Genomic DNA, 100,438 nt, shown 5'->3' on the forward strand with positions numbered 1-100,438 from the left:
GCACCCTGCGGCTGGTCCAGGAGCCGCTGCGCGACGCCGGCTGGATCGACGAGCTGCTGCAACGCTGCGAGGCCCACGAGCGCGTCGCCCGGCATCTGCAGCTGCGCAGTGGCGCCGTGACCCTGGCACCGATCGGCCGCGAGCAGGCGCTGCACTTCGACGGCGAATGCCTGATCGCGCCCTTCGGCCCGGCCTGGCGGCTGCTGTTGATCGGCGCCGGACAGCTGTCGCGCTACGTCGCCGATCTGGCGCACACGCTGGGTTTCGAGGTGCTGATCTGCGACCCGCGCGAGGCCTATGCCCATGACTGGCCGCTGGAGCGGGTGCGCTTCCTGCCCGGCATGCCCGACGACGCCGTGCTCGCCGCCCAGCCGGATGCGCACACCGCCATCGTCGCGCTGACCCACGACCCGCGTCTGGACGACATGGCGCTGCTCACCGCGCTCGGCTCCGAGGCGTTCTACGTCGGCGCGCTGGGATCGCGGGCGAACAACGAGAAACGCAAGCAACGGCTGATTTCCCTGGGTCTCGACGCCGCCGACGTCGGCCGTCTGCACGGGCCGATCGGCCTGCCCATCGCGAGCCGCACGCCAGCGGAAATCGCCCTCTCGCTGATGGCCGAGATCGTCGCCCTGAAGAACGGCGCGCAGGTCGCCCAGCCAGGTCGCCAGACCGGGCTGGATGCGGCGGGGGCTGAGGCGGCGGGGACTGGCGCGGCTCGGGCTGACGCGGCGCGGCCTGACGCGGCGCGACTGAAGTCCGCCTGATGCGAGGTGGCGTTCGTGCCCTGCTGCTCGCCGCCGGCGTGGGCAGCCGCTATCGCGCGCAGAGCGACAGCGACAAGCTGCTGGCGCCGAGCCGGGCAAGCGATCCGCATTCCATGCCGGTGCTGCTGGCCGCGCTGCACACCCTGCAAGGTGTCGCCGAGGAGCTGGTGGTGGTGGTTCGCGCCGACAACGGCGCGCTGATCGAGCGCCTGCGCGGGCAGCCCTGCAGCCTGCTGATGGTGGAAACCAATGGCCTCGGCCACAGCCTGGCGCAGGCGCTGCGCGCGCATCCGGCCGAGCAGGGCTGGCTGGTGGCGCTCGGCGACATGCCCTACGTGCGGCGCGACACGCTGCTGGCGGTGGCGGAGGCGATCCGTCCGCAGGGCCTGGTCGCGCCGGTCTACCAGAACCAGCTCGGCCATCCGCGTGGCATCGGCAGCGCCCATCGCGAGCAACTGCTGGCATTGGACGGCGAACGCGGCGCGCAGACGCTGTTCCAGGGCGACGCGGTGCAGCGCCTGGCCCTGGACGATCCCGCCGTCCTGCGCGACATCGACCGCCCCGGCGACCGGCTCGCCTAGGGCGGGCTCCAGCCTCCCCACGGTCCCAGGTAGGGTGGGCTTAAGCCCACCAGAACGCCCACCTGGGGCATCGACGTGTCGTGGGGCGAAAGCCCAGCCTACGAGGCTGTGGCCCCTCGCGCAGCCCATGTGGTGCGCATGGCGCACCCTACGGCGGTTGCGGAGGCGTTTCGTGTGGGGGCGTGCGCCTGTGTGGTACGTGCGGCGCATCCTGCGGGTGAGGACAGGGTGATTTCGTAGGGTGCGCCACGCGCACCGGCGCATGGCGTTGCGTGAGCCCGCCGGATCGATACCGCTCCTCGCCTGCGCTGAACATTTCCGGACCTGGCTGCGTCGTACCTCCTAGACGCGGAACACCGCGCAGCGAGTGCCCGCCGCCGGGCGCGAATGCAGACTAGACCGTGAGGCACCCATGAGCGCCACCTCCCTTCGCGAGGGCCGCAGCGATCCTGCCGCCCATTCGATTTCCCTCGTTCTCAATGGCCAGCCGCGTCAGCTCGACGTGCTGCCCTGGACCACCGTGCTCGACCTGCTGCGCGAACAGCTCGACCTGACCGGCAGCAAGAAAGGCTGCGACCACGGCCAGTGCGGCGCCTGCACCGTGCTGCTGGACGGCAAGCGGGTGAACGCCTGCCTGACCCTGGCGGTGATGCTCGACGGCCGTGAGCTGACCACCGTCGAAGGCCTCGCCAACGGCGACCAGCTGCATCCGTTGCAGGAGGCCTTCGTCAAGCACGACGCCTTCCAGTGCGGCTACTGCACGCCCGGGCAGATCTGCTCGGCGGTCGGCCTGGCCCGCGAAGGGCGTGCGCAGAGCCGCGACGAGATCAGCGAGCTGATGAGCGGCAACCTCTGTCGCTGCGGCGCCTACAACAACATCCTCGATGCCATCGAGGAGGCGTTGCCGGCCACGCGAGGGGAGGGCGGCGCATGAATCCCTTCGCCTACAGCAAGCCGGCCGCGGTGGACGAGGCGCTGCGCCTCGCCGGGCCGAACGCGCGCTTCATCGCCGGCGGCACCAACCTGCTCGACCTGATGAAGGAAAACGTCACCCGCCCCGAACGGCTGATCGACATCAACGGCCTGCCGCTGCGCGGTATCGACGCCACCGCCAGCGGCGGCCTGCGCATCGGCGCGCTGGTGAGCAACGCCGACCTGGCCTGGGACGCGCGCATCGAGCAGCGCTACCCACTGCTGGCCCAGGCAATCCTCGCCGGCGCTTCGCCGCAACTGCGCAACATGGCCAGCACGGGCGGCAACCTGTTGCAGCGCACCCGTTGCTACTACTTCTACGATGCCGGCGTGCCGTGCAACAAGCGCGAGCCCGGCAGTGGCTGCCCGGCGAAGGACGGGCTCAACCGCATCCACGCGGTCCTCGGTGCCAGCGACGACTGCGTGGCGGTGAACCCGTCGGACATGTGCGTGGCGCTGGCCGCGCTGGAGGCGGTGGTGATCGTCGCGGGACCGCGGGGCGAGCGGCACATCGATTTCGCCGACTTCCATCGCCTGCCCGGTGACGCGCCGGAACGCGACAACGTGCTGGCCGACGACGAGCTGATCCTCGCCATCGAACTGCCGCCCGAAGGCTTCGCCGCGCACAGCCGCTACCTGAAGGTTCGCGACCGCGCCTCCTACGCTTTCGCCCTGGTGTCCGTCGCCGCGGCGCTTCAGCTGGACGGCGGCAGCATCCGCGCGGCGCGCCTCGCCCTCGGCGGCGTGGCCCACAAGCCGTGGCGCAGGCAGGAGGCCGAGGAGGTGCTGATCGGCAAGCCGGCCAGCGACGAAGCCTTCGCCCTCGCCGCCGATCTGCTGCTCGAAGGTGCCCGTCCGCTGGCGCACAACGGCTTCAAGATCGAACTGGCACGCCGCGCCATCGTCCGCGCACTGGGCGATGCCGCCCATTCCATCCAGCATCAGGGAGGCCGCCCATGAACGCCCACGCCCAACCGGATTCGTCGCCGCTCGGTCGGCCACTGGACCGCGTCGACGGCCCGCTGAAGGTCACCGGTCAGGCGCGTTATGCCGGGGAGTTCAGCGAGACCGGGCTGCTTTACGGCAGCGTGGTATCGAGCACCATCGCCCGCGGCCGCGTGCTGTCCATCGACGGCGCCGCCGCCGAGGCGGTTCCCGGCGTACAGCTGGTGCTGACCCACCTGAACCGCCCGCGCCTGGCGGCCGACGACGACAGCTACGAGGACATGGACTCCGCCGAGGGTTCGGCCTTCCGCCCGCTGTTCAACGACCGCGTGCTCTACAGCGGCCAGCCGCTGGCGCTGGTGGTGGCCGACAACCTGGAGATCGCCCGGCATGCCGCCTCGCTGGTGACCATCGAGTACGCCGCCGAGGCGCACCAGACCGATCTGGTTGCGGCCCTCGACCAGTCTCACGCGGCCCCGGCCGAGCTGCCCGAACCGCGCGGTGACGCCGAGGCCGCGCTGCTCGGCGCCGCATTGAGCATCGAGCTGGAGTACGCGCTGCCCATCGAGCACCACAACCCGATGGAGCCGCATGCCTCGACGGTGCTCTATCAGGACGACGGCAGCCTGCTCATCTACGACAAGACCCAGGGACCGCAGAATAGCCAGCAGTACGTGCAGCACGTATTCCTGCTGGACAAGGAAAAGGTACGCATCCTCGCGCCCTTCGTCGGCGGCGCCTTCGGCTCCGGCCTCCGCCCGCAGTACCAGTTGCCGCTGGCGGTGATGGCGGCGCTGGTGCTGAAGCGCTCGGTGCGGGTGACGCTGACCCGCCAGCAGATGTTCACTTTCGGCTATCGCCCGCGGATGTTGCAGCGCCTGCGCCTGGCGTGCACGGCCAACGGCACGCTGCAGGCGATCACCCACGATGCCTTCGCCCAGACTTCGCGCTTCGAGGACTTCACCGAGCACGTGGTGGAGTGGTCCGGCATGCTTTATCACTGCGACAACGTGCGGCTGGGCTACCAGATGGTCCCGCTGGACGTGTTCACCCCGCTGGACATGCGCGCGCCGGGCGCCACCGAGGGCGTGTTCGCCCTGGAATGCGCGATGGACGAGCTGGCCTGCGCGGCCGCCATCGATCCGTTGCAACTGCGCCTGCTGAATTTCGCTGACACCAATCAGAACGAGGGCAAGCCTTACTCCAGCAAGGAGCTGCGCGCCTGCTACGCGCAGGGCGCCGAGCGCTTCGGCTGGGACCGGCGCTCGATGGAGCCGCGCAGCATGCGCGACGGCCACCAACTGGTCGGCTGGGGCATGGCGACCGGCGTCTGGGAGGCGATGCAGAACCCGGCTAGCGCCAAGGCCGCGTTGGCCGCCGACGGCAAACTGACGGTGAGCAGCGCCACCACCGATATCGGCACCGGCACCTACACGGTGATGACGCAGATCGCCGCCGCCGCGATGGGCCTGCCGGTTGGGCAGGTGGAGTTCAAGCTCGGCGATTCGAGCCTGCCCACCGCGCCGTTGCAGGGCGGCTCGTTCACCGTGTCCTCGGTGGGCACCGCCGTGCAGCAGGCCTGCGCAGCCCTGCAGGGCAAGCTCTTCGAGGTGGCGCAGCGCCTGCCGCAATCGCCGTTCGAAGGGCTGGCGCTGGAGCAGGTCGAGTTCGTCGACGGCCAGCTGCGCCTGCGCGAGTCGCCTGGCACTGCCCTGGCCATCGCCGAGGTGCTCGCTGCCAGCGGCCCGCTGGAAGCCCAGGCCGACGCCAAGCCCGATGAGAAACGCGACAAGTTCGCCACCGCGACGCACTCGGCGGTGTTCGTCGAGGTGAAGGTGGACGAGGCGCTGGGCAGCATTCAGGTCAGCCGGGTGGTCAGCGCCATCGCCGCCGGCCGCGTGGTCAACCCGAAGATGGCGCGCAACCAGATTCTCGGGGGCGTGGTCTGGGGCATCGGCATGGCGCTGCAGGAGGAAACCCAGATCGACCACAACCTGGGGCGCTACATGAATCACAGCCTCGCCGAGTACCACATCCCGGTGAACGCCGACATCCACGATATCGAGGTGATCTTCGTCGAGGAGAACGACGACGTGGTCAACGCGCTCGGCTCGAAAGGTGTTGGCGAAATCGGCATCGTCGGCGTCGCCTCGGCGGTGGCCAACGCCATCTACCACGCCACCGGCAAACGCATCCGCGAGCTGCCGATCACGCTGGACAAGCTGTTGTAGGGCAGTCGTTAGCGTGGTGAAGGTGTTTGCCTGACAGCGCCCGGTGGATCGGTGAAGCGTGAGACCGCTATGCGTAGGGTGCGCCATGCGCACCATGCGGGGCGTGTGGTGCGCGCGGCGCACCCTACGGGTTTGGGGGCGAGCCGGCCTGCAGGTGCTCCTCGGCTTTTGGCTCGCGCAACCGGTCGCGGTTGGCGAGGGTCGGGAACAGCTTGATCCAGGCGCCGGTCACCAGCAGCGTGCCGACGCCTCCGAGCACCACCGCCTGGACGGTGCCGAACCAGTGCGCAGTGAGGCCGGATTCGAATTCGCCGAGCTGGTTCGAGGCACCGATGAACAGGCCGTTCACCGCGCTGACCCGGCCGCGCATCTCGTCAGGCGTCTCCATCTGCACGAAGGTGCTGCGGATCACCACGCTGATCATGTCCGCGGCGCCGAGCACGGCGAGCACCGCCAGCGAGAACCAGAACGAGGTGGAAAGGCCGAAGGCGATGGTGGCCACGCCGAACAGGCCCACCGAGGTGAACATCACCCGGCCGACATGGCGCTCGACCGGAAAACGCGCCAGCCAGAACGACATCAGCAGCGCACCCACCGCCGGCGCCGAGCGCAACAGGCCGAGGCCCCAGGGACCGGTGAACAGGATGTCGCGGGCGAACACCGGCAACAGCGCGGTGGCGCCGCCGAGCAGCACGGCAAACAGGTCCAGGGAGATCGCGCCGAGCACGTCGCGACGGCTGCGGATGAAGCGAATGCCGGCCAGCAGCGAATGCAGGGTGGCCTTCTCCTGTTTCATCGGTTGCTGGCGCGCCGGCAGTTGCAGCATCAGCGCCACGGCGACGCCATAGAGCAGCACGGCCGGGCCGTAGACCCAGATCGAGCCGAAGGCGAACAGCAGGCCGCCCAGCGCTGGCGCGATGATGGTCGCCGCCTGCATCGCCGAGCCGGACGCCGCCACCGCCGCCGGGAACAGCGCGGGCGGGATGATGTTCGGCAGCAGCGCCTGGGTGGTCGGCATCTCGAAGGCGCGGGCGGTGCCGAAGAGGAAGGCGATGGCAAAGATCATCTCGCGGGTGACGCTGTCGGTGGCGCTGCCTATCACCAGCGCGAGGGCGGTCAGCCCTTGCAGCGTCTGGCACAGCGCGGCGACCTTGCGCCGGTCGTAACGGTCGGCGACGTGCCCGGTGTGCAGCATGAACAGCACGCGCGGCATGAACTCGAAGAGCCCGACCAGACCCAGGTCGAGGACATTGCCGGTCAGCCCGTAGATGTGCCAGCCGATGGCCACGGTGATTATCTGGAAGGCGCTGGAGGTGAACACCCGGGCGAACCAGAAGGCGAGGAAGGGACGCTGATGGCGAAGAAGCAGCTTGGCGTGGGTGGACATGCGGCGGGTCGCCTCGGAAGCGGGGGCGCAGAGTAGCACGCAGGTAACCGGATGTTTCGGCGGGCCGCCCGACTGCTAGCGAGGGTGCAGATGAACCAAGGGCGCCTCGCGGGGCGCCCTCAGGGGTTGAACGGACTCATGCGGTGTCCTCAGGAAGCGCGGTTGTGCTCGGCATCCTGCTGGGCCACCAGATTGCCCTGGTCGAAGCCGCTCTCGATCAGCGAGGCGCGGTTGTGCTCGGCGTCCTGTTGCGCGACCTGGTCACGGTTGGAGCGGGTTTCGATCAGCGAGGCACGGTTGTGTTCGGCGTCCTGTTCGGCGACCAGGACCTGTGCGGCCGGGGCAACACCTGCGGTCTGGTTCTGGACGGCAGGCTGTGCGGCGAAAGCGGCGGTGGAGAGGCCGGCGACGATCAGGCTGGCGAGAAGTTGAGTTTTCATGGTGCACCTCGTGTTCGGAAGAAGTCGGTAAGTGAGTACGGTTCCCATGCTAGCGCGACGGATTCGATAAAGAAGATGATCCGTATGATGGTGTATATCGATGCGCTTAATTGTCTGGTTATATTTATATAAAACAAACGGTTAGATAAAATGCGGGCGGTTCTGCGGAGGTCCGTCCAGGCGTGCCACGGACCTTTCCTATCGATCTAAAACATCCATAAATTAGATGTTTTGTCCGTGGTCGGACCTCCGAACGGGTACGCGGCTGGGAGGTTGCGCATTGCATCGGTTTTCATTTGAAAATTATTCTCGATAAATATATGGTCCGCCTCTTCCCGAGCCTCGAGTGTTCGACGTGTCGTCGCCCTCCGATTCCCCGTCCCCCGACGGCCAGTTCCAGCGCCATGCCGGCGAGCTGTTGCGTTTTCTCACGCGCCAGCTGAATTGCTCGGAACTGGCGGCGGACCTGCGGCAGGAAACCTGGCTGCGTTTCCGTCGCGCCCAGCCGGGGGAGATCGGTAACCTGCGGGCCTTTCTCTACCGCATCGCGCGAAACCTGGTCATCGACCATCGCCGCCAGCTGGACGCCCGCGCGCCGCAGGAGCCGATGGACGAGCAACTGGAAAGCCCCATTCCCGGACCCGAACGCTGCGCCTCCGGCAGCCAGCAACTGGCGCAGTTGCATGCGCTGTTGCAGGAACTGCCGCCGCACGTGCGCAAGGCCCTGCTGTGGAATCGCCTCGACGGGCTGACCCAGCGCGAAATCGGCGAGCGCCTCGGCGTCTCCGAAAGCATGGCCGGGCGTTATATCCTGAGGGCCCTCGAGTACTGCCAGAGCCGCATGGATGACCCATCATGAATGAGCCCGCCACCCGTGCCCGCGAATGGCTGGTGCTGCTCAACTCCGGCCGCGCCAGCGCCGCCCAGCGCGCCGAGGCGGAAGCCTGGCGCCAGGCGTCGGCGGCGAATGCCGAGGCCTGGAACCGCGCGCAGCGCCTGTGGGGCCTGATCGGCGAACTAGGCAGCAGCACCGCGCTGGTCGACCCAGCACCATTGCCCGCGCCACGCCGTCGTTCGCGGCTGGGTTGGGCCGCGCCGCTGGCAGCGGCCGCGTGCCTGGTGATCGCCCTGTGGCTACCGCAGGAACACTGGGTCGGCTGGTACGCCGACATCCACACGGGCGCGGGGCAGCTGCGTGAAGTGGCGCTGGAGGATGGCTCGATCCTGATGCTCAACGGCAATACCGCGCTGGACTGGGACATGCACGGTGGCGAGCGCCGCGTTCGGCTGTATCAGGGGCAGGCGGATTTCCAGGTCGCCAAGGATGCCGAGCATCCGTTCGTCATTCAGGCCGGGCCGGCGCGCATCCGCGTCACCGGCACGCGCTTCGACGTCAACTACAGCGGCGACCGGGTGCTGCTCTCGGTCACCAAGGGGCGCGTCGAGGCGAGCCAGGACGGGCAGCCGGCGGTGGCGGTGACCGCGCAGCAGCAGGTGCTCTGGCAACACGGCGTGCTGCAGGCGGTCCGGCCGCTGGATGCCAGCCAGGCGCTGGCCTGGCAGCGCGGACGGCTGGTGTTCAGGTCGCAACCGCTGGAAGAGGTGTTCGCCGAGCTCGCGCGTTACCAGGATGGCCGCGTGCTGTTCCTCGACGATCAAGCCCGGCGGCTGTCGGTCACCGGAGTGTTCTCCCGGCAGCAGCCGCAGGCGGTCTTCGACGCCATCGAGGCGACGCTGCCCGTCAGGCTGACCCGCCTTCCCGGTCTCCTGCTGGTCTCCGCCCGGGGCGCGCAGGACCCGGCCCGATAGCCGGACGCGTCCCGATTTTTGCGGGCGCGAAAAAAAGTGGCGTGCCAGGTTCAGAAAAGAGAGGGCGTTTCGTCTTCCTCCTGCAAATGCGAATTTCTCGCATCGTCCTTTGCAGTGATCAGGAATCGAACCATGCGGCCACATCGCCATCCTCTCGCCCGCGCCCTTCTCGTCGCTCATTTCGCCATCGCCTTGCCGGCCGCCTGGGCCGTGCCGCTGGATGTCCCCGTGCAGAGCCTGGAATCCGCGCTCACCGCCTTTGCCGAGCAGGCCGACATCCGCCTGCTCTACAGCGCCGAGATGACCGACGGCCTGAGCACCGCGCAGCCCCTGCAGGGCGATTACTCCGTGGCCGAAGGCCTGCAGCGCCTGCTGCAAGGCTCCGGGCTGGGCTACCAGGCCGCCGGCGACGGCACCATCACCCTGGTGCGCAACCCGCAGGGCGCGGCCCTGGAACTCGGTACTGCAACCGTTACCGCGCGCTCGGCCGCCGCTGACGGCCTGCCGGAAGCCTACGCCGGCGGCCAGGTAGCCCGCGGCGCGCGCCTGGGCATCCTGGGCAACCAGGACATGCAGGACGTGCCGTTCAGCTTCTCCAGCTACACCTCCGAACTGATCGAGAAGCGCCAGGCGCAAACCCTCGGCGACGTGCTCGCCAGCGACCCGGCCGTGCGCCAGTCCTACGGCTTCGGCAACTTTTCGCAGGTCTTCGTGATCCGCGGATTTCAACTCTACTCCGACGACATCGCCTTCAACGGGCTGTACGGGATACTGCCGCGGCAGATCATTTCCGCCGAAGCGGTCGAGCGGGTCGAGGTGTTCAAGGGCGCCAACGCCTTTCTCAACGGCGTGGCGCCCGGCGGCAGCGGCGTGGGCGGGGCGATCAACGTCGTGTCCAAACGCGCCGAAGACACGCCGACGCGCCGTGTGACGCTGGATTACACCAGCGACAGCAAGACGGGCGTCCACCTCGACCTCGGGCGGCGCTTCGGCGAGGACGATCGCTTCGGGGTGCGCGCCAACATTGCCCAGCGCGACGGCGAGTCGGCCGTCGATGGGGAGAACTCGCACTTCACTCTGGCGGCGTTCGGTCTGGACTACCGCGGCGACCGTTTGCGCCTGTCGACCGATTTCGGCTACCAGAAACAGCGCGTCAACGAGGGGCGGTCGGTGGTCTACCTGACTACCGCCGGGCTCGGCGGGAAGGTGCCGAAGGTACCCCACGCCAACGACAACTACTCGCAGCCCTGGGCCTACTCCCAGCTGGAAGACACCTACGGCATGTTCAATGCCGAGTACGACCTCGATGACGACTGGACGCTCTACGGCGCCGCCGGTGGCAAGTACACCCGCGAAAATGGCGTGTACTCCTCGCTCTACGTCACCTCGCCGAGCGGAGCCGCGAGGGTCGGGCGCCTGTATTCGCCACTCGACCAGGAGACCTACAGCACGGTGGCCGGATTGCGCGGCAAGCTGATGACCGGGGCGGTCAGCCACCAGCTGAACGTCGCGGTGAACGGCATCTGGCAGGAGAAGCGCAATGCGTTCGAGTCGACCAGCGCGGGCAACCGGCTTCCGGGAAGCCTCTACGACCCATTTCCCAGCCCCGAACCTGACCCGACGATACCGGTCAGCGGCGATATCCACGACCCGGACACCACCGGCAAGGTGAAGAACCGCAGCGCGGCGATCTCCGACACCCTGGGCTTCTTCGACGACCGCGCGTTGCTCACCCTCGGGCTGCGCCGCCAGTCCATCGCGGCGGATGCCTGGAGCGCCGCAACCGGCCTGCGTACCTCTAACTACGACGACAGCATCACCACGCCGGTCTACGGGTTGGTGATCAAACCCACCGAGTATCTGTCGCTCTACGCCAATCGCATCGAGTCTCTTCAGCAGGGACCTACGGCCCCCGGCGCTTCGAGCAATCCAGCAGGGCAGATGTTCGCGCCCTATCGCAGCAAGCAGATCGAGGCGGGGATCAAGCTCGACTGGGGCACCTACGGCGCCAGCCTCGGGGTTTACCGCATCGAGCAACCGCAGGGAGTCACCGGCCCGGACAACTACTACCGGGTCGATGCCGAACAGCGAAACCGCGGCGTCGAGCTGAGCGTGTTCGGCGAACCGCTGGTCGGGCTGCGTGTCCTGGCCGGGGGCACCTGGATCGATACCGAGCTGAGCGGTACATCCGGGGGCGCGAACGACGGCAATCGTGCGGTCGGGGTCCCGGAGTTCCAGTTCAACCTCGGTGCCGACTGGGACGTGCCGGGCATGCCGGGGGTGAGCGTCAACGGGCTGCTGCTGCGTACCGGCGGCCAGTTCTACGATTCCGCGAACACATTGAGCATTCCGGCCTGGACGCGTATCGATCTGGGCGCGAGCTACCGGTTCACGGTGGAGGCCCGCGACGTCACGCTGCGTGCCGGCCTGGAGAACGTCGCCAACGAGGACTACTGGGCGTCGACCAATGGCGGCTACCTGACCCAGGGTGCGCCGCGCACGCTGAAGGTTTCGGCCACCGTCGATTTCTGAGGTGTTTCCGGCGCCCTTCGTGCGGCGCCGGAGGCGCTACTTGCGCGCCTTCAGGATGACGAACTTGGGCGTCGCCGCGACCTGCTCCACGCCGCGGAACAGGCGCTTGAGCTTGACGTGATAACCCAGGTGGCGGTTGCCGACGATCCACAGTTCGCCGCCCTGCACCAGCGCCGCCTGGGCCTGCTGGAACATCCGCCAGGCGAGGAAGTCGCCGACCGCCTGCTGCTGGTGGAAGGGCGGGTTGCACAGCACCAGGTCCAGCGAATCCGCCGGCTGGCTGGCGAGGCCGTCGTCGGCGCGAATGTCCACCGGGCGCTCGCCCAGCGCCGCGCGCCAGTTGTCCGCCGCCGACTGCACGGCCATGTACGACTCGTCCACCAGCGTCAGTTGCGCCTGGGAATTGCCCAGCGCGTAGACGATGCCGAGCACGCCGTTGCCGCAGCCGAGGTCGGCCACGCGCAGTTCGCCCAGTTGCCGCGGCAGGTGCGCGAGGAACGCGCGGGTGCCGATGTCCAGGCCTTCGCGGCAGAACAGGTTGGCGTGGTTGAGCAGTTCCAGCGGCGGCTGCTCCAGGCGGTAGCGGCTGGGGTAGGGCGAGCGTGGCTCAGCTTTCTGCTCCGGCGTGGCGAACAGCAGCCGCGCCTTCTTCACCGCCAGCGAGGCCTGCAGCGGGCCGATGTATGTCTCCATCAGCTCGCCGGCGGCGCGGGGCAGGTGCTTGATCATCGCCCCGGCGACGACCCGCGCCCCCGGCGCCAACTGGTGGTGCAGGCGAATCAGCTGTTCTTCGAGCAGCGCCAGGGTCTTCGGCACGCGGATCAGCACCCAGTCGAACGGACCTTCGGCGCGCTGGCTGGCGGGTACGAACGCGACGGCGTCGGCGGGCAGGTCATTGCGGGCGAGGTTTTTCTGCAGTGCCAGGTGGCCCAGGTGCGAATCGCCGCTGCTGACCACGCGGGCCTTGCCGGCCAGGGAGCAGGCGAGGGCGCCGAAACCGTCGTTGAGCAGCAGCACCCGGGCGTCCGCCGCCAGCCCCTGCTGGTGCAGGTGGTTCAACAGGTACTCGTCGGCGGCATCGAAGGCCTGCAGCGGCTCGTGGTTCTGCTCCGGCTGACGGATCAGCTCGAGTCGGGCGAAGGGCGTGGTGAAGGTGTTCATCGGCGGATCGCGGGCGCTGGCGGCTGGGCCCGGCATTCTACCTGCAAGCGACGCCGGCTGAAGCGCCCGGTACCTGCTTCATTTGACGCGTCTTTCACATCGGCTTGACCTGGCGTTGATGAGGGCGCGGCTAGGATGCGCGCGCCCGGCTCCCTCGCCGGACGCCTCCCACCTGTCGCCGTACCCACAGGAAGTGTCCATGCCGTTGTCGTCATCCCGTTCCCGCCTGCCCGCGCCGCGCGCCTCCATCGCCCGTCACCTGGCGTTCACCCTGGGGAGCGGGCTCGTCCTGCTCGTCCTCTATTCGCTGCTGCGCGTGGCCTTGCTGGTGTACAACCGCGAGCTGATCGGCAGCGCGACGCCCGAGATGTTCGGCGAGGCCTTCTTCAATGGCCTGCGTTTCGACCTGCGCCTGGCGGTGTACGCCTGCGCGCCGCTGGTGCTGTGTCTGCTGTGGGCGCCGGCGATGCGCCTGCGCGGGGCGATGCGCGCCTGGCTGGTGCTGTTCGCCAGCCTCACGCTGTTCCTCGGTCTGCTGGAGATGGACTTCTACCGCGAGTTCCACCAGCGCCTCAACGCGCTGGTGTTCCAGTACCTGCAGGAAGACCCGACCACCGTCGCCAGCATGCTCTGGCACGGCTTTCCGGTGGCGCGCTACCTGCTGGCCTGGGCGCTGGGAACGCTGCTGCTGGCCTGGCTGTTCAAGCACCTGGACCTGGCGACCCGCGCCGCGCCGCAGTCGTCGGGCCGGCGCGCCGCCTGGTACTGGCGCCTGCCGGTGTTCGCGCTGTGCCTGGTGGTCTGCGTGATCGCCGCGCGCGGCAATCTGCGCCAGGGGCCGCCACTGCGCTGGGGCGATGCCTACACCACCGAATCGATGTTCGTGAATCACCTCGGCCTGAACGGCACCCTGACCCTGGTGGACGCCGCCAAACACAGCTTTTCCTCGCACCGGCAGAACGCCTGGAAGGCCAGCCTGCCCGCGGATAGGGCCCTGCAGGTGGTGCGCGAGATGCTGCTGACGCCCAACGACCGCCTGGTCGATGCCGACAGCGCCGCGCTGCGTCGCGACACCACGCCGCCGCAAGCCGGCACGCTGCCGATCCGCAACGTGGTGGTGATCCTGCTGGAGAGCTTCGCCGGGCGTTACGTCGGTGCGCTGGGCGAGCCGGGCAACATCACCCCGAACTTCGACCGCCTGGCGAAGGAGGGGCTGCTGTTCACCCGTTTCTTCTCCAACGGCACCCACACCCATCAGGGGATGTTCGCCACCATGGCCTGCTTTCCTAACCTGCCGGGCTTCGAATACCTGATGCGCATGCCGGAGGGCGCGCACCGCTTCTCCGGGCTGCCGCAGCAGCTGAATGCCCGCGGTTACCGCGACGTGTACGTCTACAACGGCAACTTCCAGTGGGACAACCAGTCCGGGTTCTTCAGCAACCAGGGCATGAGCCGCTTCGTCGGCCGCGAGGATTTCGTCGACCCGGTGTTCATCGACCCGACCTGGGGCGTGTCCGACCAGGACATGTTCGATCGCGGCGCCGAGGAACTGCTCAAGCTGGGCAGTGACGGAAAACCCTTCTACGCGCTGTTGCAGAGCCTTTCCAACCATACGCCTTACGCCTTGCCCAAGGACCTGCCGGTGGAGCCGGTCACCGGGTTCGGCTCGAACGATCTGCACCTCACCGCGATGCGCTACGCCGACTGGGCGCTGGGCCAGTTCTTCGAGAAGGCGCGCAAGGCGCCGTACTTCAAGGACACCCTGTTCGTGGTGCTCGGCGACCACGGTTTCGGCAGCACCGAACAGCTCACCGAAATGGACCTGTTCCGCTTCAACGTGCCGCTGCTGCTCATCGGGCCGGGCGTGCAGGAGAAGTTCGGCAGCCTGCGCGATACCGTCGGCACGCAGATCGACGTGGTGCCCACCATCATGGGCCGGCTCGGCGGCACCACCCGCCAGCAGTGCTGGGGCCGCGACCTGCTCAACCTGCCGGCCGGCGACCAGGGCATCGGCATGATCAAGCCGTCCGGCGGTGAACAGACCGTGGCGCTGGTGAAGGGCGGGCAGATCCTCGTGCAGCCGCGCGACCTGCCGGCACGGCTGTACGACTACCGGCTCGGCCACGATGCGAAGGTCAGCGTGGCCACCGATACGGCGGCCGAAACGCAGATGAAGGACACCCTCGACGCCTTCATCCAGACCGCTACCCGCAGTCTCAAGGAGAACACCGCCGGCGCCGTCGGCCAGCCGTAAGTCGCGGGCGCGCTCAGGCGCAGACGCGGAACCTATGCCTCTGCGCGGCCTATACACCTGCCGCCCGCCGGTGTTTATGCCGGTGGCAATGCGCGACACTAGGCGCGCATTGCCAGACGAGAGCGAGCCATGACCGCCAGCGACGACAAGTTCACCCGCCAGACGCTGCTCGACGTGCAGCCACTGACCCCGAGTCTGTTCAGCCTGCGCACCACGCGCGATCCGGGTTTCCGCTTCCGCGCCGGGCAGTTCGCCCGGCTCGGCGTGACCAAGGCCGACGGCAGCACGGTGTGGCGGGCCTACTCCATGGTCTCGGCGCCGCACGACGAATTCCTCGACTTCTTCTCCATCGTCGTGCCGGGCGGCGAGTTCACCAGCGAGCTGAGCCGCCTGCGGGTCGGCGACGAGCTGCTGGTGGACAAGCAGGCCTTCGGTTTCCTCACCCTCGACCGCTTCGTCGACGGTCGCGACCTCTGGCTGCTGGCCACCGGCACCGGCGTCGCGCCCTTCGTCTCGATCCTCCAGGACTTCGAGGTGTGGGAGCGCTTCGAGCGGATCTTCCTCGTCTACAGCGTCCGCGAGGCGCGCGAGCTGGCCTACCGCGAGCTGATCGCCGGTCTCGCCGGCCGCGACTACCTGCAGGAGCATGCGCACAAGCTGCGCTTCATCCCGGTGGTTACCCGCGAGGCGCATCCCGGCGCACTGCAGGGGCGCATCACCACGCTGATCGAGAACGGCGAGCTGGAGCGCGCTGCCGGAGAAACGCTGCAGCCGGGGCACTCGCGGGTCATGCTGTGCGGTAATCCGCAGATGATCGAGGACACCCGCGCGCTGCTGAAAACCCGCGACATGCAGCTCTCGCTGAGCCGTCGGCCGGGGCAGGTGGCGGTGGAGAACTACTGGTAGCGGCGAACGCGCTGTTACGTTTTTCCGCTTAGCATCCGCCGCGCCGGCCACTAGCATCTGGATTCCTTTCCCTGGAATCCGCCCCTCGATGGACAGTGACTCACCTCGCCAGACCGTTTGCCGATCACCCTTCCACCCCTTCGTTCGCCGCGGAGGGTCGCACTGATGGAATGGATCGCCGATCCAACGGCCTGGCTGGGCCTGCTCACGCTGATCGTCCTGGAAATCGTCCTGGGCATCGACAACCTGGTGTTCATCGCCATCCTCGCCGACAAGCTGCCCCCCGAGCAGCGCGACCGCGCGCGGCTGATCGGCCTGTCGCTGGCGCTGATCATGCGATTGGGCCTGCTGGCGAGCATTTCCTGGCTGGTCACCCTCACCGCACCGCTGTTCGAGGTCTACGGTCACGCGTTTTCCGGACGCGACCTGATCATGCTGTTCGGCGGTATCTTCCTGCTGTTCAAGGCGACCATGGAGCTGCACGAGCGCCTCGAGGGGCGCACCCACGTGCAGCAGGGCGCGCGTGCCTACGCGGCCTTCTGGCCGGTGGTAGCGCAGATCGTCGTGCTCGATGCGGTGTTCTCGCTGGACGCGGTGATCACCGCGGTGGGGATGGTCGAACACCTGCAGGTGATGATGATCGCCGTGGTGATCTCCATCGGCCTGATGATCATCGCCAGCAAGCCGCTGACCACCTTCGTCAACGCCCACCCGACGGTGATCATGCTGTGCCTGGGCTTCCTGATGATGATCGGCTTCAGCCTCACGGCCGAAGGTCTGGGTTTCCACATTCCCAAGGGCTACCTGTACGCGGCGATCGGCTTCTCGATCCTCATCGAGCTGTTCAATCAGCTCGCCCGCTGGCGCCGCAAGCGCCATCTGCAGGGCCGCCGCAACATCCGCGAACGCACCGCCCACGCCGTGCTGCGCCTGCTCGGCGGGCGCCGGCTGGAGGCCGAGGAGGTCGACGAGGAGATCGCCGACCTGCTCGATGCCGGCGACGGCGAGGCGGCGCTGTTCGGCCGCCGCGAGCGGGTGATGATCAGCGGCGTGCTGAACCTCGCCGAACGCTCGATCCGCACGGTGATGACCGACCGCATGCGCGTCGCCCACCTCGACCTGCTGGCGCCGCCGGAGGAGCAGCGTCGCAGGCTGCTGGATTCCCCCTATTCGCGCCTGGTGGTGGCGCGCGGCGCGGCCATCGACGAGCCGCTGGGCTACGTGCAGAAGAAGGAATTGCTGCGCGAGCTGCTGCAGGGCGAACAGCCCGATATCGAGCGCCTGGTGCGCGTGCCGATCAACCTGCCGGAGAGCTGCTCGGTGCTCAACGCGCTGGAGCAGATGCGCCAGGCATCCACCCACGTGGCCTTCGTGGTCAACGAGTTCGGCCATTTCGAGGGGCTGCTGACGCTCACCGACATCCTCGAGTCGATCGCCGGCGAGCTGCCGGATGCCAGTGAAGTGCAGGGGCCGGACATCCTCGAGGCGGACGACGGCTATCAGGTCAGCGGCGCGCTGAACCTGGCGGTGCTGCGCCGGCGCCTGGGCTTCCAGGCCAGCGCCACCGACGATTACCAGACCCTCGCGGGCCTGGCGATGAGCCTGCTCGATCGCCTGCCGGTCAGCGGCGACCGGCTCGAGTACGCGGGCTGGCAACTGCGCGTGCTGGAGGTGAAGGACCGGCGCATCGCCCGGCTGGAGCTGCGTCCGCCGGCAGCCTGAGTCTCCACGTATGAAAACGGCGCCCGAGGCGCCGTTTTCATTTCATAGGAGGACTGGCTCAGAGCGGCGGTTTCGTGTCGATCGCCGGGCTGCGTTGCTCCTTGAGGATGTCGCGAATCTCGGTCAGCAGCACCTCTTCCTTGGTCGGGGCCGGCGGCGCGGCCGGTTTGACCTCTTCGTGCTTGCGCAGCTTGTTCATCATCTTGACCGCCATGAAGATCGCGAAGGCGACGATCAGGAAGTCGAACACCGTCTGGATGAATTTCCCGTACGCCAGCACCACCGCGGGCGCATCGCCTTGCGCCGGTTTGAGGATCACCGCCAGGTCGGAAAAATCCACGCCGCCGATCAGCAGGCCCAGCGGCGGCATGACCACGTCGCCGACGAACGACGAGACGATCTTGCCGAACGCGGCGCCGATGATGATGCCGACGGCCATATCGACGACGTTGCCTTTCATGGCGAATGACTTGAACTCTTGGACAAAGCTCATGGGCTGCTCCTTCTGATCGGGGAAACGGATTCTCCGCACCCGGGGCGCTGGGTCCGGGCGCGGACATGCAAGGTGTTAAGAGGGACTGCACTCCAGGCCCGGCAGTTCCGGTGGAGTTAAGGCCAGTTTACGTCGGGAAGCGCCTCGAAGGCCGGTTTGGCGAACAGATAGCCCTGGTAGAGGTAGATTCCCATCGCCTTGAGCGCGGCATATTCGCCGGCAGTTTCCACGCCTTCGGCGATCAGCCCGATACGCAGTTTGCGGCAGATCTGCGCCACGCTTTCCACCAGCACCTGGCGCACGGCGTCGCCGTCGATGCCGCGCAGCAGCTGCATGTCCAGCTTGATCAGGTCGGGCTGGAAGTCGGCGAGCAGATTAAGGTGCGCATAGCCGGCGCCGAAGTCGTCGATGGCGGTGGAGAAACCCATCTTGCGATACGCGCGCAGGATGCCGGCCAAGTGGTCGAGGTCCTGCACCTGTTCCTGCTCGGTGACCTCGAAGATGATCCGCTGCACCGGGAAGTCCAGCTGGCGGGCGGTTTCCAGGGTCGCGCGGATGCAGGTCTCGGCCTTGTACACCGCGTTGGGCATGAAGTTGATCGACAGCTTCCCTGGCAACGGCAGCCGGGCGGCCTGGCGCAGCGCGGTGATCCGGCACAACTGGTCGAAACCGTAGCGGTTGGAGGCGTCGACCTGCTGCAGCACGCTACCCGCCCCCTCGCCGGCGGGGCCGCGCACCAGGGCTTCGTGGGCGAAAATGCTACGGTCTCGGATGTCGATTATCGGCTGGAAGGCCATGCTCACCGGCCGCTCGAAAGTCTCTCCTTCGCGACAGGCGGTGCAGCGTGAGAGGTCGTTGTTCATCGGGGCTCCAGGGGCGGCGAGCAGTCATTCCGGTAGACGCGGAGGGCTGCGACAAATTCACTTGCAGAGGGCTTGAATGGGTTTGATCGGGGTCAAGGGCGGACGGGTAGCGGTGGTTTACGTTGCGCCAAATTTTCAACCATGGAAGCGCAATCATGCACATCGAATACTATTCTCAGCCCAGTGAGTTCGATCGGCAACGTTCCGATTCCCTGAAACTGCGCAAGGCCAATCCGCGTTTCGCACGCCTGGCCGACCAGTTCGACGACGTCGACAAGCGCATCCTGCGCGTCGAGAGCGGCGTCGAGAAACTCGATGACACCCAGCTTTCTGCATTGAAGATGCAACGTGTCGGCCTGCAGAAGGACCTCAGCAGCCAGCTGCGCAAAGCTGCCGGCGAGTGCTGCAACTGCGGCAAGGCCTGCAGCGCCTGATTGCAGCGCAAGCCTCCGGCCCGGACCGAGCGATCGATCCGGGCTTTTTTATGGCCAGAGATTCCCTGTCGGCCCGCGCGCAGTCGAGGCATGCGCAGCGGGTATGATGGCGCATTCTTTTTTGCGGGAGTTCTCCATGGCCAAGGCCAAGCGCATGTACGGCTGCACCGAGTGCGGCGCCACTTTCCCCAAATGGGCCGGCCAGTGCGCGGAATGCAACGCTTGGAACACGCTGGTGGAAACCATGATCGAGGGCGCACCGTCCTCGACCTCCGGGCGGGCCGGCTGGGCCGGTGAACAGGCCCAGCTCAAGACCCTGGCCGAAGTCAGCATCGAGGAAATGCCGCGCTTCTCCACCGCCTCCGCGGAACTCGACCGGGTGCTCGGCGGTGGGCTGGTGGACGGCTCGGTGGTGCTGATCGGCGGCGATCCGGGTATCGGCAAGTCGACCATCCTGCTGCAGACGCTGTGCAACATCGCCGCGCGGTTGCCTGCGCTGTACGTCACCGGCGAGGAATCGCAGCAGCAGGTGGCGATGCGCGCGCGGCGCCTGGAGCTGCCGCAGGACAAGCTCAAGGTGATGACCGAAACCTGCATCGAGTCGATCATCGATACCGCGCGGCGCGAGCGGCCCAAGGTGATGGTGATCGATTCGATCCAGACCATCTACACCGAGCAGCTGCAATCGGCGCCCGGCGGCGTCGCCCAGGTCCGCGAGAGCGCGGCGTTGCTGGTGCGTTTCGCCAAGCAGAGCGGGACGGCGATCTTCCTGGTCGGCCACGTCACCAAGGAGGGGGCGCTGGCCGGGCCGCGCGTGCTGGAGCACATGGTGGATACCGTGCTGTATTTCGAGGGCGAGTCCGACGGCCGCCTGCGCCTGCTGCGCGCGGTGAAGAACCGCTTCGGCGCGGTCAACGAACTGGGCGTGTTCGGCATGACCGACAAGGGACTGAAGGAAGTCTCCAACCCCTCGGCGATTTTTCTTACCCGCGCGCAGGAGGCGGTGCCCGGCAGCGTGGTGATGGCGACTTGGGAAGGCTCGCGGCCAATGCTGGTGGAGGTGCAGGCGCTGGTCGACACCAGCCACCTGGCCAACCCTCGGCGAGTCACCCTCGGCCTCGACCAGAACCGACTGGCGATGCTGCTCGCCGTGCTGCACCGGCACGGCGGCATCCCGACCTATGATCAGGACGTGTTCATCAACGTCGTGGGCGGGGTGAAGGTGCTGGAGACGGCGGTCGACCTGGCGCTGATGGCCGCGGTCATCTCCAGCCTGCGCAACCGGCCGCTGGAGCATGACCTGCTGGTGTTCGGCGAGGTCGGCCTGTCCGGCGAGATCCGCCCAGTGCCGAGCGGTCAGGAGCGCCTGAAGGAAGCCGCCAAGCACGGCTTCAAGCGCGCCATCGTGCCGCGCGGCAATGCGCCGAAAGAGGCGCCGCCGGGCTTGCAGGTGATCGCGGTGACGCGCCTGGAGCAGGCGCTGGATGCGTTGTTCGAATAGACGGGCGGCGGCCTTACACCCCGCCCAGAGCCGCCAGTTCGCGCTCGAGCAAGGCTTCGTCGCCGAGGTTCAGTTCGACCAGCCGGCGCAGGTGGCTGATGGAGTCGAGGTCGATGTGCTGGCAGATGAATCCCAGATAACCGCCCTGTTCTCGGGCCAGGCGCATTTCCATGTGCACCTGGATATCGCCACCCAGGTCGATCAGCGCGCGGAACGGCTGTTCCGGATCGCCTGACCAATGAGCCGGCTGCTTTATCAGCAGCCCATGCAGGGACACGTCCTGTAATGCGCCCACCCAGCGCTGATCGCCCTGGGCAATCTCGGTCACGGCGTCGAATGCGATGCGCTGGAAACGCCGACGTTCGTTGTTATCGCTAGTCATCTCGGACTCCTCGGTTTTCCACACTATAGCGACCCTGCGGGCAACCTGCGCGGCCGGTCGATCGCGGGTGTGAACGGTGCCGCGTGCCTTCCATCCGAATGGACCTCGCGGTGGCTCAAGGGCGGGGCTCGCGGATCATCGGAAAGGCTTGTGCTCCGCGCCCAGGCCGGCAACACTTCGGCCCGTCGTTTCGCTTACTGGCAACAGGCGCGAGCGACAGCCAGGATCATGCTGCCGCGCGTAGCGATTTGGTCGAATAGGGATTTGTTCGGGCCGGGTCTAGACTGTTGCGGCAGTCGTCAGTTCTCTCGTTGGGAGTCCCTCATGAACAATAACAATAGCCTCCTGCGCCATCTGCCCTGGGCAGTGCTGGCCGTGGTGGGCGCGTGTGCCCTTGGTGTCGTGGCCCTGCGCCGCGGTGAAGCCATCAATGCCTTGTGGATAGTCGTGGCGGCGGTCGCCCTCTATCTGGTCGCCTACCGCTACTACAGCCTGTTCATCGCCAATCGTGTGATGCAGCTGGACCCGACCCGCGCGACGCCGGCGGTGCTCAACAACGACGGTCTGGACTACGTTCCGACCAACAAGCACATCCTCTTCGGTCACCATTTCGCCGCCATCGCCGGCGCCGGCCCGCTGGTCGGCCCGGTGCTCGCGGCGCAGATGGGCTACCTGCCCGGCACGCTCTGGCTGATCGCCGGCGTGGTCCTCGCCGGCGCGGTGCAGGACTTCATGGTGCTGTTCATTTCCACCCGTCGTAACGGCCGCTCGCTGGGCGAGATGGTGCGCGAGGAAATGGGCCAGGTGCCCGGCACCATCGCGCTGTTCGGCTGCTTCCTGATCATGATCATCATCCTCGCCGTGCTCTCGCTCATCGTGGTGAAAGCGCTGGCCGAAAGCCCGTGGGGCATGTTCACCGTGATGGCGACCATCCCGATCGCGATGCTCATGGGCCTCTATATGCGCTACATCCGTCCGGGCCGCATCGGTGAGATCTCGGTGGTCGGCGTGATCCTGCTGCTTGGCTCGATCTGGCTTGGCGGGCAGATTGCCGCCAGCCCCGAATGGGCGCCGCACTTCACCTTCACCGGCGTGCAGATCACCTGGATGCTGATCGGCTATGGTTTCGTCGCCGCGGTGCTGCCGGTCTGGCTGATCCTCGCACCGCGCGACTACCTGTCCACCTTCCTCAAGATCGGCACCATCTTCGCGCTGGCCATCGGCATCCTGGTGGTCATGCCCGAGCTGAAAATGCCCGCGCTGACCCAGTTCACCGACGGCACCGGCCCGGTGTGGAAGGGCACCCTGTTCCCGTTCCTCTTCATCACCATCGCCTGCGGCGCGGTGTCCGGCTTCCATGCGCTGATCTCTTCGGGCACCACGCCGAAGCTGCTGGCCAACGAATCCCACGCCCGCTACATCGGTTACGGCGGCATGCTGATGGAGTCCTTCGTCGCCATCATGGCGATGGTCGCCGCCTCGGTGATCGAACCGGGCGTGTACTTCGCCATGAACAGCCCCGCGGCCGTGGTCGGCGGTGACGTTCAGGCGGTTGCCGCGACGGTCAGCAGCTGGGGCTTCGCCATCACCCCGGAAGCCTTGCAGGCGGTCGCCCACGACATCGGCGAGAACACCATCCTGGCCCGCGCCGGCGGTGCGCCGACCCTGGCCGTGGGGATCGCGCAGATTCTCCACAGCGTGCTGCCGGGCGAGAACACCATGGCGTTCTGGTACCACTTCGCGATCCTCTTCGAGGCGCTGTTCATCCTCACCGCGGTGGATGCCGGCACCCGTGCCGGGCGCTTCATGCTGCAGGACCTGCTGGGCAACTTCGTGCCGGCGCTGAAACGCACCGAGTCCTGGGCCGCCAACGTCATCGCCACCGCAGGTTGCGTGGCGATGTGGGGCTGGCTGCTGTATCAGGGCGTGATCGATCCGCTGGGCGGCATCAACACCCTGTGGCCGCTGTTCGGCATCTCCAACCAGATGCTCGCCGGTATCGCGCTGATGCTCGGCACCGTGGTCCTGATCAAGATGAAGCGCCAGCGGTACGCCTGGGTACCTATGCTCCCGGCCTTGTGGCTGCTGATCTGCACCACCACCGCCGGTCTAATCAAGCTGCTCGACCCGAACCCGGCCATCGGTTTCCTGGCCCTGGCGAAGAAGTACCAGACCGCGCTGGACGCCGGCCAGGTCATCGCGCCAGCCAAGGACATCACGCAGATGCAGCACGTGATCTTCAACGCCTACACCAACGCGACCCTGACCGTGCTGTTCCTGTTCGTCGTGCTCAGCGTGCTGTTCTACGCGATCAAGGTGGGCCGCGCCGCCTGGGTCAAGCCCGAGCGCAGCGACCGCGAGGCTCCGTTCCAGCCGATCCCGGACGCTTGAGGAGACGCCCATGTTCAATGACCTGAGTCGTATGGGGAAATACCTCGGACAGGCCGCCCGGATGCTGGTCGGCATGCCCGACTACGACACCTACGTCGCGCACATGGGCAGCAAGCACCCCGATCTGCCGGTGATGAGCTACGAGGCGTTCTTCCGGGAACGCCAGGAGGCACGCTACGGCGGCGGCAAGGGGCGACCCATCCGCTGCTGCTGAGCCCGCCGCGCCAGGCCGCGTGCCTGGCGCGCCCGGCGATTCAGATGTATCCGCGCGCCACGCCTCGTCGTGGCGCGTTCTTTTTCAGGGTGGATCGGGGCGCGTAGCCGGCGCCTCGTTCCTCCTCCGGCAAATCGCTCGGTGGATCGAGAAGGCGTGATCCACCCTCCGCAGGACGATCCGATGTCATCCATACCTACCTCCTTTCCCATCCCGGTGACCGTACTCAGCGGTTTTCTCGGTGCCGGCAAGACCACCCTGTTGCGCCACATGCTGGACGCCGAGCACGGCCTCAAGCTGGCGGTGATCGAGAACGAGTACAGCGACACGCCGATCGACAGCCAGTTGCTCGGCAGCGAGCCGGTGCAGGTGATGACGCTGGCCAACGGCTGCGTCTGCTGTTCGATCCATGTCGAGCTGGAGAAGGCGCTCTATCTACTGCTGGACAAGCTCGACAGCGGCGAACTGGCGTTCGACCGGTTGGTGATCGAATGCACCGGCCTGGCCGACCCGGCACCGGTGGCGCAGACCTTCTTCGCCGGCGACGAGCTGTGCGAGCGCTACGTGCTCGACGGAATCGTCACCCTGGTGGACGCCGCCAACGCCGCGCGCCACCTGCAGGAAACCATCGCCCAGGCCCAGGTCGGGTTCGCCGACCGCATCCTGCTGAGCAAGACCGACCTGGTGGATGCCGCCGCGGTCGAGGCGCTGGAGCAGCGGCTGCAGCGGATCAACCGCCGCGCGCCGATCCGCGTGGTCGAGCATGGCCGCATCGATCTCGCCGAGTTGCTGGACATCCGCGGCTTCAACCTCAACGCCGACATCGGCCCGTCGTTGAGCCTGCGCCCACTGGCGCCCGCCGACGCGACGCCGGATCGCATCGCCACGCTGGTGCTCAGGAGCGACCGGGCGCTGGACATCGACCGGCTCAGCGCTTTCATGGAGCGCCTGCTGGAGACCCACGGCAACTCGCTGCTGCGCTACAAGGGCGTGCTGGACATTGCCGACGAAGACCGCCGGATGGTGTTCCAGGGCGTGCTGCGTCTGTACGGCTTCGACTTCGACAGCGAGTGGGGCGCCGACGAAAAGCGCGAGAGCGTGATCGTGTTTATCGGCGACAACCTGCCGGAAGACGCGATTCGCCAGGGGTTCGCCGAACTCGGCGCATAAAAAAACAGGCTCCCGAGGGAGCCTGTCTGTTTCAGCCGAACGAGCTGGCGATCAGAGTGCCATGTCGCTCGCCGCGTCTTCCTTGCGCGGCGCCTCGTCTCCGCTCGGAGTCGGCGCAACGCTGGCCTTGTTGACCGGCGGCGGCGTGGTCAGCTGCAGGACACCCGCGGTGTAGTTCCATTCCTCGGCCACGCGATCCGGGCTGTCGTTGAGCCGGGTGCCGTAGCTCGGCACGATCTGCCGGATCTTGGCTTGCCACGCGGGCGTGGCGACCTTGTCCTTGAACACCTTCTCCAGCACGCCCAGCATGATCGGCGCGGCGGTCGACGCGCCCGGCGAGGCGCCCAGCAAGCCGGCGATGCTGCGGTCTTCGGAGGCGACGATCTCGGTGCCGAGCTTCAGCACGCCGCCTTTCTCGGCATCGCGCTTGATGATCTGCACGCGCTGGCCGGCTTGCCACAGACGCCAGTCTTCCTTCTTCGCGTTGGGGAAGTACTCGCGCAGGGCGGCCATGCGGTCGTCGTCCGACAGCATCAGCTGACCGGCGAGGTACTCGACCAGCGGGTACTCGGCGATGCCGACCTTGGTCATCGGCCAGACGTTGTGGGTGTTGGTGCTGGTCAGCAGGTCAAGGTAGGAACCCTGCTTGAGGAACTTGGTGGAGAAGGTGGCGAAGGGCCCGAACAGGATCACGCGCTTGCCGTCGAGTACGCGGGTGTCCAGGTGCGGAACCGACATCGGCGGTGCGCCGACCGACGCCTTGCCATAGGCCTTGGCCAGGTGCTGCTGGGCGATGGAGGGGTTCTCGGTGACCAGGAACGAGCCGCCGACCGGGAAGGCGCCGTATTCGCGCGCTTCCGGAATGCCGGACTTCTGCAGCAGGTGCAGCGCGCCACCACCGGCGCCGATGAAGACGAACTTGGCGTCGGTCTGCGTCTCGCTGTTGTCCTTCAGGTTCTTGTAGGTCACGCGCCAGGAGCCGTCCTGGTTGCGCGTGATGTCCTCGACTTCGCTGGACAGCTTAAGCGAGAAGTTCTCCTTGCTCTGGAGGTTGGCGACGAACTGGCGGGTGATTTCGCCGAAGTTCATGTCGGTGCCGATCGGCGTCCAGGTCGCGGCGATCTTCTGCGTCGGGTCGCGGCCTTCCATCATCAGCGGAACCCACTGCCTGATCTGCGCCGGGTCCTCGGAGTACTGCATGCCGCTGAACAGCGGGCTGGCTTGCAGCGCCTCGTAGCGCTTCTTCAGGAAGGCGATGTTGTCATCGCCCCAGACGAAGCTCATGTGCGGGGTGGAGTTGATGAAAGAGCGCGGATTCTTCAGCACGCCCTGGCGAACCTGCCAGGACCAGAACTGGCGCGAGACCTGGAACGACTCGTTGATCTCGATCGCCTTGGAGATGTCGATCTTGCCGTTCTTGTCTTCGGGGGGTGTAGTTCAGCTCGGCGAGGGCCGAGTGGCCGGTGCCGGCGTTGTTCCAGCCGTTCGAGCTTTCCTCGGCGACGCCGTCCAGACGCTCGACCATTTCCATGGTCCAGCCCGGTTCCAGTTCGTTGAGCCAGATGCCCAGGGTGGAGCTCATGATGCCGCCGCCGATGAGCAGGACATCGACCTTCTTCGCCTCTTCGGCGAATGCGGACGGGGTGCCCATGGCGATCGCAAGGCCAAGCAGGGCAGGATTGAGTTTCTTGAACATCTTCAGATTCCCATAGTGAACGAGCATCCACGCCAGCCTGACGGGCATCAGCCTCGCTCGCTCACGATGGTCTGCGCGGACATGGCCGCATCGACTGGACATGGACATATGGAGGTGGGCATTCGCCTTGCCTCCAACTTCCTGTCTCTCCGCGCTGACTTGTTGTTCGTCGTTGGAATCTGCTGCTTGAGTGACATTCTGTTTGCTGGATCGGGCTGCACGCCTGTCGATCAGCGGGTTCTGTTTGGCCACCGGGGGTGAGGGGCGCGACAAAACAGCGCAGCATCATATCACGCCCCGCAATTGCCGTGCTCCGGGCAACGCCACGTGCCGCGTGGCCTGGGCGTCGCCTCCAGCGCGCTTACCTGAACGGCGGGCAAGAAAAAGCCCGGCATCGGCCGGGCTCTTCTATCGCGAGTGAAGAGACTATTTGCCGTAGACCGGCAGGCGCGCGCAGATCGCCTTGACCTTCTCGCGCACGCTGGCTTCGATGCCTTCATCACCGAGGTTGCCCAGCAGGTCGCAGATCCAGCCGGCCAGCTCTCGGCAGTCGGCTTCGACGAAACCCCGGGTGGTCACGGCCGGGGTGCCGATGCGCAGGCCGGAGGTGACGAAGGGCGAGCGCGGATCGTTGGGTACCGAGTTCTTGTTCACGGTGATGTGGGCGCGGCCGAGGGCGGCGTCCGCGTCCTTGCCGGTGATGTCCTGCTTGATCAGCGAGAGCAGGAACAGGTGGTTCTGGGTGCCGCCGGAAACCACGTCGAAGCCGCGCTCGATGAACACTTCGGCCATCGCCTGGGCGTTTTTCACCACCTGCTGCTGGTAAGCCTTGAACTCAGGCTGCAGAGCTTCCTTGAAGCACACCGCCTTGGCCGCGATCACGTGCTCCAGCGGGCCGCCCTGGGCGCCGGGGAATACGGCAGAGTTGAGCTTCTTCTCGATCTCGGCATTGGCCTTGGCGAGGATCAGGCCGCCGCGCGGGCCGCGCAGGGTCTTGTGGGTGGTGGTGGTGACCACGTCGGCGAACGGCACCGGGTTCGGGTAGACGCCGGCGGCGACCAGACCGGCCACGTGGGCCATGTCGACGAACAGGTAGGCACCGACCTTGTCGGCGATTTCGCGGAAGCGCGGGAAGTCCAGCACCTGCGAGTAGGCGGAGAAGCCGGCGACGATCATCTTCGGCTTGTGCTCGAGGGCCAGGCGCTCGACTTCGTCGTAGTCGATCAGGCCGTTGCCGTCGATGCCGTACTGCACAGCGTTGTACAGCTTGCCGGAAGAGGACACGGAGGCGCCGTGGGTGAGGTGACCGCCGTGGGCCAGGCTCATGCCGAGGATGGTGTCACCTGCCGAGAGCAGCGCCAGGTAAACGGCCGAGTTGGCCTGCGAGCCGGCGTGCGGCTGGACGTTGGCGTAGTCGGCGCCGAACAGTTCCTTGGCGCGGTCGATGGCGATCTGCTCGACCACGTCGACGTGTTCGCAACCACCGTAGTAACGCTTGCCCGGATAGCCTTCGGCGTATTTGTTGGTCAGCACCGAACCCTGCGCTTCCATCACCGCCGGGCTGGTGTAGTTCTCCGAGGCGATCAGCTCGATGTGGTCTTCCTGGCGCTGGGCTTCCTGCTCCATGGCGGCGAAAAGCTCGGCATCGAAGCGGGCAAGGGTCAAATCTCGGCTGAACATGGCAATCCCCTGGATCGTCTGGGAGGTGGTGGAGAGGCGCGAATTCTACCTGAAGCAGCGCGGGCTGACACATGAGGCGGCGTCATGCGCTGGACGAGCGGGGTTCATCCGCGCGCGACGAATGCCGCGACGGCCGTGCCGCGGCCGTCTGCGGCGGGCTTCAGCTGAGCACGAAGAGCGCCGCGCCGCTGAACATCGACTCGAACTGGGCGGCCGGCATCGGTCGGCCGAACAGGTAGCCCTGCACCTCGTCGCAGCCGTGCTGGCGAAGGAAATCCAGCTGCGCCTGGGTCTCGACGCCCTCGGCGATCACCGAGAGGTTGAGGCTGTGGGCCATGGCGATGATCGCGCGGGCGATCTGCGCGTCCTGTTCGCCCTCCGGCAGGCCGTCGACGAAGCTGCGATCGATCTTCAGCACGTCGATGGGGAACTGCTTGAGGTAGTTCAGCGAGGAGTAGCCGGTGCCGAAATCATCCACCGCGATGCACAGGCCGAGGCGCTTGAGGTTGTCGAGGATCTGCATGGTCTCGGCGACGTCGCGCATCAGGATGCTCTCGGTCAGCTCCAGTTCCAGGCAGGCGGCCGGTACGCCGCTGTCCTTGAGGATGCAGGCGATGCGCTCACCGAGCTGGCCGTCGGAGAACTGCCGCGCGGAAAGGTTCACGGAAATCTTCGGCAGGCGCACGCGCGCCTGGTGCCAGGCCTTGAGCTGGCGACAGGCTTCCTTCAGCACCCAGTCGCCGACCGGCACCACCAGGCCGATTTCCTCCAGCACCGGGACGAAGTCGTTCGGCGGCACCAGCCCGCGGGTAGGGTGCTCCCAGCGCAGCAGAGCCTCGGCACCGGTCAGGCGCTTGCCGTCGCCGGACAGCTGCGGCTGGTAGTGGAGGACGAACTGGCCCTGCTCCAGCGCATGGCGCAGGTCGCTTTCCAGCTCCAGGCGCTCCAGGGCGCTGGCGTTCATCTCGGCCTGGTAGAACTGGAAGTTGTTCTTGCCGCGCTCCTTGGCGTGATACATCGCGGTGTCGGCGTTCTTCATCAACTGGCTCAGTTCCTCGCCGTCCTGCGGGCTGAGGGCGATGCCGATGCTGGCGGTGACGAAGAACTCGCGGCCTTCGAGGATGAACGGCCGGGAAAGGCTGGCGAGGATCTGCTCGCCCACGTGGATCGCCCGTTTCAGCGCGCTTTCGCGGCAATCCTGGGCACGCAGCAACAGGGTGAACTCGTCGCCGCCCATGCGCGCCACGGTGTCCGAGTCGTCGCCGCAGGCGGCCAGGCGCAGCGCCACTTCCTGGAGCATGCGGTCGCCGGCGGCATGGCCGAGGGAGTCGTTGATCGGCTTGAAGCGGTCCAGGTCGAGGAACATCAGCACCACCCAGTCCTCGCGCCGTTCCGCGGACTGCAGCGCGGTGTACAGGCGGTCCTGGAACAGCGTGCGGTTGGGCAGGTGGGTCAGCGGATCGTAGTAGGCCAGGCGGTGGATGCGCTGCTCGCTGGCCTTGCGCTCGCTCATGTCGCTGAAGAAGCAAACGTAGCTGACCAGGTCCTTCTCGTCGTCGTGGACCGCGGTGATGCCCACCCAGGCCGGGTAGTTCTCGCCGTTGTGGCGCTTGAGCCAGACCTCGCCTTCCCAGCTGCCGTGCTGGTTGAGCTGGGCGAGGATGTACTGCATGTGCCCGCTCTGCTGGCTTTCTGCGGTGAGCAGGTTCGGCAACTGGTCGAGCACCTGGGCGCTGGCGTAGCCGCTGATGCGGCTGAAGGCTTCGTTGACCTGGACGATGTAGCCGGCCGGGTCGGTGACCAGGATCGCCGCGGTCGAGTGCTCGAACACCGTCGCCGCCATGCGCAGTTCCTTCTCCGCGCGGCGTTGCGGGCTGATGTCGCGGACGATGCCGAGCATGCCCTCGAAGCGCCCGTGCTCGTCCCACATCGGCATCGCGCGCAGTTCCACGGTGATCTTGCGGCCGTCGGCGCGCAGGCAGTCGAGAACGAACATCTGCATCTGGTGTTCGTTGCGCAGCTCGATCATCAGCAGCGGATTACGTTGCGCCTCGCGGATGCGGTCGAGCAGGGCCTCGAAGCCGCCCAGCTGCGCCGGATTGGCGATCAGGCTGCCCATGCCGTTGCGCATGATCCAGTCGCTGTCGTAGCCGAGCAGCTCGCGCACCGACGGGCTCAGGTAGTTGAGCCGCAGGTCGTCGTCGGTGGTGAAGATCACGTCGCTGATGCTCTCCGCCAGCAGGCGGTAGCGGCGCTCGCTGTCGCGCAGCGATTCGCTGGCCTCGATCTGCTCGGTGATGTCCTTGGCGACGCCGATCAGGTGCTTCACGCGGCCGTCGGGCGTCCGCGAGAGCGCCTGTTCGCGGATGCTGAACCAGTGCCAGCGGCCATTGCGATGGCGCCAGCGCAGCTGCGATTCGAGCAACTGGTTCTGCCCGACGACCTGCTGCAGGGCGCGGATGCGCCAGTAGTAGTCGCTGTCGTCGGGATGCAGGATCTGCTCCCAGAAGTGCTGGCCCATGGCGCGCAGTTCCGGTTTGCTGTAGCCGAGCTTGAGGCCGAGGCTGTGGTTGCTGTAGACCACCTCGCGGCTGAGCATGTCGTGCACGTAGAGCATGTCCGGCGCCGCGCGCACCACCTCCGACCAGAACCGCTCGCGCTCGATCAGCGACAGTTCGACCCGCTTGCGGCTGGTGATGTCGCTGACGCTCAGGGTGACGGCGTGGTAGTCCTGTTCCTGCTCCGGCAGGCGCAGCACCATCCACAGATGGCGCTCGTCCCCCGCGGGCGTGAGGATGCGGGCTTCCATCTCGAGCCGCCGTTGTCCCTCGAGCAGCGCGGCGATCAGCTGGAAGCGCAGGCCTTCGGCGTGCAGTGGCGAATCCCCGAGCAGGTGCTGCCAGGCGCTTTCGATGCTGTTCACGCCCACCAGCTGCAGCGCCACCTGGTTCGCTTCGGTGATGCGCATCTGTGCCACCAGTTCGGCGTGACGCTGCGGGTTGGCCTGAATCCAGGCCTGCAGCGACTCGGCGTCGACGATGCCCTGGTTGCGCAGGAACGGCGGCAGGCCGGCCAGGTCGAGGACGCAGAGGGCGATGCCGGTGCCCTCGAAGATGTCCTGGTAGCGGCGCCGGGTTTCCTGCAGCACGCGCATGCTCTGCTGCTCTTCGGTGACGTCGCGCATCACCCAGACGAAGCCCTGGTGCCGCTCGCCCTCGCTCAGCTCGCTGCGGGTCACCGCGAACAGGCGCGTCTCGCCGTGTTGCGCCAGTTCCACCAGGTCGGTGCCGAGGTCGCGGTGCATGTCGGCGACGTTGATCAGCAGCGGGTCGAGACCGGGCAGCAGGTCGAGGATATGCAGCCCCTGGGCTTCCTCGTCGCTGAGGCCGAAGAGGTCCTCGGCCTGCGGGTTGAGGTAGCTGACGCGACCGTCGGCATGGGTCAGCAGGACGCGTTCCTCGATGGTGCGCAAGGCGCTGGCGGCCTGCCGCAACGAGCGGCGCGAGGCATCGTTGAGTTCGCGCAGCGCACGCTGTTCACGCAGCAGGCCGACCAGCGCGCCGAGCACCAGAAGGCTGCAGACGAGGAACAGCAGGAGCTTGCCGGAGAGCGCCGGCCACTGTGCCGCGCGGGCCTCGGCGACATCGAAGAGCACCCGCAGTTGCCAGTCGCTGCCCGGCAACGGGAGCACGCGGATGCTCAGCGAGCGTTCTTCGGCGCTGAGCGGCGCGATTCGCGGGTCCGGGTTGGCGTTCCGTGATCGGCGGGCGATGGCGCGTTGCTCTACCTTGTCCTCCAGCAGCCAGCCGTGGGCGTTCTGCTGCAGCAGCCAGCGGTGCATCGAGTCGCCGCTCAGGCGCAACAGCCAGTGCCCGTGCGGCTGGTCGTCCGCGCTCTGGCGCAGCACGAGGTAGACGGTGCCACCCTCGGTTTCGGCATACAGGTAGTGGAAAGGATCATCCCCGGCGCGGCGTAGCAGGGCAGGCAAAGCGGCGATATCGCCCGACTCGCCCTCGGTGTCTTCCAGCAGTCGGCCCTGCTCGTCCAGCCAGGCGAGGCTGCGCAGGGACGGATAGATGCGTTGCAGGTCGCCGAGCAGGCCGGGACCGCCGAGCCGGGAGAGCGGCGCGGGCCCACGCTGGTGCAGCAGCGCGAGCGCGGCGTGGGCCTTGAGGTCCATGCTGGCGGCGAGGTGGTCGGCGAGCTGGATGCCCGATTCCAGGCTGCGCTGCCGCTCACTGGCCTGGCCTTGCTGGAACTCCTGGCGCAACTGCCAGAGCAGCAGGCTCAGAACCACCAGCACCAACGCGACCAGAATGCCTTTGACCGAACCTCGCCGAGCGCCGTCGACGGCATGCGGGAGGGATGAGGGCAGCTTCAACACCGGCTATTCCTGCAAAATCAACACTATAGAGAACCGGCGTCTCCCGGAAAAAAGGCGGGCTGGCGCGGGCGGCTAGCATGCCCGGAAAGAAGGCAAACTGCCAGTATGGCCGACGAGCGTGGTTTGCCCTTGCCCGCGTGTTCCGGTAGCTTTGCCGGCACGCGCGGGGGTGAGGCTGGCGCCTGTTCGGCGGCTTTCATCGAAGGTCCGGCAAGGGCTTCATCGTTAGGTTAGGCCAGCCTGCAAAATGTTCCTCGGCGAAGCCTCCCTGCTTCGCCCCAGGGCTCCCGCCCTCATCGAATCCTCTTCCAGTCCAAGGTCCGTCATGGCTCAGTACGTTTACAGCATGCACCGGGTGAGCAAGGTCGTTCCCCCGAAGCGCGAAATCCTCAAGGACATCTCGCTGTCCTTCTTCCCCGGCGCCAAGATCGGCGTGCTTGGCCTCAACGGCGCGGGCAAGTCGACCCTGCTGCGGATCATGGCCGGCGTCGACACCGAGATTGACGGCGAGGCCCGGCCGATGCCCGGCATCAAGGTAGGTTATCTGCCGCAGGAGCCGCAGCTTGACCCGACGAAGACCGTTCGTGACATCGTCGAGGAGGCCGTGGGTGAGATCAAGAACGCCCAGGCGCGGCTGGACGAGGTCTACGCCGCCTATGCCGAGCCGGATGCCGACTTCGACGCGCTGGCCGCCGAGCAGGCCAAGCTGGAAGCCATCCTGCAGGCCTCCGACGGCCATAACCTGGAGCGCCAGCTGGAAGTCGCCGCCGACGCGCTGCGCCTGCCGCCGTGGGACGCCACCATCGAACACCTGTCGGGTGGCGAGAAGCGCCGCGTGGCGCTGTGCCGTCTGCTGCTGTCGGCGCCGGACATGCTCCTGCTCGACGAACCGACCAACCACCTGGACGCCGATTCGGTGGCCTGGTTGGAGCACTTCCTCCACGACTTCCCCGGCACCGTGGTGGCGATCACCCACGATCGCTACTTCCTCGACAACGTTGCCGGCTGGATCCTCGAGCTCGACCGCGGCCATGGCATCCCCTACGAAGGCAACTACTCCGGCTGGCTGGAATCGAAGTCCGCCCGCCTGGCCCAGGAAGCCAAGCAGGAGGCCTCCCACGCGAAAGCGATGAAGGCCGAACTGGAATGGGTGCGCCAGGGCGCCAAGGCGCGTCAGGCCAAGTCCAAGGCGCGCCTGCAGCGATTCGAGGAAATGCAGTCCCAGGAATTCCAGAAGCGTAGTGAAACCAATGAAATCTACATCCCCGCCGGTCCGCGCCTGGGCGACAAGGTCATCGAGTTCCACGGCGTGACCAAGGGCTACGGCGATCGCGTGCTGATCGACAATCTCAGCTTCAGCGTGCCGAAGGGCGCGATCGTCGGCGTGATCGGCGGCAACGGCGCGGGCAAGTCGACCCTGTTCCGCATGATCACCGGCAAGGAGCAGCCCGATTCCGGCAGCATCGAGATCGGCGACACCGTGCAGATCGCCAGCGTCGATCAGAGCCGCGATATGCTCGAAGGCAACAAGACCGTCTGGGAACAGGTGTCCGACGGCTTCGACATGATCAAGGTCGGCAGCTACGAAGTGCCGTCGCGTGGCTACGTAGGGCGGTTCAACTTCAAGGGCGCCGACCAGCAGAAGTTCGTCAAGGACCTCTCCGGCGGTGAGCGCGGGCGGCTGCACATGGCCCTGACCCTCAAGCAGGGCGGCAACGTGCTGCTGCTCGACGAACCGTCCAACGACCTCGACATCGAGACTCTGCGGGCCCTCGAGGAAGCGCTGCTGGACTTCCCTGGCGCGGCCATCGTGATTTCCCACGATCGGTGGTTCCTCGACCGCATCGCCACGCACATCCTGGCCTACGAAGACGACTCCAACGTGACCTTCTTCGAAGGCAACTACACCGAGTACGAGGCCGATCGCAAGAAACGCCTCGGCGACGCGGCCGCTCAGCCCCACAGGGTGAAGTACAAGAAGCTGGCGCAGTAGCCGCGAGCCACGACGGAGCCGAAAGGCTCCGTTTTCGTTTGCGACGCCGCTTTTCCCACTGGTGGCGGTTGCTGCCTATACGGGATAATCGCCCGCGCGCATCCCATCGACCTGCATGCGCGGATCGGCACGGCACTGAATGGAGTTCACATGGCGGCACTTGGCTTGCGCGGAAAATCGTTGCTGGCGTTACTGCTGACCTGCCTGTTGGCCCTGGGAATGGCCGGATTGGTCGGCTGGCAGGCCCTCAAGGGCGTGCAGAATCGCTACGGCGAGGCCTATGGGCGCAACGTCGCCCAGCTCAACCGGGAGAAGATCGCCGCCCCGGTATCGCGGGAACTGGCCCTGGCGATGCGTCTGGCCGATTCGGAAATCACCCGTCAGTGGCTGCTCGACGAGAACGATGCCGCGAAACGCGCGCTGTTCTTCCGCGAAGCCGCGGGATACCAGAAGGTGTTCGCCGAGGGCACCTATTTCGTGGTTGGCGCCGAACACCTGGGCTACTACTTCAATGACGGCAGCAAGCCCTTCAGCGACCAGCCGCGCTACCTGCTCAACAACGGCGACGCCAAGGACGACTGGTTCTTCCGCAGTCTCAGCGACCCGGCGCCGTACAAGCTCAACGTGGACCGCAACCTGGAGTCCCGCGACCTCAAGGTGTGGTTCAACATCCCGGTCAGCGACGGCGACCGGCGCATCGGCGTGCTCGGTTCGGGCATCAGCCTGTCCTCGTTCCTCGATGACTTCGTCACCGCCAACACCGCCGGCGTGCTGTCCATGGTGCTGGACGGGCAGGCGTCGATCCTGGTGCATCCGGATGAGAGTCTGGTCGCCGAGAACGCCGACGGGGCGACCGGCCGTTCGGTGGCCACCAGCATCTACGGCCAGCTCGACAACGTCGATGATTCCGCTGCGGTGCGCGGCGCGCTGGCCGACGCGAAGAGCAAACCGGGCAGCGTCGAAACCCTCTGGGTGAGCATGGATGGCCGCACCCAGCTGCTGGCGCTGGCGTGGATTCCGGAGCTGGACTGGTACGTGGCCAGCGCCATCGACCTGGGCGTGGCGCAGGTCATCGAGCTGGATTCGCTGGTGCCGGCCCTGATCGCCTTCGTCATCATCATGCTGCTGCTGATCGGTGGCGTCGCCTGGCTGGTGGAGAAGCGCGTGCTCAAGCCGCTGCGCCTGCTGCGCCACAGCGCTCAGGCGATGGCCGCGGGGCAGTACGACGCGCCGCTGCCGGTCGATCGCGATGATGAGATCGGCGAGCTGAGCGCGGCCTTCGGCGTGATGGCGCAGAAGGTCCGCAGCCACACCAGCGAGCTGGAAAGCCGCGTGCGCGAGCGTACCCGGGCGCTGGAACAGGCCAACCGCGAGATGGCCGCCGCGCATAAGAAGATCGACGACTCCATTGACTACGCGAGCCTGATCCAGCACGCGATCCTGCCCAAGCGGCAGTTGGTCACCGCGCTCGGCGAGCGTCACGCCGTGCTCTGGCGCCCGCGTGACGTGGTCGGTGGCGATTTCTACGTCTACCGCGCCGGCGATGGCGGTTGCCTGTTCGGCGTGGTCGACTGCGCCGGACATGGCGTTCCGGGCGCGCTGATGACCATGCTCGCCCACGCCGCCATCGACCAGGCGATTGCCGATGTCGGCCTAGCCGATCCCGCCGTGGTGCTGGCCCGTACCGACCGCATCGTGCGCAGCATGCTGCGTGACGATGTTGAGCAGCCGGCTCTGGCGACCAACATGGACGTCGGCCTCGCCTATGTGGATTTCCAGACCCGCGAGGTGACCTTCTCCGGCGCCAAGATCGCCCTTTACTACAGCGACGGCGAGACGCTCGAGGAGCTGCCGGCGGCGCGCCGCGCGATCGGCGACAAGCGCATTGGCGAATACACCAATGCGCGGATCGCCCTGCAGAGCGGGCGCACCTTCTACCTGACCACCGATGGTTTTCTCGATCAGGCCGGTGGTGAGTTAGGCTATGGCTTCGGCAACAGCCGCTTTGCCGAGATGATTCGCCGCCATGCGCGTCTTCCTTTGGCCGAACAGGGCGCCGCTTTCAGTGCGACCCTGGCCGAGTACCAGGGCGACTACCCCCAGCGCGACGACATTACGATGCTGTGTTTCCGTTTCGATTGAGAGCGTTGTCCAACCCGGAGCTTGCCAAATGGAATCCCTTGACCTTTTTGCCATGCGCGAGAGCTACAACCGCCAGCAGATAATGCTCTGCTTCAACGGTCCCATCTCGCGCAGCCTGATCGAGGAGATCGGTAATGCTTTGCGCAATTACCTGACCGCCGATCACGCCCACCCGTCCTCCGCGATGGACGTGTTTGCGGTCTACATCGAGATGACCCAGAACATCCGCCATTACACCAAGGTAAAGAACTGGTCCGACCAGGAAGCCGGGGCCACCGTAGTAGTGGCGCGCAATGAGGCCGGGCGTTACGTGGTGTCCGCGGGCAACCTGATCGAATCGGCCGACGGCGAGAACCTGTTGAGCGCGGTGAAGAAGCTGGCCGAGATGGACAAGGCCCAGCTAAAGGCGATGTACAAGGAACAGTTGCGCCGTCCGCGCGACGAGAACGTGGTATCCGGCGCCGGCCTCGGGCTGATCGACATTGCCCGTAAATCCAGCGAGCCCCTGCAGGCTACCCTGCGGGAAGTCGCCGGTGGCCGTGCTTTCATCAGCTTGAGCGCCGTTATCTGACATTAAGAGCACTCCGCCAAATGACTAATTTTTCCATTCCGGGCAGCCAGTCCTCCCCTTCCATCCAGTCCGACTGGGACAAGGGAGTCTTGTCCATGCAGGGCGACTCCTACCCTGAGAATTCCTACGAACTGTTCCGCCAGGTGTTCGAGTGGATCGAGCGCTTCTTCGCCGAAGCCGACCGTCCGCTGACCCTGGAGCTGCGCCTGCTGTACCTCAACACCAGCAGCATCAAGGCGATGATGGACATCTTCGACCTGCTCGAGGCGGCGCATGGCGAGGGCAAGCAGGTCGCGGTGAACTGGCATTACGACCGGCGCAACGAGCGCGTGGTCGAGCTTGCCGAAGAGTTCAAGGAAGACTGCAGCTTCCCCTTCGCGATCCTCAGTCACGACTAAGCAGGGTTCATCCTATGCGTGGACAAAGCGCGCTCGAGGAAATGATCGAAAAGTTGCTCGCCGACCCGCAGCACAAGGACCATGCATTGCGCGATGCCCTGAACCTGCTGTGGGAGTCGCACAACGATCTGCTGGTGCGCATCGAGCGCATCACCCGGGTTTCGGACGGCTACCAGAGCATCGCCCGCGAGCGCGAGCTGAGCCTTTCCGCGCGCTTCGACAAGCAGTTGCGCCAGCTGGAAAAGGTCGCGCGCATTTCCGACCGCTACCAGCAGATGATGCGCGACCTGAACATCGCGCTGAAGGAAGCCTCCACCCATGACGCATTGACCGGCATCGGCAACCGCCGGCTGCTGATGGAACGCCTGCGCGACGAAGCCGACCGTGCCAAGCGCTACGAGCGCCCGCTCAGCGTGGTGATGCTCGATATCGACCGCTTCAAGGCGATCAACGACGATTTCGGCCACGAGATCGGCGACCGCGTGTTGATCGAGATCGCCCGCGTCATGGAAGCCGAAGTGCGCGAGCAGGACCTCTGCGGTCGCTGGGGCGGCGAGGAGTTCCTGATCCTGATGCCGGAGACCGACGTGACCACCGCCGCCCAAGTGATGGAACGGGTGCGCGCCAGCATCGGCACCCTGGCGGTGCGGGTGAACAACGAGCTGCTGTCGGTGACGGTAAGTGTCGGCGTCGCCGCACTGCATACCGACGAGAACTACTCCAGCACCATCAACCGCGCCGACGTCGCCCTGCTTTCGGCCAAGCGCAGCGGGCGCAATCGCGTCGAGGTCGACGCCTAGTCAGGCCTGAGCGTCGCCTTCCGTGTCGCGGTTGAGCCGCTGCAGGATGTCCGCGACGATTTGCTCGGGCGACGCGTCGATGTCCACCAGCAGCGCCTCGCCTTCCTGCGGTTTCTCCAGCGTCTGCAACTGACTGCGCAGCAGGCGCGGATCGAAGAAATGCCCTCCGCGACCGGCCAGCCGCTTGGCCAGCAACGCCTCCGAACCGTCGAGGAACACCCAGCGCACCGCGGGATCGTCGCCGCCGAGCGCATCGCGGTAGGCGTGCTTGAGCGCGGAACAGGCGAACACCCAGTCGCGCGCCTGGCCTTTCTTCTCATCGATCGCCGCCCGCAGACTGGTCAGCCACGGACGGCGGTCGTCCTCGTCCAGGGGCACGCCGCGGGCCATCTTCGCCTTGTTGGCCTCGCTGTGGAATTCGTCGGCATCGGAAAACCCGCAGCGCAGGCGCGCCGCCAGCTGCGCTCCGATGGTGGTCTTGCCGCTGCCGGAAACGCCCATGACGATCACGATCATGCGCCGTTCGCCCGGCGCGCGCGGATGGAGGAGGTGTAAAGCGTGACGGCGATGGCGTGGTTCATGGCGAGTCCCGAAAACGGCGGATGCCGACATGCTGCCAGATTTACAGCGGGTCGGCGGTCCGTTGGTCCTGTCTCAGTTGTGGCTCAGTGCCTTGGCCATGGCCTGGCTCTCGTGTTGGCGCCACGCGCGATCACGGTCGCTGCCGATGCGCTCGAGCGCATCCTGGCGGTCCTCGCTGATCCGCTGCGCCTGGCATTGGTTGAAACCGTCGGACCAGCCGGTGGCGTAGGTGGCATCGGCGAGGAAGCGCGGCACGTCCTTGCGGAATTCGCCGGTGATCGCCCCGGCCGCCTGTCGGCCGCTGCCGCAACCGTCCTGGAAACCATCGGCGAAGGCCGGTGGATAGCCGGCGGCGAGCAGTTGTTCATGGGTGGTCTGGCAGCCCGCCAGGAGCAGCAGGGCGAGGAGTAGAGCGTGACGCACGATGGCCTCCGGCACCGTCGAAGAAGGGCGACGGGCAGAGGCATTGTCGGCGCGCGGGGGTGAGAAATTCGTCAAGAACGCGTGAGGCGTTCGTCATGATCAGTAGTGGTACCAGCGCAGCTCCAGCATCAGTTCGTTGCGCGGCTGGTCGAAGTGGCTGAAGTCGCGCTGCGCGGTGAGGCGGAGGCCGAGGTTGCGCGACAGCTCCCACTGCTGGTTGAGCGACAGCGCACGGCGGACCTCGCCGTTGTGGAAGTAGTCGCCGCGCGCCTCCAGGCTCAGGTTGCCCAGCGCATTGCGCCACAGCAACCCGCTATCGAAGCCCAGCGCGGGCGCGATGAGGCCGGCGAAGTCCGGGTTGTTCTCCAGCCGCGTGGTCGCCAGGGCGAAGCCGAGCAGATCGTCGCCCAGCGCCCAGCTGCCGCCGGCACCGCCGTTCAGCTGGCGCACCAGGGTCTGCTTGCCGTCGCGTCCGGCGACCCGCTCCAGGCCGGTGGAGACTTGCCAGGAGAGCGGCTGCAGCAGGCGATTGCGCGGTGTCAGCGAGCGGATGCTGGCCAGGTCCAAGCGCTGCAGTTGCCAGTGCTCGTCCTCGTACTGGCGCACGCGCAGGTCGAGGATCTCGATCTGCGCGCCGATAGGGAAGCCGGCACCGTTGTCGTTCAGGTCGTGATAGGCCATGCGCAGGCCGTACTCGGCGAAGGCCTCGCCATCGCGGCTGCCGGCGCCGAGCTGCCAGGTGCGCGATTCGTGCCCGGTTTCCGGCAGCCCCGGCCGTTCAACCGTCAGCGCCGGCGGTGGCGTGCGGTTGATCGCCCTGAGCAGCGCGTAACTGCGCTCAGCGCCCACGCTGTCGCGTTCCTCGCCGGTGGCGCGGTAGCGGACCAGGCGATACGCGGCGTCCTGGACCAGCGCCCGGCGCTCGACGGGCAAGGCGGCGAACAGCGGATCGTCGAGGCGTTTTTCGTCCTCGGCCAGGCGCAGCGCCCATCCCTGTTCGTCATTCGACAGCGGTTCGGCACGCGCCAGCAGTTCCTTTTCCCGCGAGGGGCGGTAGTCGATGCGCTCGACCAGGCCGGCCTCCTTGACCGCGCGCACGGTGTCGGTGGGGATCGCGGTAAGCGGGAACTGATTGGTCAGTTGCAGCCCCGGGCGCGCCACCTGCAGCAGTTCGAGCAAACGGTAGGAGCAGTTCTCGTCGAAGAAGTAGTAGTCGAAGCGGATCTGGTTGAGCTCCCAGACGTGCTCGATCATCCGCGCGGTTTCCTGCGGCGTCAGGTTCAGCCGGTACTCCCAGAGGTCGCGGTTTTCCAGGCGGTTGTACTCGCTGAGCTTCTCCCTGTAGGGGACCAGGGAGAAAAGTCCCGGATAGCCGCCGGCGAGGCCTTTCCAGGCGTAGAGGATGCTGTTGTCCATCCCCTCGATCATCGCGCCGAAGTTGAGCGCGTAGCTGAGCAGCGGGCTGCCCTGGTCATCGACGCCTTCGGGATCGATGCGCAGCAGCGTGTGGCCGAACATCGACGACGGGCTGTTCAGGTAGGCGGCCGGAAACACCAGGACCGCGCTATGCGGTGCGACGTCGGCGTACCAGGTGCGGAATTCGTCGCAGCTCGGCTGCGGCAGGTCGTTCAGTTGCAGTTTCTCCCGCAGCCAGCGGGTGCGCGCCGGGTAGCGGCACTGGGCGTGCCGGTCGCCGCTGGCGGTAGGCTCGTAGAGCGCGTTCAGCGTGGCGCTCAGCTCGGCCCGGGGGTCGTGCTCGCCCTGGGCGGAGAGGAAGAACTTTTCATCGTCGACGTAGCTGCGCCAGCCGCCGAGCGTCTTGCGTTCGTAATGACCGAGGGCCAGCCAGTAGTCGTCCGATGCCAGTTCGGCCAGGCGTTCGGGGGCTATCCGGGGGGCGGCGAGGACGAAGGGTGCGCAGGCGCACAGCAGCAGGCTCGACAGCGGGGCTTTACGCATCCGACTTCCTGTCTGGAAAGAGGCGCCCGCCCGAACGGGCGGGCGGGGCAAGCATCAGGCGTCAGGCCTGTTCGACCACGTACTTGGACAGGCGCGGGTCGTTCTTCATGACTTCCAGTGTGGCCGCGTGGACATCCGCCGCGGTGGCATTGGCGTTGCTGAATATCTGGTTGAAGTGCTCGTGGGTGACGCTGGAGAAGTAGGCGCGATCCTCCGGCTTGATGCCGAGCACGACGGCGTAGCTGGTCAGCGCCTCGCCTTCGCCCTTGGCCATGTCCTCGGAGACTTCGTCGAGCATGCCGCTCAGGGCGATCAGCGACTTGCCGCCGTAGGTCAGCTTGCCGTCGGTGGAGCAGCCGTTGGTGCCGGAGGTCATGCCGAAGGTGGCGTTGCCGGAGGTGCCGTTGGTGATCGAGGCGACGATGTGCGAAGGCGTGCCGCGCTGGCCTTCGAAGAGCATGTTGCCCCAGCCGCAATTCGGGCCGCCGGGCGCTTCGGCCAGGGCGTTGAAGGAAACCGCAGCGAGCAGACTACCGAGCAGAATTTTATTCATGATTATTTCTCTACCGTATCGGAAGGATGGAACCGGTTTGAGCTGCACGACGATCGCTACGACGGGAAGGCGATCACCCTCGGGCAACACGGCGGAACCGTCGGAAATCCGACGGAGGCGCACGCTTTTGAGGTTAGCCGAGCGCTGCGGTTCCGTGCGACGGCAACTATCCGGTGGATGAGGTGCGCCAGCCGGGCGGGCGCTTGCCAGTGTCGTCCGGGCAGCGCCAGAATGCGGGCGTCATTCCCCGCGGCGCGCGCCGCTCGAAAAGGATTCCCGATGCCCCAGCCCTTCGCTGCCGTGCTGCGTCTCGCGCCCGATGCGCTAACCCGTCCGTTCGCTCCCGATCAGTTCAACTTCACCACCACCGATGACCTGGAGCCGTTCCGCGGCGTGCTCGGGCAGGAGCGTGCCGTCGAGGCACTGCAGTTCGGCGTCGCCATGCCGCGTGCCGGCTACAACGTGTTCGTCATGGGCGAGCCCGGCACCGGTCGCTTCTCCTTCGTCCAGCGCTACCTGAAGGCCGAGGCCAAGCGCCTGGAAACGCCGGCCGACTGGGTGTACGTCAACCATTTCGACGAACCGCGCGAGCCGCGCGTGCTGCAGCTGCCACCGGGCAGTGCGGACGCCTTCGTCGGCGACCTCGACCACCTGATCGACAACCTGCTGGCGACCTTTCCCGCCGTCTTCGAGCACCCCGCCTACCAGCAGAAGAAGAGCGCCATCGACCGCGCCTTCAACCAGCGCTACGACCGCGCCCTGGACGTCATCGAGCGGTTGTCGCTGGAAAAGGACATCGCCCTCTACCGCGACAACACCAACATCGCCTTCACTCCGATGAAGGACGGCAAGGCACTGGACGAAGCCGAGTTCGCCCAGTTGCCGGAAGCCGAGCGCGAGCGCTATCACCAGGACATCGCCGAGCTGGAGGAGCGCCTCAACGAGGAGCTCGCCAGCCTGCCGCAATGGAAACGCGAGTCGAGCAACCAGCTGCGCCAGCTCAACGAAGAGACCATCACCCTGGCGCTGCAGCCGGTGCTTGCGCCGCTGTCGGAGAAGTACGCCGAGAACGCCGGCGTCTGTGCCTATCTGCAGGCGATGCAGGTCGATCTGCTGAAAACCGTGGTCGATCAGCTGATCGACGACAACCGCACCGACGCGCAGCGCCGCCAGGGCCTGGAAGACCAGTACAGCCCCAGCCTGGTGGTGGCGCACCACGCCAACGGCGGCGCACCGGTGGTGTTCGAGCCGCATCCGACCTACGACAACCTGTTCGGCCGCATCGAGTACGGCACCGATCAGGGCGCGCTCTACACCAGCTACCGCCAGTTGCGCCCGGGCGCGCTGCACCGCGCCAACGGCGGCTTCCTGGTGCTGGAAGCGGAGAAGATGCTCAGCGAGCCCTTCGTCTGGGAGGCGCTCAAGCGCGCCATGCATTCGCGCCAGCTGAAGATGGAATCGCCGCTGGCCGAGCTTGGCCGGCTGGCCACGGTGACCCTGGCGCCGCAGGTGATCCCGCTGCAGCTCAAGGTGATCATCATCGGTTCGCGCCAGCTCTACTACACGCTGCAGGATGTCGATCCGGACTTCCAGGAGATGTTCCGCGTGCTGGTCGACTTCGACGAAGACATCATGCTCGCCGACGAGAGCCTCGAGCAGTTCGCCCAGTTGCTCAAGACGCGCACCTCGGAAGAAGGTCTCGCGCCGCTGACCGCTGCCGCCGTCGCGCGCCTGGCGACCTACAGTGCGCGCCTCGCCGAGCACCAGGGGCGACTCTCGGCGAAGATCGGCGACCTGTTCCAGCTGGTCAGCGAGGCTGACTTCATCCGCCAACTGGCCGGTGAGGCGACTACCGACGCCGGTCACATCGAGCGTGCGCTGCGTGCCAAGGCGACGCGCACCGGGCGGGTCTCGGCACGGATTCTCGACGACATGCTCGCCGGGATCATCCTCATCGACACCGAAGGCGCGGCCATCGGCAAGTGCAACGGGCTCACGGTGCTGGAGGTCGGCGATTCGGCATTCGGCGTGCCGGCACGGATCTCCGCCACGGTCTACCCGGGCGGCAGCGGCATCGTCGACATCGAGCGCGAGGTCAACCTCGGCCAGCCGATCCACTCCAAGGGCGTGATGATCCTCACCGGCTACCTGGGCAGCCGCTACGCCCAGGAGTTTCCCCTGGAAATCTCCGCGAGCATCGCCCTGGAACAGTCCTACGGCTATGTCGACGGCGACAGCGCTTCGCTCGGCGAGGTCTGTACGCTGATATCCGCGCTCTCGCGGACACCGCTCAAGCAGTGCTTCGCCATCACCGGGTCGATCAACCAGTTCGGCGAGGTGCAGGCCGTCGGCGGGGTCAACGAGAAGATCGAGGGCTTCTTCCGCCTCTGCGAAGCGCGCGGGCTGACCGGCGAGCAGGGCGCGATCATTCCCTACGCCAACATCGCCACCCTGATGCTTGACGAGCGCGTGCTGCAGGCCGTGCGCTCCGGCCAGTTCAACGTCTACGCGGTGCGCCACGTGGACGAGGCGCTGAGCCTGTTGCTCGGCGAGCCGGCCGGCTCACCGGACGAGCAAGGGCGCTTCCCGACCGGCAGCGTCAATGCGCGCGTGGTCCAGCGGCTGCGGGAAATCGCCGAGATGGGCATGGAAGACGACAGCAAGGACGCCGCGGAGAAGGACAAACCGACGCAAGGCTGATCGACGTTCGGCTGCCTTGGGAATGCTCGGCGCAATTGCTGGTCACAGGATGAAGCGGCGACGGCGCTGTCCGTCGCTGTTCCATCAGGGCCGCGCGGATAATCCGGCGGGCCACTTCTGCGCCATGTGTTCACCGCTCGCGGTGTGTGGCAGAACCAAGGACCCAGCGAGGAACGCCGCCATGTCGCGCACCCTCTGCCTCACCCGCGAATGCCTTGGGATGACGACCCGCATCGAATGCGTGATCCGTCCCCTCAACGGCGACAACGGGCTTTGGACGCTTCTCTGCGCCGCCGGCGTGTCCGGTGCACAACCTTCCGCCATCAAGGTACAGGGGCCGTTCCACGGTCCCTTCGTCGCCGAGGGCGTGCTCGATGCCATTGCCGAATGCCTGGCGGTTCAGGGCTACGCCGTCTGCGAGGAACCGCAGATCTGGCGCCTGCACATGCAGGGCGAGCTGCGCAAGCTGACCCGGCCGCGCCAGTCTCAGGCGGGTAGCTACGCGCTCCAGCCTGAAAACTGATCTTCTTCCGAGCACTTCGGGCGGAGCCGTTTCCGCTCCGCCGATTTCGTTCGTCCCGATAACCGCTCCCGGCGAGAGGCGAGGCGACGCTCCGCACGCCTTGCCGCTGGCGCTTCGCTGGGTATACTCGCGGCATTTTTCGCGGAGCTGAACCATGGAACGCTTTTTCGAGAATGCTATGTACGCCACGCGCTGGCTGCTGGCGCCCATCTATTTCGGCCTGTCGTTCGCCCTGCTTGCGCTGTGCCTGAAGTTCTTCCAGGAGGTCTATCACATCCTCCCGAACGTCTTCGAGAAGGCCGAATCCGACCTGATCCTGGTGTTGCTCTCGCTGATCGACATGGCGCTGGTCGGCGGCCTGATCGTGATGGTGATGATCTCCGGCTACGAGAACTTCGTCTCGCAACTGGACATCGACGAGGGCAAGGAAAAGCTCGACTGGCTGGGCAAGATGGATTCCAGCTCTCTGAAGATGAAGGTGGCGGCTTCGATCGTGGCGATTTCCTCGATCCACCTGCTGCGGGTGTTCATGGACGCGCAGAAGATCGAAAACGATAAGCTGCTCTGGTACGTGGTGATCCACATGACCTTCGTCCTGTCCGCCTTCGCCATGGGTTACCTGGACCGACTGACCAAACACTGATTTCTCCGGTCTCATGGCTATCGTCCCACCTGCCAGGAGACCGCGATGACCCTCGCCCAACTGCAACAACTGGCCTTGGCCGGTGACATCCATGAGCTGAACCTGCTCTCGCTCGAGGGCGGTTTCTACGTCCTGCAGGCACTCACCGCCGACGGCAATGCGCGTCTCGAGGACGATCAGGGGCGCGTGTCGCACCTGCGCTCGCTGGACCACGCGCGCTTCGTGCTGCGCGAGGTGCCCGAGCTGCCGTTGTACCTGGTGCAGTTCTCCGCCTACGACGAAATGGTCGGCATGGCCCCGCGCAGCGAGTCGCCGCTCAAGGTGAAGGTCAGCGCCCGCGCCCTCGACGGCTGAGCGCGCGTGGCGGGTGTGGTAGTCTGCGGGCCTTTTTTTACGGAGACAGCAGATGAGCACAATGGACCTGAACAGCGACGAAACCCGCGTCAGTTACGGCATCGGCCGCCAGCTCGGCGACCAGCTGCGTGACAACCCTCCGCCCGGCGTGAGTATCGACGCGGTGCTCGCCGGTCTGACCGACGCCTTCGCCGGCCAGCCGAGCCGTGTCGACCAGGCCGCCATGGCCGCCAGCTTCAAGGTGATTCGCGAGCGCATGCAGGCCGAGGCCCAGGCGAAGGCCGACGCCGCCGCTGGCGAAGGTCGTGCCTATCTTGTGGAGAACGCCAAGCGCGAAGGCGTGATTACGCTGCCTTCCGGGCTGCAGTACGAAGTGCTGACAGCGGGCGAGGGCGCCAAGCCTACGCGTGAGGACAGCGTTCGCACCCACTACCACGGCACCCTGATCGACGGCAGCGTGTTCGACAGCTCCTACGCCCGTGGCGAGCCGGCCGAGTTTCCGGTGGGCGGCGTGATCGCCGGCTGGACCGAGGCGCTGCAACTGATGGGTACCGGCAGCAAATGGCGTCTGCACGTACCGAGCGAACTGGCCTACGGCGGCCAGGCGGCGGGCAGCATTCCGCCGCACAGTGTGCTGGTGTTCGACGTCGAGCTGCTCGACATCCTCTGAGTCGAATCCGCCGATGACCGTCCGCCGACGGTCATCGCTCAGGCAGGCAGGCGGCTCAGCAGAGCACCTTCGGATTCCTGGCATTGACGCCTGCCGCAGCTGGCGCAGTTCAGTTCGCTATTGGGGCGCAATGCCCGCGCGTAGCAGAACAGGAACAGGTTGCGCACCAGCTCCTTGACGATTATGGGTTCGCAGGAATTCAGGCCGGCCAGGTCGAGGTCGCCCTGATCCCGCAGCTCGTCGAGCGCTTCCTCCTCCAGTACCGCACAGACTTCCCCGGTTTCCCGATGCAGGATGCGCAGGTAAGGGTGTGGGCGTTCCAGCCAGGCATCGATCAGATAGGTCATGGGTTCATCTCCAGTGAGTGACTAGAGATGAGAATAATTCCTATTACAGGAATAGCAAGCGTCTATTTCACGATCCGCCATCCGTGTGCACCAAACCCTTTGCAGGCGCGCGCTTTCGGGCGTGCGCCCGGATGTCACGCCCGGAAATACCGGGCGTGAGTGCCACCGGGCGCGGTGTGATGAGCGGTTGGATTCAGTGCGTGCGGGCGACGGCGAAGCGGGTCAGTTCGACCAGCGCATCGCGGTAGACGCTGGCGGGCAGCGCTTCCAGGCAGGTGATGGCGCGATCCGCGTGTTCGCGGGCGAGGCGGGCGGTGTAGTCGAGGGCGCCGGAGGCCTCGACGGCTTCACGGATGCTGTCGAGGTCTTCGATGCCGCCTTTCTGGATCGCATGGCGCACCAGGGCGGCCTGCTCGGCGGTGCCTTCGCGCAGGGTGTAGATCAGTGGCAGTGTCGGCTTGCCTTCGGCGAGATCGTCGCCGACGTTCTTGCCGAGGGTTTCGGCGTCGCCCTTGTAGTCGAGCAGGTCGTCGACCAGCTGGAAGGCGATTCCCAGATGATCGCCAAACGTCTGCAGGGCCTCGCTCTGCTCGGGGCTCGCTTCGGCCAGTGCGGCGGCGCTGTGGGTCGAGGCCTCGAAGAGCATCGCGGTCTTGCCGCGGATGACTTCCATGTAGGTCTCTTCGGTGGTGCTGGCGTCGCGGATCTTCGAGAGCTGCAGCACTTCGCCTTCGGCGATCACGCGTGTCGCCTGGGAGATGATGCGCATGACCTGCATCGAGCCCAGCTCCACCATCATTTCGAAGGAGCGTGCATAAAGAAAGTCGCCGACCAGCACGCTGGGCGCATTGCCCCACATGGCGTTCGCGGTCGAGCGGCCGCGGCGCATGCCCGACATGTCGACGACGTCATCGTGCAGCAGGGTCGAGGTGTGCAGGAATTCGATGGTGGCTGCCAGCAGGCGCAGCGAGTCGCCTTCCAGGCCGAGGGCCTTGCCGGACAGCAGCACCAGCAGGGGGCGCATGCGTTTGCCGCCCGCGGAGATGATGTAGTCGCCGATCTTTTCCACCAGGGGGACGCGGGAGCTGAGCTGTTTACGGATGATTCCGTCGACAGCGGTAAAATCGTCCGCCACCACGTTATAGAAGGCCTGGGGTTGCATTGGCGAGTCGTACTCCTATGGATTGCGCGGCATGCTAGGGGCCGGGTCCGGCACTGTCAAGGCGAGGCCGGACGGTGCTTGCGCGTACAACCTGGCTTGCGTACAATCGCGCACCCCGAACTTCCCTGGGCATTTCCCTGCCTTACGCAATTGCCTGGTGTCTATCCGGCCCCAGGCAGCCATGCCAGCCGCCAACTCTTCCTACAAAGCGCTGGGTGAGCAGGATCAACGGAGATATTCCATGTACGCTGTAATCGTTACCGGTGGCAAGCAATACAAAGTCGCCGAAGGTGAATTCCTCAAGGTCGAGAAGCTGGAAATCGCCACTGGCGAATCCGTGACTTTCGATCGCGTTCTGCTGGTCGGCAATGGTGACGACGTCACCATCGGTGCGCCGGTAGTCGACGGTGCCAAGGTCGTCGCTGAAGTGGTCTCTCAAGGCCGTCACGATAAGATCCGTATCATCAAGTTCCGTCGTCGTAAGCACCACATGAAACGTCAGGGCCACCGTCAGTGGTTCACCGAAATCAAGATCACTGGCATTCAGGCCTGATCCCTTTTAGGAGGCTATGACTCATGGCACACAAAAAAGCTGGCGGTTCTACCCGCAACGGTCGCGACTCAGAAAGCAAACGCCTTGGCGTTAAGCTGTTCGGCGGCCAGGTCATCAAGGCCGGTAACATCATCGTGCGTCAGCGCGGTACCCAGTTCCACGCCGGTTATGGCGTTGGCATGGGCAAGGATCACACCCTGTTCGCGAAAGTGGCCGGCGTGGTCAAGTTCGAAGTGAAGGGCGAGTTCGGCCGTCGCTACGTGAGCGTCGTCGCGGCCTGATCGCGGCGTTGCTGAAGAAGCCCTGTCTTGCGACGGGGCTTTTTCGTTTCTGTATCCTATCGTTTTTTTCAGCCCGCCCGAGGGCGGGAGGCGTTCCATGAAATTCGTCGATGAAGTATCGATCGTTGTAAAAGCAGGTGATGGCGGCAATGGCTTGATGAGCTTCCGCCGCGAAAAATTCATCGAGAAGGGTGGCCCCAACGGCGGCGATGGCGGTGACGGAGGCTCCATCTATATGGAGGCCGACGAGAATCTCAACACCCTGGTCGACTACCGCTATACCCGTCGCTTTGATGCGCAGCGCGGCGAGAACGGTGGCAGCAAGGACTGCACCGGGCACAAGGGTGACGATCTGGTGCTGCCGGTCCCGGTGGGCACCACGGTCATCGATGCCAATACCCAGGAAATCATCGGCGACCTGACCAAGCCCGGCCAGCGGCTGTTGGTGGCGCAGGGCGGCTGGCACGGCCTGGGCAACACCCGCTTCAAGTCGAGCACCAACCGGGCGCCGCGGCAGACCTCCCCGGGCAAGCCGGGCGAGATGCGCGATCTCAAGCTGGAGCTGAAGGTGCTTGCCGATGTTGGCTTGCTCGGCCAGCCGAATGCCGGCAAGAGCACTTTCATCCGCTCGGTGTCGGCGGCCAAGCCGAAGGTGGCGGACTACCCCTTCACCACGCTGGTGCCGAACCTGGGCGTGGTTAGCGTCGGTCGCTACAAGAGCTTCGTCATTGCCGACATCCCCGGCTTGATCGAGGGTGCTGCCGAGGGTGCCGGTCTGGGCATCCGTTTTCTCAAGCATCTGGCGCGCACGCGCCTGCTGCTGCATCTGGTGGACATGGCGCCGCTGGACGAGAGCGATCCGGCCGAGGCGGCTGCGGTGATCATCCACGAGCTGGAGAAGTTCAGCCCGTCGCTGGCCGAGCGCGACCGTTGGCTGGTGCTGAACAAGGCTGACCAGGTCCTTGAGGAGGAGCGCGAGGCTCGCGTCAAGGCGGTGGTCGAGCGGCTCGACTGGAAAGGCCCGGTGTACGTGATTTCCGCGCTGGAGCGCGAAGGGACCGAGGCGCTCAGCCAGGACATCATGCGTTACCTCGACGAGCGTACCGTGCGCCTGGCCGAGGAGCCGGAGTACGCCGAGGCGCTGGCCGAGCTCGATCAGCGCATCGAGGATGAGGCGCGCGCCCGTCTGCAGGCGCTGGACGACCAGCGTGCCCTGCGCCGTGCAGGGCTGAAGAGCGCCGACACCGTAGAGGACGAAGACGACTTCGACGATGACGAGGATGACGGCGACGGGCCGGAAATCTTCTACGTGCGCTGAGATTTCTCGGGAGCGGGATGGCCGGTCCTTTCCGCTGTGTGCATCTGGACTGGGATGGAATCATGCGGGACAAGGTGACCGGCGCGCAGCGCTGGGTGGTGAAGATCGGCAGCGCGCTGCTGACCGCCGACGGGCGTGGACTTGATCGCGCGGCCATGGCGGTGTGGGTCGAGCAGATGGTCGCGCTGCGGGCGGCGGGCGTGGAGCTGGTGCTGGTGTCGTCCGGCGCGGTGGCGGCGGGCATGAGCCGTCTCGGCTGGACGGCTCGTCCCAAGGCCATGAACGAGCTGCAGGCGGCGGCTGCGGTCGGGCAGATGAGCCTGATCCGAGCCTGGGAATCGAGTTTCGCCGAGCACGAGCGGCAGACTGCGCAGATCCTGCTGACGCATGACGATCTGTCCGACCGCAAGCGTTACCTGAACGCGCGCAGCACCCTGCGCACTCTGGTCGACGTCGACGTGATCCCGGTGATCAACGAGAACGACACGGTGGTCACCGACGAAATCCGTTTTGGCGACAACGATACGCTGGCGGCGCTGGTCGCCAACCTGGTCGAGGCCGATCTGCTGGTGATCCTCACCGACCGCGACGGCATGTTTGATGCCGATCCCCGTCTGAATCCCGATGCCGTACTGATTTCGGAGGCCCGTGCCGACGATCCGGCGCTGGATGCCGTCGCGGGCGGTACCGGCGGCGCCTTGGGGCGTGGCGGCATGCAGACCAAACTGCGCGCGGCGCGTCTGGCGGCGCGTTCGGGTGCCTACACCGTCATCGTCGGCGGGCGCATCGAGCAGGTACTGGTGCGCCTCAAGGCGGGGGAGCTGCTCGGTACGCTGCTGGCGCCCGAGCGTGATCCGCTGGCGGCGCGCAAGCAGTGGCTGGCCGGCCAGCTGCAGACCCGTGGCACGCTGGTGCTGGACGCCGGTGCGGTCAAGGCGCTGCGCCAGGATCACAAGAGCCTGCTTTCGGTGGGTGTGAAGGCGATCCAGGGCAGCTTTCGCCGGGGCGAGATGGTGGTCTGCGTCGATCTCGAGGGGCGCGAAGTGGCTCGTGGCTTGGTCAACTACAGTGCGATCGAGGCGCAGAAGATCCTCGGTCGCTCGTCCGACGCTATCGAGTCGCTGCTCGGTTACGTGAATGAGCCCGAGCTGGTGCATCGCGACAACCTGATCCTGCTGAGGAGTGCCGAATGAAGCGCCTGTGGCTTGCTGTGTTTTTGGCGGTTCCCGCCCTGGCGGCGGCCGAGCAGATCGGCGAAGTCGCTACCGTCTTCAAGTGGGTCGGCCCCAACGACAAGATCGTCGTCGAGGCCTTCGACGATCCGAAGGTTGAGGGCGTGACCTGCTACCTGTCGCGGGCCAAGACCGGCGGTGTGAAAGGTGGGCTGGGCCTGGCCGAGGATCGTGCGGAGGCGTCCATTGCCTGTCGTCAGGTCGGCGCCATCCGCTTCAAAGGCGAGCTCAAAGATGGCGAGGAGGTGTTCAAGGAGCGCACCTCGCTGGTGTTCAAGAGCATGCAGGTGGTGCGTTTCTTCGACGAGAAGCGCAACACGCTGGTCTACCTGGTTTACAGCGACCGCATCATCGAGGGCAGTCCGCAGAATGCGGTGACCGCCATTCCGATTCTTCCCTGGAAGTGAGTCGACCGGTCTCGGTGTGGGCTCGCCGGGTGCGAGCTGCCCACGTCTCGACGTTTCTCGGGATGCATTGATCGACAGGGCGCTCGCTCAGGCGCAGCGCCTGTCTTCGCTCTGCTCGCAAGGGCTATGTGCGCGGGCATAAAAAAACCGGCCAGTGGCCGGTTTTTTCAAGAACATCACGCTCAGGCTGCAGCGGCTTCGCCGAGTGCCTTGATGTGAGCGTTCAGACGGCTCTTGTGACGAGCAGCCTTGTTCTTGTGGATGATGCCTTTGTCGGCCATGCGGTCGATTACCGGTACAGCCAAGGTGTAGGCAGCCTGGGATTTTTCCAGGTCTTTGGCGTCGAGCGCCTTGACTACGTTCTTGATGTAGGTGCGAACCATGGAGCGCAGGCTGGCATTGTGGCTGCGACGCTTCTCAGCCTGTTTTGCGCGTTTTTTGGCGGAAGGGCTGTTGGCCACCGTCGAACTCCTCGAAACTTTGGGGGGATGCAAACAAATAAGGCCGCGAATCTTGCCGCCGCAGGGGGCGCTTGTCAAGCGCGATCGGAGACTGTCTGGAGTTGGCCGACGAGTGTCGTCCGTCGGCAATGGCTTCGCTTCGAGATCACTGCGCTGGCGACGGCGCGCACTGTAACGGGTGCTTTATTTCCAGGCCAGCCCTAAACTCGGCGGCTTCTTTCGGCGCGGCGTCGCGAGTTTCACGCTGCGCAGCGCTGTCGAACTGCATGGCTATCCATACCCTATGAATCTACTCAAATCCCTGGCTGCGGTGAGTTCGCTGACCATGGTGTCCCGTGTGCTGGGCTTCGTGCGCGACACCATCATGGCGCGCATCTTCGGCGCCGGCGTGGCCACCGATGCCTTCGTCGTGGCCTTCAAGCTGCCCAATCTGCTGCGGCGCATCTTCGCCGAGGGGGCGTTCTCCCAGGCGTTCGTGCCGATCCTCGCGGAGTACAAGAGCCAGCGCGGCGATGAGGCGGCACGCACCTTCGTGGCCTACGTGTCCGGGCTGCTCACGCTGGTACTGGCGCTGGTCACCGCGCTGGGCGTGCTCGCCGCGCCCTGGGTGGTGTGGATCAGCGCGCCGGGGTTCGCCGACGATGCGCAGCGCTTCGAGCTCACCAGCTCGCTGCTGCGGGTGACCTTCCCCTACATCCTGCTGATCTCGCTGTCGTCGCTGGTCGGAGCGATCCTCAATACCTGGAATCGCTTCGCCGTACCGGCCTTCGTGCCGACGCTGCTCAACCTGAGCATGATCTTCTTCGCCGTGTTCCTCACGCCGTACTTCGATCCGCCGGTCATGGCGCTCGGCTGGGCGGTGCTCGCCGGCGGCCTGTTGCAGCTGCTCTACCAACTGCCGCACCTTAGGAAGATCGGCATGCTGGTGCTGCCGCGCCTGAACCTTCGCGACAGCGGCGTGTGGCGGGTGATGCGGCAGATGGGGCCGGCGATCCTCGGGGTGTCCGTGGCGCAGGTCTCGCTGATCATCAATACGGCATTCGCCTCCTTCCTGCCGACCGGGTCGGTGTCCTGGATGTACTACGCCGATCGCCTGATGGAGCTGCCCACCGGCGTGCTCGGCGTGGCGCTGGGTACCATCCTGCTGCCTGCACTTTCCAAGACGCATGCGCTGGGCGATCGCGGCGAGTATTCGCGGCTGCTCGACTGGGGCCTGCGCCTGTGCCTGTTGCTGGCGCTGCCGTGCGCGCTGGCGCTGGCGATCATCGCCGAGCCGCTGACCGCCTCGTTGTTCCAGTACGGCGCATTCAGCGCCCACGACGCCGCGATGACCCAGCGCGCACTGATCGCCTATTCGATAGGGCTGGTAGGTCTGATCCTGATCAAGATCCTCGCGCCGGGTTTCTATGCGCGGCAGAACATCCGCACGCCGGTGCGCATCGCCCTCTTCATTCTTGTCGTCACCCAACTGATGAACCTGGCGTTCGTCGTGCCATTGCGGCATGCCGGGCTGGCCCTGGCGATCAGCTTGGGTGCCTGCCTGAACGCCGGCTTGCTCTACTGGCAGATGCGCAAGCAGCAGATGTTCGACTTGCAGCCGGGCTGGACGCCGTTCCTGGTCAAGCTGGTGGTCGCCGTTCTGGTGATGTCCGGGGTGCTGCTCGCGGGCATCCGGCTTCTGCCGGACTGGGATCAGGGCGACATGCTGCTGCGCCTGCTGCGCCTGGGTGTGCTGGTTGCCGCCGGTGTGCTGGCCTATTTCGGCAGCCTGCTGCTGCTTGGCTTTCGCCTGCACCATTTTGCGCGCCGCTCGCTGCACTGAAGCGTTGTTGCCCTGCGTGGCGAGCGGGCCGAATGCCGCCGCTGCGCCTGTCACCCGGCGCCCGCTGTGCGTATAATCGACCACTTTGTGAGCAAGATGCGCGCTATGCAGCTGGTTCGAGGCCTACACAATCTGCGGCCCCAACATCGGGGTTGCGTCGCCACGATCGGGAATTTCGACGGTGTCCACCGCGGCCATCAGGCCATCCTGATGCGTTTGCGCGAGCGCGCCGCGGAATTGTCGCTGCCTAGCTGCGTGGTGATTTTCGAGCCGCAGCCGCGTGAGTTCTTCACCCCGAATACGGCGCCGCCGCGTCTGGCCCGCCTGCGTGACAAGCTCGAACTGTTCGCCGCGGAAGGCGTGGACCGTGTCCTGTGCCTGGCTTTCAACCCGCGCTTGCGCGAGCTGAGCGCCGAGGCGTTCGTCCGCCAGGTGCTGATCGACGGGCTCGGCGTGCGCCATCTGGAGGTCGGCGACGATTTCCGTTTCGGCTGTGATCGCGCCGGCGACTTCGCGTTTCTCCAGCGTGCCGGCGCGGCGGCCGGTTTCACCGTGGAGGCGGCGACCACCATCGAGGTGGACGGCCGGCGGGTCAGCAGTACGCGGGTTCGCGAGGCACTGGCCGAGGGCGACTTCCCGCAGGCCCAGCGTCTGCTCGGACGCCATTACGTCATCGACGGTCGCGTGTTGCACGGGCAGAAGCTGGCCCGGCAGTTGGGCTGGCCGACGGCGAACGTGCAGCTCAAGCGCGTCCGTGCGCCGTTTTCCGGGGTTTATCTTGTCAGCGCCTATGTGGACGGGCGCAAATGGCCGGGTGTGGCCAACATCGGTACGCGGCCCAGCGTCGACGGCGACGGCCACGCGCATCTGGAGGTACACCTGCTGAACTTCGCCGGCGACCTCTACGGCAAGCGCATGCGCGTGGCCTTTCACCACAAGCTGCGCAACGAGCGCAGGTTCGCCTCGCTGGACGAGCTCAAGGCGGCGATCGCCGCCGATGTCGTCGCCGCCCAGGTTTACTGGCTGGGCGCGCCGCTGCAGTGAGGGCGCCGGCATCCGCAATACATACGATCAGCAGCACCGGCGGGGCCGCGTCCCCGTGCAAGCAGAACTGAATTTGAACAGGCCGATGACATGACCGATTACAAAGCGACGCTGAACCTGCCGGAAACGGCATTCCCGATGAAGGCCGGCTTGCCGCAGCGCGAACCCCAGATCCTGCAGCGCTGGGACGAGATCGGCCTGTACCAGAAGCTGCGCCAGATCGGCGCCGGGCGTCCGAAGTTCGTGCTCCACGACGGCCCGCCGTACGCCAACGGCAGCATCCATATCGGTCACGCGCTGAACAAGATCCTCAAGGACATCATCACCCGTTCCAAGACCCTGAGCGGTTTCGACGCCCCCTACGTGCCGGGCTGGGATTGCCATGGCCTGCCGATCGAGCACAAGGTCGAGACCACCTTCGGCAAGAACCAGCCGGCCGACCTCACGCGCGAGCGTTGCCGCGCCTATGCCACCGAGCAGGTTGCCGAGCAGAAGGCCGGCTTCATCCGCCTCGGCGTGCTGGGTGAGTGGGACAACCCGTACCTGACCATGAACTTCGCCAACGAAGCCGGCGAGATCCGCGCGCTGGCCGAGATGGTCGGCAACGGCTTCGTGTTTAAGGGCCTGAAGCCGGTCAACTTCTGCTTCGATTGCGGCTCGGCGCTGGCCGAGGCCGAAGTGGAGTATCAGGACAAGAAGTCCGATGCCATCGACGTGGCCTTCCCGATCGAAGACGCCGACAAGCTGGCCGCTGCGTTCGGCCTGGAACGCCTGTCGAAGCCGACCAGCATCGTCATCTGGACCACCACGCCCTGGACCATTCCGGCCAACCAGGCGCTCAACGTGCATCCTGAATTCACCTATGCATTAGTGGATGTCGGTGATCGTCTGCTGCTGCTCGCCGAAGAACTGGTCGAAAGCTGCCTGCAGCGCTATGGCCTGCAGGGTGAGGTCGTCGCCACGGCGCCGGGTGCCGCGCTGGAGCTGATCCGCTTCCGCCATCCGTTCTACGAGCGCCTGTCGCCGTTGTACCTGGCCGATTATGTCGAGCTGGGCGCCGGCACCGGCGTGGTTCACTCGGCGCCGGCCTATGGCGAGGACGACTTCTACAGTTGCAAGCGCTACGGCATGAGCAACGACGAGATCCTCAATCCGGTGCAGAGCAACGGCGTCTACGTCGACTCGCTGCCGTTCTTCGGCGGCCAGTTCATCTGGAAGGCCAACCCGGCGGTCGTCGCCAAGCTCGAGGAAGTCGGCGCGCTGCTCCGGCACGACGTGATCAACCACAGCTACATGCATTGCTGGCGGCACAAGACGCCGCTGATCTATCGCGCCACGGCGCAGTGGTTCGTCGGCATGGATACCAAGCCGAAAGACGGCGCCACATTGCGTGAGCGCTCGCTGGCTGCCATCGAAGACACCAAGTTCGTCCCGGCCTGGGGCCAGGCGCGCCTGCATAGCATGATCGCTGGCCGTCCTGACTGGTGCATCTCGCGCCAGCGCAACTGGGGCGTGCCGATTCCGTTCTTCACCCACAAGGAGAGCGGCGAGCTGCACCCGCGCACCGTCGAACTGATGGAGGAAGTCGCCAAGCGCGTCGAGCAGGAAGGCATCGAGGCCTGGTTCAAGCTCGACGCTGCCGAGTTGCTTGGCGACGAGGCCGGCCAGTACGACAAGAGCCGCGATACCCTGGACGTGTGGTTCGACTCCGGCACCACCCACTGGCACGTGCTGCGCGGCTCGCATGCCGACCTGGCGCACCGCGACGGTCCGGCGGCCGACCTCTACCTGGAAGGCTCCGACCAGCATCGCGGCTGGTTCCATTCCTCGCTGCTCACCGGCTGCGCCATCGACGGCCACGCGCCATACAAGGAGCTGCTGACCCACGGTTTCACCGTCGACGAGCAGGGCCGCAAGCAATCCAAATCCCTGGGCAACGTGGTCGCGCCGCAGAAAGTCATCGACAGCCTGGGTGCCGACATCCTGCGCTTGTGGGTCTCGTCCACCGACTATTCGGGCGAGATGGCGGTGTCCGACCAGATTCTCCAGCGCAGCGCCGACGCCTACCGGCGCATCCGCAACACCGCGCGCTTCCTGCTCTCGAACCTCAATGGCTTCGACCCGCAGCAGCACCTGCTGCCGGCCGAGGACATGCTCGCACTGGATCGCTGGGCGGTCGACCGCACACTTTTGCTGCAGCGCGAGATCGTCGAGGCCTACGACGAGTACCGTTTCTGGAACGTCTACCAGAAGGTGCACAACTTCTGCGTGCAGGAGCTGGGCGGCTTCTACCTCGACATCATCAAGGACCGCCAGTACACCACCGCGGCGGACAGCGTGGCGCGGCGTTCCTGCCAGACCGCGATGTACCACATCGCCGAAGCGCTGGTGCGCTGGATCGCGCCGATCCTTTCCTTCACCGCCGACGAGATCTGGCAGTACCTGCCGGGCGAACGCAACGAGTCGGTGATGCTCAACACCTGGTACGAGGGCCTTGCCGAGTTGCCGCTGGGCTTCGACCTGGACCGCGCCTTCTGGGAGCAGGTCATGGCCGTGAAGGTCGCGGTCAACAAGGAGCTGGAAAACCAGCGCAACGCCAAGACGATTGGCGGCAACCTGCAGGCGGACATCGTGCTGTTCGGCGAAGGGGCGCTGGTCGAGGTGCTGAACAAGCTGGGCGAGGACCTGCGCTTCGTGCTGATCACCTCGCGCGTCGAGGTACAGCCGCTGGAGCAGGCGCCCGCCGAGGCGGTGCAGAGCGAATTGCAGGGCCTCAAGCTGCTGGTGCGCAAGTCGACCTTCGAGAAATGCCCGCGCTGCTGGCACTTCCGCGACGACATCGGCGTCGACCCTGCGCATCCGGACATCTGTGGACGTTGCGCAAGCAATGCGTTCGGTTCGGGTGAGATCCGGCACTTCGCCTGATCGAGCATCGTCCGATAGACGGGGCGCGCACGCGTGCCCCAGGACCCTTGGTTGCATCTGGAGACTGTATGACGTCCCGCTTCGGCAAACTCCCCTGGCTATGGATCAGCGTGCTGGTGTTCGTTCTGGACCAGGCGACGAAGTTCTACTTCGAGGGAACCCTGCGGCTGTATCAGCAGGTCGTGGTGATCCCTGACTATTTCAGCTGGACCCTGGCCTACAACACCGGCGCCGCGTTCAGTTTCCTGGCCGACGAGTCCGGTTGGCAGCGCTGGCTGTTCGCGCTGATCGCGGTCGGCGTCAGCGCCGTGCTGGTGGTCTGGATGAAACGCCTGAAGCACGACGAAACCTGGCTGGCGATCGCGCTCGCGCTGGTGCTGGGCGGCGCGCTGGGCAACCTGCTCGATCGCATGCTGCTCGGCCACGTGGTCGACTTCATCCTGGTGCACTGGCAGAACCGTTGGTACTTCCCGGCCTTCAACCTCGCCGATAGCGGGATCACCGTAGGCGCCCTCATGCTGGCGCTGGACATGTTCAAGACCAAGAAGTCTGGAGAAACCGTACATGACTGAGCAGCGTATCGGCTCGGACACCCGCGTCACCCTGCATTTCGCCCTCAAGCTGGCGAGCGGCGATGTGGTCGACACGACCTTCGACAAGCAGCCCGCCACCTTCAGCGTCGGCGACGGCAACCTGTTGCCGGGATTCGAGCAGGCGCTCTATGGCCTCAAGGCGGGCGACAAGCGCAGCCTGACCGTGGAGCCCGAGCATGGCTTCGGCCAGCCCAACGTGCAGAACGTGCAGGTCATGCCGCGCGGGCAGTTCGAGGGCATGGAGCTGTCCGAGGGGCTGCTGGTGATTTTCAACGATGCCGCCAATACCGAACTGCCGGGCGTGGTCAAAGCCTTCGACGACAAGCAGGTGACCGTCGATTTCAACCACCCCCTGGCCGGCAAGCAGCTGACCTTCGATGTCGAGATCATCGACGTCGTCGCCCTGTAACACCTTTACGAGACGGTGGGGCGATCGTCCCGCCGCGGCCCCTTTGAACCCAGGGGGAGCAGAGGCAGTTAAACTGCCCGTCCAAGCCCCGTGCGCCGAGATTCGTCATGCTCATCAAACTCGCCAATCCCCGTGGCTTCTGCGCCGGTGTCGACCGCGCCATCGAGATCGTCAATCGTGCCCTCGAGGTGTTCGGTCCGCCGATCTACGTGCGCCATGAAGTCGTGCACAACAAGTTCGTGGTGGAGGATCTGCGTTCGCGCGGGGCGATCTTCGTCGACGAGCTGGATCAGGTGCCGGACAACGTCATCGTCATCTTCAGCGCCCACGGCGTATCCCAGGCGGTGCGCCAGGAAGCCGAAAGACGCGGCCTGAAGGTATTCGATGCGACCTGCCCGCTGGTGACCAAGGTGCATCTTGAGGTCGCCCGCTACAGTCGCGACGGCCGCGAGTGCATCCTCATCGGCCACGAGGGGCACCCGGAAGTCGAGGGCACCATGGGCCAGTACGACACCGCCAACGGCGGCTCGATCTACCTGGTGGAGGACGAGGAGGACGTCGCCTCCCTGATCGTGCGCGATCCGGAGTCGCTGGCGTTCGTCACCCAGACCACGTTGTCGATGGATGACACCAGCCGGGTGATCGACGCCCTGCGGACGAAGTTTCCCGCCATCGGCGGTCCGCGCAAGGACGACATCTGCTACGCCACCCAGAACCGCCAGGATGCGGTCAAGCAGCTCGCTGCCGACTGCGACCTGGTGCTGGTGGTGGGTAGCCCCAACAGCTCCAACTCCAACCGCCTGCGCGAGTTGGCAGAACGCATGAGCACTCCGGCCTATCTCATCGATGGTGCCGAGGACCTCAAGCGCGAGTGGTTCGAAGGTTGCCAGAAGATCGGCATTACCGCCGGCGCCTCGGCACCGGAAGTGCTTGTGCGCGGGGTAATCGAGCAGCTCCATGCGTGGGGCGCCAGCGGCGCCGAGGAATTGCTCGGCAGGCCGGAGAACATCACGTTCTCCATGCCGAAGGAGTTGCGGGTGAAGGCTATCTAAGCGCTTTACCCGCCTCGCAGATTATTTCCAGCAGTTCTTCGGATCGGCCCCGGAGGCACTGACGCCACGGGTGCCGATTGCATTCAGCGTGAGGTTCCCGCATGCGGTGTCGGCTGTTTGGGAGCCCTGGGGTGTGGCGGTCAACAGATAGCCGCCACTGCCGTTGGGGTTGCTCACGGTGAGCTTGTACTTGTCCGTTTCGGACTTGACGACGGTGTCGTTCCCCGAACCAGTCGTATTCTTGAGTTGCAGCTTTCCAATGTCGGATTGCGCCGTCACGTACGTATTGTTTTGTGCGAAATAACGCTCCTGGCGTGCGGCGGCATCGTTCAGCAGAGCCTGTGCCTCCGTCCGGTTGGCCCTCAATACATATTGCTGATAACTCGGATAGGCGATGGCCGCCAGGATGGCGACGATCGCTACTGTGATCATCATCTCTATCAGGGTGAAGCCCGCACTACGGCGTTTGTTTTGTTCGGTGATCAGCATCAGAGTGCGCTCCCGGGTAGTACACGCCAGCTTTGACGGCCGCTGGATCCGCTACCCAAATTGATATTGGTGCATTTGCCCGTTGAGTCGAGCAAACATGGAGCATCCGTTATGTTGGGGCCGGAAATGAGCGTGTTCCCGCCCACGTTGGAGGCGCCCACACCGCTAATCGGCGTGCCGGACGAGTCCAGGCTATTCACCACGCCATCTCCGTTCAAGTCGAACACGTTGAATGTCGTACGGCCGCCCGTCGCCGGGTTGATTCCGTAGTAGAAACCGTCCATCCCCGATTCGCAGGGGTCCGAGTTTGGCGTGCGGCTGCCAACGATCAGGACATCGCCGCGCTTGATCGGATCATCGACGATCCTCTCCCCATTGGAACTGGTGGAGGTCGAGAGATCCAGTCTCCAGCCGTATTTACCTGACATATTGGTTGCCGAATACCAACTGACTCCGGTGTTGCTCAGGATGCGCACATCCCGGGTTTCACTACCGAATGTTGCGCCCAGACTCTCGGAGGTAATGGTTTGTTCCTGCAGCTTCGCGCGCGTCAGCGTGGGTGTGCTTCCGGCCTCTTCGCCTTTTGTCTGGCGATCCCACACGCCGTAGAGCGTCTGCATCTTGAAGGGGCTGACCTTGTCGGTGGTGCCCAGATAGCGGCCGGTGCCGAACGCCACGATGTAGCCCAGTCGGGAGGGGTGGCGAATCAGCGCGGGAGCCGAAGTGATCGGCTGTGCATTCGAGTCCGAGTCCTTGGCGCTATAGAGCGGAGCCCCACCGAAAGCAACCCTGAATTGGTCGGCAATGCTGGATGCGTCTCCTGATCGATTAAATGGACCTAATGGGTCTGCTGTAGAGGGCGTGGTTTTCAGTAGATCGAATCGCCACATATTGCCCTGCAGATCCCCTGCATAGGCATAGTCCGCTACGCCATCGCTATTGTTGTCCGCCAGTTTCGGCGTCGACAAACCGTTGGTTCCGGTGGCTGCGAACGCATCCAGTTTTTTCAGCAGGGCTCCGGTCTGTATATCGAGGACAAACAGGACCGCCTTGCCTGAACCGTTGTTGGGGCTGTTGTAGCCATTTGGAATGACCGCTGCCCATGAGTTGGAGTGCAATCTCGCTACCACTGGTGTAGCCAGGGTTTGCCCCAGATCGCTTACGCAGTTGTTGGACGCATCGCAGCTTTTGCTTGCCGCCGTGTCGCTGGTGAACTCCCACAACAGTTTTATCGACTCGGGGTCCGTTACATCCAGTGCAAATACGCCCCGGCCGCCGGCCCCAAGCGTGCCCACGAGAACAGTGTGCCAGGCGCTTCCAAAGTAAACGTCGGTCACGCTTAACGAGCCATCCACATAGTAGCGATGGTTGTCGTTGGTTTGGCTCGTGTAGTCGCTGCGGGTAAGTTGATTCAATGTCGGAATAACAGGGGTGGGTATGAATGCAAAAGTTTCCGCACCCGTATTGGCATTGAAGCCATGCAGCATTCCGTCATTCGCGCCGACATAAACCATCGGGGTGCGCGCAGCCTGTGCCGTCTTGAATGACGCATAAGTCCCTGCAGCCCCGTCCAAACTGTCTGCGACATAGTTCAGATACTGAGCTCCGCTGACCAGAACAGGGCTGGAGCCTACGATGTCGCCGATCTTTTTATTGCGTACGCGGAAGGTGCCGCAGCCTGAAAGCCCGGTACAGCTTTCGCCCCTGATGAATTTCACCCTGGCCTGGCCGTATGCGCCGGCGCTATCGCTGTCCGGCTGATTGGTGACGGGGTTTATATTCAGCGAATCCCTCAGGTTGACGCCCGCAAAGGACTTTCCGTCCAATGTTGCCCAACTAAAGGCGCTGAGTTTCGAGCCCGTATTACTTCCATTGTTCATGTATATGTTGCGAGTGGCCGGGATGTTGGCGCTTGCCTTCCATACGCTGGTGATAGTGTTTGCCGAAGTACGCGTTTCCTTTATCAGGTCGCCGCTCCAGTCGTCCGTGTCGAACTCGGTGCGGTAAGTTGCCTGAGTGGTCGCAGTGCTGTTGGATTGCGGCTCTCGTCCCGCAGCAGGGCGAGTAATGGACTTCTGCCGTTGATCAAGGTCTCCGAAGGCCTTGTCGAGTTGAGCCTTGAGCGTCAGTGCGTTGGTCACGAGAAAATAGTTGTCCGGTGTCCCATCGGAATCCGAGTCCCAGTTGGTTGCGGTCGTTCCGTATTTGGCGGCGTACCACAGCGGATCTTGCAGCAGTGAAGCACTTGGAGTGGCCGATGCTGAAAAGTTCCGGGTTGTGCTTATCGGCAGATTCTTACATTCATTATCATTCGTTCGTCCGACGCAGTAGTTAGGGGCTCTGCCGGGAGGGGTGTTGAGTTTATAGAACGTCGTCGTGCTGTTGCAGGTAGTGGTGCTGTCATTCTGCAGGTCACATATCTCTAAGTAGACGCCATCGTGCGTGGTTCCTGAAATAACATATCCCATATTTTGCAATGCGCTGCCGGCTGCGTACTCCGAGTCCAGGCGTATATCCAACGTACCTTGTGAGTTGACAGAAAGCGTATAGAGCGCAATGGCATCCATATCATGGTCGGCACCCTGCTCTACGTCTTCATAGTTGATTCTGAATTTTGCGTAGGGGCGGCCGCTATTGACCGATATGTTTGCGTTCTGCGTGTCGGTATTGGCTATTTGTTCAACATAAAAATCTACGATTTGGTTGGTGGGCGCATAGGAAGTTTGTACGGATTTTGCGAACGGAACGACCGTCACTTTTTTTCCGTTAACGGGGAATTCTATTTTAGGCAGTGGTGAGGCGAGGGCGACGGAGTACGTCAGGAGTTTTTTATCGCCGCCAATGTTATGCCTGGCGCCAAATCGAGCCACCCCAGCCGAGTAGTATGTGCCACTTTTCGTAGGTTCCTCGGGCGCAAGCCCTCTTACCGTGGAAAGGTTGCTGACCTCTTTCTCCGTGGGTGCACCGTCGCTTACACCATTCGATTCTCCGATGAAGATCGACCGCGTGCCGCCACCTTCTGCCTCCCAGATCGCATCGACTTCTTCGGAAACATTGAGCGTGCTGATCGCGGTCGGATTGCCCGTGCTGGAAAACGCGGTATTCCCTGCTTGCCAGCTCTGTTTAGCGCCTGGCAATTTGACATCGTAGGAGGGGTTGATATCACTGATAACGGTCATGGCGGGAACGGCGCAGCCTGGGTACGCATTTCGACCGCCATTTATATTGGCGTATGGCGGGGCCCAGTCGGGCTTGGGCAGGGTAAGGATGTTGTCGGGAATTGCGCTGTCTTCTTTATCGTAGTCATAAGCGCTAGTGGGCGTCGTGGCGCCTGCGAAATAGCGCATGGTTTCATACATCATTTCGCCTATGGGGTTTCCCCACATATAGCAGGTGTCACTCTGAGTCATCGCCCGGTCGCTTATGAAGCCGCAGCCATATACGTGATCGCTATATCGAAAGTCATAGGTTCTAAACTTGTTTATGGTGTCGACGATGCCGGACACATTGCTTCTGAATTGGCCGTTCTGCAGATCTAACTCGTTGGCGAAACTCTGAATATTGCTGCGCAACGTCCCGCCACTCATGTTCTTCTTGTAGGAGCCGGAAAGGAGCCCGAAATACATCCTGTTGGTTTCGCCGTAGTCATGAAGTATCCCCGTAGGCTTGTATGCGCCACTTGGATACGCTTTGCAGTTCGACTCTCTAAGTGTTTCGTTGCTAGGGCAAGCTTCAACCCTGATGTCGTAATCGACCATTCGTGAAGCTACGGCATCGGCGGGCTTCCAGTAGAAACCCCACTCGTCGTCGCCGCTGCCTTCCTCGTGGCGGAACTTGATTGTGTAGATCTGGTTGGCTTCCATGTCCATTGTGAAGGAATAAGTGTCGCTGCCGTTATGGTTAGCGCCATGGCCGTTGTACCAGCTTGCTTTAAGCGTTCCATTTATAAAGACATCGACGGCATCGTCTCCGTCTATGGAAAAGAGATAGCTGCCGCTCGTTGTTGGCCTAAGTGTTCCTTCGATAAGAGTGTGATAATTATCGTTATTGCAGTTACTCTTTGCCCCGTTGAATGGGTTGCTATTCTTTGTGCCTGAAGATTTTATAGTCGTTACACTTTGGCTGCCGCATTTGTTGCTGTTGGCGGAGTTTGTGGCATTGAATAGCGTATCCATCTGCGCGGTCGAGGTAGGGCTTGCGATATTGTCCGGCCATGTTGTCAGTGTAAGGCCTGAAAACTCGCTGCTCGGTACTATTGCCCAGCCTGTCGCCGGTCCCCCGGTGGTGCAAGAAACTGTCGCGCGGGTGCTGCTCACGCATGTGCTATCCGCAACGGTGCGCTCCTTGGAAACCCAGTTCCAGATTCGAAAGGAGGTGTTATTCAAAACCCGTAGCTTGGGGGCGGTGTTGTCGGTTGTGGAGGTTACGGCAAACAGGTGGTAGAACCCGTTGCTGGGGAGGGCCAGGTTTGTATAACGCCTGATATCGTACCCATCCCTGGCCACGCTCTGGTATTCCTTCCCCCAACTATGCGCATCCTGAGGAATGAAGGCACCTTGCAGGATTGTCTGGCTGCTGCTATCGGTGGAGCGATAGCCGCCATAAAGAACCTTTCGAAGTGCATCCATGCGTGACGTGGTCAGGTAGTTCAGGAAGTCGCCACTCCATTGTCCTGAACACTCTTTGCCGTTATCGCCGCTTCCCAGTTGCGCCGGTGCGAAGTACGTACCGTTATGGGTGTAACATACTTTTGAATTGAAGTAGCCGTAATAGTCGATTCCGCCATTTGCTTTCGTCAGGTAGCCCCGATATCCAACATCCAGCTTTCCGTCTCCATTTAGATCGGAAGCGTCGTTGTAGGCTTCGTAATACAGCTTGTGGTCGCGACCCATGACGAGCATGTTGAGCGGAGGTACGGCAGCGCTTACAAAAACCGGGCTTTGGGCAATGTCGATATTTGCATGGGCATTCGGCGTCAAAGAAAAGATGCCCATGACTGCAACTGCAGAGAAAAGTGCTTTCATTTTGCTCTCCGTTGGAGTGATGGTCATTTGTTGTAGACGCGCGCTACAACGGAGCGTAAGCACACGACATCCGCAGTACAGGTAGTGGCCGAGGTCGTGCCGGAGGGAGCGTTATAGGCCTGGCTGTTTATTTCGTAGTAATACTTTCCAATCCCTTGTGCATAGGCGCCGTATTCCGGATCCTCTGCTTCGTTGTTGGCCCCGCCAGCATTGATGTTTTTCATGTACCAATGGACATTCCTGTTCATTGACGTATTTCCTTTGAGCCCGCTGTAGGCGTGGGCGCTGGAGAAGTCGGTGCTGTAGTTGGTCACGATTCCTTGTATGCAGGGAATGGAGCCGCAGGTTTCCGGAGGAGCGATCGTGGCTGATAGTCTCCTTTCACCTTCTCTCAATCCTGCTTCCGCGCTGCCCATGAGCCGTTTGCTCTCGAGTCGGTTCGCGGTGATTCGGGCCTCCAGCGTCGTTTCTCGCATGCTGGAAACGGCGAGCAACGTGATAACCAGGAGCATGATCAGCGCGATAAAAAGCGCGGCGCCGTTCTGGTTATTCTTTATGCTTGATGGTGTTTTCATGGCATCTGATTCCGTAATGTCATGGTGCTTTTCGCAATCTGGTAAATCTTCCCATCGTTCGGCGCTGTAGCGTCTTCGCCATACCACTCTTTATAGGTTTTGAACTGCACGTCCTGGCTGATATTTCCCTGGGATGTGGACATCAGTGCGGAGTAGCGAACGACTCGAATGAAGTCTCCGCCGGCAGGGGTAACTTTGAAGCTCGTTACCTCTCTGTCCTCGGTTGTATTTACCCCGTAGTCGAAACGTATGTCGGTTATTCCATCGACAAGAACACCCGAGGTTTCGCCTGAAGCGTTCTTACTGGTGCAGATGAGCTGGCCGCTATCATTCACGCCAATTTTTTCGACGAAGTTTTCTACAGGGGAGGTGTAGGGCTGCGCGATGGCGGCGTTGTTTGCGGAGCGGCCGTTACCCAGACAATCTACTTCGGCGGTATCTCGGGGTTGATATCGGATGCATAGCGTTTTCGCGTTCACGCTTTTCACGACTTCACCTGCAGCGAAAGCGCAGTCTGTTATCCCGGTTTGGGAGGCCGTGACTGCGGGGAAGGCAAAGTCGAGCTGATCATCCGGTCGGCGTCGAAAACCTGCTTTCGCCAGTTGCTGTTCAAGCAACTGAAGTGTGAAGCGGCCATTTTCCTGGTTTTCTGACTGCCCCTGCTGGAAGAGGTAGTTGCGTTTGTTATCCAGATAAATCTGGGTTACGCCAAGAATCAGGAAGCTGCTGATCGCCAACGCCACCATCAGCTCCACCAAAGATAAACCGTCCTGGCCATGTCCTCTCATTTCGGCGTCCTCATGGCTCACTACGCAGTCGGTAGTAGCAAATGGTTGTGTCTTCTGACGGCGTTTCCTCAAGGCATTCACCGCTTTTAACTTTCCACGCCAGTTGGATCTCAATAGCCGAACCGGCGGAGCCACATCCCGAGGGTCCCGGGGATGTAGAGCGGCAGACGTAGAATTCGCTGTTCAGTAAGTCGGCGGCACCCGGAAGCAGCTTGCTGGCCTCTTGCGCCCAGCAGGCGAGTTGCTGTGAGGCCGAAGAGGGCGTCGTGGCGCAGGAACTTGGAGCGCTGGGGAAATCGCTTCCTTTGGCCTTGTAGTAATCGCCAGTGCTCGCCTTCAGATTTCCGTCGGCCGATAGTATGGCGTCGGGATTAGCGCGTATGAGTTCGAATAGATCGTCAGCGAGCATCGCCGCAGTGTTTCGCTGGGAGGAGTCTTTCGTGTAGGCGATCGTCTTTCCCTGCAACGCGACCATCCCGAGAATCCCGATGGTTATCAGAAGAAAGGTCACCAACACCTCGATCATGCTGAAACCAGACTGGCGAGATATATCATTCATGATGATGTGCAACTCGTGAGGGCGGTCGAGGAGTTGGAGGCGCTCTTGCCTCTGGCGGACATTCGGCTCATGCCTGTGGTTTGAACGATGATCTGAAAGCCGTTGGCCGCTTCATCGTTCGCGCAGATCGTGTAGGTCGCGTTGGCCGCGGTGCCGTCGGGCTTGAATTCGATGCTTGCCGGATTCGCCGATACCGCCACGTAGGTGGGAGTGAAGGTGCGCAAGCTGGTGACCGTCGAACTGCCGATGGTGGCTGACCAGGTGCCGCTGGAGGCGCTGACAGTCACTGGCGTGCGTCTACTGACGGCGGTGCTCCGAGCGAACTGCAGAAGTGCATGGAATTCTGCGCTGGCTCCCTGCACGCGGTTGTTATTGATCAGGGTGGTGAAGCTCGGCACCGCTATAGCTGCGAAGATGCCGAGTAGTGTCACTACCACCATGAGCTCTATCAAGGTGAAGCCTGACAGACGGGCGCGCTTCGGCATGAAAAATCTCCAAGATTACGATTGGATATTCTTGCCTGGGAGGCGCGGCCTGTCGTACCCGTCGGGACAGGCGGGACAGCCAGAGGGATGACTGGTAACGCGTTGATATCAGCCACACAGGGTGCTGTGGCTCTGTCCGCTTTCCAGCCCCTCTGCCTGGCGGAAGCGCCCTTGTCTGTTGATCACGATTTGCCAGAGCGCTTTTGAATCCTTGCTGCAGTAAACGAACCGGCCATTGCTCGCCGGGCTGGCACCGTTGCTGTTGTAGACGACGCTTTGGTGGTTGATCGAACCCGTCCACTTCAGGGTGCCGGTTGCCTTCAACGGTTGGAACACGAGGACCTCGCCCGTATCTGCATCTCGTACCATCAACCCGCTAGCCCAGGCGTTGTCGCAGTCGTTGGCTTGGCCGGACCCGCAAAGCTCGATGTTCCTTCCCCTGAACACGGCCTGCCCACGCGCCGTTTGCAACTGGGCGAGCAGGGTGTTGCGTAATGTTTGCTGTTGGTTGCTTTCGATCAAATGGATGAACGACGGCACGCCGATACTCGCGGCGACTGAAAGGACGCTGAGGGTTATCAGCAGCTCTATTAATGTGAAGCCGAGCGAATCAGTGCTGTTCATATCGTGTTCTTCCTTGAGAAAATTTCGCAGCATTCCTGGCTGCTCTGTTTTTGTAGTTCGCGATGGAGCGATTTCAATCGGCGCGGGGGTGACCCGTTGACGCGTGGAGGATGGTTTTGAACAAGGTTCTGGTGGTAGGTGGCGGTGCAATCGGCTTGCTCAGCGCGCGGTTGTTGGCCGAGCAGGGTTATGACGTGAGCCTGCTAGATAAGGGCGATGTCGGGCGCGAGTCTTCATGGGCCGGCGGCGGGATCGTTTCGCCGCTCTATCCGTGGCGCTACAGCGCGGCGGTGACGGCGCTGGCGCACTGGTCGCAGGACTATTACCCGCATCTGGCCGAACGGCTCTTCGAGGAGACAGCGATCGATCCCGAAGTGCACGTTACCGGGCTCTACTGGCTGGACCTTGATGACGAGCCGCTGGCGCTGGCCTGGGCGCGGGAGCAGGGTCGGCCGCTGCAGTCGGTGGACATCGCGGCGGTGCACGACGCCGTCCCGCCCTTGGGCTCGGGCTTCTCCAGCGCGATTCACATGAGCGGCGTGGCAAACATCCGCAACCCGCGTCTGGTGCGCTCGCTGCGGGCGGCCGTGCTGGGGATGCCCAACGTGACACTGCTTGAGCATTGCCCTGTGACGGGGTTCATCCGCGAGAGCGCCAGGATTCGCGGCGTGCTGACCGAGCAGGGCGAGATTCGCGCGGACCAGGTCGTGCTCGCCGCGGGGGCCTGGAGTGCCGAGTTGCTGGCGACCCTCGGCATCGAGTTGCCCGTCGAGCCGGTCAAGGGGCAGATGATCCTGTTCAAGTGCGCCGAGGACTTCCTGCCGAGCATGGTCCTGGCCAAGGGGCGCTACGCGATTCCGCGCCGTGACGGGCACGTTCTGATCGGCAGCACGCTGGAGTACGAAGGCTTCGACAAGACGCCCACCGACGAGGCGCTGGCGAGCCTGAAGGCGTCGGCCATCGAGCTGCTGCCGGCGCTGGCCGATGCCGAGGTGGTGGGGCACTGGGCGGGTTTGCGTCCCGGTTCGCCGGAGGGCATTCCGTTCATTGGTCCGCTGCCGGGACACGACGGGCTCTGGCTGAACTGCGGGCATTTCCGCAACGGTCTGGTGCTGGCCCCGGCCTCGTGTCAGCTATTGGCGGATCTGATGGCTGGGCGCGAGCCGATCATCGATCCCACGCCCTACATGCCTGCCGGGCGCATCTGAGGACAGCCGATCGATGGGCGCGAGCCCATCGATCGCTTCAGTCCAGCCCCAGCTTCTTCAGCCGATAGCGCATCGAACGGAAGGTCAGGCCGAGGCGTTGCGCCGCGGCGGTGCGATTCCAGCGCGTTTCCTCGAGTGCCTGCATGATCAGCTTGCGCTCGATCTCCTCCAGATGGTCCTCGAGGTTGTCCACCTGCGCCAGGTTGCCGTCGGCCGTATCGCCCGCGCCCGGGGCATCGGCGAGGCGAAGGTCCTCCGGCCTGATCTGATCGTCCTCACACAGCGTGTAGGCGCGCTCGAGCATGTTCTCCAGCTCACGGACGTTGCCGGGGAAGCGGTAGCTCTTGAGCTTCTCCAGGGCTTCGCCGTGCAGCGTGGCGGGCTGGCTGCCCGCCGCCAGTTGGCTGAGCATGTTCGTCGCCAACTGCGGAATGTCCTCGCGGCGTTCGCGCAAGGACGGCACGCGCAGTTCGATGACGTTCAGCCGGTAGTACAGGTCCTGGCGGAAACGTCCGGCGGCGACCTCGGCGGCGAGGTCCTTGTGGGTGGCGCAGAGCACGCGCACGTCGAGCACCACTTCCTGCTGGCCACCCACGGCGCGCACGGCTTTTTCCTGGATCGCGCGCAGCAGCTTGACCTGCATCGGTAGCGGCAGGTCGGCCACCTCGTCGAGGAACAGCGTTCCGCCGTTGGCCGCCTGGAAGAGCCCCAGCTTGTCCTCGATGGCGCCGGTGAAGCTGCCTTTCCTGTGGCCGAAGAATTCGCTTTCCATCAACTCTGAGGGAATCGCGCCGCAGTTCACCGGGACGAACGGCTGCTCGCCGCGCGGACCGCGTTCGTGGATCAGCCGTGCGACCAGTTCCTTGCCGGTGCCGGATTCGCCGCTGATGTAGACCGGCGCCTGGCTGCGCGCGAGCTTCTCGATCTGCTTGCGCAAGGTGCGCATCGGCGGCGAATCGCCGATCAGTCGCTCGTCGACGCTGGCCGGGTCGTTGCCCGGTGCATGCAGGCGCAGCGCGGTGGCGACCAGTTCGCGCAGGCGGGCGAGGTCCACGGGTTTGGTGAGGAAGTCGAAGGCGCCGGCCTTCAACGCGTTGATCGCGGTATCCAGGCTGCCGTAGGCGGTGATCATTGCCACCGGGACCTGCGGGTGGCGCTGCTGGATGTAGTGCACCAGATCCTGGCCGGTGCCGTCGGGCAGGCGCATGTCGGTGAGGCACAGGTCGAAGGGCTCGCGCGCCAGCCATTCGCGCGCCTCCTTGACATTGCGGGCGCTGCGCGTGTCGAGTTTCATCCGCCCCAGGGTGATCTCCAGGAGTTCGCGGATATCGGGCTCGTCGTCGACGATCAGGGCTCTCTGTCGAGCGGTCATGGTCAGCTCAGTTTGCGCGGGTGGGCGAAGGTGACGCGGAAGCAGCTGCCGCCCTCTTCGCGGGGTTTGTAGTCGAGGCGCGCCTGGTTGCTCTCGCACAGCTCACGGGAAATATACAGGCCCAGGCCGGTGCCCTTGTTTTCGGTGGTGTAGAACGGCTCGAAAATATGCTCGATCTGCTCCTGGGGCACGCCTGGCCCGTCGTCCAGCACTTCGAGGACGGGCAGGTCGCTGTCGGCATCGCGGAACAGCCGCAGCCAGACCTGGCCCCGATCGTTGTTCTGTGCACTGTAGCGCAGTCCGTTCTCGATCAGGTTGGTCAGCACCTGGCTCAGCTGGTGAGGGTCCATGCGCGTTTGCAGGCTGCTGCCGTGGGTCTCGATGTGCAGCGTCTGGTTCGGTCCGGACGCGCTGCGGTATTCGCCGACGAAACGGTGCAGCCAGTACTTCAGGTCGAGCAGTTGCGGCTCGGCCTGGCGCCGGCGGGACAGTTGCAGCACGTTCTCGATCACCAGGTTCATCCGCCGCGAATGGTCCTGGATGATCTGCGCCAGGCGCTTGTCCGGCGCCTCCAGGCCTTCCGACTCCTGCAGCAACTGCGCGGCATGGCTGACGGCGCCAAGCGGGTTGCGGATCTCGTGGGCGATGCCGGCGGTCAGGCGGCCGAGCGATGCCAGCTTGAGCTGCTGCGCCTGCTGGGCGATCTGCGAAATGTCCTCGAGGAACACCAGCACCTGCTGCTCCTCACCGCGCTGCAGGGCGATGAAGCTGGGTTGCAGGATCGGCCCGCCGGGCACCGCGACGATGCTGCGCGGCAGCATCGTCGGGTTGTCGCGCCATTGCTGGAGGCGCTCGACCAGCGTCGGGCAGCGTGCCGCCAGGGATTCGCCGGCGAGGTGGTCGCTGCCGAGCAGGTTCAGCGCGCCCTGGTTGGCCAGCAGCACCTGGCGCTGTTCGTCGAGCACCAGAATGCCGGTACGCATGCGCTGCAGGATCAGGGCATTGAGCGTCTCCAGGCTGGCGACGTCGCTGGCGCGTTGTTCGGCCAGGGTTTCGGAATGGCGCAGGCGCTTGCTCAGGGTCTGGACGAACAGCGCGGCGGCGAAGCACAGCGCGCCGAGTGCGCCTACCTGGACGAACTGCGAGGCTGCCGCGGGGCGGGCGAGGCTCAGGTAGAAGGTCAGGTAGATCATGCCGATCGAGGCCACGGCCGCGATCAGCAGGCCGATGCGCCCGCGCAACAGGATGTTGGCGATCGCCACGGCGACGATCATCAGGTTGCCGATGCCGCTTGGCGTACCGCCGGCTGCATAGAACAGCGCCGACAGCATGGTCACGTCGAACATCGCCAGGCTGAACACTTGCAGCAGGTGGCGCGGGCGTTGCAGCAGTACCGCAATGACGATGTTGACGATCAGGTACAGCCAACTGCCGTAGCGGAACAGCGGCCCCTGGGCCAGGTCGAGCAACTGGTCGTCGAGGTCGCTGGAGATGAGCAGCACCAGGACCAGGCCGATGGTCAGCCGGTACAGGTGATAGAGGCGCAGCATCCGTGGGCTGGCGGCGCTGCTCAGCGGCAGGGAACTATCGGGCACCGGGCTTGGCGCCTTGTTCCAGGTGTTTCTGGCTGCAGTACCAGCGTTCGCCCTGTGCCAGTGCATGTTCGCGCGGAAGGTGGATGTCGCAGTGCGCGCAACGGACCATCGGCGTGGCGCTTTCCGGCTTTTCAACCGGACGGGCAGGGCGTGTGGCCCGTCGCCACAACCAGTAAGCCGCCGCGATCAGCGCGGCCCATAGCAGCAGACGAAACATGCGATGACGCTCGCTTGGTGAGGAAAGGCAGGCAGTTTAGCCAAGCCCGCGGGGCGAGCACAGCGATGAACGCATCGCCGGCGGAGGTTGTGGCCGAAGCGCTGTTACCGGCTGGCGGGATACGGGAGAATACGCCCAGCGGGTGCCTCTTTTCGCAGCGGCATGCAAGATCAATGGAATCGTGGAGGCGGCATGAGCCAAACCCTGCGGGTCGTGATGGCCCAGATGAATCTGCCGGTGGGCGACATACACGGCAATGTCGAGCGGATCATCGCCGCCGCGCTCGATGCGCGCGACCGGATGAAGGCCGATCTGATCGTCTTCCCCGAGCTGGCCATGTGCGGCTATCCGCCGGAAGACCTGCTGCTGCGCTCGAGCATGCAGGCACGCATCGAGCAGGGCCTGCAGCGCATCAAGGACGAGGTCAGCGGCATCTACCTGGTGGTCGGTTACCCCTGGCAGGTGGGCGAAACCCGCTACAACGCCTGCGGGGTGCTCGCCGATGGCGTGCTGCTGGCGCGTTACTACAAGCAGAAGCTGCCCAACTACCGGGTCTTCGACGAGAAACGCTATTTCGAATCCGGCGCGCGGCCCTGTGTGATCGAAGTGAAGGGCGTGCCAGTGGCGGTGACGATCTGCGAGGACATCTGGTTCCCCGAGCCGATCGCCCAGGCCAGGGCGGCGGGTGCCAAGCTGATGCTCAGCCTCAACGCCTCGCCTTTCCACCTCGACAAACAGGCCGAACGCGAGTGCCTGCTGGCCGGTCGCGCCACCGACTGCTGCATGCCGATCATCTACGTGAACCAGGTCGGCGGGCAGGACGAGCTGGTGTTCGACGGCGGCAGTTGCGTGATTTCCGCCGACGGGCAGGTGACCCAGCGCGCCGAACCCTTCGCCGACGTGCTGCTGCCGGTCGAACTGACGTTCGATGGCGAGCGCCTGCAGCCGCTGCCGGCCGCCTGCGCGGCGTTGCCCGGCATCGAGGCCAGCGTTTACCAGGCGCTGGTCGTCGGGGTGCGCGACTATGTGCGCAAGAACGGCTTCAAGGGCGTGGTGCTCGGCCTCTCCGGCGGCATCGATTCGGCGCTGACGCTGGCGGTGGCGGTGGATGCGCTCGGCGCGGCGCAGGTCGAGGCGGTGATGATGCCGTATCACTACACCGCGCAGATGAGCCTGGAAGATGCCGAGGAAGAGGCCGACGCGCTTGGCGTGAAGTACAGCGTGCTGCCCATCGCGCCGATGGTGGAATCGTTCCTCGCCACCCTGGCGCCGGTATTCGAAGGCCTCGGCCGCGACACCACGGAAGAAAACCTGCAGGCGCGCTGCCGTGGCACCTTGCTGATGGCGATCTCCAACAAGAAGGGCTATCTGGTGCTGACCACCGGCAACAAGAGTGAGATGGCAGTCGGTTACGCGACGCTCTATGGCGACATGGCCGGCGGCTTCGATGTGCTCAAGGATGTGCCGAAGACCCTGGTGTTCCGCCTCTGCGAGTACCGCAACACGCTCGGCCCGGTGATCCCGCAGCGGGTCATCGACCGTCCGCCGTCCGCCGAACTGGCGCCGGACCAGAAGGACGAGGATTCGCTGCCGCCGTATCCGGTGCTCGACGAGATCCTGCGTCTGTACGTCGAGCATGACCTGTCGGCCAACGCGATCATCGCCGAGGGTTTCGACGAGCAGACGGTGCGCCGGGTGCTGCGCCTGGTCGATCTCAACGAGTACAAGCGGCGCCAGGCGGCCGTTGGCGTGCGCGTGACCCAGCGCGGCTTCGGCCGCGACCGCCGTTACCCGATCACCTCGGGCTGGCAGATCGGCGACTGAGCCCTCGGAACGGTCCATGGCGGCGGAAGATATCCGCCGCTGCGGACCGTACGTCCACTTCTGCGTTGAACGACATATCCCGTTACAGGTCAGGGTAAGAACACTCTCGCAAAGAGACTTCCCGATGACCGACACCCCGCATTACTCATCAGAGGAGCGCCGCAAGCGCATTTTCGCCATCGTCGGCGCCTCGTCCGGCAACCTGGTCGAATGGTTCGACTTCTATGTCTACGCCTTCTGCGCGATCTACTTCGCCCAGGCCTTCTTTCCCAAGGACGACCCCACGGTTCAGTTGCTGAACACCGCCGGGGTGTTCGCCGCGGGCTTCCTGATGCGTCCCATCGGCGGCTGGCTGTTCGGCCGCATCGCCGACAAACGCGGGCGCAAGACCTCGATGATGATCTCGGTGCTGATGATGTGCGGCGGCTCGCTGGTGGTCGCCTGCCTGCCGACCTACGAGACCATTGGCGCGCTCGCGCCCTTCCTGCTGCTGCTGGCGCGCCTGTTCCAGGGGCTGTCGGTAGGCGGCGAGTACGGTACCACCGCGACCTACATGAGCGAGGTGGCGCTGCGCGGGCAACGTGGTTTCTTTTCCTCGTTCCAGTACGTCACCCTGATCGGCGGCCAGTTGCTCGCCGTGCTGGTGGTGGTGATTCTCCAGCAGGTGCTGAGCGAGGATGAACTGCGGGCCTGGGGCTGGCGGATCCCCTTCGTGGTTGGCGCGCTGGCGGCACTGATCTCGCTGTACCTGCGCCGCTCGCTGAATGAAACGGCGAAGACCGAAGACCTGGGGCGCAAGGAGGCCGGCACCCTCGGCGAATTGTTCCGGCACCACAAGGCAGCGTTCTTCACCGTGCTTGGCTACACCGCCGGGGGCTCGCTGATCTTCTACACGTTCACCACATACATGCAGAAGTACCTGGTCAATACCAGCGGCATGAGCGCGAAGACCGCCAGCGCCGTGATGACCTTCGCATTGTTCGTCTACATGCTGATGCAACCGCTGTTCGGCATGCTGTCGGACAGGATCGGCCGGCGCGCCTCGATGCTCTGGTTCGGCGCCCTCGGAGCGCTCTGCACCTATCCGATCCTGACCGCGCTTAAGGAAGTCAGCAGCCCGTTCGCGGCGTTCGGCCTGATCATCCTGGCGATGGCCATCGTCAGCCTGTACACCTCGATCGCCGGTCTGGTGAAGGCCGAGATGTTCCCCGCGGAAATCCGCGCGCTCGGCGTCGGCCTGTCCTACGCGGTGGCCAACGCCCTGTTCGGTGGTTCGGCGGAATACGTCGCCCTCGGCCTGAAGAGCATCGGCATGGAGGAGACGTTCTACTGGTACGTGTCGGGCATGCTGGTACTGACCTTCTTCGTCAGCCTGCGCCTGCCGAAGCAGGCGAGCTACCTGCATCACGATCACTGAGGCCGAGGGGCACGGGCGATCTCGCCGGCGGGAAAACCCAGGGCACCGCTGCTCCGCGAGAGTCTGCGTCCGGCAGTCCGGGCGCTAATGACAGGAAAAGAAAAAGGGCCCTCGCGGGCCCTTTTTTTTCTCAGCGCAGTCGACTCAGTCGAACAGGCCGAAGGTCAGGCGGCTGAACCAGGAGCGCTTCTTCGGCGCCTCGGCTTCAGGGGCTTTTGCATCGGCACCGTCCTGGTTGATCAGTTCCTGCGGAATCGATTCCTGGGCGTCCTCGTACTGCTTGATCACGTCCTGGCTGGCGCGGGTCTCGCCCGGCGGCAGCGGCGTGTCGCTTTCGATGAAGCCGAGGGTGGCCTTGGCCAGCCAGGAGCGGTTGTCGGCCTCCTCTTCGCGCGGCACGAACTTGCCATCGACCAGGCTGGCGTTGTCCGGATAGTTCAGCTTCAGGGTTTCCAGGCTGGTGGCAGCCAGGTCGTCCAGGCCGAGGCGCTGGTAGGACTCGACCATGATCGCCAGGCCATCGCCTACCGAAGGGGTTTCCTGGAAGTTCTCCACCACGTAACGGCCGCGGTTGGCGGCGGCCACGTAGGCCTCGCGGGTCAGGTAATAGTGGGCGACGTGCACTTCGTAGGCGGCCAGCAGGTTGCGCAGGTAAATCATGCGCTGCTTGGCGTCGGGCGCGTAGCGGCTGTTCGGGTAGCGGCTGGTCAGTTGGGCGAACTCGTTGTACGAATCGCGCGCGGCGCCGGGGTCACGCTTGGTCATGTCCAGCGGCAGGAAGCGCGCCAGCAGGCCGCGATCCTGGTCGAACGAGGCCAAGCCCTTGAGGTAATAGGCGTAGTCGACGTTCGGGTGCTGCGGGTGCAGACGAATGAAGCGTTCCGCCGAGGACTTGGCGGCTTCCGGCTCGACGTTCTTGTAGTTGGCGTAGATCAGCTCCAACTGCGCCTGCTCGGCATAGCGGCCGAACGGGTAGCGTGACTCCAGGGCCTTGAGTTTGGCGATTGCACTGTTGTAGCTGTTATCGCTGAGGGCTTCCTGGGCCTGCTGGTACAGCTCGGCCTCGCTCAGATTCTCGTCGACCACTTCCTTGTTCGAGGAACAGGCTGCGGTGAGGGCGAGGGTGGCGATCAGCAGCAGGTGTTTCACTTGCATATCGGCTTGCGTCCCTGTGACGGCTGGCTGTCTCGTGCGCGGCCGTCCTGTTATAGTGGACGCCCCGGTTGTGCCGGGGCAAAGACGCCGTATTTAACCACAAGCGCGCAGCCGAACCAAAGGCTACGCCCTGCCTTTCCGAGCATGTCTCCTATCAGCAAGCAAGCCATCCAACTGCACGCTTCGGTCCCCACCGAACTCGGCGGGCAACGTCTCGATCAGGTCGCGGCCCAGGTCTTTCCCGAACATTCGCGTTCGCGCCTTTCCGCCTGGATCAAGGACGGCTCGCTCACCGTAGACGGCGGTGTGCTACGTCCGCGGGACATCGTTTACGGCGGCGCCGTGCTCGAACTCAACGCCGAGCAGGAAGCTCAGGGCGACTGGGTGGCGCAGGACATCGCGCTGAACATCGTCTACGAGGATGAGCATCTGCTGGTGCTGGACAAGCCCTCCGGCCTGGTCGTTCACCCGGCGGCCGGGCACGCCGATGGCACGCTGCTCAATGCGCTGCTGCACCATGCGCCGGACCTGGTGAACGTACCGCGTGCCGGCATCGTCCATCGCCTGGACAAGGACACCACCGGCCTGATGGTGGTCGCCAAGACGCTCGAGGCGCAGACCAAACTGGTCGCGCAGCTGCAGGCGCGCAGCGTCAGCCGCATCTACGAGGCCATCGTCATCGGCGTGATCACTTCCGGCGGGAAGATCGATGCTCCGATCGGACGCAGCTCCGCGCAGCGTCAGCGCATGGCGGTGATCGACGGTGGCAAGCCGGCGGTCAGTCACTACCGCGTGCTGGAGCGCTTCCGCTCGCACACGCATGCCCGCATCAAGCTGGAAACCGGGCGCACTCACCAGATCCGCGTGCACATGACCCACGTCGGTTTCCCGCTGGTGGGCGATCCGGTGTACGCCGGCCGCTTCCGCATTCCGCCGGCCGCCAGCGCCACCCTGGTGGAAACTCTCAAGCAGTTTCCCCGTCAGGCCCTGCACGCGCGCTTTCTCGAGCTGGATCATCCGGTCACTGGCAAGCGCATGAAGTGGGAGTCGCCAATGCCCGACGATCTGGTCTGGCTGCTGACCCTGCTGCGCCAGGACAACGAGGCGTTCGTCTGAACGACTGGCTGCTCCCCGATTGGCCGGCACCCGCCGGCGTTCGTGCCTGCGTCACCACCCGCTCCGGCGGCTTCAGTCTTCCCCCGTATGACGGCTTCAACCTCGGCGATCACGTCGGCGACGATCCGTCCGCGGTCGCCGCGAACCGCGATGTTTTGAGCCAAACGCTGGGCTGCGCGCCGGCCTGGTTGTCCCAGGTGCATTCGGTGCGTGCGGTCGAGGCCGACCTGCAGACCGTCCACCGTGCCGACGCCTGCTGGACCGCCCGCCGCGGCTTGGCCTGCGCCGTGCTTACCGCCGACTGCCTGCCGGTGCTCTTCTGCGACCGCGCTGGCAGTCGCGTGGCAGCGGCTCACGCCGGCTGGCGAGGCCTGGCTGGCGGCGTGCTGGAGGCGACGCTGGATGCGCTCGAGGTGGAGGGGGAGGCCTTGCTGGTCTGGCTCGGTCCTGCGATCGGCGCGCAGGTATTCGAAGTGGGGGCCGAAGTTCGCGACGCGTTCATCGGGACTCACGGCGAGGCCGAGCGGGCCTTCGTGCCGAGCGCCAACGCCGGGCGCTACATCGCCGACATCTACCAGTTGGCGCGTATCCGCCTGGCTGCCCGTGGCGTGACCGCGGTGTATGGCGGCGGCTTCTGTACCTTCAGCGATCCGCGCTTCTACTCCTACCGCCGCGCCAACCCTACCGGTCGCTTCGCCAGCCTGGTCTGGCTGGACTAGGGGAGACCCGCTGCCCGAGAGGTTTCCGCTTGCGATCGACGGCTGCCTTTCGGCGGTATCCCGCGGGACTCAATGCGCTCTCGGCGGCAATTCCCCGGAAAACAGCTCGTCATCCACCTGGTCTCCGGGGATCGCATGCTCCTCGGATGCCCATGCGCCCAAGTCGATGAGCTTGCAGCGCTCCGAGCAGAACGGGCGCGACGGGCTCTTCGCACTCCACTCGACGGGCGCTCCGCAGGTGGGGCATTCGACGGTCATCGGGTTGCTCATGGCTGGCCTCCGCGCAATGTCAGGTAAAAATGGTGCAGACGCTCGACTTCCGAGCGCAGCCAGGGCAGATCTCTGTCGTTGATCAGTACGTCGTCCGCGTGGCGCAGTCGCTCTTCGCGATGAGCCTGGGCCTGAAGAATGGCGCGGACCTGCTCTTCGGACGCCTTGTCCCGGCTCATGGTGCGCTGCAGTTGCAGCTGTTCGGGCGCATCCACGACCAGCACCCGTTGGGTAAGACGGTGTTGGCCGGACTCGATCAGCAGGGGCGAAACCAGGATCGCGTAGGGCGACTTGGCCTGCGCGAGATAGCTGACGATCTCCTCGCCGATCAGCGGATGCAACAGGCTCTCCAGCCAGCGTCGCTGCTCGGCGTCCTGGAAAACCCTTGAGCGCAGCGCGCCGCGGTCCAGTGTTCCGTCGGCCTGCAGAACGGTCGGGCCAAAATGCTCGGCGATTCGTGCCAGCGCGGGGCGCCCAGGCTCCACGACCCAGCGTGCGACGTGGTCGGCGTCGATCAGGTGGACGCCCAGGTCGACGAAATGCTCGGCCACCGCACTCTTGCCGCTACCGATTCCGCCGGTAAGTCCGAGGATCCAGGGTTTCATCGGGCTGCCGTGGCGTGGTCGAAGGCACGTAGGGCAAGGGCGGGCGCCTTTGCGTGGCGTACTTCGTCATCGTAGGTGGACATGGCCTTGAAGAGAACCAGGGAGAGCGGGGAAGTCATCGGAACCCGGCGAATTGCAGATAGGAGGCCGTTATTTGATCACCCCAGAGCAGGGCAATCCAACCGGCAATCGCGAGATACGGACCAAAGGGAATCGGTGTACTGGCCTCGGACTTGCGCAGGCGCAGCGTGATGATGCCAAGAATGGCGCCCACCAGCGACGACAGGAGAATGGTCAGCGGCAGTATCTGCCAGCCACCCCAGGCGCCCAGCATCGCCAGCAGTTTGAAGTCTCCGTAGCCCATCCCTTCCTTGCCGGTGACGAGCTTGAACAGCCAATACACCGACCACAGGCTCAGGTACCCGGCAATTGCGCCCCAGAGCGCATCCGTTGCGTTCGCGAAGAGTCCGTAGTTGTTCGCGATGAGGCCCAGCCACAGCAAGGGCAGAACGATCACGTCCGGAAGGAGCTGGTGATCGGCATCGATCAGGCTCATCGCCAGCAGGCCCCAGGTCAGCAGCAACATCCCGCCGGTTTGCCAGGACAGTCCGAAGTGCCACGCCACGTAGCCCGACAGTAGACCGCAAGCCAACTCCACCAGGGGGTAGCGCTTGCTGATCGGCGATTTGCAGCTAGAACACTTTCCGCCCAGCGCCAGATAACTGAGCAGCGGAATGTTTTCCCAGGCCTTTATTTCATGCGCGCAGTGAGGGCAGTGGGAGTTCGGCAGCACGAGGTTGAAGGGTTTTTGTGGCGTTTCGGTGGGCAATTCCAGGATTTCCCGGGCCTGTGCCTTCCACTCCCGCTCCAGCATCACGGGCAGGCGATAAACCACTACGTTGAGAAAGCTGCCCACCAGCAGCCCCAACACCCCGGCACACAAAACAAAGGCCAGCGCATGGCTGGCCAGGAAGTCGAGCAACGGCATCAGACGACGGAGCCCAGTTGGAAGATCGGCAAATACATCGCAATGATCAAGCCACCTACCAGCACGCCCAGCACGGCCATGATCATGGGTTCCATGAGCGCTGTCAGGCCGTCGACCTTGTTGTCGACCTCCTCTTCGTAGAAGGTCGCAACCTTGTCCAGCATCGAATCAAGCGCGCCGGACTCTTCGCCAATGGCGGTCATCTGAACAGCCATCGCCGGAAACACACCTGTGGTACGCATGGCGAAGTTGAGCTGCATGCCGGTAGAGACGTCGGCTTTTACCTTGTTCACCGCATTTTTGAACACCACGTTGCCGGTTGCGCCGGAAACGGAGTCCAGAGCATCGACCAGCGGAACGCCGGCAGCGAAGGTCGTGGCTAGGGTGCGCGCATAGCGAGCTATGGCTGACTTGTAAAGAATGTCTCCTACTATGGGTAGCTTTAGTACTCCGCGGTCAACGTTATCGCGAAATTTCTGCGAGCGTTTATGTGCTTCCTTAAGGGCGAAGCCAGCGCCGAGAAGGGCAATAAGAACCAGGAACCACCATTCTTGAAGGGCGCGCGATAGTCCGATCACCATCTGGGTGAATGCGGGTAGTTCTGCGCCGAAGTTCTCAAACACGGACTCGAATTGAGGGACCACCTTTATCAGAAGGATGGCAGTTACTATGACGGCAACCACTACCACCGCGATGGGGTAGTTCATTGCTTTTTTGATCTTTTTCTTCAAAAGCTCGGTTTTTTCTTTATAGGTCGCGACTCGGTCAAGCAGGGTTTCCAACGCGCCAGACTGCTCGCCCGAATCCACCAAGTTGCAGTAAAGGTCGTCAAAGTATTGAGGTTTTTTCCGTAGGGAGTTTGCGAAGCTGTTGCCCGCTGCTACTTCCTGCTTTATCTCGTCGATCAGCTTCCGCATGTTCGGGTTGTCGTTGCCATCGCCGATGATGTCGAAAGAGGAGAGTAGTGGAACCCCCGCTTTCATCATCGTTGCCATCTGGCGCGTGAACAGTGCGATATCCATCGGTTTGATTTTTTTGCCAGAGCCGAAGGAAAACCCTTTTTTTCTTACCTTGGTAGGATTGATGCCCTGTTTGCGAAGTTGCGCTTTCACCAGCGCCGGATTTACTCCGCTCAGCTCGCCTTTGACCTTGGTACCCTTCCTGTCCATGCCTTCCCAGCTGAACAGGCTGGTCTTGATTGCTTTCTGCGCCATGATTAATCCTTGGTCACGCGGTTGACTTCCTCAAGGCTGGTCACGCCTTGCATGGCCTTGTGCAGGCCCGAGGTGCGCAGGTCGTTGAAGCCGTCTTCACGCATCTGCGCGGCAATATCGATGGAGTTGCCTTCCTCCATGATAATTCGCTGCAAGGATGGCGTGTTTTTAACCACTTCATAAATACCGACACGGCCCTTGTAGCCGTGCTTGCAATTGTCGCAACCCACTGGCGCATAGATCTTGAAGGTGCCGATCTTGTCTTCCGGAAAGCCTTCCGCAATCAGCGTGTCTCGCGGTACTTCCACTTCCTTCTTGCAGACGGGGCAGAGCTTGCGGGCCAAGCGTTGAGCGATGATCAGGTTGACCGAGGTGGCGATGTTGAAGGCGGCCACGCCCATGTTGCGCAGTCGAGTGAGGGTTTCCGCGGCGCTGTTGGTGTGTAGCGTGGACATCACCATGTGTCCGGTCTGCGCGGCCTTGATGGCGATCTCGGCCGTTTCCAGATCGCGGATCTCGCCGACCATGATTACGTCAGGGTCCTGGCGAAGGAATGCACGCAGTGCCTGAGCGAAGTCCATCCCTTGGCGGGGATTGACGTTGACCTGGTTGATGCCTTCGAGGTTGATTTCCACCGGGTCTTCCGCGGTGGAGATATTGATGTCAACGGTATTGAGAATGTTGATCCCGGTATACAGGGAAACCGTCTTGCCTGACCCCGTTGGGCCCGTTACCAGAATCATGCCCTGTGGTTGACTCAGAGCTTTCAGATACAGCTCTTTCTGTTCTTCCTCGTATCCAAGCGCGTCGATACCCATCTGTGCACTGGTCGGATCGAGTATCCGCATCACGATCTTTTCGCCCCACAGCGTGGGCAGCGTGTTCACCCGGAAATCGATGGCCTTGGTCTTGGAGATACGCATCTTGATCCGGCCGTCCTGGGGCTTGCGGCGCTCGGAAATGTCCAGGCCTGCCATGACCTTGAGGCGTGCCGAAATCCGGCTGGCCAACTGAATCGGCGGGCGCGCGGCCTCATGCAGGATGCCGTCGGTGCGTAGCCGTACCCGATAGGTCTTCTCGTAGGGTTCGAAGTGCAGGTCGGATGAACCGCCCTTGATCGCGTCCAGCAGCATCTTGTTGACGAAACGAACAACCGGAGCGTCATCAGCATCATTACCGTCGCTGATGGGTTTGTCGTCGCTGGCGCTCTCTATATCCAGCGCTTCCATGTCCATGTCGGCGAGGCCGTCGAGTCCACTGCTGGCAGACTCAAAAGACTTTTCGATCGCGTCGCCCAGCTTGTCGTCTTCTACCAGGATGGCTTCCGTGGTCAGTCCGGTACTGAACTGGATATCCGTGATTGCCTGGTGGTTGGACGGATCTGAAACCGCCACGAAGAGTTTGTTGCCCCGTCTCCACAAGGGAAGCGCGCGGTGCTGGCGAACGAGCTTTTCACTCACCAGTTCTTTGGGTTGGCCTTCCCTGTCTATTGAGGCTATATCGAAGAGGGATATGCCGAATTGCTCGGCTGCGAGTTCGGCGACGTCGCGGCTTTTGGCCAGTTTGTTCTGCACGACATACGTCACCAGAGACAGCTTGTTGCGTAGCGCCTGTTGCTGGGCTTGCTGTGCAGTTTTTTCGGTGAGTATTTCAGCCAGCACCATCTGCTTGGCCAGGCCGGAGAGGTTGACGGTATCGTTCATGAGCGCCTCGCGATAATGCTGCCCTTATAGCGCAAGAGGGGGGGGCTGCCAAATTGGAGAGCAGGTGATGACAAAAAATGTCAGGTTCGGACATTGTGGGTGGGTATTCAAGGCCGGAAGGCGCCCAAACCAGCTGAAAGTAAGCCTGTGCGTTTTGGCATGGAAGCTGCTGTAGCTTGATCAGGCTTCAAGGCCTGACAACTAAGGACATTTATCTATGAACGCTCAAAAAGGCTTCACCCTTATCGAGCTGATGATCGTCGTTGCGATCATCGGCATTCTGGCAGCCGTTGCTCTGCCGGCGTATCAGGATTACACCGTACGTGCCCGCGTTACCGAGGGCTTGAGCCTGGCGTCTGCCGCGAAGACTACTGTTGCTGAAAACGCGGCGAATGGTAGTTCGAGCTTCGCCTCTGGGTGGTCCGAGCCTGCGGCTACTCCCAATGTGACTTCTGTGATCGTGACCTCGGAAACGGGTGTGATCACCATTACTTACACCTCCAAGGCGGGCGCTGGCACCTTGGCGCTCACCCCTAGATACGGTGCTGGAGGTACTGCACTGGCGGTGGGAACTATTCCTACCGATGCAATCAAGTGGACCTGTGCTGGTGGTGCTTCGAACCCGCTTAACGAGAAGTATCGTCCGGCTGAATGTCGCTAAGCGTTGTCACACCAAAAAAAGGCTGAGCTTGCTCGGCCTTTTTTATGTCTGAAGGATGAGAGGGTCTGGTGAGTAGATTTTTTGTAGTCCCACTGTTGTTTTCTTTCCTGGCTTTGCCTTTCCTTTTTTTCTTTCATGTATTTCCATTCGCTGATTTGCCAAGCTATTTCTTTTCTTCGTCGATGGTTGCTCTGGGCTTTGTGTTTCTGGTTGCCGTCAATGGCAGGCTTAAATATCCAAATTTTTTATCGATACTGGCTGTCTTTCTTTTCCTGCTTGTTTTTCTTTCGATTCTCGGAGGTGGTGGCGCCGCTGACTCTCGGGCCTTATCTCTCTATGCGTTAGTGGTACTACTCTCCGGGTTTTTAGCCTGTCGCCTCAGTCGCAGTGTTGAAAATTACTATGTTTTGCTGGCTGGAGTAGTTCTGGCAGGCGCGGTGCTTCAGGCGCTGGCGGCAATAATTCTGCACTATGGGTTGATGCATGACACGTTGGGGCGGTGGATGCTGCCTGCATCGTTTCGTATGACGGGTCTGGTTGCACAGTCTAATCTGCTGGCGTTGTGCGTATTCTTCGGTTTTGTGTCGGCGATCTATCTGTACCTTTCTCGTCTGATTTCTTTGGGTTTTCTTTGTGTATTGTCAGTTCTTTTCGGTTTCGTAATAGCCGGGAGTGGGTCGAGGGCAGCACTGCTCTATACGTTTTTCAGTTTCCTGGTCCTTTGCAAGTTTGTAGGTTTAGGCGTGGGCTCGCGTCAGTTGAAAGGGTTGGCTTTCGCTTTTTTCCTATTGCTGTTAGGTGTGCCGCTGTATTTTCAGGTCGACTCCTATCTTCAGTCTTTTCTTTACGACCTTGGCTACGTTGGCCGCCAGTCGACTGTGCAAGTAGCGCGTGATTACACGGCGGTAAGCTTCAGGTTATCGGAGTGGCGGAAAGCGCTGACGATGATGATCGATAACCCACTCTTGGGCGTGGGCTTCGGAAACTACGGGCAGCGCGGTTTCTGGATGGGTGTCCATTATCCCTGGGCTGTGGCGGAGGGCTCTTTTGCCACTCATTGTCATAACTTGTTTTTGCAGCTTGGTGCCGAGCTGGGCGTGGTTGCGTTTCTAGCTGCGATTGCCTTCGCAGGATTCGCCATTTATCGCGTTGCGCGTCTTCAAACTAGCCCCGAGAAATGGCTGGTGCTGTCCATTGGTGGGGCGTTTGCTGTCAATGCAATGCTCGAATTTGCCTTATGGGACATCCACTTCGCGGTTTTTCTGGTTTTCGTGTTGCTGCCGATTTTTTGTCAGGATCGCGTCTTGGCTATTGGTCCGGTGGTCCGCGGGGTGGCTGCTGCTGGGGTTCTCGGGCTATGGGCCATGGTCTCCTTGAGTACGGCAGACATTTATAAAAAGTCTCTTGTTTACAACTCTGGACCAATCGATCAACTCGGCGCCTTTGATCTTCGGGTTGCAGCCGAGGACTCGCTCTGGGGGAGGGAAATTGGGCTTTTGCAGATCACCAATATTCCGATAATGGCTTCTGAGTTGGCGTATCAGGACCCATTCACCAAACAAATGATGGACTGGCGGCCCGTCAACTTGACTGTTTTGCGGCGGATGCAGGTGGTCGCAATAACAGGCGGATGGGAAGAGTTGGCGGTGTTGGCGGACGCTGTTGCCAAAAACTACCTGGGAGATGCGGCGGCAATCCGCCGGGAGGTACTCCGGCAGCCTGGAATCGATCGCGCGCTCGTAGCGAAGGTTCTGGATAAGTACATCCCTGAGCAACCGAAGTGATTGTCAGCTGGCTATGCAGAGAAGGGCGTCACGCTACCCGGCTTCGCTTACGGCAGGCCTGCCGAGATTGAATATAAATTCCGACAGTGCTAATTTCGCGCCCGCTGCCGGTGTAGCTCAGTAGGTAGAGCAGCGCACTCGTAACGCGAAGGTCGCAGGTTCGATTCCTGTCTCCGGCACCAGTCACTCTGCAAAGCCCCGCATAGCGGGGCTTTGTCGTTTCTGTGGTTTGGATTACAGGCTCAGGCGCATCGACAGGTCGACGGCTTTGATGTCCTTGGTCAGCGTGCCGAGGGAGATGTAGTCGACTCCGGTTTCGGCGATTGCGCGCAAGGTGGTGTCGTTGATGCCGCCCGAGGCTTCGAGCTTGGCTTTGCCATCGGTGAGGCGTACCGCGGTGCGCATGTCGTCCAGGCTGAGTTCGTCGAGCATGACGATGTCGGCACCGGCATCGAGCGCTTCCTTCAGTTCTTCCAGGTTTTCCACTTCTATTTCCACCGGTTTGCCCGGGGCGATCTTGTGCGCGGCGGAAATGGCGGCGGCGATTCCTCCGCAGGCGGCGATGTGGTTTTCCTTGATCAAGAACGCATCGTAAAGGCCGATACGGTGGTTATGGCAGCCGCCGCAGGTGACGGCGTACTTCTGCGCCAGGCGTAGGCCCGGAAGCGTCTTGCGGGTATCCAGCAACTTGACCTGGGTGCCGGCGACCATGTCGGCATAGGCGCGGCAGCGGGTGGCTACGGCGGAGAGGGCCTGGAGGAAGTTCAACGCGCTGCGTTCGCCGCTGAGCAGCGCGCGGGCGGGACCTTCGAGATGGAAGAGCGCCTGGTTGGGTTGGACGCGTTCCCCGTCGCTGACCTGCCAATGTACGGCGACGCGCGGATCGACCAGGCGAAAGACCGCGTCGACCCAGGCGCTGCCGGCGATGACGGCGTCTTCGCGGGTGATGATGGTCGCATGTGCCATACGTTCGGCAGGGATCAACTGTGCAGTGATGTCGCCATTGCCGATGTCTTCACTCAGTGCGCGTCGCGCGTTGGCTTCGATTTCGGCGGTGAGATCGGCGAGGACGAGGTTCGGCATGGGTGGCTCCGGTGCGGGAATGGCCGGATTATAGGGGGCGCGGAGCGATGCGGACTATGTGCATGACCTTACGGCATTTTTTTGTATTTCAATGGTCGTATAAAGATTGCCGTCCAGCTGTAAACAGCTTACATCTGTGACAGAGGTCCGTATCTGAGAAGACGGTGCTTGGTTGCGTCACCTGGTGTCGATAAGCTGTTGTTACATTGACGCCATGAGATTGACGTTACGGATGACGCCAGTTCCACGCCGGGCAAATGCGCACCCACAGGTGCCTTGTCCGCAGGAGAGACGTAATGAAGAACGACGCGAAGGTAGTACAACTCGGCAAGACCCTACCTGAGGCCTCGCAGTCCGCAGGGCGGTTGCCGTTCGCGCTCGCCAAGGTCCGCGACAAGTCTGCGCAGCAGCTGAAGGTCGCGCTGCAGGCGTTGTTCGATAACGCCGACGACACGCTGTTCGAGATGGCCGACCGGGCTACCAGCAATGCCGAGCAGAATTCCTTCTTCGAGGCCATGCGGGACCTTCGTCTGAAGCGAAAGAGCATCGAGCGGGGCTTTCTGGAGAAGCTCTTCGCGGCCTTTGCCAATCTCAATCAGTATGAAATCGGCAAGGCGCCGCAACTCGATTCGGTGTCTTTCGACAGCCTCACGCTCGTGCAGAACGATGAACTGGAAGAGTCCGTGGCGATCGACACGATGGTGGCCAAGGTCATCAGCCGCGCCAGTCGGCCGCTCGGGCACCTGACGACGCGTTTGAATACTCAGGTCAGCAAGAAGCTCGAGGACAAGACCAATCCGTTGGGGCCCGCGGCGCTGTGCGAGTTCTTCCTCGACGCCTGCCGCAGCCTCGGCGTGGAAATCCGCGTCAAGCTGATCGTCCTCAAGCTGTTCGAGAAGTACGTGCTGAGCAGTCTCGATGAGCTCTATGTCGAGGCCAACGATTCGCTGGTGGCCGCTGGCGTGTTGCCGGATCTGAAGAACGCCTCGCAGCAACGCCGCCAGCAAACCCGTGGTTCGTCCAGTCGTGGCTATCTGGCCGACGGCGATGCGCGCCCGTTCACCAGCGGCGAAGGGTTCTCCGGCGATGTTCAGGAGGCGTTCGGCGTGCTCCAGGAACTGCTTTCGCAGACTCGCGGCAGCATCAGCTACCACCGCGAAGTGCCCGCGGACGCGATGCCGATTTCCAGTCACGACCTGACACGCCTGCTTTCGCACCTGCAGCACCAACAGCCGGCGCAGCAGGCGACCGATGAGTTCGACCTGCGCCAACAGCTCGAGCAATTGCTCAGCCGGGCCAGTGCCAAGAGTGGCCGGGCGCGGGTGGTTGGCGAGGTGGACGAGGACGTCATCAACCTGGTTTCGATGCTCTTCGAATTCATCCTCGACGACCGCACCCTTCCCGATTCGCTGAAGGCGCTGATCGCGCGCCTGCAGATCCCGATGCTCAAGGTCGCCGTGCTGGACAAGACCTTCTTCAGCCGCGGCAGCCACCCGGCGCGTCGGCTGCTCAACGAGATCGCATCCGCGTCGCTCGGCTGGGGCGACCAAGATGACGCCCAGCGCGACAGCCTGTACCAGAAGATCGAGAGCATCGTGCAGCGCCTGCTGAACGACTTCACCGATGATCCGGTGATCTTTTCCGAGCTGCTTTCCGAGTTCATCGCCTTTACCGGTGACGAGCGCCGCCGCAGCGACCTGCTTGAGCAGCGCACTCGCGATGCCGAGGAAGGACGTGTGCGTGCCGAGCTGGCGCGTCATCAGGTCGAGCGCGCGCTGAACGACCGGCTGCTTGGCAGGACCCTGCCGGAGGTCGTGGTGCGCTTGCTGCAGGAGGCATGGAGCAAGGTCATGCTGCTCACCTACCTGAAGAGCGGCGGCGAGTCCGAAGAGTGGAAGGCCGTTCTGTCGACCATGGACGACCTGATCTGGAGCGTCGAATCCCACGAGGAGCCCGAAGACCGCCTGCGCCTGCTCGAGCTGGTCCCGGGGCTGCTCAAGTCGCTGCGCGACGGGCTGACCAGCGCCGCATTCGACCCGTTCTCCACCGGCGAGTTTTTCAGCCAGCTGGAAGCCCTGCACGTCCAGGCGTTCCAGCGCTTCAAGCGGCCGGAGCCGGAAGGTGAAGGCGAGCGGGAAAGCGCGCTGGCAGAGGGCGAGCACAACATTCTCGACCTCGATGCGGCGGCCCAGGACGACGCGGAGGAGGACCTGATCCTCGCCGAACTGCCGCAGATGGTCGAAGTGGTCGAAGAGATCGTGCTGCTGGCGCCGGGCGAAACCCGGGCGCCGGAGCCGGAGATGATCCTGCCCGACCACGACGAAGCCTTTCAGCAGGTGGACAACCTGCGGGTGGGTAGCTGGGTGGAAATCCAGGAAGACTCCGACCATAAGCTGCGCTGCAAGCTGGCCGCGATCATCAAGCCGACCGGCAAGTACATCTTCGTCAACCGTACCGGCATGAAGGTGCTGGAGAAGACGCGGATGGGCCTGGCCGTCGAGTTCCGTCGTGGCGCGGTACGTCTGCTGGACGACGCCCTGCTGTTCGACCGGGCGCTGGAGTCGGTGATCGGCAACCTGCGGCGGCTCAAGGGCGCTTAGTTTCCTCGCGCTTGAATCAAGGCCCGGATGAGGGGCACCCAGGGAGAGGCTCTCCGAACGGTGCGATTCTTCCGGGCTTTTGCATTTCTGGCCGTTGGCCATGCGCGAGGCGCTTCCAAGCGCCAGGCTTTGCGTGGGTCTGGAGCCTGCTCTAGAGTGGCGACTCGTCGAGGAGACCCCCATGCACCTGGATCCGCACAGCGGCTGGTTCGAAGGCGTCCGGCATTGCCCTTCGCCCAACTTCAACGCTCGCCCGTCCGGCGAAATATCCCTGCTGGTCATTCACAACATCAGCTTGCCGCCGGGCCAGTTCGGAACCGGCAAGGTGCAGCAGTTCTTCGCCAATCAGTTGGTCGCGGACGAGCATCCCTACTTCGCCGATATCTGCTCCCTGACGGTTTCCGCGCACTTCCTCATCGAGCGCGATGGCGCGGTGTTCCAGTTCGTATCCTGCCGCGACCGGGCCTGGCATGCCGGAGTGTCGCGCTTCGAGGGGCGCGAGAACTGCAATGATTTCTCCCTCGGCATCGAACTCGAAGGCACCGACGACCTGGCCTACAGCGACGCCCAGTACGCCGCGCTGGCGACGCTGACCGGTGAGCTGCGACGGGCCTATCCGGCCATCCGCCCCGAGTGCATCGTCGGCCACAGCGACATCGCGCCCGGCCGCAAGACCGACCCCGGCGGCGCCTTCGACTGGCCGCGGCTGCGCGCGGCACTGACAGAGGAGTCAACGCAATGAGCTTTCTGGTACTGCTGCTCGCGCTGCTGGTGGAAAAGCTGTCCGGCTTGCGCCACCGCATCCAACGCGATGGCCTCTGGTTCAGGCTGCTGGCGCGGATCGACTCCGGCACCGACGCGGGCGCGCCGTGGCTGCGGCTGATCCTGCTGGTCCTGCCGCCGTTGCTGGTCCTGGCGCTGGTGCTGCTGATCCTGCAACCGCTCGCCTATGGATGGCTGGCTCTGCCGGTGCATCTGCTGGTGCTGATCTACAGCCTGGGGCGCGGCGACGTGCAGAAGTCCTGCGGCCCGTTCCGTGATGCCTGGCGCCGTGGCGACGCCGTAGCGGCGGAGCTGGTGGCCGAGCGCGACATGGGCATCGAGGCCTGCGAGCCGGGTTCGCTGCTGCGGCGCGTGCAGCGCTACCTGTTGTGGCAGGGCTATCAGGGTTTCTTCGCGGTGATCTTCTGGTACGCGCTGCTGGGACCGTTGGCGGCGCTCGGTTACCGGCTGGTGGCGCTGCTCGCCGAGCAGGCGCAAGGCCCGGCGCTGCGTGAGCGTGCCTTGCAGCTGCGCCACGGCCTCGATTTCGTCCCCGCACGGGTGCTGGTGGCCAGTTTCGCGCTGGTCGGAAATTTCATCGCCGTCAGCCGTGAACTGCTGCACGAGCTGCTCAACTGGAACCTTCCTGCCGAGCAGTTGCTGGAGCGAGCGGGGCGGGCGGCGGGCGATCTCGGCGAGCCGCTGGTCGGCGACCCAGGCGTCGCCAGCCTCGATCTTCTCTGGCAACTGCTGGTGCGTTCGGCCGTGCTTTGGTATGCCGCCCTGGCGATCCGCGCGCTGCTCCTGTGAGCCCGGTTACGAGATGCAACCTGCGTCTGGTGAATGATGGCAAAACGCTTAACCTTAAGTTACAAATCGCAACGCCGATATCAGGTATACAGGCTCCGCGGCTGCCGGCTGCGCCCCTGAAAGTGCCTGGGTAGCTGCTGCGCCCATTCAGCGAAAACTGCTGTTTCTCCGCCGACCATAAAAATAATCGGGAGAATTCGATTGAAGACCATTCTGTACCCGGCGATCGCCCTGATGAGCCGGCTGAGTTTCGCGATGAAGTTCAGCCTGATCAGCGTGATGTTCTTCCTGCCGATGCTCGTCACCAACTTCTATCTGGTGCGCGACTCCTATGATCAGTTCATCGGTACCCGCATCGAGCTGGACAGCCTCGACCTGCTGGGCAGGACCCTCAACATCCAGCGCGACACCGAGTCGCTGAGCAACCTCGTCGAAATCAATTCGCTGATCGGCCAGTCCGGCAACGCGGGCGATGTCGAGCGGCGCATCAGCCAGTTGCAGGACACCTTGGTGGAAACCATCGGCGCGCTGCAGTCGGCGGGTGGAACCACCCAGCAGGTCGAGGACTTCAACGCCAAACGCGATGAGCTGCTGGCCGGCTTGAAGTCCGCCCAGGCGGAAACCTCGTTGCAGAACAAGTCGGCGCTGGTCGACCAGCAGCTCGGGCGCGTGCAGGCCTTCATCGCCTTCGTCGCCTCCGATGCGGGGCTGAGCCAGGACCCGGACCGCTCGGTGCGCCAACTCACCGAACTGGTCACCACCTCCACGCTGAAAGTCACCGATACCCTGGGCGCGGCCCGCGCCACCGGCAGCTACTCCCTCGGGCTGGGCTTCCTCAACTCGGCTGCCAGCAACCGCATGGACGACCTGATCGCGGTCCTGGAAAAGCTCGACGGCGAATACGCCGTGGCGCTGGAAAACGCGCTGTCCACCAGTACCGGGGCGCGCGCGGCCCTTCAGGGGTTGGCGCAGGCGAGTCGTGGCAGCCTGAAGGAGTCCAGCACGCTGATCGAAGACAAGATCACCGTGGCCGATACCCTCGATACGCCGTGGCCGGAATATTACGAAGACCTCAGCGCGCAGATGGCCAAGTCGTACCAGTTGAGCAATGCAGCGCTGGGCTTTCTCGAGAGCGAGCTGCAGCAGCGCCTGGCCGAGCATCGCCGGCAGATGGTGCTGCTGGTGGTGGCGCTGATCGCGGTGTTCCTGCTGATCGGCTACCTCTACGGCGGCTTCTACGTGTCCACGCGCAGCACGCTCAAAAGCCTAGGCCGGGTGATGGACAAGGTGGCCTCCGGTGACATGACCGCCAGTTTCAAGGCGCAGACCTCCGACGAGCTGGGCGAGCTGGGCCAGGTGTTCAACGGCACCGTGGTGAAGATTCACGACCTGATCCAGCGGGTCGGGCTGACCGTCGTGGAAGTCGAGCGCCAGGCCGATCGCGTGGAAGTGGTGTCCGGCGAAAGCAACCAGGCGGTGGCGGGGCAGCGCAGCCAGATCGAGCAGGTCGCCACGGCGATGAACCAGATGTCGGCCACCGCCCAGGAGGTCGCGCGCAGCGCCGCCGCGGCGGTGGACAGCGCCCACAGCGTCAACGAGGAAACCGTCAGCGGGCGCGAACTGGTCGAATCCCAGGTCGGCAGCATCCAGCGCCTCGCCGGCGAGATCGATCAGTCGGTACTGGTGATCAACCAGTTGGCCAGCGACAGCCAGTCGATCAGCCGCGTGCTGGATGTGATCAAGGGCATCGCCGAGCAGACCAACCTGCTGGCGCTGAATGCCGCCATCGAGGCGGCGCGGGCGGGCGAGCAGGGGCGCGGCTTCGCGGTGGTCGCCGACGAGGTACGCAACCTCGCAAAGCGCACCCAGCAGTCCACCGAGGAGATCGAGCAGATGATCGCCCGGCTGCAGGGCGGAGTTGGCGCGGCGGTGAAGGCGATGAGTGCCAGCCACCGCATGGCCGACGGCACCGTGGATGAGTCCGGCCGCGTGCAGCGCGCGCTGGAGAACATCCTCGGCGCGGTGGGCATGATCGTCGATCAGAACCAGCAGATCGCCGCGGCGGCGGAGCAGCAGACCGCCGTGGCCCACGATATCGATCAGAACATCGTGCAGATCAACCAGGCCGGCGAGCGCACCGCCGAAGGCGCGAGCAAGACCGAGCTCGCCAGCCGCGAGTTGTCCGAGCTGGTCGGCGACCTCAAGCAGCTGATAGGCGCCTTCAGGGTCTAGCGGGCGAGGGCGGCAGGGCCGACGCAGGCAGCGCCGGCCCTGTCGTCAGGGTTTCCAGCCGAACAGTTCGCAGCTGTTGCGATAGCTCGCCGCGGCCAGTTCCTCGGGGCTGACACCTCTGATTTCCGCCAGCGCCACGCAGATGTCCGGGAGGAATTCCGGGCTGTTGCGCTCGCCGGCGTGGGCGTGCGGGGTGATGTCCGGGGCGTCGGTTTCCAGCACGATGCTGTCCAGCGGCAACTGGCGCAGCACCTTGTGCATGCGCAGCGCCTGCGGCCAGGTGCCGGCGCCGCCCAGGCCGAGCCTGAATCCCAGCCTGATGTACTCGCGGGCTTCCTCGTAACTGCCGCTGAAGGCGTGGGCGATGCCGCCGCGTGCCGGCCGGAGGCGCTTGAGCGTGGCCACCACCGCGGCGTGGGCGCGGCGCACGTGCAGCAGCACCGGCCGCTCGAACTCGTAGGCCAGCTCCAGCTGCGCCTCGAAGAGTTCCTGCTGGCGCGGTTTGTCCGGGTTTTCTATGTAGTAATCCAGCCCCACTTCGCCGATCGCGCAGAGCCGGTCGTCGCCGGCCAGGCGCTGCAGCCAGTCGCGCAGTTCGCCGAGGTGCTCCGGGCGGTGCCTGTGCAGGAAGGCGGGGTGCAGCCCCAGGGTCGCGTACAGGCCCGGCTCGCGGCCTACCAGATCCCAGAGGCGCTGCCAGTGCGCCTGGTAGACGCCGATGATCACCTGGCGCTCGACGCCGCGGGCACGGGCGCGTTCGAGCACGGCGGCACGATCGTCGTCGAACGGCGGGAAGTCCAGGTGATTGTGAGTGTCGATGAGTCGCATCAGCGGTCGCCTTCGCCGAGGCTGCGCTGCTTCAACACCCTCGGGATCGCTTCCAGGCCCGGTTGGTAGGCGCCGTGCTCGATGGCCTGGAGCGCCCAGTGCAGAATCCGCTCGGCGAGCCGCTCGTGCTGCTGCGAGATCGCATTGACCCGCAGCGGCAGGAAGTCCAGCAAGCGGGTGTCGCCGAAGGTCGCCAGGCGCGGCGGCGGTACGTCCGGCGAGTCGTGCTGCAGCGCCTCCAGCACGCCTTCCAGCAGCACGTAGGCGGTGGTGATCAGCGCGTCCGGCATCGGCCCGTCGCGCAGCAGCGCCTGCATCTGCTCACACCCGCACGCGCGGCTGAACTCCGCGCCGTGCAACACGCTCAGCTTGCCGGCGAAACCGTCCAGGCCCTCGCGAAATCCCGCCTCGCGCGCCTGGCTGATGGGCAGCTCGGGGCGCGCGCCGATCAGCACCACGTGTGTGGGCAATGACTCCAGCAGGCTGCGGGTGAGCAATACGCCGGCCTGCCGGTCGTCGCTGACCACCGAGCGAATGTGCCGTAGGTCGAGCGCGCGGTCGAGGGCGATTACCGGCAGGCCGGCGTCGACCAGTTGCGCGTAGGTCGGGTCGTCCTGCGGCAGGCAACTGGCGACCACCAGCGCGTCGCAACGCCGCGAACGGAACAGTTCGACCAGCTGGCGCTCGCTGTCCGGCTCGTCGTCCGAGCTGGCGATCAGCAACTGGTAGCCAACCGCCCGCGCGCACTGTTCGAGGAACTTGGCGGTGCGCGCGTAGCTGGGATTTTCCAGGTCCGGAATGATCAATCCCAGGCAGCGGCTCTGGCCGCGGCGCAGGCCGGCGGCCTGCTGGTCGGGACGATAACCGTAGCGCTCGACCACCTCGCGCACCCGCGCCACGGTGGCGGCGCTGATTCTGCGCTGTACCGCCTGGCCGTTGATCACGTAGCTGGCGGTGGTCACGGACACCTCGGCCAGGCGGGCGACATCGCTGAGTTTCACGGTGGGCGGGGTCCTTGTGGTCAATACTGCTGGGTGGGCCGGGCTTCAAAGCTACACCCATTCTGGGGTAACGTGCCAACCCTTGATGAAACGATTCAGCAGGCGGCCTGTCTGACATTGGCCGTCGTAGAGGACCCGTACATGCTCGAATTGAATGCCGCGCACATCCAGATGCAGCAACGCGCACCGGACAAGCAGGCCGCGCTGCGCAACCTGGCCGACACGCTGGTCGCGGATGGCCTGGTGATGCCCGGCTATCTGGCGGGCATGCAGGCGCGCGAAGCGCAGGGCTCGACGTATCTCGGGCAGGGCATCGCGATTCCCCACGGTACGCCGGACACCCGCGATCAGGTGATCAGCACCGGGGTGCGCCTGATGCAGTTTCCCTCGGGCGTCGACTGGGGCAATGGCCAGCGCGTCTACCTAGCCATCGCCATTGCCGCGCGCTCCGACGAACACCTGCAACTGCTGCAGATGCTCACCCGCGCCCTCGGCGAGGGCGATCTCAGCGAGGCGCTGCGCGATGCGCCGGATGCCGAGGCGCTGGTCGCCCTGCTGCGCGGCGCGCCGCAGGAGCTGGCGCTGGACAGCCAACTGGTCGGCCTGGGACTCGCCGCCGAGGATGCCGACGACCTGGCCTGGCAAGGTATTCGCCTGCTGAAGAAGGCCGGCTGCGGCGGTCCCGGATTCGCCGCCGGACTGCTGCGCGAGCCACCGCTGCCGCTCGGCGACGGCCTCTGGCTGCTGCACGGCGAGGAGGGCGTCGGCCGCCCCGGACTGGCTTTCGTCACCCCGCAAACGCCGCTGCAGCATGACGCCCAGCCGCTCGCTGGGCTGTTTTGCCTGGCCAGCCGTGGCGAGGCGCAGCGGCAGACCCTCGAGCGCCTGTGCGACTTGCTGATCGAGGGGCGCGGGCATGAATTCAGTCAGGCCACCTCCAGCCGCAGCGTGCTCGAAGCCCTTGGCGGCGAGCTGCCGGTGGACTGGCCGTCGCGGCGTATCGTCCTGGCCAACGCCCACGGCCTGCATGCGCGTCCGGCCAAGGTGCTCAGCGAACTGGCGCAGTCCTTCGATGGCGACGTGCGTGTGCGCCTGCCCGGCGATCCCGGCCGCGGCGTGTCCGCAAAAAGCCTGAGCCGCCTGCTGGCCCTCGGCGCGCGCCGTGGACAGGAACTGGAGTTCATCGCCGATCCGTCCATCGCCGCCGATGCGCTGCCCGCCGTAGAGGCCGCGGTGCGTGCCGGGCTGGGCGAAGAGGTCGAGCCGCTGCCGAAAACGCCTTCCACCCCGCCGCCCAGCATCGAGGCGCGGGTGTCGTTGGCGGCCGACGTATCGCCGCCGCTGGCGCCGGCGGCCGGTGCGCGCATCCAGGCGGTCGCCGCCGCACCCGGGATCGCTATCGGCCCGGCGCTGGTGCGCGTGCCGCTGAAGATGGATTTCCCGCAGCATGGCCAGGGTCTGGCGGTCGAGCGCCAGCGTCTGGCGCAGGCGCTGGACGAGGTGGTGGCGCAGATCCAGGCGCTGGTGGAGCGCAGCAGCGGGGCCAGCATTCGCGAAATCTTCGTCACTCACCAGGCGATGCTGCGTGACCCCGCCCTGCACGAGGACGTTGGCGTGCGTCTCGACGAGGGCCTCAGCGCCGAGGCGGCCTGGATCGGCGAGATCGAAGCCACCGCGCAGCGCCAGGAAGCCCTGCACGACGCCCTGCTGGCGGAGCGCGCGGCGGACCTGCGCGACATCGGCCGGCGCGTGCTCGGCCACCTGCTGGGCGTCGAGGCGCCGGTCGAACCTGAACAACCCTACATCCTGGTGATGGACGAAGTGGCGCCTTCGGACGTCGCCAGCCTGGATCGCGACCGTGTTGCCGGCATCCTTACCGCGCGCGGCGGCGCCACCGCGCATTCGGCGATCATCGCCCGCGCGCTGGGCATTCCCGCGGTAGTCGGCGCCGGCGAGGCGGTGCTCGCGCTGGCGCCGAACACGCCGCTGCTGCTGGACGGCGAGCGCGGAACCCTGCGCGTGGCGCCGGATGCGCAGGCCGTCGAGATCGCCCGGCGTCAGCGCGAAGCCAGCCTCCAGCGTCAGGCCCGCGCCGACGCCGAGCGCCTGCAACCGGCGGTGACCTTGGACGGCCACGCCGTGGAGGTCGCCGCCAACCTCGGCGACACCGCCGATACCGCCGCCGCAGTGGAGCAGGGCGCCGAAGGCGTCGGCCTGCTGCGCACCGAGCTGGTGTTCATGCAGCACGCCTCGGCGCCGGACCAGGCCAGCCAGGAGATCGAATACCGCCGTGCGCTGGATGCCCTCGACGGTCGCCCGCTGGTGGTGCGCACCCTCGACGTCGGCGGCGACAAGCCGCTGCCGTACTGGCCGCTGCCGGCGGAGGAAAACCCGTTCCTCGGCCTGCGCGGCATCCGCCTCAGCCTGCAACGCCCCGAGGTGCTGGAAACACAGCTGCGCGCGCTGTTCGCCTCCGCCGAGGGGCGCCCGCTGCGGGTGATGTTCCCGATGGTCGGTTTCGTCGAGGAGTGGCGCGCGGCCCGTGACATGGCGCTGCGCCTGCGCGAGGAAATCCCGGTCGCCGACCTGCAGCTGGGGATCATGGTCGAGGTGCCGTCGGCGGCGCTGCTGGCCCCGGTGCTGGCGCGCGAAGTCGACTTCTTCAGCATCGGCACCAACGACCTGACCCAGTACGCGCTGGCCATCGACCGCGGCCATCCGACGCTGTCGGCGCAGGCCGACGGGCTCCATCCGGCCGTGTTGCGGCTGATCCAGATGACCGTCGAGGCGGCGCATGCCCACGGCAAGTGGGTCGGCGTGTGTGGCGAGCTGGCCGGCGATACCCACGCGGTGCCGGTGCTGGTCGGCCTGGGCGTCGACGAGCTGAGTGTCTCGGCGCGCTCCATCGCGCTGGTCAAGGCGCGGGTGCGCGAGCTGGACTTCGCCCGCAGCCAGCTCTTCGCCCAGCAGGCGCTGAACCTGGAAAGCGCCGCCGCCGTGCGCGCGCTGGTGGAGGAGCACTTCTGATGGCACGCGTACTGACGATCACCCTCAATCCGGCGCTGGATCTCAGCGTGCGCCTGGATCGCCTGCAGCCCGGCGCGGTGAACCGCAGCCTGGGCTTCGCCAGCCACGCCGCCGGCAAGGGCCTCAACGTCGCCCAGGTGCTCGCCGACCTGGGGCACAAGGTCAGCGTCGCCGGTTTTCTCGGCACGGCCAACGCGGCGGCCTTCGAGACGCTGTTCTCGCGGCGCGGCTTCGTGGACGCCTTCGTTCGCGTGCCGGGCGAAACGCGCAGCAACATCAAGCTGGCCGAGGCCGATGGGCGCGTCACCGACCTCAACGGGCCCGGTCCGCAGGTCGACGAAGCGCACCAGGCCGAATTGCTCGAGGAGCTCGAACTGATCGCTGCCGGCCACGACGCCGTGGTGGTGGCCGGCAGCCTGCCGCAGGGCGTCACGCCGGAGTGGTTCGCGGCGTTGCTGCGCACGCTCGGCGCCCGTGGCGTGCCGCTGCTGCTGGACAGCAGCGGCCCCGCGCTGCGCGCCGGGCTGGCCGCCGCGCCCTGGATGATCAAGCCTAACGAGACCGAACTGGCCGAGGCCTGCGGCGGTTCGGCGGATTCGCTGGACGACCTGCAGCGCGCCGCCCTGCGCCTGCGCGGGCAGGGCATCGAGCATGTGCTGCTGTCGCGCGGTGCCGAGGGGGTCTGCTGGATCGGCCCGGAGATCGCCCTGCAGGCGCGCCCGCCGAAGGTCGAGGTGGTCAGCACCGTCGGCGCCGGCGATTCGCTGCTCGCCGGCACCCTGCATGGCCATCTCAGCGGCTGGCCGGCCGAACGCAGCCTGCGCCTGGCCACGGCGATCGCCGCGCAGGCGGTGACGCAGCTGGGCTTCGG

Annotated in this window: 83 protein-coding genes, 1 tRNA gene and 3 pseudogenes; 52 read left to right on the forward strand and 35 right to left on the reverse strand. The window is 64.6% G+C overall.

Translation table 11 applies throughout. The features are described 5' to 3' along the window. From B2X67_RS16330 to B2X67_RS16350, 5 genes and pseudogenes are all read left to right on the forward strand, one after another. Window positions 1–647 (forward strand): annotated as a pseudogene (locus B2X67_RS16330) (XdhC family protein); the annotation flags it as partial. Between the two features lie 116 nt (window positions 648–763). Further along, the gene (locus B2X67_RS16335) at window positions 764–1,348 is read left to right on the forward strand and encodes a nucleotidyltransferase family protein (protein ID WP_286786177.1); all 585 of its coding nucleotides are present in this window, start codon (window positions 764–766) and stop codon (window positions 1,346–1,348) included. Window positions 1,349–1,760: 412 nt separating this feature from the next. After that, on the forward strand, window positions 1,761–2,282 hold the full coding sequence (locus B2X67_RS16340; RefSeq protein WP_282343922.1) for a (2Fe-2S)-binding protein: 522 nt from the start codon (window positions 1,761–1,763) through the stop codon (window positions 2,280–2,282). Beyond that, complete coding sequence (locus B2X67_RS16345; protein ID WP_282343921.1) at window positions 2,279–3,280, forward strand: FAD binding domain-containing protein; 1,002 nt, start codon at window positions 2,279–2,281, stop codon at window positions 3,278–3,280. Before B2X67_RS16340 ends, B2X67_RS16345 begins: the two co-directional genes overlap by 4 nt. Further along, a complete protein-coding gene (locus tag B2X67_RS16350) occupies window positions 3,277–5,496 on the forward strand; it encodes a xanthine dehydrogenase family protein molybdopterin-binding subunit (protein ID WP_286786131.1) in 2,220 nt (739 codons plus the stop codon). The genes B2X67_RS16345 and B2X67_RS16350 overlap by 4 nt, the downstream gene beginning before the upstream one ends. Window positions 5,497–5,620: 124 nt before the next feature. Here B2X67_RS16350 and B2X67_RS16355 read toward each other — a convergent pair whose 3' ends face one another. After that, window positions 5,621–6,883, reverse strand: coding sequence for an MFS transporter (locus B2X67_RS16355; protein ID WP_286786132.1), 1,263 nt, complete (start codon window positions 6,881–6,883; stop codon window positions 5,621–5,623). Between the two features lie 149 nt (window positions 6,884–7,032). Further along, entirely contained in the window at window positions 7,033–7,323 is a 291-nt protein-coding gene (locus B2X67_RS16360) for a hypothetical protein (protein WP_286786133.1), read from the reverse strand. A 355-nt stretch (window positions 7,324–7,678) separates the two neighbouring features. Here B2X67_RS16360 and B2X67_RS16365 point away from each other — a divergent pair, with 355 nt between their 5' ends. The 3 genes from B2X67_RS16365 to B2X67_RS16375 all read left to right on the forward strand — a co-directional run bounded on the left by B2X67_RS16365 (window position 7,679) and on the right by B2X67_RS16375 (window position 11,664). Then, window positions 7,679–8,182: an RNA polymerase sigma factor gene (locus B2X67_RS16365; RefSeq protein WP_286786134.1), complete on the forward strand. Its 504-nt coding sequence runs from the start codon at window positions 7,679–7,681 to the stop codon at window positions 8,180–8,182. Continuing rightward, window positions 8,179–9,132, forward strand: a complete 954-nt coding sequence (locus tag B2X67_RS16370) for a FecR family protein (protein WP_286786135.1) — start codon at window positions 8,179–8,181, stop codon at window positions 9,130–9,132. Before B2X67_RS16365 ends, B2X67_RS16370 begins: the two co-directional genes overlap by 4 nt. Before the next feature lie 132 nt (window positions 9,133–9,264). After that, window positions 9,265–11,664 (forward strand): TonB-dependent receptor, encoded by a 2,400-nt coding sequence (locus B2X67_RS16375; RefSeq protein ID WP_286786136.1) that lies wholly within the window; start codon window positions 9,265–9,267, stop codon window positions 11,662–11,664. Between the two features lie 36 nt (window positions 11,665–11,700). Here the strand turns inward: B2X67_RS16375 and B2X67_RS16380 are convergent, their stop codons facing one another. Then, a complete protein-coding gene (locus B2X67_RS16380; RefSeq protein WP_286786137.1) occupies window positions 11,701–12,825 on the reverse strand; it encodes a methyltransferase in 1,125 nt (374 codons plus the stop codon). A 199-nt stretch (window positions 12,826–13,024) separates the two neighbouring features. Here B2X67_RS16380 and B2X67_RS16385 point away from each other — a divergent pair, with 199 nt between their 5' ends. From B2X67_RS16385 to B2X67_RS16395, 3 genes are all read left to right on the forward strand, one after another. Continuing rightward, window positions 13,025–15,079, forward strand: coding sequence for an LTA synthase family protein (locus B2X67_RS16385; RefSeq protein WP_286786138.1), 2,055 nt, complete (start codon window positions 13,025–13,027; stop codon window positions 15,077–15,079). A 129-nt stretch (window positions 15,080–15,208) separates the two neighbouring features. Further along, window positions 15,209–15,985: a ferredoxin--NADP reductase gene (locus B2X67_RS16390; protein WP_286786139.1), complete on the forward strand. Its 777-nt coding sequence runs from the start codon at window positions 15,209–15,211 to the stop codon at window positions 15,983–15,985. A gap of 165 nt (window positions 15,986–16,150) precedes the next feature. After that, entirely contained in the window at window positions 16,151–17,707 is a 1,557-nt protein-coding gene (locus tag B2X67_RS16395; protein WP_286786140.1) for a TerC family protein, read from the forward strand. Window positions 17,708–17,765: 58 nt separating this feature from the next. On the opposite strand, the gene mscL is transcribed toward B2X67_RS16395, so the two are convergent. Then, window positions 17,766–18,200 carry a large-conductance mechanosensitive channel protein MscL gene (mscL, locus tag B2X67_RS16400; RefSeq protein ID WP_282343902.1) on the reverse strand — a complete coding sequence of 145 codons (435 nt, stop codon included), beginning with the start codon at window positions 18,198–18,200 and terminating at the stop codon, window positions 17,766–17,768. A gap of 116 nt (window positions 18,201–18,316) precedes the next feature. Further along, entirely contained in the window at window positions 18,317–19,063 is a 747-nt protein-coding gene (locus B2X67_RS16405; RefSeq protein ID WP_282343900.1) for an EAL domain-containing protein, read from the reverse strand. Between the two features lie 155 nt (window positions 19,064–19,218). Here B2X67_RS16405 and B2X67_RS16410 point away from each other — a divergent pair, with 155 nt between their 5' ends. After that, window positions 19,219–19,497, forward strand: a complete 279-nt coding sequence (locus B2X67_RS16410) for a YdcH family protein (protein ID WP_090226175.1) — start codon at window positions 19,219–19,221, stop codon at window positions 19,495–19,497. Between the two features lie 136 nt (window positions 19,498–19,633). Further along, window positions 19,634–20,998, forward strand: a complete 1,365-nt coding sequence (gene radA, locus B2X67_RS16415; protein ID WP_273230164.1) for a DNA repair protein RadA — start codon at window positions 19,634–19,636, stop codon at window positions 20,996–20,998. Window positions 20,999–21,011: 13 nt separating this feature from the next. Here radA and B2X67_RS16420 read toward each other — a convergent pair whose 3' ends face one another. Continuing rightward, complete coding sequence (locus B2X67_RS16420) at window positions 21,012–21,380, reverse strand: PilZ domain-containing protein (RefSeq protein ID WP_282343895.1); 369 nt, start codon at window positions 21,378–21,380, stop codon at window positions 21,012–21,014. 324 nt (window positions 21,381–21,704) lie between these two features. On the opposite strand from B2X67_RS16420, the gene B2X67_RS16425 reads away from it, so the two are divergent. The 3 genes from B2X67_RS16425 (at window position 21,705) to yjiA (ending at window position 25,155) form a co-directional block, all read left to right on the forward strand. Continuing rightward, window positions 21,705–23,771, forward strand: a complete 2,067-nt coding sequence (locus B2X67_RS16425; RefSeq protein ID WP_282343893.1) for a carbon starvation CstA family protein — start codon at window positions 21,705–21,707, stop codon at window positions 23,769–23,771. A 10-nt stretch (window positions 23,772–23,781) separates the two neighbouring features. Beyond that, window positions 23,782–23,985, forward strand: a complete 204-nt coding sequence (locus B2X67_RS16430) for a YbdD/YjiX family protein (RefSeq protein WP_090226186.1) — start codon at window positions 23,782–23,784, stop codon at window positions 23,983–23,985. 183 nt (window positions 23,986–24,168) lie between these two features. Next, complete coding sequence (yjiA, locus tag B2X67_RS16435) at window positions 24,169–25,155, forward strand: GTPase (protein ID WP_286786141.1); 987 nt, start codon at window positions 24,169–24,171, stop codon at window positions 25,153–25,155. Window positions 25,156–25,206: 51 nt separating this feature from the next. Here the strand turns inward: yjiA and mqo are convergent. The 3 genes and pseudogenes from mqo to B2X67_RS16450 form a co-directional block, all read right to left on the reverse strand. Beyond that, window positions 25,207–26,851 (reverse strand): annotated as a pseudogene (mqo, locus tag B2X67_RS16440) (malate dehydrogenase (quinone)). Between the two features lie 426 nt (window positions 26,852–27,277). Then, window positions 27,278–28,531, reverse strand: a complete 1,254-nt coding sequence (gene glyA, locus B2X67_RS16445; protein WP_286786142.1) for a serine hydroxymethyltransferase — start codon at window positions 28,529–28,531, stop codon at window positions 27,278–27,280. Between the two features lie 160 nt (window positions 28,532–28,691). Further along, complete coding sequence (locus B2X67_RS16450) at window positions 28,692–32,912, reverse strand: bifunctional diguanylate cyclase/phosphodiesterase (RefSeq protein ID WP_376747719.1); 4,221 nt, start codon at window positions 32,910–32,912, stop codon at window positions 28,692–28,694. Window positions 32,913–33,240: 328 nt separating this feature from the next. Between B2X67_RS16450 and ettA the strand changes: the two genes are divergently transcribed. From ettA to siaD, 5 genes are all read left to right on the forward strand, one after another. After that, entirely contained in the window at window positions 33,241–34,908 is a 1,668-nt protein-coding gene (ettA, locus tag B2X67_RS16455) for an energy-dependent translational throttle protein EttA (RefSeq protein WP_282344202.1), read from the forward strand. 150 nt (window positions 34,909–35,058) lie between these two features. Further along, window positions 35,059–37,050, forward strand: a complete 1,992-nt coding sequence (siaA, locus tag B2X67_RS16460; protein WP_286786143.1) for a biofilm regulation protein phosphatase SiaA — start codon at window positions 35,059–35,061, stop codon at window positions 37,048–37,050. Between the two features lie 28 nt (window positions 37,051–37,078). Next, window positions 37,079–37,621, forward strand: coding sequence for a biofilm regulation protein kinase SiaB (gene siaB, locus B2X67_RS16465; RefSeq protein WP_282344207.1), 543 nt, complete (start codon window positions 37,079–37,081; stop codon window positions 37,619–37,621). A 20-nt stretch (window positions 37,622–37,641) separates the two neighbouring features. Beyond that, window positions 37,642–38,019: a biofilm regulation phosphoprotein SiaC gene (siaC, locus tag B2X67_RS16470; RefSeq protein ID WP_282344209.1), complete on the forward strand. Its 378-nt coding sequence runs from the start codon at window positions 37,642–37,644 to the stop codon at window positions 38,017–38,019. Between the two features lie 14 nt (window positions 38,020–38,033). Beyond that, window positions 38,034–38,819, forward strand: coding sequence for a biofilm regulation diguanylate cyclase SiaD (gene siaD / locus B2X67_RS16475; protein WP_282344211.1), 786 nt, complete (start codon window positions 38,034–38,036; stop codon window positions 38,817–38,819). Here the strand turns inward: siaD and B2X67_RS16480 are convergent, their stop codons facing one another. The 4 genes from B2X67_RS16480 to B2X67_RS16495 all read right to left on the reverse strand — a co-directional run bounded on the left by B2X67_RS16480 (window position 38,820) and on the right by B2X67_RS16495 (window position 42,336). Next, window positions 38,820–39,335, reverse strand: coding sequence for a gluconokinase (locus B2X67_RS16480; protein WP_286786144.1), 516 nt, complete (start codon window positions 39,333–39,335; stop codon window positions 38,820–38,822). It lies immediately after the preceding gene. A 138-nt stretch (window positions 39,336–39,473) separates the two neighbouring features. Then, entirely contained in the window at window positions 39,474–39,827 is a 354-nt protein-coding gene (locus tag B2X67_RS16485; RefSeq protein WP_273230229.1) for a hypothetical protein, read from the reverse strand. A 96-nt stretch (window positions 39,828–39,923) separates the two neighbouring features. Next, window positions 39,924–41,783, reverse strand: coding sequence for a DUF4105 domain-containing protein (locus B2X67_RS16490; protein WP_286786145.1), 1,860 nt, complete (start codon window positions 41,781–41,783; stop codon window positions 39,924–39,926). Between the two features lie 61 nt (window positions 41,784–41,844). Beyond that, window positions 41,845–42,336, reverse strand: a complete 492-nt coding sequence (locus tag B2X67_RS16495) for a DUF3015 domain-containing protein (protein WP_090226208.1) — start codon at window positions 42,334–42,336, stop codon at window positions 41,845–41,847. 279 nt (window positions 42,337–42,615) lie between these two features. Here B2X67_RS16495 and B2X67_RS16500 point away from each other — a divergent pair, with 279 nt between their 5' ends. The 5 genes from B2X67_RS16500 to B2X67_RS16520 all read left to right on the forward strand — a co-directional run bounded on the left by B2X67_RS16500 (window position 42,616) and on the right by B2X67_RS16520 (window position 47,226). Then, window positions 42,616–45,036 (forward strand): Lon protease family protein, encoded by a 2,421-nt coding sequence (locus B2X67_RS16500; protein ID WP_286786146.1) that lies wholly within the window; start codon window positions 42,616–42,618, stop codon window positions 45,034–45,036. 181 nt (window positions 45,037–45,217) lie between these two features. After that, window positions 45,218–45,559 carry a hypothetical protein gene (locus tag B2X67_RS16505; protein WP_282342957.1) on the forward strand — a complete coding sequence of 114 codons (342 nt, stop codon included), beginning with the start codon at window positions 45,218–45,220 and terminating at the stop codon, window positions 45,557–45,559. Between the two features lie 154 nt (window positions 45,560–45,713). Then, window positions 45,714–46,202, forward strand: a complete 489-nt coding sequence (locus tag B2X67_RS16510) for a TIGR00645 family protein (protein ID WP_090226216.1) — start codon at window positions 45,714–45,716, stop codon at window positions 46,200–46,202. Window positions 46,203–46,247: 45 nt separating this feature from the next. Then, window positions 46,248–46,556: a DUF6482 family protein gene (locus B2X67_RS16515; RefSeq protein ID WP_090226218.1), complete on the forward strand. Its 309-nt coding sequence runs from the start codon at window positions 46,248–46,250 to the stop codon at window positions 46,554–46,556. 52 nt (window positions 46,557–46,608) lie between these two features. After that, window positions 46,609–47,226 carry an FKBP-type peptidyl-prolyl cis-trans isomerase gene (locus tag B2X67_RS16520; RefSeq protein WP_286786147.1) on the forward strand — a complete coding sequence of 206 codons (618 nt, stop codon included), beginning with the start codon at window positions 46,609–46,611 and terminating at the stop codon, window positions 47,224–47,226. A gap of 38 nt (window positions 47,227–47,264) precedes the next feature. Here B2X67_RS16520 and B2X67_RS16525 read toward each other — a convergent pair whose 3' ends face one another. Beyond that, entirely contained in the window at window positions 47,265–47,573 is a 309-nt protein-coding gene (locus tag B2X67_RS16525; protein ID WP_286786148.1) for a hypothetical protein, read from the reverse strand. 193 nt (window positions 47,574–47,766) lie between these two features. Then, on the reverse strand, window positions 47,767–48,735 hold the full coding sequence (locus B2X67_RS16530) for a polyprenyl synthetase family protein (protein ID WP_282342986.1): 969 nt from the start codon (window positions 48,733–48,735) through the stop codon (window positions 47,767–47,769). 241 nt (window positions 48,736–48,976) lie between these two features. Between B2X67_RS16530 and rplU the strand changes: the two genes are divergently transcribed. From rplU to B2X67_RS16555, 5 genes are all read left to right on the forward strand, one after another. After that, window positions 48,977–49,288 carry a 50S ribosomal protein L21 gene (gene rplU, locus B2X67_RS16535; RefSeq protein ID WP_090226225.1) on the forward strand — a complete coding sequence of 104 codons (312 nt, stop codon included), beginning with the start codon at window positions 48,977–48,979 and terminating at the stop codon, window positions 49,286–49,288. A gap of 23 nt (window positions 49,289–49,311) precedes the next feature. Then, window positions 49,312–49,569 carry a 50S ribosomal protein L27 gene (gene rpmA, locus B2X67_RS16540; protein ID WP_090226226.1) on the forward strand — a complete coding sequence of 86 codons (258 nt, stop codon included), beginning with the start codon at window positions 49,312–49,314 and terminating at the stop codon, window positions 49,567–49,569. 97 nt (window positions 49,570–49,666) lie between these two features. Next, the gene (gene cgtA / locus B2X67_RS16545; RefSeq protein WP_286786149.1) at window positions 49,667–50,887 is read left to right on the forward strand and encodes an Obg family GTPase CgtA; all 1,221 of its coding nucleotides are present in this window, start codon (window positions 49,667–49,669) and stop codon (window positions 50,885–50,887) included. Window positions 50,888–50,949: 62 nt separating this feature from the next. Continuing rightward, the gene (proB, locus tag B2X67_RS16550; protein WP_286786150.1) at window positions 50,950–52,080 is read left to right on the forward strand and encodes a glutamate 5-kinase; all 1,131 of its coding nucleotides are present in this window, start codon (window positions 50,950–50,952) and stop codon (window positions 52,078–52,080) included. Beyond that, window positions 52,077–52,526 (forward strand): CreA family protein, encoded by a 450-nt coding sequence (locus B2X67_RS16555; protein ID WP_286786151.1) that lies wholly within the window; start codon window positions 52,077–52,079, stop codon window positions 52,524–52,526. Before proB ends, B2X67_RS16555 begins: the two co-directional genes overlap by 4 nt. A gap of 182 nt (window positions 52,527–52,708) precedes the next feature. Here B2X67_RS16555 and rpsT read toward each other — a convergent pair whose 3' ends face one another. Continuing rightward, on the reverse strand, window positions 52,709–52,987 hold the full coding sequence (rpsT, locus tag B2X67_RS16560) for a 30S ribosomal protein S20 (protein ID WP_090226234.1): 279 nt from the start codon (window positions 52,985–52,987) through the stop codon (window positions 52,709–52,711). Window positions 52,988–53,270: 283 nt separating this feature from the next. On the opposite strand from rpsT, the gene murJ reads away from it, so the two are divergent. The 6 genes from murJ (at window position 53,271) to ispH (ending at window position 60,832) form a co-directional block, all read left to right on the forward strand. Then, window positions 53,271–54,809 (forward strand): murein biosynthesis integral membrane protein MurJ, encoded by a 1,539-nt coding sequence (gene murJ, locus B2X67_RS16565; protein WP_286786152.1) that lies wholly within the window; start codon window positions 53,271–53,273, stop codon window positions 54,807–54,809. 105 nt (window positions 54,810–54,914) lie between these two features. Then, entirely contained in the window at window positions 54,915–55,853 is a 939-nt protein-coding gene (gene ribF, locus B2X67_RS16570; RefSeq protein WP_282342994.1) for a bifunctional riboflavin kinase/FAD synthetase, read from the forward strand. 90 nt (window positions 55,854–55,943) lie between these two features. Continuing rightward, a complete protein-coding gene (gene ileS / locus B2X67_RS16575; RefSeq protein WP_286786153.1) occupies window positions 55,944–58,778 on the forward strand; it encodes an isoleucine--tRNA ligase in 2,835 nt (944 codons plus the stop codon). Between the two features lie 68 nt (window positions 58,779–58,846). Beyond that, window positions 58,847–59,350: a signal peptidase II gene (gene lspA, locus B2X67_RS16580; RefSeq protein WP_282342997.1), complete on the forward strand. Its 504-nt coding sequence runs from the start codon at window positions 58,847–58,849 to the stop codon at window positions 59,348–59,350. After that, window positions 59,343–59,780, forward strand: coding sequence for an FKBP-type peptidyl-prolyl cis-trans isomerase (locus B2X67_RS16585; RefSeq protein WP_273230212.1), 438 nt, complete (start codon window positions 59,343–59,345; stop codon window positions 59,778–59,780). Before lspA ends, B2X67_RS16585 begins: the two co-directional genes overlap by 8 nt. 107 nt (window positions 59,781–59,887) lie before the next feature. Continuing rightward, the gene (ispH, locus tag B2X67_RS16590) at window positions 59,888–60,832 is read left to right on the forward strand and encodes a 4-hydroxy-3-methylbut-2-enyl diphosphate reductase (RefSeq protein ID WP_286786154.1); all 945 of its coding nucleotides are present in this window, start codon (window positions 59,888–59,890) and stop codon (window positions 60,830–60,832) included. 21 nt (window positions 60,833–60,853) lie between these two features. Here the strand turns inward: ispH and B2X67_RS16595 are convergent, their stop codons facing one another. From B2X67_RS16595 to B2X67_RS16625, 7 genes are all read right to left on the reverse strand, one after another. Further along, window positions 60,854–61,321, reverse strand: a complete 468-nt coding sequence (locus tag B2X67_RS16595) for a type IV pilin protein (RefSeq protein WP_282343002.1) — start codon at window positions 61,319–61,321, stop codon at window positions 60,854–60,856. Continuing rightward, window positions 61,321–66,345, reverse strand: a complete 5,025-nt coding sequence (locus B2X67_RS16600; protein WP_286786155.1) for a PilC/PilY family type IV pilus protein — start codon at window positions 66,343–66,345, stop codon at window positions 61,321–61,323. Before B2X67_RS16600 ends, B2X67_RS16595 begins: the two co-directional genes overlap by 1 nt. 23 nt (window positions 66,346–66,368) lie before the next feature. Next, window positions 66,369–66,920, reverse strand: coding sequence for a pilus assembly PilX family protein (locus B2X67_RS16605; protein ID WP_090226255.1), 552 nt, complete (start codon window positions 66,918–66,920; stop codon window positions 66,369–66,371). Continuing rightward, window positions 66,917–67,729: a PilW family protein gene (locus B2X67_RS16610; RefSeq protein WP_282343007.1), complete on the reverse strand. Its 813-nt coding sequence runs from the start codon at window positions 67,727–67,729 to the stop codon at window positions 66,917–66,919. The genes B2X67_RS16605 and B2X67_RS16610 overlap by 4 nt, the downstream gene beginning before the upstream one ends. Next, a complete protein-coding gene (gene pilV / locus B2X67_RS16615; RefSeq protein WP_286786156.1) occupies window positions 67,719–68,267 on the reverse strand; it encodes a type IV pilus modification protein PilV in 549 nt (182 codons plus the stop codon). The genes B2X67_RS16610 and pilV overlap by 11 nt, the downstream gene beginning before the upstream one ends. After that, the gene (locus tag B2X67_RS16620) at window positions 68,264–68,752 is read right to left on the reverse strand and encodes a GspH/FimT family pseudopilin (RefSeq protein WP_282343009.1); all 489 of its coding nucleotides are present in this window, start codon (window positions 68,750–68,752) and stop codon (window positions 68,264–68,266) included. The genes pilV and B2X67_RS16620 overlap by 4 nt, the downstream gene beginning before the upstream one ends. 108 nt (window positions 68,753–68,860) lie before the next feature. Next, window positions 68,861–69,376 (reverse strand): GspH/FimT family pseudopilin, encoded by a 516-nt coding sequence (locus B2X67_RS16625; RefSeq protein WP_286786157.1) that lies wholly within the window; start codon window positions 69,374–69,376, stop codon window positions 68,861–68,863. A 116-nt stretch (window positions 69,377–69,492) separates the two neighbouring features. On the opposite strand from B2X67_RS16625, the gene thiO reads away from it, so the two are divergent. Beyond that, window positions 69,493–70,584: a glycine oxidase ThiO gene (gene thiO, locus B2X67_RS16630; RefSeq protein ID WP_376747711.1), complete on the forward strand. Its 1,092-nt coding sequence runs from the start codon at window positions 69,493–69,495 to the stop codon at window positions 70,582–70,584. A gap of 37 nt (window positions 70,585–70,621) precedes the next feature. Here the strand turns inward: thiO and B2X67_RS16635 are convergent, their stop codons facing one another. Genes B2X67_RS16635 through B2X67_RS16645 form a run of 3 tightly spaced genes read right to left on the reverse strand, consistent with a single transcriptional unit; the run spans window position 70,622 to window position 73,768 of the window. Further along, window positions 70,622–71,956 carry a sigma-54-dependent transcriptional regulator gene (locus B2X67_RS16635; protein ID WP_286786159.1) on the reverse strand — a complete coding sequence of 445 codons (1,335 nt, stop codon included), beginning with the start codon at window positions 71,954–71,956 and terminating at the stop codon, window positions 70,622–70,624. A 2-nt stretch (window positions 71,957–71,958) separates the two neighbouring features. Next, window positions 71,959–73,506: a sensor histidine kinase gene (locus B2X67_RS16640; protein WP_282343027.1), complete on the reverse strand. Its 1,548-nt coding sequence runs from the start codon at window positions 73,504–73,506 to the stop codon at window positions 71,959–71,961. Between the two features lie 34 nt (window positions 73,507–73,540). After that, window positions 73,541–73,768, reverse strand: coding sequence for a PP0621 family protein (locus B2X67_RS16645; protein ID WP_090226272.1), 228 nt, complete (start codon window positions 73,766–73,768; stop codon window positions 73,541–73,543). A gap of 192 nt (window positions 73,769–73,960) precedes the next feature. Between B2X67_RS16645 and B2X67_RS16650 the strand changes: the two genes are divergently transcribed. Continuing rightward, window positions 73,961–75,592 (forward strand): NAD+ synthase, encoded by a 1,632-nt coding sequence (locus B2X67_RS16650; RefSeq protein WP_286786160.1) that lies wholly within the window; start codon window positions 73,961–73,963, stop codon window positions 75,590–75,592. A 124-nt stretch (window positions 75,593–75,716) separates the two neighbouring features. Then, window positions 75,717–77,009: an MFS family transporter gene (locus tag B2X67_RS16655; RefSeq protein WP_286786161.1), complete on the forward strand. Its 1,293-nt coding sequence runs from the start codon at window positions 75,717–75,719 to the stop codon at window positions 77,007–77,009. A 144-nt stretch (window positions 77,010–77,153) separates the two neighbouring features. On the opposite strand, the gene B2X67_RS16660 is transcribed toward B2X67_RS16655, so the two are convergent. After that, window positions 77,154–78,164, reverse strand: a complete 1,011-nt coding sequence (locus B2X67_RS16660) for an outer membrane protein assembly factor BamD (protein WP_286786162.1) — start codon at window positions 78,162–78,164, stop codon at window positions 77,154–77,156. A 144-nt stretch (window positions 78,165–78,308) separates the two neighbouring features. On the opposite strand from B2X67_RS16660, the gene rluD reads away from it, so the two are divergent. Both rluD and pgeF read left to right on the forward strand, forming a co-directional pair. After that, on the forward strand, window positions 78,309–79,280 hold the full coding sequence (gene rluD / locus B2X67_RS16665; RefSeq protein WP_286786163.1) for a 23S rRNA pseudouridine(1911/1915/1917) synthase RluD: 972 nt from the start codon (window positions 78,309–78,311) through the stop codon (window positions 79,278–79,280). Continuing rightward, window positions 79,277–79,999, forward strand: coding sequence for a peptidoglycan editing factor PgeF (gene pgeF, locus B2X67_RS16670; RefSeq protein ID WP_286786178.1), 723 nt, complete (start codon window positions 79,277–79,279; stop codon window positions 79,997–79,999). The genes rluD and pgeF overlap by 4 nt, the downstream gene beginning before the upstream one ends. A gap of 69 nt (window positions 80,000–80,068) precedes the next feature. Here the strand turns inward: pgeF and yacG are convergent, their stop codons facing one another. From yacG to pilB, 5 genes are all read right to left on the reverse strand, one after another. Continuing rightward, window positions 80,069–80,269, reverse strand: coding sequence for a DNA gyrase inhibitor YacG (gene yacG, locus B2X67_RS16675; protein WP_273232391.1), 201 nt, complete (start codon window positions 80,267–80,269; stop codon window positions 80,069–80,071). Then, window positions 80,266–80,874, reverse strand: coding sequence for a dephospho-CoA kinase (coaE, locus tag B2X67_RS16680; RefSeq protein ID WP_282343023.1), 609 nt, complete (start codon window positions 80,872–80,874; stop codon window positions 80,266–80,268). The genes yacG and coaE overlap by 4 nt, the downstream gene beginning before the upstream one ends. 115 nt (window positions 80,875–80,989) lie before the next feature. Beyond that, window positions 80,990–81,862 (reverse strand): prepilin peptidase, encoded by an 873-nt coding sequence (locus B2X67_RS16685; RefSeq protein ID WP_286786164.1) that lies wholly within the window; start codon window positions 81,860–81,862, stop codon window positions 80,990–80,992. Then, entirely contained in the window at window positions 81,862–83,076 is a 1,215-nt protein-coding gene (locus B2X67_RS16690) for a type II secretion system F family protein (RefSeq protein ID WP_286786165.1), read from the reverse strand. Before B2X67_RS16690 ends, B2X67_RS16685 begins: the two co-directional genes overlap by 1 nt. Window positions 83,077–83,078: 2 nt before the next feature. Beyond that, window positions 83,079–84,779 carry a type IV-A pilus assembly ATPase PilB gene (gene pilB, locus B2X67_RS16695; protein WP_286786166.1) on the reverse strand — a complete coding sequence of 567 codons (1,701 nt, stop codon included), beginning with the start codon at window positions 84,777–84,779 and terminating at the stop codon, window positions 83,079–83,081. A gap of 217 nt (window positions 84,780–84,996) precedes the next feature. On the opposite strand from pilB, the gene B2X67_RS16700 reads away from it, so the two are divergent. The 3 genes from B2X67_RS16700 (at window position 84,997) to B2X67_RS16710 (ending at window position 87,406) form a co-directional block, all read left to right on the forward strand. Next, window positions 84,997–85,440, forward strand: a complete 444-nt coding sequence (locus tag B2X67_RS16700) for a pilin (RefSeq protein ID WP_286786167.1) — start codon at window positions 84,997–84,999, stop codon at window positions 85,438–85,440. Window positions 85,441–85,508: 68 nt separating this feature from the next. Continuing rightward, window positions 85,509–87,224 (forward strand): O-antigen ligase family protein, encoded by a 1,716-nt coding sequence (locus B2X67_RS16705; RefSeq protein WP_286786168.1) that lies wholly within the window; start codon window positions 85,509–85,511, stop codon window positions 87,222–87,224. Window positions 87,225–87,330: 106 nt separating this feature from the next. Beyond that, a tRNA-Thr gene (locus B2X67_RS16710) sits at window positions 87,331–87,406 on the forward strand. A 52-nt stretch (window positions 87,407–87,458) separates the two neighbouring features. Here B2X67_RS16710 and nadC read toward each other — a convergent pair. Next, window positions 87,459–88,307, reverse strand: a complete 849-nt coding sequence (gene nadC, locus B2X67_RS16715) for a carboxylating nicotinate-nucleotide diphosphorylase (RefSeq protein WP_286786169.1) — start codon at window positions 88,305–88,307, stop codon at window positions 87,459–87,461. Window positions 88,308–88,603: 296 nt separating this feature from the next. On the opposite strand from nadC, the gene B2X67_RS16720 reads away from it, so the two are divergent. The 5 genes and pseudogenes from B2X67_RS16720 to B2X67_RS20900 all read left to right on the forward strand — a co-directional run bounded on the left by B2X67_RS16720 (window position 88,604) and on the right by B2X67_RS20900 (window position 94,711). Then, entirely contained in the window at window positions 88,604–90,907 is a 2,304-nt protein-coding gene (locus B2X67_RS16720; protein WP_282343165.1) for a DUF1631 domain-containing protein, read from the forward strand. Between the two features lie 181 nt (window positions 90,908–91,088). Further along, a complete protein-coding gene (gene ampD / locus B2X67_RS16725) occupies window positions 91,089–91,649 on the forward strand; it encodes a 1,6-anhydro-N-acetylmuramyl-L-alanine amidase AmpD (protein ID WP_286786170.1) in 561 nt (186 codons plus the stop codon). After that, complete coding sequence (gene ampE / locus B2X67_RS16730) at window positions 91,646–92,479, forward strand: regulatory signaling modulator protein AmpE (RefSeq protein WP_286786171.1); 834 nt, start codon at window positions 91,646–91,648, stop codon at window positions 92,477–92,479. The genes ampD and ampE overlap by 4 nt, the downstream gene beginning before the upstream one ends. 1,170 nt (window positions 92,480–93,649) lie before the next feature. Continuing rightward, a pseudogene (locus B2X67_RS20895) lies at window positions 93,650–93,853 on the forward strand (HAMP domain-containing protein); the annotation flags it as partial. Window positions 93,854–94,006: 153 nt separating this feature from the next. Next, window positions 94,007–94,711 carry a methyl-accepting chemotaxis protein gene (locus tag B2X67_RS20900; RefSeq protein ID WP_414704011.1) on the forward strand — a complete coding sequence of 235 codons (705 nt, stop codon included), beginning with the start codon at window positions 94,007–94,009 and terminating at the stop codon, window positions 94,709–94,711. Between the two features lie 45 nt (window positions 94,712–94,756). Here B2X67_RS20900 and B2X67_RS16740 read toward each other — a convergent pair whose 3' ends face one another. Together B2X67_RS16740 and cra are read right to left on the reverse strand one after the other, a co-directional pair. Continuing rightward, a complete protein-coding gene (locus tag B2X67_RS16740; protein WP_286786173.1) occupies window positions 94,757–95,539 on the reverse strand; it encodes a TatD family hydrolase in 783 nt (260 codons plus the stop codon). Then, a complete protein-coding gene (cra, locus tag B2X67_RS16745; RefSeq protein WP_286786174.1) occupies window positions 95,539–96,540 on the reverse strand; it encodes a catabolite repressor/activator in 1,002 nt (333 codons plus the stop codon). Before cra ends, B2X67_RS16740 begins: the two co-directional genes overlap by 1 nt. Before the next feature lie 141 nt (window positions 96,541–96,681). Here cra and ptsP point away from each other — a divergent pair, with 141 nt between their 5' ends. Both ptsP and pfkB read left to right on the forward strand, forming a co-directional pair. Continuing rightward, the gene (gene ptsP, locus B2X67_RS16750) at window positions 96,682–99,567 is read left to right on the forward strand and encodes a phosphoenolpyruvate--protein phosphotransferase (protein ID WP_286786175.1); all 2,886 of its coding nucleotides are present in this window, start codon (window positions 96,682–96,684) and stop codon (window positions 99,565–99,567) included. Next, a partial coding sequence (gene pfkB / locus B2X67_RS16755; protein ID WP_286786176.1) for a 1-phosphofructokinase occupies window positions 99,567–100,438 on the forward strand: 872 nt, incomplete at its 3' end. The genes ptsP and pfkB, both read left to right, overlap by 1 nt.

Origin of the sequence: Pseudomonas sp. UBA3153 (assembly GCF_002364635.1) — a bacterium.
Classification (GTDB): Bacteria; Pseudomonadota; Gammaproteobacteria; order Pseudomonadales; family Pseudomonadaceae; genus Pseudomonas_O; species Pseudomonas_O kuykendallii.

What these genes read in the sequence shown, in the direction of transcription:
- coaE (WP_282343023.1), bottom strand. Translation starts at nt 80,874, where the DNA reads ATGAAACCCTGGATCCTCGGACTTACCGGCGGAATCGGTAGCGGCAAG.
- ribF (WP_282342994.1), top strand. Translation starts at nt 54,915, where the DNA reads ATGCAGCTGGTTCGAGGCCTACACAATCTGCGGCCCCAACATCGGGGT.
- B2X67_RS16345 (WP_282343921.1), top strand. Translation starts at nt 2,279, where the DNA reads ATGAATCCCTTCGCCTACAGCAAGCCGGCCGCGGTGGACGAGGCGCTG.
- B2X67_RS16660 (WP_286786162.1), bottom strand. Translation starts at nt 78,164, where the DNA reads ATGCAAGTGAAACACCTGCTGCTGATCGCCACCCTCGCCCTCACCGCA.
- B2X67_RS16380 (WP_286786137.1), bottom strand. Translation starts at nt 12,825, where the DNA reads ATGAACACCTTCACCACGCCCTTCGCCCGACTCGAGCTGATCCGTCAG.
- B2X67_RS16495 (WP_090226208.1), bottom strand. Translation starts at nt 42,336, where the DNA reads ATGAATAAAATTCTGCTCGGTAGTCTGCTCGCTGCGGTTTCCTTCAAC.
- B2X67_RS16555 (WP_286786151.1), top strand. Translation starts at nt 52,077, where the DNA reads ATGAAGCGCCTGTGGCTTGCTGTGTTTTTGGCGGTTCCCGCCCTGGCG.
- B2X67_RS16500 (WP_286786146.1), top strand. Translation starts at nt 42,616, where the DNA reads ATGCCCCAGCCCTTCGCTGCCGTGCTGCGTCTCGCGCCCGATGCGCTA.
- B2X67_RS16525 (WP_286786148.1), bottom strand. Translation starts at nt 47,573, where the DNA reads ATGACCTATCTGATCGATGCCTGGCTGGAACGCCCACACCCTTACCTG.
- nadC (WP_286786169.1), bottom strand. Translation starts at nt 88,307, where the DNA reads ATGCCGAACCTCGTCCTCGCCGATCTCACCGCCGAAATCGAAGCCAAC.
- siaC (WP_282344209.1), top strand. Translation starts at nt 37,642, where the DNA reads ATGACTAATTTTTCCATTCCGGGCAGCCAGTCCTCCCCTTCCATCCAG.
- ispH (WP_286786154.1), top strand. Translation starts at nt 59,888, where the DNA reads ATGCTCATCAAACTCGCCAATCCCCGTGGCTTCTGCGCCGGTGTCGAC.
- ptsP (WP_286786175.1), top strand. Translation starts at nt 96,682, where the DNA reads ATGCTCGAATTGAATGCCGCGCACATCCAGATGCAGCAACGCGCACCG.
- B2X67_RS16370 (WP_286786135.1), top strand. Translation starts at nt 8,179, where the DNA reads ATGAATGAGCCCGCCACCCGTGCCCGCGAATGGCTGGTGCTGCTCAAC.
- cgtA (WP_286786149.1), top strand. Translation starts at nt 49,667, where the DNA reads ATGAAATTCGTCGATGAAGTATCGATCGTTGTAAAAGCAGGTGATGGC.
- rluD (WP_286786163.1), top strand. Translation starts at nt 78,309, where the DNA reads ATGTCTCCTATCAGCAAGCAAGCCATCCAACTGCACGCTTCGGTCCCC.
- B2X67_RS16395 (WP_286786140.1), top strand. Translation starts at nt 16,151, where the DNA reads ATGGAATGGATCGCCGATCCAACGGCCTGGCTGGGCCTGCTCACGCTG.
- rplU (WP_090226225.1), top strand. Translation starts at nt 48,977, where the DNA reads ATGTACGCTGTAATCGTTACCGGTGGCAAGCAATACAAAGTCGCCGAA.
- B2X67_RS16635 (WP_286786159.1), bottom strand. Translation starts at nt 71,956, where the DNA reads ATGACCGCTCGACAGAGAGCCCTGATCGTCGACGACGAGCCCGATATC.
- B2X67_RS16740 (WP_286786173.1), bottom strand. Translation starts at nt 95,539, where the DNA reads ATGCGACTCATCGACACTCACAATCACCTGGACTTCCCGCCGTTCGAC.
- B2X67_RS16645 (WP_090226272.1), bottom strand. Translation starts at nt 73,768, where the DNA reads ATGTTTCGTCTGCTGCTATGGGCCGCGCTGATCGCGGCGGCTTACTGG.
- rpmA (WP_090226226.1), top strand. Translation starts at nt 49,312, where the DNA reads ATGGCACACAAAAAAGCTGGCGGTTCTACCCGCAACGGTCGCGACTCA.
- B2X67_RS16425 (WP_282343893.1), top strand. Translation starts at nt 21,705, where the DNA reads ATGAACAATAACAATAGCCTCCTGCGCCATCTGCCCTGGGCAGTGCTG.
- ampE (WP_286786171.1), top strand. Translation starts at nt 91,646, where the DNA reads ATGAGCTTTCTGGTACTGCTGCTCGCGCTGCTGGTGGAAAAGCTGTCC.
- B2X67_RS16655 (WP_286786161.1), top strand. Translation starts at nt 75,717, where the DNA reads ATGACCGACACCCCGCATTACTCATCAGAGGAGCGCCGCAAGCGCATT.
- B2X67_RS16390 (WP_286786139.1), top strand. Translation starts at nt 15,209, where the DNA reads ATGACCGCCAGCGACGACAAGTTCACCCGCCAGACGCTGCTCGACGTG.
- B2X67_RS16510 (WP_090226216.1), top strand. Translation starts at nt 45,714, where the DNA reads ATGGAACGCTTTTTCGAGAATGCTATGTACGCCACGCGCTGGCTGCTG.
- siaA (WP_286786143.1), top strand. Translation starts at nt 35,059, where the DNA reads ATGGCGGCACTTGGCTTGCGCGGAAAATCGTTGCTGGCGTTACTGCTG.
- siaD (WP_282344211.1), top strand. Translation starts at nt 38,034, where the DNA reads ATGCGTGGACAAAGCGCGCTCGAGGAAATGATCGAAAAGTTGCTCGCC.
- ampD (WP_286786170.1), top strand. Translation starts at nt 91,089, where the DNA reads ATGCACCTGGATCCGCACAGCGGCTGGTTCGAAGGCGTCCGGCATTGC.
- B2X67_RS16620 (WP_282343009.1), bottom strand. Translation starts at nt 68,752, where the DNA reads ATGCCGAAGCGCGCCCGTCTGTCAGGCTTCACCTTGATAGAGCTCATG.
- B2X67_RS16595 (WP_282343002.1), bottom strand. Translation starts at nt 61,321, where the DNA reads ATGCTGATCACCGAACAAAACAAACGCCGTAGTGCGGGCTTCACCCTG.
- ettA (WP_282344202.1), top strand. Translation starts at nt 33,241, where the DNA reads ATGGCTCAGTACGTTTACAGCATGCACCGGGTGAGCAAGGTCGTTCCC.
- B2X67_RS16685 (WP_286786164.1), bottom strand. Translation starts at nt 81,862, where the DNA reads ATGCCGTTGCTCGACTTCCTGGCCAGCCATGCGCTGGCCTTTGTTTTG.
- B2X67_RS16585 (WP_273230212.1), top strand. Translation starts at nt 59,343, where the DNA reads ATGACTGAGCAGCGTATCGGCTCGGACACCCGCGTCACCCTGCATTTC.
- B2X67_RS16340 (WP_282343922.1), top strand. Translation starts at nt 1,761, where the DNA reads ATGAGCGCCACCTCCCTTCGCGAGGGCCGCAGCGATCCTGCCGCCCAT.
- B2X67_RS16640 (WP_282343027.1), bottom strand. Translation starts at nt 73,506, where the DNA reads ATGCTGCGCCTCTATCACCTGTACCGGCTGACCATCGGCCTGGTCCTG.
- ileS (WP_286786153.1), top strand. Translation starts at nt 55,944, where the DNA reads ATGACCGATTACAAAGCGACGCTGAACCTGCCGGAAACGGCATTCCCG.
- B2X67_RS16385 (WP_286786138.1), top strand. Translation starts at nt 13,025, where the DNA reads ATGCCGTTGTCGTCATCCCGTTCCCGCCTGCCCGCGCCGCGCGCCTCC.
- B2X67_RS16605 (WP_090226255.1), bottom strand. Translation starts at nt 66,920, where the DNA reads ATGAAAACACCATCAAGCATAAAGAATAACCAGAACGGCGCCGCGCTT.
- murJ (WP_286786152.1), top strand. Translation starts at nt 53,271, where the DNA reads ATGAATCTACTCAAATCCCTGGCTGCGGTGAGTTCGCTGACCATGGTG.
- B2X67_RS16720 (WP_282343165.1), top strand. Translation starts at nt 88,604, where the DNA reads ATGAAGAACGACGCGAAGGTAGTACAACTCGGCAAGACCCTACCTGAG.
- B2X67_RS16690 (WP_286786165.1), bottom strand. Translation starts at nt 83,076, where the DNA reads ATGGCGCAGAAAGCAATCAAGACCAGCCTGTTCAGCTGGGAAGGCATG.
- B2X67_RS16355 (WP_286786132.1), bottom strand. Translation starts at nt 6,883, where the DNA reads ATGTCCACCCACGCCAAGCTGCTTCTTCGCCATCAGCGTCCCTTCCTC.
- B2X67_RS16625 (WP_286786157.1), bottom strand. Translation starts at nt 69,376, where the DNA reads ATGAACAGCACTGATTCGCTCGGCTTCACATTAATAGAGCTGCTGATA.
- B2X67_RS16490 (WP_286786145.1), bottom strand. Translation starts at nt 41,783, where the DNA reads ATGCGTAAAGCCCCGCTGTCGAGCCTGCTGCTGTGCGCCTGCGCACCC.
- yjiA (WP_286786141.1), top strand. Translation starts at nt 24,169, where the DNA reads ATGTCATCCATACCTACCTCCTTTCCCATCCCGGTGACCGTACTCAGC.
- B2X67_RS16600 (WP_286786155.1), bottom strand. Translation starts at nt 66,345, where the DNA reads ATGAAAGCACTTTTCTCTGCAGTTGCAGTCATGGGCATCTTTTCTTTG.
- pilV (WP_286786156.1), bottom strand. Translation starts at nt 68,267, where the DNA reads ATGAATGATATATCTCGCCAGTCTGGTTTCAGCATGATCGAGGTGTTG.
- B2X67_RS16520 (WP_286786147.1), top strand. Translation starts at nt 46,609, where the DNA reads ATGAGCACAATGGACCTGAACAGCGACGAAACCCGCGTCAGTTACGGC.
- proB (WP_286786150.1), top strand. Translation starts at nt 50,950, where the DNA reads ATGCGGGACAAGGTGACCGGCGCGCAGCGCTGGGTGGTGAAGATCGGC.
- B2X67_RS16505 (WP_282342957.1), top strand. Translation starts at nt 45,218, where the DNA reads ATGTCGCGCACCCTCTGCCTCACCCGCGAATGCCTTGGGATGACGACC.
- B2X67_RS16360 (WP_286786133.1), bottom strand. Translation starts at nt 7,323, where the DNA reads ATGAAAACTCAACTTCTCGCCAGCCTGATCGTCGCCGGCCTCTCCACC.
- B2X67_RS16430 (WP_090226186.1), top strand. Translation starts at nt 23,782, where the DNA reads ATGTTCAATGACCTGAGTCGTATGGGGAAATACCTCGGACAGGCCGCC.
- B2X67_RS16515 (WP_090226218.1), top strand. Translation starts at nt 46,248, where the DNA reads ATGACCCTCGCCCAACTGCAACAACTGGCCTTGGCCGGTGACATCCAT.
- B2X67_RS16350 (WP_286786131.1), top strand. Translation starts at nt 3,277, where the DNA reads ATGAACGCCCACGCCCAACCGGATTCGTCGCCGCTCGGTCGGCCACTG.
- pilB (WP_286786166.1), bottom strand. Translation starts at nt 84,779, where the DNA reads ATGAACGATACCGTCAACCTCTCCGGCCTGGCCAAGCAGATGGTGCTG.
- B2X67_RS16530 (WP_282342986.1), bottom strand. Translation starts at nt 48,735, where the DNA reads ATGCAACCCCAGGCCTTCTATAACGTGGTGGCGGACGATTTTACCGCT.
- lspA (WP_282342997.1), top strand. Translation starts at nt 58,847, where the DNA reads ATGACGTCCCGCTTCGGCAAACTCCCCTGGCTATGGATCAGCGTGCTG.
- B2X67_RS16410 (WP_090226175.1), top strand. Translation starts at nt 19,219, where the DNA reads ATGCACATCGAATACTATTCTCAGCCCAGTGAGTTCGATCGGCAACGT.
- B2X67_RS16405 (WP_282343900.1), bottom strand. Translation starts at nt 19,063, where the DNA reads ATGAACAACGACCTCTCACGCTGCACCGCCTGTCGCGAAGGAGAGACT.
- mscL (WP_282343902.1), bottom strand. Translation starts at nt 18,200, where the DNA reads ATGAGCTTTGTCCAAGAGTTCAAGTCATTCGCCATGAAAGGCAACGTC.
- B2X67_RS16420 (WP_282343895.1), bottom strand. Translation starts at nt 21,380, where the DNA reads ATGACTAGCGATAACAACGAACGTCGGCGTTTCCAGCGCATCGCATTC.
- B2X67_RS16650 (WP_286786160.1), top strand. Translation starts at nt 73,961, where the DNA reads ATGAGCCAAACCCTGCGGGTCGTGATGGCCCAGATGAATCTGCCGGTG.
- B2X67_RS20900 (WP_414704011.1), top strand. Translation starts at nt 94,007, where the DNA reads ATGTCGGCCACCGCCCAGGAGGTCGCGCGCAGCGCCGCCGCGGCGGTG.
- B2X67_RS16375 (WP_286786136.1), top strand. Translation starts at nt 9,265, where the DNA reads ATGCGGCCACATCGCCATCCTCTCGCCCGCGCCCTTCTCGTCGCTCAT.
- B2X67_RS16700 (WP_286786167.1), top strand. Translation starts at nt 84,997, where the DNA reads ATGAACGCTCAAAAAGGCTTCACCCTTATCGAGCTGATGATCGTCGTT.
- radA (WP_273230164.1), top strand. Translation starts at nt 19,634, where the DNA reads ATGGCCAAGGCCAAGCGCATGTACGGCTGCACCGAGTGCGGCGCCACT.
- yacG (WP_273232391.1), bottom strand. Translation starts at nt 80,269, where the DNA reads ATGAGCAACCCGATGACCGTCGAATGCCCCACCTGCGGAGCGCCCGTC.
- B2X67_RS16480 (WP_286786144.1), bottom strand. Translation starts at nt 39,335, where the DNA reads ATGATCGTGATCGTCATGGGCGTTTCCGGCAGCGGCAAGACCACCATC.
- siaB (WP_282344207.1), top strand. Translation starts at nt 37,079, where the DNA reads ATGGAATCCCTTGACCTTTTTGCCATGCGCGAGAGCTACAACCGCCAG.
- glyA (WP_286786142.1), bottom strand. Translation starts at nt 28,531, where the DNA reads ATGTTCAGCCGAGATTTGACCCTTGCCCGCTTCGATGCCGAGCTTTTC.